The organism is Hoylesella loescheii DSM 19665 = JCM 12249 = ATCC 15930, assembly GCF_000378085.1.
Lineage (GTDB): Bacteria > Bacteroidota > Bacteroidia > Bacteroidales > Bacteroidaceae > Prevotella > Prevotella loescheii.
The window spans coordinates 1-115,343 of the sequence record NZ_KB899213.1 but is presented as its reverse complement, the minus strand read 5'-3'; the positions used below and the strand labels follow the sequence as shown (position 1 = coordinate 115,343).

Genomic DNA, 115,343 nt, shown 5'->3' with positions numbered 1-115,343 from the left:
CAATAAAAGAAACACAATACATCATCAAGAAAGCGTCACGCTCCATAAAGGGCAAGTAAATAGGTATTAACTACATCTTTTTTGTATGCAGTAAAGGGTAAGCTTGGCTTATACGGTTGAAGATATGGTATGTATTCGTACCATCTATATCCCATCGTGCTCCCTCAGCATAGCTTCTGAAAACCATCCAGTTGGCTCTTGTTAAGCGTCTTTTAGTAAACGGGCGTGTTACAGATTAGATGTACTTCGATTCCAAGTTATCTGGAATCGGGTTCCAGTTAAGATGGAACAATGTTCCAGATAACATGGAACAGCCTTCCAAAATAGCTGTAACATGGCGGGAATTGTATTCGTTGGGTGGAAGAGCTATTTTATTGGGAAATGTGCGCATGTTTTTAAGGATGCCCAAGTAGGTTCACCGCTTGGTGTTTTGATACTTAGGCAAGATACAAGGCTTTTCCCTCGTGCGCGTATATATAATAAGGTGTGTGGTTGTTTGGAACGAAATGGTATTTATTGATTGGACATCAAACACCCAAGTTTACAAACCTACGCTAGGCTAGGATAACATACAGCTCATGTTTGCCCTTGTATTTATGGTTTGTTTTGCACTAACTACCGCGTTGTGATTGCTGGAGTAGTAGCCACCTTTACCCATCTAACTTTGTTCAAGGTCAATTGTAGGCATCGCTTCAACAATCTATACTATAGGCGTTGGGGGAATAAGAAACTCTCATTACGCCAACTACCGCGTAGCGGTAGTTGGAGAAACGAGGGACTAAAAACCATGCCACACGTCAGTATCATTTGCTTCCATATAGGCCACCAAACAAACAACAAACACAGTAAATACAAAGCTGCCACCTGTTACAAATAAGGCAGGGTAGGTTGTTTGCGCTCCCTACCCTGCCCTATAGCAAGCCCACCGCTACGCGGTAGTTGAATAATACCTACTCTTTATTCTCTTCTTTCAGCCTTTTGGGTGGTTCAGGCATCTCCTTGGCCTTAACCTTAATGGTGTCGAAGCCCTCGCCATAAACACCGATAACGGCACTCTGACTAACGAAGGCATTAGGGTCTATCAGCTTGATAAGGCGGAAAATCATTTGACTTTCGTTCTTCTTAGCCAGCACGCAGAGCACTTTCATCTCCTTACCCGTGTACCATCCGTGCCCGTCAAGTATGGTAACGCCATGGTCGGTATGCAAGGCGATGGCGTTGGCAATCTCTTGATACTTGCGCGAGAAGATAAGGAACTGCACCGATTCTCGTCGAGCGTTCATCACATAGTCGAGCATAAAGTTCTCTACAATCATCGTACATAGTCCGAAGACTGTCATCCGCGCCCGTTCGTAATACGTTCCGAACTGCGGAAAAAAGAAACAGCTGCCAATGATAAAGATGTCTACAAGGAACAACACCTGACCCAACGACAGGTTGAAAAACTTGTTTACTACGGCGGCAATGATGTCGGTTCCACCCGTACTACCATTATTAAGAAACACGATGGCCAACGACGAACCCGTTAACGTACAGCCGATGAGCAACGACATGAAGTTGTTTCCAGGGCCAAGTATCTGCACAAAGTCGTTAGTTCCCTCAATCTTTGGCATCAGCTCTTGCGCATATTCCAGCAAGAAATACAAGGCAGCCGTGGCATAGATGGTCTTTAACAGGAAGCGCCAGCCCAGTACCTTCAGTGCCAAAACCAAGAGCGAGATGTTGATGATGGCGTAAGTGTACTCTATATTAAAGCCCGTGGCGTAGTTAACAACGAGCGACGCGCCCATAACACCGCCCGTTACAATCTTGTAGGGTATGATAAACACCACCAAGCCAAAAGTGTATAGGCAGAGGCCAAGGGTGATAAACACATAATCTTTAATCTCGCTAAGGAGCATTTTATGGTCGATTGTCATATCGTATTTAAGTTTATGAGGGTTTTAGTTTATGAGTTTTTGAGCTGGGGAGTCTTTGAGTTGGGGAGTTTTTGAGTTTATAAGTTGGGGAGTTAGGGAGTTTTTGAGGGTTTGAGTTTATGAGTTTATAGTCTCAAAAACTAATTAACTCAAAAACTAATCAACTCATTAACTCAAAAACTCACCAACTTAAACATCATCCTTTCACCACGATGTTAACGATTTTCTTCGGTACAACGATCACTTTCACCACCTGTTTGCCTTCAAGGAACTTAACCGAGCGTTCGTCGGCCATGGCTGCCTGTTCTATTTCGGCATTGGTGGCGTTGGCTGCGAAAGCCTTTTGGAAACGTGCTTTGCCGTTAAAGGCGATGGCCAATTGCACTTCGCTCTCTTCGAGATACTTCTCTTCGTAGGCTGGCCACTGCGCATCGCACACCGTTTGCTCGTTACCCAGAGCCGCCCACAGCTCTTCGGCGATGTGCGGAGCGAAAGGTGCGAGGGCAACCACCAACTTCGAGAGCAGCTCTTTATTGGTGCAATGGGCTTGCGACAGTTCGTTTACGCATATCATAAAGGCTGCCACGGCCGTGTTATACGAGAAAGCGGGGATGTCGGCCGATACTTTCTTCAGCAATTTATGAACCGACTTAAGCTGTTCGGGCGTTGCCTCGGCCTCGTTTGGCATAAATTCATCCGTGCGTAGGTTGTAGAACAGGCCCCAGAACTTCTTCAAAAAGCGGTGACAACCATCAATTCCGTTGGTGTCCCACGGTTTACTTTGCTCCACAGGACCAAGGAACATCTCGTAAAGACGCAGGGTATCGGCCCCGTAGTTCTCAACGATGAGGTCGGGATTTACCACATTGTACATACTCTTCGACATCTTTTCGACGGCCCAACCGCACACATACTTGTCGTTTTCGAGCACAAATTCGGCATCCTTATATTCGGGTCGCCATGCGCGGAAGGCATCAATGTCCAGCACGTCGCCATGTACGATGTTCACATCCACGTGTATGGGCGTAACCTCGTATTGGTCTTTCAGCCCCAACGACACAAAGAGCGGAGCCTTATCACCCTCTCCTTCGGTTCTCTGCACACGATAAACGAAGTTGCTTCGGCCTTGAATCATACCTTGGTTAACCAACTTTTGGAACGGCTCATCATTTACGGCCACGCCCAAATCGAAGAGGAACTTGTTCCAGAAGCGACTATATATAAGGTGTCCTGTGGCGTGTTCCGTTCCGCCCACGTATAGGTCAACGTTCTGCCAATAGCTAACGGCCTCGTTGCTCACCAACGCCTCGTTGTTGTGAGGGTCCATATAGCGCAAGAAATAGGCTGAAGAACCAGCGAAACCAGGCATTGTATTCAGCTCTAAGGGGAACACTTGCACCCCGTCTACTAGGCTCTTGTCTACCACTTGGCGAGCTTTCTCGTCCCACGCCCATGCTTTGGCGTTGCCCAATGGCGGTTCGCCCGTTGCCGTAGGTTGGTAATTGTCCACCTCGGGCAATTCAAGCGGCAAGCATTCTTGTGGAATCATGTAGGGCATATCACCCTTATAATATACGGGGAACGGTTCTCCCCAATAGCGTTGACGCGAGAACGTGGCATCGCGAAGGCGATAATTCACCTTGATACGACCCAAGTTGTGGCGCGAAACATATTCTTTGGTCTTGGCGATAGCCTCCGTTACGGTCAGTCCGTTTAGCACCAGGCCATGCGTTTGGCCATCCTTGGCGGCGTTGTTTGCGGCGGGCGAGTTGATCACGATACCCTCTTTGGCATCGAAACTCTGCTCCGAAATGTCGGCACCTTCGATAAGTGGCACGATGGGTAGCGAGAAATGGCGAGCGAAGGCATAGTCGCGGCTGTCGTGTGCAGGCACCGCCATGATGGCTCCCGTGCCGTAACCAGCCAGCACATAGTCGCTAACCCAAATGGGAAGTGCCTCACCTGTGAGTGGGTTAATAGCGTAAGCGCCAGTGGGAACGCCACTAACCTTGCGGTCGGCAATACGTTCGCGTTCGGTTCTTTTCTTGGTTGCGTCTACGTAGGCCTGCACTTCTGCACGACGTTCGGGCGTAGTAAGGCGGTCTACCAATTCGCTTTCGGGAGCCAGCACCATGAAAGTAACGCCGAAGATGGTGTCGGCGCGAGTGGTAAAGATGGTGAAACGCTCGTTGCTGTCTTTCACGGCAAACTCCACTTCGGCTCCTTCCGAGCGACCAATCCAGTTGCGTTGGGTCTCTTTCAGCGAGTCGGTCCAGTCTACTTTATCCAATCCTTCGAGCAAACGCTGTGCATAAGCACTAACGCGAAGGCACCATTGGCGCATCTTCTTTTGCACAACGGGGTAGCCACCACGCACACTAACGCCGTCTACCACTTCGTCGTTGGCCAGCACCGTGCCCAGTTCGGCACACCAGTTCACCATCGTTTCGCCCAGATAAGCAATGCGATAGTTCATCAACGTGGCCTGTCGGGCATGCTCGTCCATAGCTTTCCACTCCTCGGCAGTGATATTTAGTTCTTCGCTACAAGCAACGTTAAGTCCTTCCGTGCCTTGCTTGGCCAATCGTTCTTCAAGCTGGGCGATGGGTAAGGCACGTTGTTGGTCGTTGTCGTAATACGAATCGAACATCTTTTGAAAAGCCCACTGCGTCCATTTATAATATGTTGGGTCGCAGGTACGCACCTCGCGACTCCAATCGAACGAGAAACCGATGCGGTCTAGCTGCTCGCGATAGCGCGCGATGTTTGTTTCGGTGGTTACGGCAGGGTGTTGTCCCGTCTGTATGGCATACTGTTCGGCCGGCAAACCATAGGCATCATAGCCCATGGGGTTAAGCACATTGTAGCCTTCCAGTCGCTTATGGCGGGCGTATATGTCAGAGGCGATATAACCCAAGGGGTGTCCTACGTGCAACCCAGCCCCCGATGGGTAGGGGAACATATTGAGTACATAGAACTTCTTCTTGCTTTTGTCTTCTTCAACGCGATAGGTTTGCTGTTCCTCCCATCGCTTTTGCCACTTCTTTTCTATTTCCCTAAAGTTATATTCCATCTTGTTTTATTTAATGTTTCTTATTATGAAGTTGCTAAGTTTATGAGCTTGTAAGTTTATGAGTTTAGGCTCTAAGGCTGTGGGTGATGAGTTTGTGAATGGTCAAGAACGCTCTTTTGCAGCTCGCAAACAATGCATCACGAACTTAAAAACTCCTTTGTTTCAGAAACTCAAGGCCTCATGGGTGAAGCGTCCGAAGACATTTCGGCTTGAAGGCGTTAGCCATTTGTTCGCCCTTTCACCCTTTCGCCTTTATTGGGCGTTAGCTATTTTTTCACCCTTTCACCTTTTCGCCTTTACTGGGCGTTAGCCATTTTTTCACTCTTTCACCTTTTCACCTTTTCACTCTTCCACCTACGGCCTCCTCATACGCTTATCATCCGCAAAGTTACTAAAAAGTTTTTTCCCCGAAATGCAAAGCGGCTGCTAATATGATTGTTTTGCATTTTGGGGAGAAAAATATACATAACAACTTGTCGTTTTTCATCACATCCACTAGCCCTTACGCGAGTTCGGGATAAGAGACGATACTTTTTGAGCAAGATTAGATAAAAAACGAATGGCTATATCACCAGCTACCGCGTAGCGGTTGGTCTGTTGGTATGGCAGGGTTGCGAATGAAGTGAGCTACCCTGTCTTGCAGATGGAATAACAAAGCTAGGCCGAAGGTCTTGGTCTTTTTACGTTTAGCGCATCTGTCATCAAGTCAATAGACGGATATGCGGGTAAATGCTATTAACGAAGAACATCGTTTTTATCCATTGGTTTCCAAAAAACAGATTGTTCAACTGTAAAAAGACCAAGACCTTCGGCCTTGCTTTGCTCACGCACAACTTAGGCAGGGTAGGTCGCCGTTGCTCTCCAACCCTGCCCTATCAACGGACCAACCGCTACGCGGTAGTTGGCATAACGAGTTTCTCTTACCCCAAACTTGCGTAAGCCCTGATCACTAGCGAATATCCCCTTATTAAGGTGGCGAGAGGCAAGTTCCTAACACAACAACATGATTTTCTTTTTGAAGATGTTCTCTTTTTTCGTATATTTGCGCTATGGCTTCGGCTAAATCACTTCATTTCATAAAGAAACCGCAGACAAAAGGATGACGATGAGAAGAAGAAACGTAATGATTATGGTGGCAGTGGTGTGCCTTCTGCTGGTGGTAACGATAATTTTCCACTGTTGCTGCAACAACAAAATAGACATAGAACGTGCGGTGGCAAGTGCCATTCACGGCGATAAGCTCTGCCTGGAACACGTGTACGAAGACGAGGAATGGGACAGCGTGCACATTCTTCGTCCTTATCAAGACCCACGCCAACTAGGTTTGCAGGTTAGCCATTCCGACCTCAAGGGCCTAAAAAACTTGTCACTTACCGACCAATATTGCACTTTAATCTTTGCCTACAAAGGTAGGCTGGTGGCCTATTCGCCTATTCGTAGGGCGGTTGTAGACCTCTCCGACATGAAAGGAACAAAGTTTCCACGAAGTCATGTGTTCCAAATGAAGAACAAAGGACCTCACTCCACCCTCTTCTTCAAAAGTAAATGGGCGCGATTAGCCCTACTACCACATCGCAAAAACACTGGCTTGAACGCCTAATCTCTCTTGAAGAAGGAACTTGGATTAAGGCCTTCTCACGGCGTTTAAGTGTTGACAATGCAGCGATTCAGATTTGGAGAACAAACCGGAACATTTTTTTTATTAAACACATCAATATGAAACCAGTCATCACACACATCACACGACACGCTATAACAAGTGGTATGTGCTACGCTGTGCTTTGCGCCTGCATCATGCTTATCGCCTTTTCGGCTTGTGCCTTTGTACCCACAGCCTCAAATTTTCCACGCGACAAGGTTAGACTTGGTATGAACACCAAAGAAGTAAAGGGCATAATGGGTAAACCATTCAGTGAAGATACGTTTGTTGAAGACAGAAAACATGTTGACGTTCTTCATTATAAGGAGGCGGTAAGAGTGAAAACACAGGGCTTTATACTTACCACTTCACTGCGGTTTGAGAACGATTCGCTGACTGCAATCACTCAAAACGAGAAGATGGTGGAAGAAGTAACGATAGAAAAATAAGCTCTAAGCATACACCTTACCAAGGTAAACCACCGCATTTTTCCCTTTCTCGTTTCCCCTAAACATACCTATTGTAACGCAGTTAGTTATCAATGGGCTTGTTACCAACGAGTGGTACTGCTGTTCCATGTCAACTGGAACAGGGTTACATATCAACAGGAACATTGTTCCATCTAACAAGGAATCGCGTTCCATCTAACATGTAACACGTCGAAAGACGAAAAAACTATGTTTTAACGCTCTGTAAACGGCATTTAAAAACATATTGGTTGCTGAACGTTTTGCATAAACTTACGATGCAAAACGTAAATTCTCAATAAAATGCCAAGTATATTTCACGCGATATTCTGCACCATTTCGCACGTTATGGCGAGCGCTAAAAGTCATCTCGCACCCTCCGTTTAACCCCCTTTGACAAAAGTATATTCCTTTTTTGACAGAAGAACATAAGGAATATAAAGTGCATATTACGCTTTGAGTTTATAAGTTTGTGAGTTAACAAATAAGTTTATAAGGTTGTGAATTTATAAGTTTGTGAGTTGACAAGTTGGTAGGCGAAGCATCTTTTCACCTTTTCACCCCTTCACTCTTTCACCTTTAAACGTCATCTTTTCACCTTTTCAACCCTTCACTCTTTCACCTTTCCACCCTCCCACCTTTATTTATATTCCACAATTATGCAAAACAAAGCACCTTACATTTTGCTTACCAAACTTTATCATAAAGGGCTTGTAAGGGGCAAAAGACTTACCTTCTGTAACGCATTGCATCGCATAGCTTAACCCATGACCATACAACGCGTTTCAAAACTTACTTTCTAACACCCCCGAAATGAAGCCGAGCGAAAGGTTATAATAAAATTCCTGCCCAAAAATTTGTAACTATCTTTTATTTGTTTTACTTTTGCCATCGTTCTAACTATAAACAATCTAAGTGCTAACATTATGTCCGAAGAATTGGAAGTGAAAGAATTGGACCAAGTTGTGGTTCGTTTCTCAGGGGACTCGGGTGATGGAATGCAGTTGGCCGGAAACATCTTCTCGACCATTTCCGCAACTGTTGGTAATGACATATCAACCTTTCCGGATTTCCCGGCAGACATCCGCGCACCGCAAGGCTCGCTAAACGGCGTGTCGGGATATCAAGTACACATCGGAGAAGACAAGGTACTTACACCTGGTGACTTCTGCGACGTGCTCGTGGCTATGAACGCTGCTGCGCTGAAAACGCAGTACAAGTACGCTCGCCCACAAGCAACCATCATCATCGACACCGACAGCTTTGGCCCGAAGGACCTTAAAAAGGCCGAGTTTACAACCGAAGACTACCTCGCCGAACTAGGTATCGACCCCGATTGCGTGGTGGCATGTCCCATCACTACCATGGTGAAGGAGTGCCTTAAAGACACGGGCATGGACAATAAGTCGATGCTGAAGTGCCGAAACATGTTCGCACTGGGTATCGTTTGCTGGCTTTTCAACCGAGATATGGAGTTGGCCTTCGATTTCTTACGCAAGAAATTCGGTAAGAAACCGCAGATAGCTGAAAGCAATATCAAGGTGGTGATGGCCGGATACGACTACGGACACAATACGCACGCATCGGTTCCGGCCACCTATCGCATCGAGTCGAAGGTGAAAACAAAGGGCCGTTATATGGATATCACAGGCAACAAGGCCACAGCTTACGGACTTATCGCCGCAGCCGAAAAGGCTGGGTTGCAACTGTTCTTAGGTTCGTATCCCATCACTCCCGCAACTGACATCCTCCACGAACTGGCCAAACACAAGAGCTTGGGCGTGAAAACGGTGCAATGCGAAGACGAAATTTCGGGCTGCGCAAGTGCCATCGGCGCTTCGTTCGCTGGTGCGTTGGCCGCCACTTCTACCTCGGGGCCTGGCATTTGCCTTAAAAGCGAAGCCATGAACTTGGCTGTTATCGACGAAATTCCACTTGTAATTATCGACGTTCAACGAGGTGGCCCATCCACAGGATTGCCCACCAAGAGCGAACAAACCGACCTTTTGCAGGCCTTGTACGGCCGAAATGGCGAATCGCCCATGCCCGTTATCGCTGCAACAAGCCCCACCGACTGCTTCTATGCTGCTTACGATGCATCCAAAATAGCACTAGAATACCTCACACCTGTGATCCTTCTCACCGACGGATTTCTTGGTAACGGGTCGGCTGCATGGCAATTGCCCGACATCAACAAGCTGCCCGACATCCATCCGCACTTCGCCACCGAAGAAATGCGTGGTAACTACACGCCCTATCGACGTGACGAAGCTACACAAGCGCGCTATTGGGCCATCCCTGGAACACCTGGTTACGAACATATTTTAGGCGGTTTGGAGAAAGACGGAAAGACAGGAAACATCTCTACCGAACCCGAAAACCACAACCTGATGGTGCACCTGCGTGCGCAAAAGGTGGCTGGCATCAAGGTGCCCGATGTGCAAGTGCAAGGCGATGAGGATGCCGACCTGCTTATTGTAGGCTTCGGTAGCACCTACGGACACCTCTTCTCGGCAATGAAAGCTTTGCGCAAGCAGGGTAACAAGGTGGCTTTGGCACAATTTAAGTACATCAATCCCCTACCCGCAAATACCGAAGAGGTGCTGCGGAAGTATAAAAAGGTGGTTGTGGCCGAACAAAACATGGGCCAATTTGCCATGTATCTGCGTGGAAAGATTGACGGTTTCGTGCCTTATCAATATAATGAGGTGAAGGGACAGCCGCTTGTTGTCACCGAATTGGTTGAAGCATTTAAGAAGATAATAAAGGAATAAAATGGCGACAAGAGGTTAAGGAGTTAAGAAGGAGAGAAGTTAAGCCATTATGTATTGTCGCGAATGGCAGTCGCTTTATAATAAAAGCCGATAACATGGGCAAGTCAAACAAGACTGAGAGAAGCCACAAAACCGACAAAACCAACCAACTTACTCTTTCATCTTAGCAACCAAACAACAAAGCATATCACTCCCCACTCCCCTTGGAGAGGGGTTGGGGATGAGGCTTTTACTTGTCAACTAACAAAACAACTGTTATGACTTATACAGCACAAGATTATAAACAAGGCACCCCAAGATGGTGTCCTGGTTGCGGCGACCATTTCTTTTTGGCATCGTTGCAAAAGGCGATGGCCGACTTAGGCATCCCTCCACACGAAACGGCAGTGATTTCTGGCATCGGCTGCTCTAGTCGTTTGCCTTATTATATGAAGACCTACGCCATGCAAACCATTCATGGACGCGCGGCTGCAATCGCCACCGGCGCAAAGGTTGCTAACCCTTACCTCACCATTTGGCAGGTTAGCGGCGACGGCGACGGACTGGCCATCGGCGGAAACCATTTTATTCACTGCCTGCGCAGAAACGTAGACATTAACATTATCTTACTAAATAACCGCATCTACGGACTAACTAAGGGGCAATATTCACCCACTTCGCCACGCGGATTTGTGTCGAAGTCGTCGCCTTACGGAACGGTTGAAGACCCATTCCGCCCCGCTGAGTTGGCGTTTGGTGCACGCGGCAACTTCTTCGGACGTGCCGTGGCCACCGACAACCAAGGCGTAATGGAACTGATGAAGGCCGGACAACAGCACAAAGGCACGTCGGTTTGCGAGATTTTGCAACACTGCGTCATCTTCAACGACGGCATCTACGACCCCGTTTACTCGTCGCCTGGTCGCAAGAGCAACGCCATCTACCTGAAACATGGCGAGAAAATGCTCTTCGGAGAAAACAACGAGTATGGCTTGGCACAAGAAGGCTTCGGGCTGAAAGTGGTGAAAATTGGTGAAAACGGCGCAACATTAGACGATGTTTTGGTGCACGACGCACACGCCGAAGACCACACGCTGCAAATGAAATTGGCGCTAATGAACAACGAACAGGGCTTCCCCGTGGCGCTAGGTATCATTCGCGACGTTGAATCGCCTACCTACGAAACTTGTGTGGAACAGCAAATTGAAGATGTGAAGGCAAAAGCCAGATACCACAACTTCACCGAATTGCTCGAAACGAACGACATCTGGGAGGTGAAGTAATAGGGCATAACGTCCTGGCATACTGCCAACACACTCCCAAAAACAGCCTCACCCCCTGCCCCTCTCTAAGGAAAGAGGGGAGTAAAATGCTCTGTTTATGCATGGCATGCTTGCTCCCCGCTCTTCTTAAAGATAGGGTTGGGGGTGAGTTCTTTATTTAATAGAGGTGCTACAAAAGTTCGGTAGTGACACTACCAACAAATTGTAGCATAGCTACCATTAAATTGTAGTGCCACTACTAAAGGCTTGTACTGGCCGTACAAAAGCGTTTGTAGCATGCCGCTAGCTAGATTTCAACATTCAAAAGCCATGTTATGGCATAGAATGCAGTGAGAATAAGGCGTGTATTAGGCATCTTCATTGGGTTCGAACATATACATCTAACGCAACCTTTTGCACCCCACAACAAGCTACACTGCGCTTTATCGCAGAGAAATACATGAGAAATTCGGAATTTGGTAGTACCTTTGTCGAAGCTTTTCAGTGAGTTTCCTACAAAACGATACATCATTTTTGCACAGCGTGAAACAAACTCGTGCAGCGGCAATGCTGTCATAACGCGGAGCTTGCGAAATGTGCATCAAATGCATCGCCATATCGAAAAGCCCTGTAATAAAATAAAAATATTGAGCTTTGCGTAAATTAAAAACCATAGAAATGCACCGTTTATCGGTGGATGAATTTAAGGCAGCCAGCAAGCTACCACTTATTGTGGTGCTAGATAACGTGCGTTCGTTGCACAATGTGGGGTCGGTTCTTCGGTCGTGCGATGCCTTTCGTGTTGAGGCCGTTTATCTCTGCGGCATCACGGCTACGCCTCCCAGCGCCGAAATTCATAAAACTGCGTTAGGTGCAGAAGACAGCGTGGCTTGGAAATACTTTGCCCAAACAACCGACGCCATCAACGAGTTACATGCCAAAGGCACCAAGGTGTTTGCCGTTGAACAAGTGGCGGGCTCTACCATGTTGCAAGATCTCGACACCGAAGTGGGTACACGATACGCCGTCGTTTTGGGAAACGAGGTGAAAGGCGTACAACAAACGGTGGTAGACCTTTGCGATAGCTGCTTGGAAATTCCACAATTCGGCACCAAACACTCGCTCAACGTATCGGTTGCAGCAGGTATCGTGGTGTGGGAGTTCGCAAAAAAGATAGGAAAAGGGGAAGAAGTGGAAAAGCGTTAGCCATCTTTTCACCCTTTCACCTGTTCACTCTTAAACGGCATTAGCCATTTTTTCACCCTTTCACCTTTTCACCTTTTCCCCCTTTAAACGCCTTTTTTCATAAATCGAACACTAATTACTACAATAAGATTAATATACTAAATGATTGATACACAAAGTGATTATTTAACATAATCAGTATGATAAAAACACCTTGCTTTTCTTTTTAGGCTACATATTTTGTCGTAACTTTGCAACGTCTAAATATATAATTTCAAATATATCAATCATGAAAAAAGCAACAATGAACAAGGCCCTATTTGGCCTAGTAGCCTTCGTGGCAATCCTTTTTATGGGCGTAACCGTAACGTCATGTTCAAATGGCGACGAAGTTCAGGAAGAAAAGAAAGAAGAAAAGATTAACAGTCCCATCGTTGGTACTTGGAAGATGGACGAAAAAACGAATGAAGGCGGCGAAGAAATCCCTGCAGTGACACCCGCACCTACACAGGTTTACGAAGTGTATAGCGCAGACGGCAAGTACTATAAAGCAGATGCACCCGACAGCAACGGAAAGAAGATGGAAGAAGGAACCTTCACCGTTAAAGACAATGAACTTGTAGTTGAAATTGCAAATGCTGATCAAGCCAAGACGAAACAAACCTTTACGTTCGAGGTGAAGGATGAGAAACTCACCAAGACGAACAAGGAAACAAATGAGATTGCAAATTACACTAAGGTTAAGTAAAAACCCCTAACCAGGGCATATACAAGAAAAGCATGATACGCCGACTGATGCCGGCGGACATTTACAGGTAGACACCGTGAGGCGTCTACCTGTTTAAATATGTATATATGCCCATCTCAGGGGTGGCTTCACCACTCTCATCCCCATACAAGTAAACACATTGCCAAGGGCCATCAACGGCATCTAGACGAGCCTTATCAGCCTAAGCCAATCTTCGTTTACGCCAAACCATACCACTTTTATTCGTGTTTCTCGAATTTCTGCACTAACTTTGCACATTATATATATAATTGTAAACAACAAGACATGTCATTAAAATGTGGTATAGTAGGGCTTCCCAACGTGGGCAAGTCCACCCTCTTCAACTGCCTATCAAGTGCTAAGGCACAGGCTGCAAACTTCCCTTTCTGCACCATCGAACCCAATGTGGGCGTCATTACCGTACCCGACGAACGCCTAACGCGACTCGCCGAGATTGTACACCCAGGCCGAATTGTGCCCGCTACATGCGAAATCGTAGACATTGCAGGCCTTGTTAAGGGCGCATCCAAAGGCGAAGGATTGGGCAATAAGTTTCTTGGTAACATCCGCGAGACAGATGCCGTGATACATGTACTGCGTTGTTTCGACGACGAAAACATCACACACGTAGACGGAAGCATAGATCCCATACGCGATAAGGAAATTATCGACACCGAATTGCAGCTTAAAGACCTTGAAACCATCGAGGCCCGACTATCCAAAGACCAAAAGGCGGCCGCCGCAGGAAACAAGGATGCCAAGGTGAACGTTGCCGTACTCACGGCCTACAAGGAAGTGTTGGAAAAGGGTATGAACGCCCGCAGCGTGACATTCGAGAGCAAAGAAGAGCAGCAAGCCGCACACGATCTGTTCCTTCTTACCGCAAAACCCGTGCTATACGTTTGTAACGTAGACGAGGCTGCAGCCAAAACAGGCAACGATTATAGCCGAAGGGTGGAAGAAGTGGCTAAGGCCGAGGGCGCAGAAGTGCTGGTTATAGCCGGCAAAACCGAAGAAGACATCGCCTCACTAGAAAGCTACGAGGACAAGCAAATGTTCCTCGACGAGCTGGGTTTGGAAGAAAGTGGCGTTAATCGACTTATCAAAAAGGCCTACGCTTTGCTCAATCTGCAAACCTTTATCACGGCTGGCGAGATGGAAGTAAAGGCTTGGACCTACCACCGTGGTTGGAAAGCGCCCCAATGTGCAGGCGTTATACACACCGATTTCGAAAAAGGCTTCATCCGCGCAGAGGTTATCAAGTACGCCGATTACATCGAATATGGGTCGGAAGCAGCTGTGCGCGAAGCTGGAAAACTAGGCATCGAGGGCAAAGATTATGTGGTGCAAGATGGCGACATCATGCACTTCAGGTTCAACGTATAGAGCCTTCGCCTGTCGATATAGGGGTACAAACGGGCTCAATGCTAGCCTGTATCGCCCCATGCCATCGTTAAACAAACCATCAAAGCCCGTTTCGCCATAGGTCAAACGATGGCTTTTGGTGGGTGGCTTAACTGTGCACAGTTTGTACGAACACGAAAGTTTACGGCTAAACATCCAACTGGCAATAGCAAAAAGCCATTGAACGCGTTGCGCAAGCCCCATTTGCGCGCGCCTAAATCTAAATAAAGACAAATGTTATCACAGCTTAACTACATCCTTTGGAACCCCGATGTCGAGGCTTTTCACCTCTTTGGGTTCTCCGTTCGCTGGTACTCCTTGTGCTGGCTCATAGGTCTTGTGCTGGCCTATTTCATCGTACAGCGCCTTTATAAGCAGCAAAAGATTAAGGACGAATACTTCGACCCGCTCTTCCTGTACTGCTTTTTCGGCATACTTTTGGGTGCCCGACTAGGCCATTGCCTGTTCTACCAACCCGAATACTATCTCACTAGCTTTAAACACTTCGTAGAGATGATTGTGCCCATCCATTTCTTACCTGGTGGCGGATGGAAATTCGTGGGCTACGAAGGGCTGGCATCGCACGGCGGAACCATCGGACTCATCGTGGCCCTTTACCTTTATTACCGTCGCACGCGACTAAACCTCTGGCAAGTGCTCGACAATATCGCCATTGCCACCCCCATAACGGCCTGCTTTATCCGCCTAGGCAATCTCATGAACTCTGAAATTATCGGCAAAGTAACCGATGTGCCTTGGGCATTTATTTTCGAAAGGGTAGACAAGATGCCACGCCATCCGGGTCAGTTATACGAGGCCATCGCCTATTTCCTATTCTTCTTCGTGGGCCTTTGGTTCTACCGCAAGCGCCCGCAACGTGTAGGTACGGGCTTTTTCTTCGGACTTTGCCTCACGCTTATCTTCACATTCCGCTTCTTTATCGAATATACCAAAGACATACAGGTAGACTTCGAAAGCGGTATGCTCCTCAATATGGGTCAAATTCTCTCAATTCCCTTCATCGCCATCGGCATATATTGCATGTGCCGTAAGGGTAAGAATCAAGAGAAACAGGGCTAAAAAAGCCTACATCCCAAGCTCTCGTACGAACCTAAAAGTACAAAAAGGCAACCCAAATCACCCCTTCTTTAAACAACCAAACAACAATGAGACAAACGCTTATCTTAACTTTTCTTGCCCTCGCAGCGGTTGCACAGGCGCAAATCAGGCAGGAACGAAACCTCGACAAGTGGCAATTCTCGCGCGACGGGAAGGATTGGCAGCAGGTAGACGTTCCGCACGACTGGGCCATAACCGGACCTTTCGACCGAAAATGGGACATTCAACACCTGGCCATCGAGCAAGACGGACAAACCGAAGCCGTAGACCATACGGGGCGTTCGGGTGCTCTGCCGTGGATTGGAAAGGGCGAATATCGCACCACTTTCAATCTTCCCGCAGGCACAAAGCACACCATGCTTTATTTCGATGGTGCCATGAGCGAACCCGTTGTTTATGTTAACGGGCGCGAAGCAGGTCGCTGGATGTATGGCTACAACGCCTTCCGCCTAGACATTACGCCCTACGTAAAGGCTGGCGAGAACGAAGTTCGTGTGCTGCTTAACAACCAAGAGGAGAGTAGCCGTTGGTATCCTGGCGCAGGCCTTTATCGTCCTGTAACGCTCATAACGGCTGGCGAGGCCCGCATAGACCCATGGGCCACCGTATTTAAAACGCTAAGTCTTGCAGGAAACAAGGCCCAACTATATGTAGAAACGCAGGCCACAACGGCCAAAGGCAAGGGTGCAACGCGCCTGGCAGTGAGATTGCTCGACGCCAACGGTCGTCTCGTGGCCCAGAAAAACCTTGCAGCCAACGCCCAAGGCACGGCCAACGCGCAGCTAAACATAGCCAACGCCAAGGCCTGGAGCCCCGAACAGCCCTACCTCTACACGCTCGAAATAAACCTATATCAAGGCAACAAGCTGGCCGACCGCCTGCGCCAACGTGTGGGAATACGCACTGTGGCCGTTAGCAAGGAACATGGTTTCCAACTCAACGGTCAGTCGCGCAAGTTCAAGGGCGTATGTTTGCACCACGATTTAGGTCCCTTGGGCGCAGCCGTTAACAAGGCTGCCATCATCCGCCAAATACGTTTGATGAAGGATATGGGCGTTGATGCCATCCGCACATCCCACAATATGCCGTCGCAAATGCAAATGCAGGTGTGCGACTCGATGGGTATGATGGTGATGGCCGAAAGTTTCGACGCATGGAAAGAACCCAAGGTGAAAAACGGCTACAACCTGTTTTACGACCAATGGTGGCGTAAAGACCTCGAAAACCTGATACGCGGACACCGCAACCACCCTTCTATTGTGATGTGGAGCATCGGTAACGAAATTCCCGAACAATGGAACAAGGAGGGCGCCCAAAGGGCAAAAGACATGACCAACTACTGTCATCAGCTCGACAATACACGCCCCGTGACCTGCGGTGGCGATAATCCCAAGGCCAATACCGAGTGTGGATTTTACGCTGCACTTGATGTTCCGGGCTTCAACTACCGCGTACATCTCTACGACGAACTTATCTCCAAGCAGCCTCAAGGCTTCATTCTCGGGTCTGAAACCACCTCCACGGTGAGCAGTCGCGGGGTGTATAAGTTCCCAATTAAGGAAAAGAAAATGGCCACCTACGATGATGGGCAATGCTCTTCGTACGATGTGGAATGCTGCGGATGGAGCAACCTACCCGACGACGACATGATTGCACAAGACGACCATTCGTTTACCATCGGCCAGTTTATATGGACGGGCATCGACTACCTAGGCGAACCCACTCCCTATTACTCGTATTGGCCATCGCGAAGCAGCTATTTTGGCGCGCTAGACTTGGCTGGATTGCCCAAGGATAGATTCTATCTGTACCGCTCGGTGTGGAACGAAAAACAACCCACCTTGCATCTCCTACCTCATTGGACATGGCCCGGCCGTGAAGGACAAGTAACACCTGTGTACTGCTACACCAGCTATCCCGAGGCCGAACTGTTTGTTAACGGCCAGAGCCAAGGTCGTATTAAGAAAGACAAAGCATCGCGACTAGACCGCTATCGCTTGCGTTGGAACGACGTGGTGTATCAACCGGGCGAACTAAAAGTGGTTGCCTACGATGCCAACGGCAAGCCCGCAGCCCAACAAGTGGTGCGCACGGCTGGCGAGCCTCATCATCTGGTGGTGCAGGCAGACAAGTCGTCACTTGCAGCCGATGGTCAAGACCTGCTTTATCTCACAGTGTCGATGGTTGATAAGGATGGTAACCTGTGTCCCGATGCCAACGACGAGCTCACGTTCGACGTTAGTGGCGCAGCCAAATTCAAGGCCGTTTGTAACGGCGATGCCACTTCGCTCGAGATGTTCCACCTTCCCCACATGCGCCTTTTCCATGGTCAGCTGGTGGTTACGGTGCAAAGCAACAAAACCAAAGGTAAGGTAAAGATGACGGTTAAGGCACCAAGCCGCAACATTTCTACCGTGTGGGGAAATTAAAACACTAGGCCTCAGCGCCTCGGTTTATCTTTTTCAGTGGGGCTGGTCAGAATTATCTGGCCAGCCCCACTTGTATATACGCGTTTAGTTTTTTAGTTTTAGCATGCAAGTTCAAGATTAAGCGCCATATATTGCTTGTTATCCCAAAGCCATATATTGCAAGCGAGATCGGGCTGAAACACCTACTATATGTGGGTTTGGGATAGCGGCCGGCTTATAACGGTTTGTGTATGTGCTAGTGGCGTTTCGCCAACTACCGCGTAGCGGTTGGCCTTTTGGTAGGGCAGGGTTGGGAGCGAGAGCGACCAACCCTGTCTAAGTGGTGCATTTAACTCCACAAGGCCGTAGGTCTTGGTCTGTTTCCCATTGATTAGTTTGTATGGTTTTGTTTGGATTATACGATGCCTTATCCCAACTCGCACATTTTCACTACGCGGTGGCTGGCACAACAACGCCTACATATACATAACCAATTACGGGTTTATTATCATCTCGAACAGGACTACTTTATAACTTCCATTTTCCCCATTAACAAGAAAACGCAATGCCATCGCTAAACTCTAAAACACGACTTTCACAACACCCGTCGGGTTAAAGCTATGTTGTAATCGTATTCCAGCTAAGTTGGAACCCTCTTCCATCTTAGCTGGAACACCATTCCAAGTGACATGGAACAGCCTTCCAACTTAGCTGGAACTCACCAAGATTTGTATTAATTGAGTGGAAGAATTGATCTATGGAAAAAGCGAAACGTATTTATGAGAAGACGAACAGAGAACTTTAAGGATTCCCAAGTTGATTGACGAACCTTCAATTCAGCATTTGGAGCGAGACAAAAGCGTGCAACGCGCGCGTAAACACATCATTATTAGGTACGGAATATGATTGATACAGACCGAGATAGTCGTGTAAAAACCACCTATTTTTCAAACAACGGGTTTGAAAACAATCAAAAAATAAAAGGCATTGCACCAACAACCGCGCAGGTTTGTTGATGCAATGCCGTCTTTTTATCGGTCAACCGCAAGGCTGATTGTCGATGCAACAGACTTATTATGCCTTTATGCCGCCTCTTCTTTCACGCCATCTTTCTTGCGGTTAAGCTTATCTACCACCAGCGCGATGGCGCCGTCGCCCGTTACGTTACATGCCGTGCCAAAGCTATCCATAGCTATGTAGAGGGCAATCATCAGTGCCTGTTCGTTCTCACCAAAGCCTAGAATGCTGCCCAAGGGAGCTAATGCGGCCATAACAGCACCACCAGGCACGCCAGGAGCAGCCACCATGAAGATGGCTAGCACCATAATGAAGTGCAGGAAGAGTGGAAAGTCGGTGGGCATACCCTCTAATAGGGCGATGGTAAAGGCGCAAGCGGTTATCTTCATGGCTGAACCCGAGAGGTGAACGGTGGCACAAAGCGGGATGACAAACCCCGCAACGCCCTCGGATACGCCGTTTTTGCGAGTTTGTTTCAATGCCACGGGGATGGTGGCAGCCGACGAAGAGGTGCCAAGGGCCGTGAGATAGGCGGGAAACATGTTAGCCAAGAGACGGAAGGGATTCCTTCGCACAATGGCGCCAGCAATGAGATATTGATAGATAAGCACAAAAATGTGAAGCGCGAAGATAACTACAATAATCTTTGCAAACACCGTCATCATGCGCATTACATCGCCACTGAAGGTCATATTGAGGAAGATGCCGAAGATATAAACGGGCAGCAGGGGGATGATAACGCGCTCGATAACCCCCACGATAATGGCCTTCATCTCGTTGGTCGCATCGCGGAGCACCTTATGATCTCCGTAGGCAATGCCCAAACCCATGATAAACGACAGCACAAGGGCGCTCATCACGTCTAACGCGGCAGGGATATTGACGGTGAAATAAGGTAATATCTCGGCCGATTTTTCCACAGGGTCGAGTGTCTGCGCACCATTTCCGATAAGCGAGGGGAAAAAGGTTGTACCCGTGGTATAGCTCAATATGGCCGCGATAACGGTGTCGGCATAGGCGATACCCACGGTGATCAGCAACAATTTGCCCGCTCCCTTGCCAATGTCGGCAATGGCTGGCGTAACCAATCCCAAAATGATGAGGGGGATGATGAAGCCCAGAAACTGTCCGAAAATGCTGTTGAAGGTAACGAAAATGCGTACCCATGGCAGCGTAAAGACATGGCCTAATGCAACGCCGAGGGCAATGGCGATGAGAATGCGCCCAAGTAATCCAATCTTCATAGGTAAATGTTGTTTTTAAGATAAGCAGTCGTATAGGCCAGACTGCGTATGTAACAAATGTCAAAAGGGGGTCTACGCGTATGGAAAGTAAAAACAGGGGGGAAGCGTTTTCAACCACAAATAAAGCCTCGCGCCTCATCTCATGTAGCTCGCTCGACTGCCGCTTAAAGGCTCACGCCTCTTTTTATGTGCGGCATATATCAGCTACGTTGAAAACATCTTCCCCCCTGCATTGATCTTTCTGCACCACTTTGGCCTGCCATCGATTAGTGATGGCGATTTTTTAGTTTAGTGCAGGGTGCATACTTATCTTGTCTTAACCTTGTGCAAGACGTTCGGCCATGGCCCTGCCAAGTGCGCGACACTGCTCAGCCACTTCGGGCGAGAGCGCCTGTTTCATCTCAACGGGTGTGCCAACAGGTTCGAAATGCAAACCGTTTTCGTTCCATTCGCCAATCTTTTGCACGGCTTTGCTGGCCCATCCGTAGCTTCCGAACCAACCGATAAGGTGGTTCTTGATGTCGCGGTTAGAAAGTTCGCTCAGCAATACGTCCATCTCGTGGTACAAGCCTGTGTTGTAAGTGGGTGCTCCCACAATGAGTCCGCGATAGCGGAACACGTCGCGAATGATGTACGAGTGGTGTGTTTTCGACACGTTATACACCACGATGTTCTTCACACCAGCCTGACTGGCGGCCCTGGCGATAACTTCGGCCATGCGTTCGGTATTTCCATACATCGTTCCGTAGCAGATAACAAGTCCGTCTTCGGCTTCGTATTTGCTCATGCGGTCGTACATTTCCACCACCTTTTGCAGCTGTTCGTGCCACACGGGGCCGTGTGTAGAGCAGATATAGTCTATCTTTTCGTCAACCAACTTTTTGAGAGCGTTCTGCACGGGCGTGCCATACTTGCCCACGATGTTAGAATAATAGCGCACCATTTCGAGCCAGAAGGGTTCGCAATTTATCTCATTGTCGAGCAATCCACCGTTAAGCGCACCGAAACATCCGAATGCGTCGCCCGAAAACAGCATGTTATTGGATGTGTCGAGCGTCATCATCGTCTCTGGCCAGTGAACCATGGGCGTCAGGAAGAACTTCAACGTGCGCTTACCTAACGATAACTCGTCGCCATGTTTTACCTCGTGCTCGCAGCCCGACATGCCATAGAACCCCTTAAGCAGGTCAAACGACTTCTTATTGCCTACCACTTGCACATTGGGATAATACTGGCGCATCAGCGCGAACGAACCGCTATGGTCGGGTTCCATGTGATTTGTTACGATATAGTCGATGGGCCGGTCGCCAATCACTTCGCGAATATTCTCGATAAACTGCGTAAAGAAGTCGGCCTCAACAGTGTCGATGAGGCATACTTTTTCGTCAACAATGAGGTACGAGTTGTACGAAACGCCGTTGGGAAGCGGCCACAGGCCTTCGAATTTTTCTTTCTTTCGGTCGTTAACACCTACGTAATAGGTGCCTTTTACTATTTCAATCATATTGTGAGTTTGTAAGTTTGTGAGTTCTTATTTGTGAATTTAGTTGGCGAGTGGACCAGTTAACGAGTGGACGAGAGGAGACAAGCGAACAAATTAACAGCCTGACGAGTGGACAAGCTTTCTTGTTTTTAACTTATCGTGCTGCCTATACATTTGTCTTACTAACAGGTTTAGGAGACAAAGTAGCAACACTTATCACTCCTTTCTCCCTTTGGAGAGCGGTTGTGGGTGAAGCCTCTCTATTCCGGTTTCCAACCCTTCGGCACGTAGTTATCCGTTCCCTTGCAACTCTCGGCCGAGAAAGCGAGGGCATAGCTCATTATCTTGTCCCATTGCTCTTTGCTCAATCCGTCGATAAGACGTTGTCTCGTGATGCCCAATTGCAGCATGCCGAAGATAAATCCAGCGTTGAAATTGTCGCCCGCACCAATGGTGCTAACGGGCTGCGCAGGGCTTATGGCATAGCTCTCGCAGAACCCACCATCGGCACGAAGCTGAACGGGATTGTCTCCATCGGTGTAAACAAACCGCTTGCAATAGAACGACACCTCGGCGGTGTACACCTTGGCGGGGTCGGATAGTTTGTAAAGCACCTCGAAATCTTCCCTACTTCCGCGCACCACATCGGCGTATTCGTAGTTCTCAAGCAGGTTGGGCGTTATGCGCATCACGTCGTTGCGATGCCCCGAACGAAAGTTCACATCGTAGTAGATGATGGCTCCGCGGTTGTGCGCATACTCTAAGAACGACACCACTTGTGGGCGCGTTGCTGGACTAACGGCGTAATACGAACCGAAAACGACGATGTCGTCGGCCTGCACATCAGGGTAAGCAAATTCGGGATTATGTTGTTTGTTATCGCGATAGAACAAGTATTCGGCATCGTTTTGCTCGTTCAGGAACGCCAACGATATGGGCGTTTGTCCCTCAACATACTTCGTTACGTAATCGGCATGCACTCCACTGTCTTCAAGAAAGCTGATAACGTTGGCTCCTACGCGGTCGTTTCCAACAGCCGAGATAAATGTGGCGTCGGCTCCCACGCGTCCCAGCGATACGATAGTGTTAAAAACCGACCCTCCGGGCAAAGCTCCGATGGGTTGTTCGTGTTTGAAAACGATGTCTAACACCGTTTCGCCTACTCCGATTACTTTACGCATATGTGCTCGATGAATGTTCTTTGTCGGGTTGATATTTAAACAATATGCAAATATCCGAAATTTTAATCAGATGGCAAAACAAATGTATGAGTTTTTGTTACAAGGCAAAGTATAGTGCGCGAAATGGGCAATTGAAAGGTGAGTGGTGGGCGTAGAGGCTGTAAGAGTTGCTTGGATTGGCTGGTCTTGCCACCCTAATCACATGGTTAATTTAATCTTACAAATCTGTTTTGATATGCTTGCGCCGTCAATTCTCCCTGCCTAATCCGACCTGTTTACCCTTTATCTCCATATATTTTTCGTATCTTTGCATCAGCAACAGGTACGCCCCGCATGGCGTTTAAAAGGGAAACGGGTGAAAAACCCGTACAGTCCGGCTGCTGTGAGTTGCCCTTGGCGGCGTAAACACTTGTCACTGAACCTGCGTTTGGGAAGACGTTTACTGCCTGGCAACAAGTCAGAATACCTGCCGTTGTTTGCGTTTCCGCGGCCTCTTGGGTTAGGTCTAACGCGCTCGGCACGCTTATCGCAGCGTGTGTTACCCAATGTCCGTTTCGCTAAGCCATGCGTTTTCGCCCTAAAAGAAGCCAAAGCGCGCCGTGCTTTTCTGATGCGTGCACCGTAACCAAAAGGATAATGAAAATCAATACCCCAATAAATATGAAGCAATATCGACTTTTCGTGCTTCTGTGCGCTCTGTTCGTCTGTGCGCTGTCGCCCTTGTTGGCAACGGCACAAAATAAGGAAGTGCGCATGGAACTTATGCCCAAAACCATTAATGTGGATGAAACGCCCATCGACTTTTACGACGATGGCGGACCCGATGGTAAGACTTCGTCCGAGTTTAAGGATGGAAAGACAAGCAGTGTGACCTTTATTCCCCAAGTGGCGGGCAAGAAGGTGCAGGTAGATTTCAAGCTGGTAGACATCTTCGAAGGCACTCTTTACAGGCAGTTTATCCATGTTTACGATGGCACGGAGGCAAAGGCCGACCGCCTTTTGGCCACCTTACACAAGGGTTCTACCCGCATCGTGAAGGCCACTAACCCACAAGGCGCACTCACCGTGGTGTTTGGTAGCACCGCGAGTTTTACCTCCAATGGATTTAAAGCTGTGGTGAGCCTCTTCACTCCACAACCTATGCGTTTCCGCGATGTAACCATTTCGCACATGCAAGATGCCCCGCTGGTTGCTGGCGACAAGGCACAACCGCTCTTGGCATTTAACGTTCGCACGCAAGAAACCGAGCCTGCGCTCACCCTTAACAGCCTAACGGTTAAGGCAAGCGGACCAATCACTGGCATTCAGCTATACCAAAGCACGTCGGGCACCGACCTATCTACCGCTCATCGCATAGCCGAGGCCAAGCTAGTGAATGGCGAAGCCGTGCTTGATGTAGCCTCAACGCCTGCGCTTCGTTCAGACGACAACTTCTTTTGGCTGGGTTGCGACGTGGCCGACGATGCCCAAAACGGCAACACGATTTCTGTTTCGCTCGCTCGTCTAGTACTTTCTGATGGCGAGCACACGCTCTCTACGTCTCAGCTAACAGGCGAACGAATGGTCGAAAACACAATTTTCGCCCTCGAAGGAACAAGACAAAAGCGCGTGAACGGCGAACTCACGTTCATGTCGAAAAAGAATACATATAACGATAACTACGAAGGCGGAGACAAAAACCGTATCACCACCTTCACGCCTGCTCACGAGGGGCACGTCATCCAGATAGATTTTACCAAGTTCGACATCATGTATTCGTCCCGAACAGACATAGGCGTGCGTGCAAAATTCATTGTATATGAAGGCATAGGCACCAAGGGGCGCATACTATGGGAACTAACTTCGCCTGCCGATAAACAACGCGGACCTGGCCAAACGCTACGTTCGCAATCGGCCGACGGTGCACTAACCATCATGTTCAACCCAAATGATAGCCATCATACAGCCAAAGGCTTCTCCGCCCGAGTGAGCGAATATCGCCCCAAAGCTATGTCGTTGGCAGGCGTAGATGTGCGTCAAGCCTCCACAGAAGGTGTTGCGCCAGGTGCTAAACGTCAGTCGCTGCTGCTGGTTAACCTGCGTACCGAGGGCAATTTGCAGCCCATCACGTTGCAAAACCTGCAACTAGACCTCAAAAACTCGCTGCCCGCAATAACTGCCTTGCAGCTATTTAAGCAACCCAATGCCACGCCCGAGGCCGCTCCTAGCGGTAATCCGCTGGCAGCCATTGATCAGGCAGCCCTTAGTCAACAACAAGCCATCGCCCTTTCGCAACCCCTCAGTCTGGCCGAAGGCGATAACTGGCTGCTGCTTTGCGCCGATGTGGCCAACAATGCACAGGCAGGAAAGACACTCGATGCAGCCCTCATCCATGTTAAAACATCGCTGGGCGAAACCGCCGTGCAGCAAGGCGACCCCGCAGGAGAACGTCGCGTGGAATACGAACGCTCACTGACCAAGGGCGATAACGGACGTATTGAGCTGGACGAGAATACCACGTTCACCCTCTACGACGATGGCGGAAAAGACAAGAACGAAAGTAAGGGCTTCGACGGACAGATTACTTTCGTGCCCAAAACTCCAGGAACGGTCATCGCCATCAAACCCACCGTATGGGGGTTAGCCGCTACCGACAAGCTGGAAGTGTATTTCGGAACGGAGAAGAAGACCAAGCCCGACTTGTCTTTTAGCCGTAACGACAGGTTCGACAAACTGCTTTCCACCTCTCCCGACGGAGCCATCACCCTGCGTTACACCACGGGTAAGTACGTAGGCTCCGAAGGTTTCGCCCTCGAGATGTCGGCCATCAAGCCCCAACCTCTCGCCATTAGCGCGGTGAAAGTCATGTCGGTTGCCCCCAAGAACGTGTTCAAGGGACAAACCCACATACCCCTGCTGCACGTAGTGGTAAGCGTTTCGGGCGAAAAAGGCGAACTGGAGCTCACACAGATTCGTGCTCCATGGCAAGGAACGGCAGCCGTCGACCGTGCTGAAATATACGCCACAGACCTCAATACCACATTTGCCACCAACTCTCGTGTAGGTAGCAGCAACTCAAACGAAGGACTATTCCCAATCGGTTACACCATTAACAAGGCGGGCGAATACCATTTCTGGCTGACAACGGACGTGCCTACCACGGCCAAAGTGGGCGAAACGGTGAGCGTTTCGCTTGTCGACATAACCGCCGATAATACCACCGTGCTGCCCCAAACCACCGAAACGGCCAGCACAAGCGTTGCTCAAGGCATTAGCGGAACGATTAACGTGGGTGCAAATGCCACCTACACCACCATACAAGGGGCAGTAGATGCCTTGAAAGCAGGTATGGATGGCCCCGTTACGATAAGCATCGAAAGTGGGAAATACAACGAAAGGGTGAACATCCCACAAGTTCCCGGCATGTCTCACACCAACACGCTAACCCTACGAGCTGCATCGGGAAAGCGTGGCGACGTGCATATCTATCACGACCATTTCAGCAAAGGCGGCTACGACCCCGACCAAATGTCCAACGATTACGGCGTTGTAACCATCGACGGAGCCGACTATACCACGCTCGAAGCGCTGGAAATAAGTACCGAAGACCCCACTTATCCGGGCGTGGTACACCTGCGTAACCAAAGCCGAAACGTAACCGTAGACAACTGTTACATACATGCGCCCCAATCAACGAACATTCAACAGAAGGTTACATTGGTGAACATGTACTCCAAAAACGTAGCCAACGCCAACAACGACTACTTTACGCTTAAGCGTTCGCTGCTCGAAGGCGGTTATACGGGCGTGCGTTTAGGCGGCACGGGCTTTGTGTCGCTTCTCGCAGAGATGGGCGGACAAGTCGTAGGTAACGTGCTACGCAACCAAGGTGCGAAAGCTATTTACGTGGCTCGAGAGATTGGTGCGCAGGTGGAAGACAACATTATAGAGAACGAAACATCAACTCACAACGACTTTAACGGCATCGACATCGACGCATCTGGTAGTGTTCAGGTTATGCGTAACCGCATACGACTGGCCACGAAAGAGTATTGCACGGCCATTTATGTGCGCAACATGTCGGGTACGCTTGCTTCATTGGCAACCATCGCCAATAACGCGGTATGGGTTAAGCATGCCGACAACGCCAAAAGGAAATTTGCTTCGAAGCTGCTAACCCTCAAAGGTGGCTCGTCGGCCTTGCTTATCGCCCACAACACCCTGTGTATGGAGGGTAACGAGAAAGACGTTACGGTGTCTATCCTTGGTGCAATGGGCGAGGGCGTGCAACTTACCAACAACGTGTTGCAGAACAATGGTAAGGGCCCCGTTTACCAATGCCTACGCAAAGAAAACCTTGCCACCCTGCAACTAGACCACAACAACCTTTACACCAATGGCAACGCGCTGGCCGATGTAAAAACACCCGTTACCACATTGGCGGCATGGATGGCCTTGTCGGGCGAACAATATGCCTATAATAATAAGGTGGAGTTTGCCTCAGACGTGTTGTTGCAACCTATGTCTGAAAAAGGATTGCGCCACGGTAAACGAGCCGGGATGGTGTCAACGGATATTCTTGGTAAGGCCCGAAACATCTCTACGCCGCTCATTGGCGCTTACGAACACGCTTGGCAGTCGCCTCCTACGGGCATAACCACGCCTTCTGCTTCGGCCGATGATATTAAGTTGAGTGTAGAAAACGGTGTGCTGAAACTCGCAGACGTGCCCCAAGGCGCTGTGGTAGAGGTGTTCTCGACGAGTGGCATATTGCTGTCGCGCCACGCCCTACCCGCAAATGCCGATAGTTTGCAAGTGGCAAACTTGCCCCAAGGTGTGCTGGTGGTGCGCGTAACGTGGACCAACGGACGATGGAGCAAGGCAATTAGAAGCGCGTTCTAAAAATTCCCCGCTAAGGTTCAATCGTTGTTCCTTGTATCGTCCTTCACTGCCTTTTGGCTTTTATCTGCTCAGTTAGAAGCTAAAAATACAGTAAAGGCAATTTTTAGAACCTGCTTAGAAAGCAGAAACATAAAAGTGGGATGCTTTATCGCACAAGTTAGAACAATCTGACGGATAAAGCCCATCCAACAAATTACAACAAATCGGAACAAACGGAGCTTCTTTTAACGGCTCCGATTGTTCCGATTTCTTTTATCACTAGCTTACCTGTCCGTGCTTGTTTTAATATCGCTATAAGCACTCGCGTTGTGCCCAGAGCGCAATGGTTTTAAGTCGGAAATAATCGAACGACATGAACATAAATCCCTTAAAGGCGTTATCCGTGCCCCACGAGTTCTTCATGATGAAGTAGCGGTTGCCTTGCGCATCGTGTGCTAGACCAACAATGGCCATGCAATGGTCGTCGGTTGTGCGGAAGGTTTCAAACGCACGCTGCCGCATTTCTTGTGTTGGCGCGGTGCTATGATGCGACAAGCGGGCGAACCCCTCGGTGAAATTGAAGCCCTCTTCAGAAATGTCGCCCTCCCAACAAAGCGGATGTCCCGCACGTAACGAGCGTTCGGCGAGAGCCACTAACGTGTCGATGGGCAAGTTAAGCAGGCGATCGCAGTTAACGTTATCTGGCACTTCGAGGGCGAACGTCGTGTTAAAGGGATGGTGGGTGAAGCTGGTTAGCCCCACATATTCGTCGCGTCGGCATACACTTCGCCCAAATTCGCCGAACGTATATTCGGCTCCCAGCATGAATTGCGCCTTTGGCAACGCGCCAAGCGATTGGTCGGCCAAACGCTCAAAATGTTCGTTCAGTCGGTCTAAGCCCTCGTGTTGGGCGATGGCCAGCTTGCATGCGTTCTGAACTTTTTTAGTCAGCACGCCAAAAATGCTACTGTTCTCCACTTGATAAGTATCGTGGGCCAACACGCCATAGTCGGCAATGGCTGTCAGGGCATTAGAAGCCATACCGCGTAAGTGCAGCGGGTGCCTGCCACGTTCAAGATACGTGGCCTGCATACGTTGGCGTAAGGCCATGCGCGACACGTATGCCGTAGAGAGATTTACCGAGTCGCCACGCATCAAGTGTTCGGTTTCGATGGTGGCCAGCATGGCAAACACCCAGCAAAGGGAGCTTTTGCCCTGGTCTTTTACAGGCGTGGTTTTCAGCAATAAGTCTATCGTGGGCGACTTCGCACGCGTCTTTCGCTCGCCTTTCGAAGTGCACGAGCCCAACATGGCCAATGCCACGAGCATGAGAATAATTCTGTTCATGATAGGCAAAGATACCATTTTTTCGTAACTTTGCAAAAGCAACGAATAATAAATGGATAATAACAAGATAAGAGAATTTGAAATCATGGCGCCGGTAGGCTCGCGAGAGAGCCTTGTTGCAGCGATACAAGCCGGTGCCGACTCAGTATATTTCGGTATCGGACAGTTAAACATGCGGTCGCATTCGGCCAACCAATTCACCATCGACGACCTGCGCGACATCGCCGCCACTTGTCGTGAGCATGGCATGAAAAGCTATCTCACGGTGAACACGGTTATCTATGGCGAAGACCTCGACACGATGCACACCATCGTAGACGCAGCAAAAGAAGCGCAAGTGTCGGCCGTTATCGCCAGCGATGTTGCCGTGATGCTGTATTGCAGACAAGTGGGCGTGGAGGTGCATCTCTCTACCCAGCTGAACATATCGAATATCGACGCGCTGAAATTTTACGCCCAATTTGCCGATGTGGCAGTTCTGGCACGCGAGTTGAACATGACGCAGGTGGCCGACATTTATCGGCAAATTGACGAACAACACATTCTCGGACCTAACGGACAGCCTGTTCGCATCGAGATGTTTTGCCATGGCGCATTGTGTATGGCCGTAAGTGGCAAGTGTTACCTAAGCTTACACGACGCAAATAGGTCGGCTAACCGCGGTCAATGCGTGCAACTCTGTCGCCGTTCGTACACCGTTACCGACAACGAGACGGGTACACAGCTGGAAATTGATAACGAATACATCATGAGTCCCAAAGACCTGAAAACGGTTCGCTTCATCGACCAGATGGTGAATGCAGGCGTGCGGGTGTTCAAGATAGAAGGAAGGGCACGCGGACCAGAATATGTTTATACCGTGGTTCGATGTTACAAGGAGGCCATTGCCAGCGTTCTCGACGGGTCGTTTACCGAAGAGAAGAAAGACGAATGGGACGAAAGGCTCGCCACCGTCTTTAATCGCGGCTTCTGGGATGGCTATTATCAGGGACAAACCATGGGCGAATGGACCAAGCACTACGGCAATAAGGCCACCGAAAAGAAGGTGCTTGTGGGTAAGGTTATCAAGCATTTCTCTAAGTTGGGCGTAGCCGAAATAGCCGTTGAGGCAAGCGAATTGCAACTTGGCGACCATCTCTTGATAACTGGGACCACAACGGGCGTGATGTATTTCGATGCAAAAGAGATACGGTATGAACTGAACCCCGTTGAGAAAGCTGACAAAGGCACCCGTGTTTCGATACCTGTGCCCGACAAGGTGCGACCAAATGACAAGGTGTTTAAGTTAGTAAAAGCTTAACGTTTTTGGGGTTCATAAACTTATACGTTCGTTAGTGACTGCGTTGACGAGGGCTTTGTGAAGATAAATTGGTTGTCTTTCCACCCCAAAAACTCAAGCCCTAACCCACCGCCTCATCAACTTATAAACTCATCAACTTATCAACCCACCAACTCACCTCCTAACTTATCAACTCAAAAACTCAAACCATTCATGGCAACATTAAATATAGACGCACTTCAAGAAGAAGTGATTGAAGAGTTTTCGGCATTCGACGATTGGATGGATAAATACCAAATGCTCATCGATTTGGGCAACGAACTACCTCCACTCGACGCCAAGTATAAAGTAGAAAGCAACCTTATCGAAGGCTGCCAAAGTCGCGTTTGGCTGCAATGCGACCTCGTAGACGGTCGTCTTGTGTTCTCTGCCGACAGCGACGCGCTCATCACCAAAGGCATCATTGCCCTGCTTATCAGGGTGATAAGCAACCACACGCCTGCCGAAATCGTACAGGCCGACCTGCATTTCATTGATGCCATCGGCCTTAAAGACCACCTCTCGCCCACCCGTTCCAACGGTTTGCTCTCCATGGTGAAGCAAATCAAGGCCTATGCCCTGGGTTATGCAGCGAAGGAGTAAGGTAAAAAACTCCTTGAAAAAAGGTTGAATGGTTTCCATATAGGTGTGGGTTTTTGTCCTATATGGAAACCATTACCTATTATTTACACCCCAAGCGGTTTTTCATCAATAAATTGATCGATTGAACGAACATCGCTTTCAATCGACAAGATCCCGTAGTTTGTGGTACAGTTGTTAAGTGCCTGCCCTCCTTTAAAACAGCCCTTACAACATGCTTTTTCATGAACAGATATGTTATCGCTATTTTGTACTCCGATTCCATGTTATCTGGAATCGGGTTCCAGTTCATCTGGAACAATGTTCCAGCTAACATGGAACAGCATTCCAAAATAGCTGTAACATGGCGGGAATTGTATTAGTTGGGTGGAAGAGCTATTTTATTGGGGAATGTATGCGTATCTTTCAGGATGCCCAAGCAGGTTTACCGCTTGGGGCTTCAATATTTAGGGAAGACACAACGGTGCTCCCGCGCACGCGTGTATATAATAAGGTGTGTAGCTGTTTGGAAGGAAATGGTATTTATTGGTAAGATACACCAACCATCCAAACTTACAAACTCACAACGCATATCACTCCCCTCTCCCCTTGGAGAGGGGCTGGGGGTGAGGCTTTTTTTTCCTTTATTCCGGCATCATCACCACTTCAACCCTATTCCCTTGCGACATTAATTGGTGTGCAACGAACTGTTGTAGACGCTGGGGAGTGATGTTTTGCAGCTCGGCAAGATAGTTGGTGTGGATGTCAATGCCCTGTTGCGCCCACGTTTGCACAGCTCGTAGCCACGTGCTATTTTGCTTTGCGCGTTCTTCAAAGCGTTTGGCGAGATGGCGTTTCACGTTTTCGAGCAACGTGGGGTCAATGTTATGGGCCATATTTTCGGCCTCGGCGCGCATCGCGTTAAGTGTGCTGTCAACCAATTCGGGTTTCATTGGGCAGATGCCATATAGCTTCAGATAGGCATTGTTCACATCGGCGGCGAGGGTGCAAGAGGCATCTGTGGAGTAGGCGGCACCCATTTCTTCGCGTATTCGCTGCGTGTAGCGCATGCCAAGCAGCTGACCTACTGCCTCGGCCATCACGATATTAGCCAACGTATAGGGCGTACCCTTGGCCCACCATACGATGTAGGCGTTGGCTTTGGGCGTGGTCATGGCATGACGGAAGTGGTTGCGCGTGATGCCACGAGCATAGGTTTGCACGCTGCGCATAGGACCAACGAGGGTGGCCTCATCGTTGGATGCAGCGGAAGTGACGGACGCAGGGCCCTGTGGTGCTTCCTGATGGTGAAGCGGGCGTTCGTTGATGGGTGCAGGTTGAGATGGAACGAGCAAGGGTTTGCTAGCAGGCAACGAGGCGATGTAACGGCAAACGAGAGCGAGAAGGCTGTCGCGTTGAAAGTCGCCAACGAAAACGAAGGTGAAGTTTGCTGCGTTAGCCGTGCCTTGACGCGCCAAGGTGAGAATGCGATTGAGGTCTACACGGTCGAGATCGGCCAACGTATTATTGGCGAAACGCGGGTTGTGGGCGTGCAGGGTGGCCGTTAACGAATCGCTAAGGGCCATTTCGGGCAAACCTGCCACTTGGTTAAGGCGTGCCCTGCTGTTGGCCATGATGTTATCAAAAGCCTGTTGGTCGGCACGCAAGGCTGTGAAATAGAGGTAGGTTTGCTGAAAAAGGCACTCGGCATCGCGTGGTGCAGCACTACCGTTGAGGCTTAGCCAATAGGTATCGAGCGAGAGATTGGCGTTGGCTGTTTGTCCTGTGAGCAACTTGGTGAGTTGTTGCGATGAGAAATCACCTAGTCCGCTACTACCCACAATGCGATTGAAGAAACGTACATTGGCGAAGTCGGCCTGTCCCAAACGCGACGATCCACCAGGCGCAAAGGCTGTCATCAGCAACTCGCCCTTACGCAAGGCGGTGGGTTTGAGCAGCACCGTTACCCCATTAGACAAGCCAATACGCTCGATGCCCAATGTAGGTTCGGTGCTTTGGCTAACAACGGTTCCTGCCTTAGGCAAGGTTTTGAGCAAGGGTTGGTTGGGCGTATTGTCTTCGTAAGGCGTGATGTTGGCCGTGGCGGGCTGCAAAACGGCTTGCAAAAGACCCTCTTCGGTGGGCGTGTTTGCACCCTCGCGCAGGGGGTTAAGACTAAGAACAACGAGGTTTCGGCCGCTAGTGGGGAGCATCTTGCGCAGCCATTGTTGCACGTCGGCAGGCGTAATGGCATCGACGATACTTGTTCGCAACTGACGAAGAACATCGGGCGAGGGCATCGGTTCACCGCTTAGGGCGTGTTCCACCAGTTGGTTGCCCAAGTAATTATTGCCCACTTCGTTGCGCGCAGCATACTGCCGTTCGATGATATTGCGTTCTTCGGCCTTGGCACGAGCCAGTTCGGCAGGCGTAAACCCATGCTTGGCAGCGCGCCATAGCTCGGTCATCACAGTTTGTGTGGCAGCCTGCGCCTGTCCGTCTTTGGCCATAATGGTTACTTGGAAGGCGTATTTTGAGGAGGCATAGAGATATACGCCATAGCCCACCACTGCTTGTGTGAAGGGGCATTGGGGTTTAACCACCTGCTCGGCAAGGCGCATGCGCAGCATCGACATCATCAAGCTGCGGCGCGCCAACAGGGCGTAGTAACTGCGTGTAGGTTTCTCGGCGGGCGTTATGGGTGGCGTTTTGCAAAACACCTGCACAAGCGTGGTGCGCTGTTCGGCATCGCTATCTACCACGACAATGGGCTTGGCGTTGTCGGCAACAGGCACAATGGCGGGTCGGCGCGCAGCTTTGGTGGGACGTATGGGGGCGAAAAGCGCCTCGATACGTTTGGCCGTGCGCGCCACATCCACATCGCCCACCACGATAACGGCCTGGTTTTTGGGGTGATACCATCGGTGATAATATTGCCGAAGCGTGGATGAGCCAACGGTGTCGATTATCTCCATCAGGCCTATTGGCGTGCGACGAGCGTACAAACTGTTGGGGTAAAGGCGTTCAAGATTGCGTTGTATCATGCGTGCCGTGGCCGAATTGCGTTGTCGCCACTCTTCGCGTATCACGCCACGTTCCTTGTTTATCTCTTCGGGAGCAAACGAAATGTCGCACGCCCAGTCGCGAAGTGCAAGCAGACAGCTGTCTAAGGCCGAGGCGCGCGCTGTGGGAACGTTGTTGAGATGATAGACGGTGCGCTCCATTCCAGTATAGGCATTGATGTTCTGACCAAATTTGAGGCCAAGCGATTCGAGGTAAGCCACGAGCGTATTGGATGGGAAATGGCGCGTGCCGTTAAAGCAAAGGTGCTCTAAGAAGTGGGCCAAGCCGCGTTGGTTTTCGGTTTCTTGCAGCGAGCCAACGCATTGGGCGAGGTAGAAATTGGCGCGATTGGGGGGTGTGTTGTTGCGAAGTATATAATAGGTAAGGCCATTTGGCAACTTGCCCACATGCAGGTTGGGGTCGGTAGACAGTGTTGCCTGTGTGCGTTTGGCGTTTGCCGAAAGGGCAAACAGGGCGAGAGCAAGGATAAAGAGGTATTTTTTCATTTCCGCAAAGGGGTGTTATCGCTGTTTGATATAGGACTGTGCCCCGCTAGAAAGCCAAGCCTAGGGCGGCCTCGAAGTTGTGGCGCGTGCCGTGAATAGTGGGTTGGGCTTTAAGCACATAGCCCAATTGATAGGCTAAGGAGAGCGTTAGCTGATAGTGGGCGAAACGCTTTGCCGTACCCATCTCTATGCGTGTGCAGGCCGTAGACGTGGCGTAGAAATGTTGCAAGGGAAGTGCCAGTTGGGTGGAGAACACCGTTTCTTGCGTAGAGGGATAGTTTAGCGAGGCCTTGGGCAGGGCGAATGCTTGACTTGCGCCATAGAAAAAGGCGAAGTTTCGGGGCAAGGGGAGTTGCGAACGATAGGCTGCGGCGAGGTGGAAGGCATCGCGAACGAGGGTGTGTTGCGTGGATCCGTCTTGTCGTTTCTCGTGTTCGGCGGTGGCTTCGAGCGCAAACAGGTCGAGCCGTTGCGAGGTAAAACGATGGTAGAGCAAGGCGTGCAGACCGATGTCGCGATGGTTATAGACGTAGTTTTTTTGTCCGCCGAGGATGTTATCCAGCCTATCCCACCCCTTGGTAAAGTGTGCGTGGGCCGTGGCTTGCAGGCGAAGGGCGGGCGAAAGGGGATGAACTAGCCCTGCGAGAATGCTCGTTTGGCGAACGTTATAGGTGGAAAGGAGGTTGGCCGACACGTTTTTTGTTCGGCTTCGGCGTATGCTGTCGCGTTGCGCAAGATAGCTGGCGCGCGCCCAAAGCATTGTTTCGTTCCGGGTGAAGCTTGCTTGCAGCGACAGCTCGTGCCCGTAGGTGTTGGCTTGCATCTCGCGGTTTTGCAGCTTACCTGTCTTTCGGTGCATGCCAAATCCCATCAGTTCGTAGGCCATAAAGTCCAATCGGTCGATGCGATCGTTATTCTCGTTCACGTAGATTAGGTTGTTATCGCTTGTTCCGTAGACCATTCCTGCCGCCATAGAGATATGTACGGGGGCGAGGTTTAGGCCCACATTGAGGTGATAACGCGAGTAAAAGCTCTCGGTAGAAGGGCGTGGGTCGTTGCTGCGAGCGCCCTTATGATACCTTATTTGCAGTGCTGCACCGAGGTCGAGCAGGTTCGAAAGGCGATAATTGGCTGCGCCTTTAAGTTGGTAGGTTTCGTTTAGCCAGTTGCCTTTGCGTGGCGAAGCGAAGTAGTAAGGCATGCCCAGGCGTGGCGTTTCGCTAAGTAGCCAACCCACACTATCGGCAAATTGTCGGTTGTAGGCAAATTCCCCATATAGTCGCCAACGGTTAGACGTGTACACACCCATTGACGAGAGTCGCAGATTCGTATCTTTTTCGGGTGTCTGCAAACGCATTAAAGGGCCTCGTTCGTGCGTAAAAGTCGCCGAAGTATAGCCATAGCTCTGTGCCGGTAGCAAGTAAATGCCTAGGGGCGAAGCCATGGTTTGGTGGTGCTGTTGCCACTCTTGGGGAGTTGGAACGGCAAAGCGTGCGATCGAATCTTGAGCGGATGCAGGCGTAGAGAACAACGCAAGCAGAACGAGTAGAAGCATGGGGAGGAGTTTTTTTTAGGAGTTAAGGAGTTATTTTTAGGAGTTAAGGACTTTTTTTGAGGAGTTAAGGAGTTATTTTTTGAGGAGTTAAGGAGTTATGGAGTTAAGGAGTTAAGCCAAATGCCTTGTTGTTACAAACCAATTGAAAGGCTAGTGGGCTGGTTAGCAAACATGTTTGTTGCCATTGATTACATAAGCTATTAGCTTAACTCCTTAACTCCCTTACTACTTTACTACTTTTAGAGTTGGTTAGCAAACAAGTTAGTTGCCATTGATTACATAAGCTATTGGCTTAACTCCTTAACTCCCTTACTACTTTACTACTTTTAGAGTTGGTTAGCAAACAAGTTAGTTGCCATTGATTACATAAGCTATTGGCTTAACTCCTTAACTCCATAACTCCTTAACTCCTAAAAAGAACTCCTTAACTCCTTTATTTTGCAAACGCCTTAGGGTTTGGAATCATCTGAACAAAGTCGAGTGCAGAGTTGTTGAGGTCTTGTAATATACGGCGACCATCATTCACTCGGCTCACCTTACGTGTGATACAGCGGAAGCTGTAATCGGGTTTGGAGAAGGCATAGCTAGCATCGAGCGACTTTTGGAAAGCCTTTGGCGACACATAACCATCGGCATTGGGGTTGATAACCTCAACGGCATCGATGATAGAAGCATTTGGAATTTGCATGTAAGTGAAGTGATTACCCTTCTTCGCGTCGATATATGGACGGCGATATTCGGGTAACTTGCTGGGAGAAGGATGGCGGAAGATGACGTATCCCTCTTTACCGTTGCGCGAAGGACGCATGTATTTGTTGCTACCTTTCTTTATAATCACCATGTTTGCGGCGCTCTTGTTATCCAATACCTCGTAGCCGGGGTACACAACATCAAACTCTGCCTTGCTTAGGTCGAGTGTTGAGTCGGGCCATTCGGGTGTAACTTGCTTGCCCGATGATGTAGTAAAGGGCTCTTTATAATTCTGGGCGAAGGGTGCGATGATGAAACTTTCACCCGGTTTAACCGGATAATCCTTGCCCGAACCAGGCACCATGATAACTACATCGCCGTAAACGTACTTGCTGTTAGCGCCTTCGGTGTCGGCCATACCTTCTGATTTGCTCCAATCGAACGTGCCATTAGAGGTTATATATATATTCTTATCCTTCCAAGGATGCGGCTTTCCATCTGCCAAAAAGCCGTAACGGTTCATCGTTGTGAGTGCAAGACAGAGGCTATCTGCGTAAAGTGTGCGCGAAGAGTTGTTGTAAATCTCGATAAAACGATCGTCTTCGCCTGCTGCTTTCTTGCTATCCGACCCCGCATAATAGATGGTTTTGAGAACGAAATTATCGGTTGTGGATGTGGTTAGCTCCAAATCGATGGTCGTTTCCTTGTTGGGTTGCAGTTGTACACCCGTTGCAGCGGCCGAGAAAAGCACATCTTCGGTGCTCTTTTCGCCTGTTATTTCGCTGTACTCACTGGCAGGCAGGGTGTAGCTAGCCGTTATGTCGTACATGTCTACAGGCAGATTGGGCAACTGCACCGTACCATTGATGGTGGTTTCGTAAGCAGTTTCTTTGCCTGTGTTAGTGTTGCGCAAGGTAATTGCAACCTTCTGGGCTTTGGCTTTTTCAAAAGCCTTGTCGATTTTCACGTTCACCTTCACCGAAGCGCTTGACACCTCGGGTGTCTCGTCTTCGCTACAAGCTGTGAAGAAAACGGCCATGGCCATTGTCAGTAATAGGGCGATGCGGTTGCCCCAACGTCTTGTCTGTTTCATTTTGTTGTGTATTTGTTGTGGTTTATGTCGCTTATGGAGAGCCGAATGCAAGGCCACTTAGAACTTGTAGCTAACATCCATGCTCACCGTTGGCGGCTGATTAAAGTATATTCGTTCGCCTTGGCGTTCTACCCAAGGGCGATAATTAAACACATTATTTATATAGCACGACAGGCGTAGCTGCTTGCCAATCTCCTTAGACACGCGAAGATGACAGTTGGGAACGATGATTGGCTGCGAAATATTTACGGGTTCGTTGTCTTTTAGTCGCAGATACGTCCAGCGAATGTCCTTTCGTTGCTGCTCATCTAGGTACACACGACGGAAGTTTTGGTCGATATAGCCGATGGGATAAATGTCGAACCCATGACGATTGAAGTGCCTGAACCAGAAGTTTTGCAAGCGCAGGTTGAATATCAAGCCAAGGGTGGGTATCTGTTTGGTGAGGCTTAGGGTGGAGATAAGTTCGTGCGAACTGTTCTTCGTAGGAGCGTAGATGCCCGAAACGGCCTCTTTGTCGAGGTCGATAGACGTGCCCACGCGTTCACCCTGCTGATGGTAAAGGCTGTAATTGTAAACCACCGAGAAGTTAACGCCTAAGCCCAAGGGCTTGATATCGCGTATGTTACCAATCCATTCTACACCCGCATTGCGACTATAAAGCAGGTTGCGGGGCGTAAAATAATAGTCGATGATGAGTTGGGGGTCGCCCTTTGGCGCATAAATGGGCCGTTGATTGGGCGGCTGCGATACCGTTTCGTAATGCTGAACCCACATCGTATCGAGCACAGCTTCTGAACTAATGCCGCGCAAGTCTATCTTGAGATAGCCCGTTAGCGAAGTGTTGAAGTTGGCATTGGCGTATGATGTGCCTACCTCGAAGTTGTGGGTGTAGGGCGAAAGCAGGTTGGGGTTGGTGGGATTAACCACTTTGGTTTTGTACATAAAGAGCCGCTCGTTGGCGTTGTTGCTGTAATTGCTGTACACAAGACGATCGAAGTACACGTTTTCGGGATATAAAAAGGCCGTGGCAGGTATTTTATAGCTGATGCCGTAGGCTGCGTTGAAGCTCAAACCATTGTCTAACGCCCACATCATATTAATGCGTGGAGAGGCTGCGAAACGTTGGTTTTGGTATTCAAGACGTAGGCCTGCCGTTGTGCTTAACGTTCCGTGAGCCGTGGGCAACACCAACTTGTCTTGCAGATACATGCCGTATTGGTTCAATTTGATGCGGTTTCGGTATTGATAAGAGCGGTCGCCGCGTCCGCCTTGTCCGCCATCGTAGAACGGAGTCTCTGCGTTGAAAATCTTTCCGCGCCCATGATTGGCCTCGTGTCGTGCAAAAACGCCCAGACTAAGCGTGTGTGTTGCGCTACTCCATTTTAGTGTCCGTCGTGCTTCCACGTTGGCTGAGAGGGCCAAGGGCTTGCCGTCTATCTCCAAAAGGGCCGTGTAATAAGGTGGCGCAACATCGGTTTCGTGCAGTCCGTTGGTGTAAGCGTCGGTGATAAGGTTCAGTCTGTTGTTGGCGATAAACTCTTCATGCATGTCGTATTGGTGCGACAGGGAGAGCGAAAAGTTATAGTCGATGCCGTCGATAAGTGCGTTATGCTGGGGCGAAAGCGCACCACGCAGGGCCAAACGCAGGTTTTGCTGGTCGGTTCGGGTGCGATTAAGCGTTGCGTCGGGGTCGCTTTTCAGTCCGTCAACGTTTTTAGAGAAGTCGGCCGAGAGGGTGTTTTCCCATGCCAATGCCCTACTAATGGTGTGTGTCCACGTGGCGTTGAGGGCGATGTTGGCGTTTGTCTTCAGCTTGTCGCGCCTGTCGCGGGTGCTGTGCAGATAGTCTACGTTGAGGTTGAGCATGCCCCAACGCTCGCCAAGGGCGAAACCTTTGCCCAGCGAAGCATTGAAAATGTCGTATTGCACCTTAACGCTACCGTAGAAAGGCGTAAGTCCCGCGCGGCGATTGATGATTACGGCACCGTTACTTAGGTCGCCATACTTGGCAGGAGCAACGCCCGATATAACCTCAACGCTCTCTATCGACGAGGCGGGAATAAGGCGCAAGTCGTTTCCGCTGCCCACATTCTCGTTGTTATCGGTATTAAAACGGCGATCGAACATTTTGATGCCGCCCCACTTTCCGTAGCTGTCGAGCTGCATATTGGTGTTGTTCGAGAGGGGCGTACCGTCTACCACGTAGGCAATACCAAAGGCGGCATTGCGCACATAGTCGTTAAGTTTGTTGCGCGAATAGGCATCAAGTGGGTTTTGCAGGTCGCCTTGCAGAGCCGAACGCAGGGTTAGGAAGCTGGCGTTGTGCATGTCGGTGTTGAGGATTGCTTTGCCTGGCAGGGCCTGAACAATATCGGCCAGACTGTAAGCTTGTATGTTGTCGATGGTGTTTCGTTGTATCAGCATCGACGAATTGCTATGTCGTGGTGCGCGTGTGGCGTTCACCTGCACGTCTTTCAGGTAAAGGTTGTTGTCGTCTAGTGCGATATTTATCTTCTTGTCTTTCGCCACGGCATCGTGCGTAATGGTTAACTGGCGTGTGGCTTTTCCCAGATACGACACCGTTAGCCGCGTTCCCTTGCCCGAAAACAGTGCTGCTTTGAGGCGAAGTCGGCCTTGCGCGTCGGCAGTATATGTCAGCGCGGCACTCTCTACGATAACTGTAGCATAGGGCAAGGCGTGTCCGTCGCGGTCGGTAATGGTCAATGAGATGTTCTCGTCGGTGGTTTCGGCGTACACGAACAGGCCACAAGGGCCCGCCAAAGCCATGAACAAGACCAGAACACGTATTCCTCCCCATAGAATTCGTGTGGGAAACTTCATATCTTTTTGTCCTTTTTCTAAATGCTGTTAAGTGCAAAACGCATAATATGCAGTGCAAAATTAGGGTTTTATAACGATTTGGCCAATACCTACTTGTAGGTATTTTAGACGATAAAAAGGCTTTTCTTGCAGTTAACAGGTTGATAAGTTGACGAGTTAACAAGGAGCATAGAAGGAAAATATGGCTTACGGATGAGCGTGCGCAAGTTCCATTTTGATAGCGATTACGACGGTTTTTAGTGGCGATGAACTGGCGATTGGCAGGCGTGTTCGTTGGTGGGCGTGATGTCCTTTTGTCCCTTTCGCTGAACGCTTAGACAACGCCCACCCACCCTTTTCCCGTTAATTGTGCCGTACTAGTGATATGGCATTACGTAAATTCGGGATAAGATACGATGCTTTTGGGGTAAGAATAGATAAAAACGGATGGCTATCTCACCAACCGCCACTATGTGGCAGTTGGCATAACGAGTTTCTATCACCCCAAATTCCCATAACGTTTGATACGAGCCTAGCACCCTCTAGGCGGTTCGTTCCACAGCCTATCACCACTACCCACTCACCCTTCCTACCCTCAATTGCCATCTTTCGTTCCCCACCCGATAAGCCTTTGTAGTGAGCTTTTTAAGCTCCCGCCTTGTTACAGCTAAGTTGGACTCCTGTTCCAGATTAGTTGGAAGAGGGTTCCAGCTTAACTGGAACTGCATTCCAATTCAACTGGAACAGCCGTCCAAAACATCTCTAACACGGCGGTTAATCTAATAATGCGCTTTAAGGACTTAGCAGGCGCATGTCCGAAACTATGAAAATGCGAACGACGAAAGGGTTAATTGGTGCGTTCAGGATAAGCAACCATGCCCCCCTGAACAAGATAAGACAGTTAAAGAAATGGCTATCTCGCCAATTAGCGCTAGGTGGCAGCTGGCATAACAATTGTGTTTTATCCCTAACTCGCGAATTGTATTGTGACCAACAGCCTTTTGTTGTCGCCCCACCAAAGGCAGGTAAGTTATTCGGCATCAAACGTCTTGATTCTCAAATACCATTTCCACCATCTCCGCCTGTTTCCTTTTACATAACATATTGCTTGTTCTTCACCCTTATTTCTATCCCGAAAGGCATCGTTTTCGTGTCGTTTTATCATAGCAAACGTTAAAAAACGACCCATTTCACCCCCTCTTTTGCATTTACATAAAAAAAATATGCACTTGCTTGATTGTTTTACGTAAATTCTACTAACTTTGCATCCGTTAGTGTCTCTTTGTGCAAGGCCTATGTTTCTACATAGATTTTGCTTACAAAAATGAAGGGCATGGCACAACAAATCACGGGTCGCGGCACTGTTGCCTACGACCTAACGCAAGCAACTAATAATTCTACAACAACGTAATAGAAACAACCGACAACTTACCATGCTATCAAATAACGACAGAAAAGCCATTCTTGAGCTTATGCATCGACAGGTGGTGCCTGCCATTGGATGCACCGAACCCATCGCTGTTGCATTGTGTGCGGCGAAGGCCAAAGAGCTATTGGGGCAGAAACCCGAACGAATTGACGTGCGGTTGAGTGCTAACGTGCTTAAAAACGCTATGGGCGTGGGCATCCCTGGCACAGGAATGATTGGCTTACCTATTGCCATTGCCTTGGGCGTACTTATTGGCGACAGCGAAAAACAGCTGGAAGTGCTCAAAGGTTGCACGCCCCAGAGTGTGCAGCAAGGTAAAGAAATGATTGCCAAAAACTGCATCGACATCAAGCTGGAAGAAGAAGACGAAGACAAGCTCTTCATCAACATCACCTGCACCAGCGGCAACGAGGTGGCCGAAGCACGTATTAAGGGCTCGCATACCAACTTTGTTTATCTGCGCAAGAACGACAAAGTGATGCTCGACAAGGCTGCGTGCAGTGCTGAAACAATAGCTAAGACCGACGTGGAACTGTCTATGCGCAAGGTATATGAATTCGCAACGGAGTCGCCCCTCGAAGAATTGCAATTCATTCTCGAAGCGAAGAAGCTCAACGAGAATGCCTCGCGCTGCGGATTGGAAGACAACTACGGACACCAATTGGGCAAAACCATGTGCAGTCCGTTGGGTCGTGGCGTGCTAGGCGACAGCATGTTTGCCCACATTCTCTCTGCAACGGGTAGCGCTTGCGATGCTCGTATGGCCGGCGCAATGGTTCCTGTGATGAGCAATAGCGGTAGTGGCAACCAAGGTATTTGTACAACGGTGCCCGTTACCACGTTCGCCCGCGAGAATCATAATACTGAAGAGGAGCTCATTCGTGCGCTCATCATCAGCAATCTCACAGCCATCTACATCAAACAGCATCTTGGCACGCTCTCGGCGCTATGTGGCTGCGTGGTGGCTAGCACTGGAAGCAGCTGCGGAATAACCTACCTGATGGGCGGAACCTTTGAGCAGATATGCTATTCGGTAAAGAACATGATTGCCAACCTCACGGGAATGATATGCGATGGAGCAAAACCTTCGTGCGCATTGAAGCTCTCATCGGGTGTAAGCACGGCCGTTTTAAGCGCCATGTTGGCCATTCAGCACAAGTACGTAACCTCGGTAGAGGGCATCATCGACGATGATGTGGATCGCTCCATACGAAACCTTGCGGCCATAGGAAGCCGAGGAATGGACGAAACCGACCGCTATGTGCTCGACATCATGACGCATAAGTCGTGTTAGCCAGCAACCATTACGCCAAGCATTTGTAGTAAGCCAACAAACCATAGCATACTTAACGGACATAGGATACCCAAAAAAAGCTAGTCCCGTTAACTTGTCAACTTACAATAACAAACACAAAACCTCACCAAATATGAAGAAAGTAAGATTTGCCTTACTGACGGCCTTACTCGCCGTCTTTGCGCTGGGGGCATCGGCACAGATGCAAAACCCCGTACATGTAAGCGTTCAGCAGAAACAGGTTTCACCCTCTGAGGTGGACGTTATCTTCTCGGCTAAGATAGACAATGGGTGGCATGTCTATTCAACTGGTCTGCCCAGCGGCGGTCCTATCTCGGCTACTGTCACCACCGAAAAGACCGAAGGTGCACAAGCCGCTGGTAAACTGCAAGCCAAGGGCAAAGAAATTAGCAACTACGACAAGCTGTTTGAGATGAAGTTGCGCTATTTCGAAAGTGCCGTTACCTTTGTTCAGCGGTATAAGATAACGGGTAAGACCTACCATATAAAGGGTTATCTGGAATACGGCGCATGCAACGACCAGAACTGCTTGCCACCTACGCAGGTGGAGTTTGACTTTAAAGGCAACGGCCCAGCTAACGCTCCCGATGCGAAAGAGACCAAAACGCCTGCACAACTGGCAAAGGAGAAGGCCGATTCGCTAGCTGCCCTCGCTGCCGCTAACACGCCCGCTACGAGCGATACGGCAAAAGCCGCTGCCGTGGCAGCTGTTGCCGATGGGGGAAACGACGTGGGTCAAGGTGGCCTTTGGACACCCGTTGTGGCCGAATTGCAAGCCTATAACGGCGACCAAGGTAAGCCCGACAACTCCATGCTCTATATCTTTGCCATGGGTTTCATTGGCGGTCTGCTCGCACTTTTCACTCCCTGTGTATGGCCCATTATCCCCATGACAGTGAGTTTTTTTCTCAAACGCTCACAAAATAAGACTAAGGGCATTCGCGATGCCCTCACTTATGGCGTGAGCATCATCGTTATCTATGTGGCTTTGGGGCTAGCTGTCACCGCAGCCTTTGGTGCATCGGCCCTCAACTCGTTGTCAACGAATGCCGTTTTCAACATTCTCTTCTGCTTACTGCTTATTATCTTCGCCTTTTCGTTCTTTGGATGGTTCGAAATACGTCTGCCCGACAAGTGGGGAAACGCAGTAGATAGCAAGGCATCGTCAACAAGTGGCGTACTCAGCATATTCCTAATGGCCTTCACCCTTGCGTTGGTGTCGTTCTCGTGTACAGGTCCCATCATCGGTTTCTTGCTTGTTCAGGTATCCACCTCAGGCAGTATCATGGGTCCGGGCATAGGTATGTTGGGCTTTGCAGTGGCCTTGGCCCTGCCGTTTACGCTGTTCGCCCTGTTCCCAACGTGGCTTAACAAGGCCCCGAAGTCGGGTAGCTGGATGAACATTATTAAGGTGGTGCTGGGCTTTATCGAACTGGCCTTCGCCCTGAAGTTCTTCTCTGTGGCCGACTTGGCTTACGGATGGCACCTGCTCGACCGCGAAGTGTTCCTCTCGATATGGATTGCGCTCTTCTTCTTGCTTGGCCTTTACCTCATCGGTCGTTTGAAATTTGCCAGCGACCAAGGAAGTTCCGAGGCCATGCCAGTACCCTGCGTGATGCTCGGTTTGGTGTCGTTCGCCTTCGCCATCTATATGGTTCCAGGTCTTTGGGGTGCTCCTTGCAAGGCCGTTAGCGCCTTTGCGCCACCCATGAGCACGCAAGACTTTAACCTATATCATAACGAGGTGCGTGCACAATACGACAATTACGAAGAAGGAATGGCTGCTGCTGCCGCCCAAGGCAAACCGGTGCTCATCGACTTTACGGGCTTTGGTTGCGTAAACTGCCGTAAGATGGAGGCTGCCGTGTGGACCGATCCACAGGTTGCAGATAAGCTTACGAAGGAATATGTGCTTATTTCGCTCTACGTAGACGACAAAAAGCCGTTGCCCGAGCCCATCGAAATAACCGAGAATGGTCAGAAACGCACGCTTCGTACCATAGGCGACAAGTGGAGTTATCTGCAACGTAGCAAGTTCGGTGCTAACGCCCAGCCTTTCTATGTGGCTATCGATAACGAGGGAAAACCACTTGGCAAGTCGTATAGCTACGATGAAGACATCGCCCATTACATGGACTTCCTGAACCAAGGACTCGAAAATTACAAGAAATAAAACTACTGCCGAGGGCACAAGGCTTGCCCCATAGCAGTCTTAAAACAGATAGGGAGAACGGCCAACACACCGTTCTCCCTATCGCGTTTATGGTTACGAGCTTTATCTTATCCCCATTCTGGCCTACTTCCAACCCCATTCTGGCCTCACCCCAACCCAATTCTGGCCTCACCCCCAGCCCCTCTCCAAGGGGAGAGGGGAGTGATATGCGTTGTGATTTTATGGGCTTATAAGAACGTGGGGGTATAAGTTTAGGACATACCCCATTACAACAAGACGTTCAACACCTACACAACGGCATAGCTGTTGGTATGTTTTCGTTGTTTAACTTGTATGGGGATATTGGTTGTTTGCGGGCAAAATGTGTCACGCATGAAAAGGATATGACATCATGTTTTTCATAATACGTTTCGCTACAAGCCTTTTGTAGTGTGGCTACAAACAAGCGGTAGTGCGACTACAAACAAGTTGTAGCGCCACTACAACTTAACGGTAGTGCCACTACAAAAGGCTTGTAGTGACACTACAAACGCATTTGTAGGGCATCATAGGCCATTAATTGCTCCCTATAACTGTCCTGCCTCCACCTGCAACACTACCCTTTCGGTTAGTCTATCCACACCGTTGGGCTGATATTCCTTTTTAAGGCTGGCACCAAAAAACCAAGCGAAGGCCTGATAGAAACCAGCACGGATGGGCCCGAGGAAAGCTTGGATGAGCTGATAAGATGATGAACTGGTTTCGCGATATATCAATTTGATGAGCAATTTGCCCTGCGCGTAGGTCAGTTTCTTCATTCTTGGCGTGTATTCTCGCTTTATATCGGCCTCAACACGTTTCATGTGCTCGTCGCGCGACTTCTTATCGGGCAGCGTTTGCAGATATTCGTAGGTCTCGATGATAATCTTATTCACTTCCTTGGCTATGGGCAACACCTTCTTTACGTTGTACACCAAGCGGTTGTACTCAGCCTGCTGGCGTTCGTTCTTAAACGTCAGTTGCGGATAAACATATATCTTGTTCAGCTCCACATATTGTATGCTATCGCCCTTATCCAACACCCGCCCTATCTTTACCATGGGCACGAAGGTTGGATTATCCATGTCTACCTCCTTTTCTTCGGGGTTTACACGGATAAGATCACCCTTTTGCGACCATGCGGACACAGTGCAGAGCGACAAAAGCAACATTGCGATGCAGATGCGTTTCATTGTTTTTGCGTATTTGTGCAAGTACAAAAATAAGTATTTTCTGCTTAAATATATGCTACTTACGCACCTTATTTTCAGTTTTTGCCCTGATTTACACTTTTTTTGTGTAAGTTTGTAGGTTATGAACGAAGACAAGAACATCATTGTAGGCTTTGATGCCAAGCGCGTGGTGCGTAATGGAACGGGACTGGGAGCATACGGACGCAACCTTGTGAACGATCTCGCGGCCCTCTATCCGCACATGCAACTGCTGCTTTATGCACCCGATGAGGGCCGAGAAGATTTGGCCAGACAGGTGAAAAGTGCGCAAAACCTGTGCATGGTGTATCCCAAGGGCGCGAAAAACGCACTGCAAAAGGCTGCGTGGAGAAGCCGAGGCGTGGTGAAAGACTTGCTGCGCGACGGCGTAAACGTGTTCCATGGGCTGTCGGGCGAACTGCCAAAGGGCGTAAAAGCCGCAGGTATCGACACCGTCGTCACCATTCACGACCTCATCTTTATGCGTCATCCCGAGTTCTACCACTGGTGGGACGCGCTAATTTACAGGTGGAAGTTCCGCCAAACGCTTAAAGAAGCCCATCGCATTATCGCCATCAGCGAGTGCACGAAGCGAGATATCGTTAAGTTTGGGCATTATCCCGAAGATCGCATCAGCGTGATATACCAAAGCTGCGACACGCGTTTTCGCGAGCTTGCAACGCCCGAGAAGCTACGCGAAGTGAGCGAACGCTACGCCCTTCCATCGCGATTTGTGCTGAATGTGGGCACTATCGAGGTGCGAAAGAATGTGCTGCTGGCTGCCAAAGCGTTGAAAGACGTGCCCAAGGAGGTGCATCTGGTGGTGTTGGGTCGACCCACTCCTTATATTAATAAGGTGAAATCGTGGGTGGCACACAACGGTCTTTCGGCGCGCGTGCATTTCCTGCACAACGTGCCCAACGAAGACCTGCCCGCCATTTATCAGCAAGCCGAGGTGTTTGCCTATCCCTCGCGCTACGAAGGTTTTGGTATTCCCATCATCGAGGCCATACAAAGCGGATTGCCCGTGGTGGCTTGCACGGGGTCGTGCCTTGAAGAGGCGGGTGGCCCGCACAACCTATACGTTGCGCCAAACGACCACAAGGGTATGGCAAAAGCCATCAACGCCAGACTGAAAGGACAAGCGGGGCGCGACGAAGCCATTAGCCAAAGCATGGCATACGTGCAGCGTTTCGAAAACAAGAACGTGGCCGAGCAGGTGGCGCATTGTCTCTTTGGTCGTGAAAAGATGGAATAAGAAAATCGCACGAAGCATGTTTTGCGCAATTGGCAGATAGCATTAAATGGCTGGTTTTATAAACTACCGCTGAACGAATAGCCCCAAGTAAAGGGACAGAAGCACGTGGCGAGGATGTTTTAGAACAAGCCTGATGGACTTATGTGTGTTACACCAACCCCCGATTAATAAAAAAATAAGGCGTCTAAAGAATAAGAACAGGAAGAAGTTAGCATTCTACAAAAGACTGTCAACAGTTTGATTGCAAAGAAACAAATGAAAAAATGTATCATCATCGGTAGCGGACTAGGCGGCCTTTCGTGCGGAGTTATCCTTGCACGAAATGGCTACGAGGTTACCGTACTTGAACAAGAAACACAGCCGGGAGGGTGTTTGCAGAGCTTCGTGCGTAAAGGTGCCAAGTTCGAAACAGGCATGCACTTCATCGGGAGCGCAGAAGAAGGGCAGACGCTACACCCCCTTCTGCGATACTTAGGACTGGAAGACCTACCTCTTAGCAGACTCGACACTCAGGGTTACGATATCGTATCGATGCCCCAAGGGCGTTTCGCCTTCGCCAATGGACACGAAGCCTTCGTGGAAACGCTGGCCGAACGCTTCCCAAAAGAAAAAGACGGACTGAACCGTTACTTGTCGTTGGTGGAGCAATTAACGCTGGCCTCGCCCATCAACGGGCATCATCCCACGGCGAAACAAATGCACCTTAAAACCGAATACCAAATGCGCACCGTAGACGAGGTTATCAACAGCTTCGTGAGCGATCCGCTTTTGCGCCACGTGTTGGTAGGTAACCTACCCCTCTATGCAGGCGAACGCGGACGCACACCCTTCTCTACCCATGCGCTCATCACCAATTTCTACAACCAAAGTGCGTTTCGCGTGGCTGGCGGAAGCGACATCATCGCACAAAAGCTTATCGACGGCATCACGCAAAGGGGCGGAAGGGTGCTCACACGCAAACGTGTTGAGCGCATTATCTGTAACGAGCACAAGGTAACGGGCGTGACAACGGCCGACGGCGAACACTTCGAGGCCGACCTCTTGATAGCTGCCATTCACCCAACACTGGTGATGCAGATGCTAGACGACACCAACCTGATTCGCCCCGCTTTTCGTCAGCGCATGCTTAACTTACCCAACACCACGGGCGTATTTACCATTTACATCAAATTTAAGCCCCAATCCATGCCCTATCGCAACCATAACCTCTACGGTTATGCCACCGACACGCCATGGGATTGCGAACGATATACTCTTGAAGACTGGCCTCGCGGTTTCCTTTATGTGCACCTTTGCGATAAGCCAGCAGCCAATGCCTCGCCCAACAGCCTGCAACAATGGGCCACTTGCGGCGAGATTATGAGCTATATGCGCTACGAAGAGGTGGCCAAATGGGCCGACACGCGCATCATGCACCGAGGTGAAGCATACGAAGCATTTAAGCACGACAGGGCCGAAAGACTTATCAACGCGGTGGAACAGCATGCTCCTGGACTGCGACAGGCCATCGACTGCTACTTCACTTCCACCCCCTTAACTTACCAACAATACACCTCCACCCTGCACGGCAGCATGTATGGCGTGGCCAAAGACGTTAAGCTGGGCTCGGCCTGTCATGTGCCGAGTCGCACGCGCATACCAAACCTGCTCTTTGCAGGGCAAAACGTCAATTCGCACGGCATGCTTGGCACGCTCGTTGGCACGCTCGTAACCTGCGGCGAAGTGCTGGGAGAGAAACTAAAATTATGAACAACAACGACATGATCATCATAGGCGGCGGGCTAGGTGGGCTTACCACGGGCGCGCTTTTGGCCAAAGAAGGCTGGCAAGTAACCGTTTTGGAGAAGAACCACATCGTGGGTGGAGGTCTGCAAAACTTCTCCCGACACGGCATACACTTCGATACGGGCATGCATATCTTGGGCGGATTTCGCCCCGGAAAAACGCTCCACCGCATCTGCCAGCACCTAGGCATCGAGCAAAAGCTTCGTTTGCAGCCCGTAGACAGCCAGTGCATGGACGAGATATACTATGCCTCCGACCGTACCACTTATCGTGTGGCCGAAGGAAAGGAGGGTTTCGTGGAGAGCTTTGCCAAGCATTTCCCACATCAGCGCACACAGCTGCAACGCTATGTAACGGCACTTTACGAGCTGGCCAGCGAGATAGACCTCTTTAACCTGCGACCCACGGGCGACGGAATACCGCAGCATAGCGACCGTTTCCTATGGTCGGCCGACCAGTTTATTGCGCATTACATCGACGATGAACGACTGCGCGACGTGCTGGCCTATATGAATCCCATGTATGGAGGCGTTGCTGGTCATACGCCAGCTTATGTACACGCCCTCATCAGCGTGCTTTATATCGATGGAACCGACCGCTTTGCGGGTGGTTCGCAGCAATTGGCCACCGCCTTGGCAGAGGTTATCGAGAACGCGGGCGGAAAGGTTGTGCCCAATGCAGAGGTGGTTCGCATCGCCGTAGACAACCGAACGGTAACCGCCGTGCAAACCAAAGACGGCCGAACGTTTAGCGCTCCTTATTATATAGCGGCCACACACATGGGCGAAACCCTGCGCATCATCGACAAGGGAGCGTTTACCCCAGCCTATACCAAGCGTTTGAAGGCCGTCGACAACACCTATTCGATATTCAGTATCTTTGTGGAACTGAAGCCGCAAACCTTCCCCTACATCAACCACACTTGCTATTATCAGCACGATTACCACCATGTGTGGCACTTGGCGAACTACGACCGCGAGCAATGGCCATACGGAATGATGTACATGACACCACCTTCGGTACAACAAAACGAATGGGCAACGCATCTCATCGTTAACTGCGTGATGCCCTTTTCGGCTGCGGCGCAATGGGAAGACACCCTTACGGGCAGGCGCGGAAAGGAATATGAGGCGTGGAAAGCATGGCACGAGCAGCGCATCCTTGCCCGAATGGAGGAGGTTAGGCCGGGCTTTGGCCAATGCGTAAAAAGTCTTTGGAGCGCCTCGCCACTAACCGTGCGCGACTATTACAACGCTCCAGCAGGGGCCATATACGGCTTTGCCAAAGACTGCCACAACCCTTTGGCGGCACAGGTGCCCGTGGTAACGAAGGTAACCAACCTTTTGCTTACTGGCCAATGTGTGGGATTGCACGGCATTTGCGGCGTTCCGCTATCGGCCATCACCACTGCCGAGGCACTGGTAGGAAAGAACAGGATAATAGAAAAGTTACAGGCCATTGGCCAATAATACAATACAGCCAACAAAGAAGATTAGAGATGAACATCAGAAAATACATCGTTATGCTGCTGGCCCTTATGGCGTACGTTTGCCATGCCCAGCAACTGAAACCCTTAAAGATATGGAAGGGTACGCCCGAACGTGCCGCCAGCGTAACCCTTACGCCATATATTCCGCAAGGCGCAAGGCCCGATTGCCCAGCCGTCATTGTGTGTCCGGGCGGCAGTTACCATTGGTTGGACACCCGAACCGAAGGCGACGGCGTGGCGCAATGGCTCAACAGCAAGGGCATTGCAGCCTTCGTGCTTCGCTATCGCGTAGCAGGCGTATGGGCATTTGTCACCCATTACCGCCTGTTGGTTCGCGGACGCCGTCAGCCCGACATGCTTCGCGATGTGCAACGCAGTGTGCAACTGGTGCGCGAAGGGGCATCTACGTGGGGCATCAACCCCAACGAAGTGGGCGTTATGGGCTTTTCGGCAGGCGGACATCTTGCCGTGGCCTCGGCTGCCTTTGCCTCTACCAACTACCTGGCACCGCTAGGCATCGAACCCAAGGTAAGCGTTAAGCCCGATTTCGTTGCAGCCCTCTATCCCGTTGTTACGCTTGCCGACGAGCGTTATGTGCATCGCCGTTCGCGAAAAGGCATCTTGGGCGAATGGAAAAAGACCAACAGCAAGCTGAAAGACTCGCTGTCGGTAGAGCGGAAGATACCCTCCGACTGTCCGCCCGTTTTCCTCGTGCACTGCGACGACGACCCCATTGTACACCCAGGCAATAGTGTTTTGCTCGATTCGGCCCTCACTTCAAAAGGTGTTCCACACGAATACATCCGCTATGCAACAGGTGGACACGGATTCGGAGCAAGCGACGTGAAGGGTACGGAACAAAGCAGGCAATGGCGCGATGCCTTTATTAAGTGGCTCAACGGCATCGCCCTACCCTTGGCTAGGCATAACGCGAAAGGCAAGGGGAAGGCCGACGAGAAGTTATAGCATGAGGGGAAGAATGGCGTTTGGCCACCGTGTGCGCCACGTGTAGCAAGAAAACAAGTGCCGAACATCAAGCTATCGAAACCTGCGAAATGTGCTTTCGTAGCCATCTTTACATTGGGCGACATGGGTTTCACTAAGTTGGACTCCTGTTCCATGTAACATGGACTCCTGTTCCAGTTGATATGGAACGCTGTTCCAGACGACATGGAACAGGAGTACATCTTAGCGATAACACCACGAGAGATAAGAAAGTTGAATACAAAACCTAACCTACTGATTTCTTGTTTACTTATTATAAGTGGCTCGTATTTGGTTATGGGCAGCTGAGAGGCATGTTAGATGCGGCGTAATAACGAAAAACTATATCGGTTAGAGTTTGGCCTATTAGGCTGGTAGCTTACGTCAAGCCAACGTTTTGCATCTTTCCCTTACTTTCTTTTCCTTTCTTACGTGTGCCATGAGGTCTATTTTCTCTTTTCTTTTACATACGTTATTCGCTTTTTCCTTTTCTCTTTTCTTTAAGGTTTATTTAACGCTGCAATACTGAAAAACATCATATTTTTGCCTATCTTTGGGGTGTTGGAAAGTGAATAGGTTAGACAAGCGTAGCAAATTTAGCGCATTCTTACGTGCGTTTTATGTTACTTATGTGCCCTAAGACTATGCTTTACAAGCAAGATGTGCCTCACAAATACCGCAAGAGAGTTAGAAATAGATGCCCAACCAAAGGCGAAAGACCATCCAGAAATAGGTCGTGAAACATTAACAACACAAGATAGAGAGAGATGATGGGAGTAAAAAGCCACCCGTTCGTTTAGCTTAGGCATCGCACCTTCTGGTGTTACAAGTTGCAAAAGAATGGTCCACGCCAGGGCAACAGGTACGGATAGGTACACACCTACGGATAAAATACAGACCCGGGAGCTGATCTCCCCAACGCGCTTGGCGTACGACCCGTAGCCGAATAGTGCATTTTCCCTTATTACTTCATGAAGTCCCGCCCGCGAGCCAAGCGCTACACGGGCGGGATTCTTTTATGAAATAGCAAGCGGCGAGGGTCTTCATTAAGGGTGTTTCGCCCATTGTGGCATCCACTTCGAGCAGTGCACGCGGGCATGTTGTTGTGCCCATCACTACGCCTCAATGGCACAGCGCAGTTCCATCACGTGTAAAATAATCGCTCATTTTTTATCCTTTTACCCACCATCATATCAATATTTTATATACCTTTGCTAGGTAGTAAACCTTATTATATAACTAAACCCACCACTTATAATTATGGATGAAGGATTAGGAATTTTCTTTTTCTTGCTCATTGGGGGCATTGTCGTAGCGATAATCGCCTTACGATCTGGCTCAAGCGGTAAGCTTAACGAGCTGATCTTTCAGTTGAGAGTGATGCAAAAGCAGCTTGAAGGTATCGCCGAAACACTTAAAGGTATTCGGGAAGAAAATGCGCTAAGGCAGCAACAAGGTGTTGCTACCGAGGTGGAAGATACCACCGAGGCGAAAAAGAAAGGCTTGGAAACACAACCCGAAGCAGACGAAAACATACCGATTGTAGAGCAAACGACTCAGTCAACAGGCAAAAACGAGTTGACAGAAGACGTGCCAGGCACAGCCGAAGAAGTTGTGGCACTGGGCGAACAGCAACGTGTTGGTAGCGCAGTTACCACCATCGAGGTGCCAGTTCAGCCCATCGACACGCCAACAAGCACAGTAGAAGCCGACGTACAGCATGAGGCGGTTGAGCCACAGCATGTAGAAAACGGCGTGGCTGACGCTGAAACGCCTGCAGAAAACAATGCCAACGCGGTGCAAGACGATGCCGAAAAGCAAGATGACAACACCGAACCGCAAGGTTGCGACGTGGAAGAAGCGCTCGAAAACGAGCCCCAAATGGCTCCACAAGAGCATGAACCCGTTGCCGCGTTTGTACAAGACGAAACGGCGGAAGAGCATGGCGAGGCCGAACAAGAGCAAATTGTGGCTGGCAAAGATTACCTGGAAGCCAAGCACGAGCAGGCCGATGCCAAGCACAACAACACCTCTCCATACGGCGGAAACGCATACGGAATGAACCAAACGGCAGACGATGACAATGAGTCAGGCTTTAACTACGAGAAGTTTATTGGCGAAAACCTCTTCGGTAAGATAGGTATTCTCGTCTTTGTGTTGGGTATTGGCTTCTTCGTTAAATACGCCATCGACCAAAATTGGATAAGTCATATCATGCGAACCGTTCTCAGTTACGCCGTGGGAACAGTCCTTTTGGGCATCGGTTGGAAGCTAAGCAAGCGCTATCGCACATTTAGCTCGCTGTTGGCAGGTGGCGGATGCGCCGTGTATTACGTCACAACAGCCATCGCCTACCACTATTATCAGCTGTTTTCGCAGCCCCTTGGCTTCGGCGTCATGGTGTTTGTAACGCTCTTTATGGCATGGATATCCCATCATTACGACCGTCGCGAGCTGGCCGTAACGGCCCTCGTGGGTGGTTTCCTCGCACCTTTCCTAGTGGGGACAGAGACCCCCAACTTCCTATTCCTATATGTATATATGGCCATTCTCAACCTGGGCAGCCTCTATCTTTCATGGAGCAACCGCTGGAACGAACTGCCCTTGATTAGCACTGGGGCAACATTCCTCGTGCTGTTGATAGCCATGTACGGCGATTTTGTAGATCCTTACGCCCTGCATGTCACATTCTACGGCCTGTTCTGGCTTATCGCCACGATGAGTTTCTTCGCGTTCTTGCGGCGCGGAATGACCGATATATTTACGGGCTTACACATTGGCGCAATGATATTGAGCAGCGTATTTACCATTATTCTTGTTTCATCCCTGGGAGAATATGGCAACTACGATAGTGCCGTCACGGCTCTGGTGATGGGTCTTGTTTATATTGCCCTGCACCTATGGTTACGCCAATCCGAACAACGTAACGGTGTAACGCAAAGCGTTTTGTTGGCTTTGGGCTTGGCTTACCTTTCCATATCGTTGCCATTGTTCTTCTCTGGCGCAGTGCTCACCATCTGTTTTGCTGCCGAAATGGTGCTTCTGCTTTGGCTCTACTGCCGACTCGAGATGCGTATTTACGGCATTGCGGCTATCCTTGCACTGATAATTAACACGCTTAGCTTAATTGCGACATTGTATGGAAGGCTCGATTTCATGTACGACGTTGATGTTCAGAACTTCAATTTCATAGCAGAAATCTTCCGCGGCCTTTGTTTCTTGGCCTTCGCCCGCATCATGGACCGCAACCAAGAACGTGTTAGGGACCTGTATGTTCCATGGAATCTCGTTATCTATATTATAGGTATTGCAGCCCTTTACTGCGCCATCGACATGGAAATGGATCTATCCCTCGACTCGTCCCTTTACAATGCGGGCATCACCTTGTTGCGTACCACCGCGCTGCTAGCCATTGCCTTGGGCTTCGGTCGTCGTTTCCCGGCTGGCAAATTCATCCCGCTTTACATGGCATACATGGCTCTGGGCCTATTCTTCATTGTTTCCGATGTCTTCATTTATGGCGACTTCGTCAGTCCCACGTGGGCAATCATCCTGCAATGGTTGGGCATCGGCTGTACCATAGCCATCTACGCCTACTCGGGTAAGTGCTATTACAAGCAGACCAAACAAGCTGCGGTCTACTTCACGGTATTCCTTAACCTCGCCTCTACCGTGCTTTGGGTATGCATGGTGCGTGCACTGCTCATCCAAATAGGTATCGAACAGTTCAGTGCAGCCTTCTCGCTGGCCTTAGCAGCTGTGGGAACGGTGCAGATGACCTTAGGAATGCGCTTGCCAAACAAGACCATGCGCCTGCTTAGCATTGGCACCTTCATCTTTATTATCGCTAAGTTGGCCCTCTACGATGTATGGCGCATGCCAGCCATTGGTCGTATCGTGGTGTTCATTATCCTTGGCGCACTGCTCCTAACGCTATCTTTCTTGTACCAAAAACTGAAAGATACGCTCAACCTTGGCGCAGAAGACGAGGACCCGAAACCCCTTGATAGCGAGCCAACGCAGAGCAATGACGAGGCACAAGACCTCTCCGAATAGAGTAAACCTATTGCATGATAGATATTATCTGTTTGAAGCTGTCGATAATGTTCATAACTTTGCAATCGTAAATAAATAAACAACAAATGTTTTTAACCAACTTATTATTAACGATTATGAGTATAACAATGCCGACACTTCCATACGCAAATAACGCATTGGAACCTGTTATCAGCGAGCAAACGATAGATTTCCACTACGGAAAGCATCTTCAAAACTACGTAAACACCCTGAACACGCTTATCCAAGGCACTGAATTCGAGGGCAAGAGCGTAGAAGACATCGTGAAGGCAGCACCCGACGGTCCTATCTTCAATAATGCCGGACAGACGCTTAACCACATTTTCTACTTCTTGCAGTTTAAGTCGCCCGTTAAGGGTAACGAGCCTACGGGCAAGATTGCAGAAGCTTTGGTACGCGATTTCGGTAGCGTTGAGAACTTCAAGAAAGAGTTCGCACAAGCTGGTGCAACGCTTTTCGGCTCGGGTTGGGCATGGCTCTCACAAGACAAGAACGGCAAATTGGTTATCACCAAGGAACCTAACGCAGGCAATCCACTACGTCATGGCAACAACCCCATTTTGGGAATAGACGTTTGGGAACACGCTTACTATCTGGATTACCAGAACCGTCGCGTTGACCACTTGGCCGCTTTGTGGGACATTATCGACTGGAACGTGGTTGAAAGTCGCCTTAAATAAGCTGCGACAACTACGCATCCGCACTTCAAATAGATTTCCAAAACAACATTAAAACAAAATCAAATCACACTTGTCGGCCGTCGTTGGGGCGCGCTCATGCAACGTTTTCGTTACGCCAAATCAGTGATGCCAAGCTTGCTTGTGCATAACCAAGGCGAGAAATGCAAATGGCCCGCACGGAGCTTTTAGCGAAGTGGAAAGACCAAACGTACTTTTCGAAGAACGAAAAAAGAACAAGAACGCGCACCAACGTCACCGACGACAAAACAACTTATATTTATTATGCAATCAATTATCAATTCTATGCTGCCCGAATTTAAGGTGCAGGCTTTTCAAAATGGCGAGTTCAGAACCGTATCTAGCGAAGATGTAAAAGGCAAATGGGCCGTTTTCTTCTTCTATCCAGCAGACTTCACCTTCGTTTGTCCTACCGAATTGGTTGACTTGGCAGAGAAATACGAAGAGCTGAAGAAAATGGGTGTTGAGGTTTATTCGGTTAGCTGCGACACGCATTTTGTACACAAGGCATGGCACGACGCATCAGACAGCATCAAGAAGATCAACTATACCATGCTGGCCGACCCTCTCGGCGTGCTGGCTAAAGGCTTCGGCGTGTTCATCGAAGAAGAAGGCATGTCTTATCGTGGTACCTTTGTGGTTAACCCCGAAGGCAAAATCAAGATCGCTGAGATACAAGACAACAGCGTAGGCCGTAACGCCGAAGAGCTGGTTCGCAAGGTTGCAGCCGCTCAATTCGTAGCTTCTCACCCCGGTGAGGTTTGTCCCGCCAAGTGGAAGCAAGGCGCCGAGACGCTGAAACCCAGCATCGACCTCGTTGGTAAGCTGTAATCCGAACCACATTTAGGTATTTGACGATAGTAAACAAATCCCTATATATTTTCCCGTTGTCCCCATATCTCCTCGCTTGTAGGGGATGGGGGCAACTCATCTAAGTGCTTTTCTAAAAGGCATACCTATCATTTTTTAGAATATTAGTAGAGTTATAAAAGGCAGCAATGCCACCTAAAAGCGGAAATGCACTAGGATATCAGGATGCATGAAAGCCCTAAAAAGCCTAGAAAAACAAGCGTTTCCCATCACACAGACTCCTTAAAGAAAGCCCAAGACAATGCTCGACACCTCGATACTCAAACAAGTTAGCGACGTATTCGCTGGCTTAGAAAACGACTATACCCTTGATGTTCGCACCGACGCATCACGCGCCGAAGCAGCAGAACTTAAAGCGTTTGTCAACGATTTTGTGTCTACCTCGACACATCTGTCGGCCAATTTCACCGACACCAACGACGCCCAGCTGTCGTTCTCGCTACTTAAAGGCGGACAACCAGTAGGCATCACCTTCCGCGGAATTCCCAACGGACACGAGTTCACCTCACTTCTCTTGGCCATTCTTAATGCCGACGGGAAAGGAAAAAACCTACCCGACGAGGCCATTAGCAGGCGAATTGCAAACCTCAAGGGCGACATAAAGCTACAAACATACGTGTCGTTGACGTGCACTAACTGCCCCGACGTGGTGCAGGCACTCAACATCATGGCATTGACAAACAGCAGGGTGAGCAGCGAAATGATTGACGGAGCCCTCTTCCAAGATGAAGTGGCGCGATTAAACATACAGGCTGTGCCCGCTGTTTATGCCAATGGAGAATTGCTGCACATAGGTCGTGGCGACCTTGGAGAACTTCTTGGCAAACTCGAAGACATGTTCGGAAGCGAAGACGACAACAATGCCGAACCCGTTGAAAGACAATTCGACCTCGTTGTTATCGGCGGAGGACCTGCTGGAGCTGCTGCCGCTATCTACTCGGCACGAAAAGGCTTGAAGGTAGCAGTGGTTGCCGGTCGCATCGGAGGTCAGGTTAAAGACACCGTTGGCATTGAAAACCTGGTGTCGGTACCCCAAACCACGGGTGCGCAACTGGCCGACGACCTGCGCTCACATATCGGTCACTACCCCGTTGAGATATTCGAGAACCGCAAGTTGGATAGCGTCGACTTCTCGCAATCACCCAAACGCGTGTACGCCAAGGGTGGAGAAGTGTTCGTTGCGCCTGCAGTTGTGGTGGCCACAGGTGCCAGCTGGCGACGTCTGAATGTAGACGATGAAGCCAAATACATGGGTAAGGGCGTGCATTTCTGCCCCCATTGCGATGGTCCTTTCTATAAAGGTAAGAACGTGGCCGTGGTTGGCGGTGGCAATTCGGGTATCGAAGCGGCCATCGACCTTGCAGGAATTTGCAAACACGTTACGGTACTTGAATTTGCCGACACCCTGCGTGCCGACACCGTTTTGCAAGAAAAGGCGGCATCGATGCCCAACATCGAGATATTCAAGTCGTCGCAAACGACCCGCGTTTTGGGTGATGGCAACCACGTAACGGCCATCCGCGTGAAAGATCGTACCAACGAAGAGGAGCGCGAAATAGCCCTCGATGGTGTCTTCGTGCAGATTGGTTTAGCAGCCAACACCGAGCATTTCCGCGACGCGCTGCCACTGAACGAAAGGCGCGAGATAGAAGTTGACGCCACTTGTCGCACCAGCATACCAGGCGTTTACGCTGCTGGCGACTGCACCAACGTGCCTTACAAGCAGATTGTTATCGCTATGGGCGAGGGCGCAAAGGCTGCTCTCTCGGCATTCGACGATAGAATTAGAGGCCTTATCTAAAAAAGAAGAAAGGCTGAAAAGGTAAAAAATAAAGTGTTGAAAAGGTGAAAAAGTAAAATGATGCTTTGCCAACTACAACGCTTCTTTCAAGAAGCGAGGCAACATCTCTCTACTTTTTCACCTTTTCACTTTCTCCCCTTTCCCATCTTTTCACCCTTCCATCTTTCCCATTTTTTCACTTTTTCACCTTTTCACTTTTTCCTTTTTCCCATCTTTTCACCTTTTTACCCTTTCACTTTTTCACCCTTTCCCCCTTTCACTCTTTCCCCTTTCCCTTTAAAACCATTACCTTTGTATGTGAATTAATCCCTCAAGAAACGAACAATGCCACAAAAAGTTAAGCATATCCTAAGTTTTCTCACTTGTCTAATTGTGCTTGCCGTAGCCGCCCTAACTAAGGAAGGCAAGGTGTTTGGCCACGATTTCAAGGCGCATAAAACCGATTCTACCACCACACAAAGCATCGATACGTTGCAAACTTTGTCTGATGGAACCATCGTGATAAACTCCGCCCTGCTTTGCAAAGACGTGCAAGGATATGCCGGTCCCGTGCCTTTAAAGGTGTATATGAAGGATGGCAAGGTGCAGAAAGTTGAGGTATTGCAGAACTCGGAAACGCCCGACTTCTTCGACGAAGCCAAACAATTGCTCACCGCATGGGACGGAAAAACCACCGATGAGGCACTAGCTGCCAAGGTAGATGCGGTAAGTGGAGCCACATACACTTCGCGCGCCATTATCACGGGCGTGCAACGGTCGTTGCATTACGCTAAGGCCGATGCCGAAAAGCCACGCCTTTGGCAGCAGATAGACCACTCGTTGCCTGCCCTGGCTGCATTGTTGGTGGTGCTGTTGGGTGCCATCGTGCCGCTGTTTACCAAAAACAAGTGGTGGCGAATGGTACAAATGGCGCTTAATGTAGCCGTGTTAGGCTTCTGGACAGGCATGTTCATCGATTATTCCTTATTGATTAACTACGTGGCCAATGGCCTTAATCCCTGGACAAGCATTGTTCCGCTGGTGATGCTCATCACGGCTTTCGTCTATCCTTTCTTTGGAAAGAAAACGCATTATTGCACACATATCTGTCCGTGTGGTTCGTTACAAGACCTCGCGGGAAAGCTCAACACGCGCCATAAATGGAAAATGAGCAAACGCCTTACCGCTCAGCTCGACCTCTTTCGCCGCATCTTGTGGGCCGTTTTGATGGTGTTGCTCGTAACGGGCGTATGGGCTTCGTGGATGAACTACGAGATATTCGTGGCCTTCATCATCCAATCGGCCTCGTGGGTAGTGCTTGCTTTGGCCACCCTATTTATGGTGCTGGCCATCTGGGTGCCGCGTCCCTACTGCCGTTTTGTATGCCCAACGGGTACGCTCTTTAAGCAAGCGCAGCACTTGGGCAAGTAACGGGCGTGGGCAAATCATTAAAGCAGCACTTGATAAAGTGCATAATGAATACTGCAATTTATCCCTAGGATGTACTTCTAATGAAAAAACGCCCAACAAGAACTACCCTTTCAAAACGCATGAGATAAGCCCTAAAACAGAGCTTTCACAGCTCTTGTCGAGTTACATACATCTTGGACCCGTGTTACAGCTAAGTTGGAATCCAGTTCCAGCTAAGTTGGAACAGGGTTCCAGTTGATATGGAACTGGATTCCAACTTAGCTGTAACAACACGATAAAAGCTAAAACGCATAAAAGGAGCTAACATATAGCGGGATAAACGCTTATTGACGATTTGGCGTTATGCGGTTGAACGAAGTGCAAGGTGCATTAAAGTGACATACCCCCAAAATGCCTACACCATATTATGTGTACGCACACGCGAAGCAAGCTTAAATATTCTGATAGTTTATACCTATGTACCAACAGAAAATATTCATGGCTTTTTCGTTGTGGAATTAAAATAAAACACATATCTTTGCATAAAATAGGCTGCATTCGGCAATATGCAAGCAAGCTTGCATTGCGCTCATTTGCACTATCTTTGCATAAAATAGGCTGCGGCTAACTTCAGCTTAGGAAATATGCGAAGGCAGCAGTACAGTAACATTAAAACAGCAAAAACTATGTCTTTTACTAAAATTTGCAACGAGATTTTCAATCAGGCGATACGTGACTACCATGTCACCGACAACATCGACACGCCTATCAACAACCCTTACAAAAGGGAAACGATAGAAAATCGCTTGTATCTAAAATGCTGGATTGACACCGTGCAATGGCATTTTGAAGACATTATACGCGACCCACACATCGATCCCGTGGAGGCTTTGAACCTCAAACGGCGCATCGACCGCTCTAACCAAGACCGCACCGACTTGGTGGAACAGATTGACAGTTACTTCCGCCAGAAGTACGCCAATGTGAAACCGCAGCCCGAAGCACGACTAAATACAGAGAGTCCGGCATGGGCTGTAGACCGCCTTTCGATTCTCGCGCTGAAGATTTATCACATGCGCGAACAGGTGGAACGTAACGACGTTGATGCCGAACACCGCGAACGCTGCGAAGGTAAGCTAAATATCCTGTTGGAACAGCAGGTAGACCTTTCGGCCGCTATCGACCAATTGCTGGCCGACATTGAGGAGGGGCGCATCTACATGAAGGTGTACCGACAGATGAAGATGTACAACGACCCGGCTACAAACCCCGTATTGTACAAGAAGTAAAGGCCTTCGAGTGCGCATCTGCGCAATGGGCATTTCGCTACCAAGCCAAAAACTAATACCCGCAACAGTGTGAAGACCGAACATATTCTTATCATCCGCTTCTCGGCCATGGGCGATATAGCCATGACCGTGCCTGTGGTACAAGCCTTGGCAAGGCAATATCCACATCTGCGGATAACGTTTCTAAGCCGTCCCTTTGCACGCCCGTTCTTCGAAGGGCTTGCTCCTAACGTGGGATTTATGGCGGCCGACATCAAAAACGAGTATCGCGGAATTGGCGGACTCAATGCGCTATACAAGCGCATCGTGGCTAAGAATATCACGGCAGTGGCCGACTTGCACGACGTGTTGCGGTCTAGCTACCTGCGATTGCGGTTTAATTTGGCTCGCTATCGGGTGGAACATATCGACAAACATCGTTCTGAACGCCAACGGCTAGTGGCTACCACCAACAAGGTGATGAAGCCCTTGCCCACAGCTTTCCAAAACTATGCCGACGTTTTTGCCAAGCTGGGCTATCCCGTGAAGCTGGATTTCACTTCCATCTTCCCACCCCAAGGGGGCAATCTACGGTTTCTTCCGCCCGAGATAGGTACGAAAAAGGCTTTTCAAGAGTGGATTGGCATTGCGCCTTTTGCTGCTCACAAACAGAAGGTTTATCCGCCCGAGATGCTCGAAAAAGTGATAACGATGATTACGAAGGAACATCCTTCGTGTCGTGTGTTCCTCTTTGGCAAAGGGCCCAACGAAGATCCCGTCATCAACGGCATGGTTTCGCGCAACGCGCAGTGTGTTAACGCCTCGGCGGTGCTTAGTGGCATAGCGCAAGAACTGGTGTTGATGAGCCACCTCGACGTGATGGTGAGCATGGATAGTGCCAATATGCACTTTGCCTCGCTGGTTAATACGCCCGTGGTTAGCATTTGGGGGGCAACCCATCCTTATGCAGGCTTTATGGGTTGGGGGCAAAAACCGCTCAACGCCATTCAGATAGAGTTAGGTTGTAGACCATGTAGCATCTTCGGAAACAAGCCTTGCTTGCGTGGCGACCTTGCCTGTTTGCGAAACATTTCGCCAGAAATGGTTTACGAAAAGGTAAAGCGAGTGCTGAACAAACAATAGGGAAAGAACTTGGATAACAAAGTATACCGCGGTATAGAGCCCGATGGGCACGCGCCGTTGGTTGATTTTATAATTTCACAAATACAATTATCATTATAAACAATTAAAGCGAAAAGATTATGAAGAAGTACATTTGCGAGACCTGTGGATGGATTTACGACCCCGCAGTGGGTGATCCCGATGGTGGCATTGAGCCCGGAACGGCTTTCGAAGATATTCCTGAAGATTGGGTTTGCCCCATCTGCGGAGTAGGAAAAGACGATTTCTCGGTTGTAGAAGAATAAAAGGTCTTAATATATTATCGCTGTCCGATAAAGGTTATTCTCAAAACAATGGGAGGCTTTTATCGGACAGTTTATTTTAATCGTCAGGTGTTTTATAGGGCTACTTGCGAAAGGGCATGAGCCAATTTCTATGCGCAAAACAACCCATGGGTTAAGAATGGGACGTTTGGCATTTAAAGAAGGAGGGCTCAATCACATCAATTCGGCGATTGATAACCACCCTCTTCAGCTTTTTTGGGGACTTATCGTAGAGCAACGAAAATAATAAATCACTTTTACTTCAATAGCCAAAACAATGGGAACCAATTACAGTATTACCGAACAGTTTGGAGCAAATCTCGCCGAATTGTTAGCCGAGAAAATCTGCAAGGTATATCCTGAGTTTGACGCAGACCACTTTATACAAGACACAGACAGCAAAACGGTGGGCCAAAGCTATACGCAGCGTGTGGCTACGCTTGCCGAACTGCTAAGAAAATACCTGCCAACAGATTACAAGAAGGCCCTACCCGTTCTCGTGGAGATTCTGGGCGAGGAGAATCCACATGAAACTGGGATGTTCACTCACTACTATTGGATTCTGCCCATTGGTAAATTTGTGCAGGAATACGGTATCGAGCATTTCGAACTATCGATGAATGCCATCGCAGAGATAACCAAAAGAAATACGGGAGAGTATGCCGTGCGACCCTATATCAGGGAATACCCCGAGGCATCGCTCAAAATCATCGAGCAATGGGCTAAATCGCCCAACTTCCATTTACGCCGATTGGCCAGCGAAGGACTTCGTCCGAAATTGCCTTGGGCTAGCAAACTAGATACGTTTATAGAAAATCCCGCACCTGTTTTCCGTATCTTGGAATTGCTAAAAGAAGACGAGGTGCTGTTCGTGAAGAAATCGGTTGCCAACCATCTTACCGATTGGCTCAAAGTAAATAGAGAAGCGGTTGTGCCTTTAATTGAGCGTTGGAAAGCTTCAGAGAACCTGCATACCCAATGGATTATAAAAAGAGCCACTCGCAAAATTCAATAAGCGTATTTCGCTTCTTTATGCCTCTCTGGGCGTAAGTGCTTCGTTCCAACCTCACTTGTCAGAAGTGATAGCGACAAATAACAAAGATGGGATAAGTGCTTCAAAACGACTTATCCCATCTTTATTTATCCATTTGTTTTGCTTTTCTTATCAGTCTTGCTCCAATTCTTCAACATACATCCGCCTAAAATGTTTTGCCAGTTCTCGCGGAGTTATACCTTCATCAAACTGCGACAAAGGTATTCGGCGAAGCGTAGTTACCACAATGTCGCCAGGCGATAGGGTTCGGGCACGCTTATTAAGCACATGCCCCGTGCCATAGAGCAACACGGGCACAATGTCTAGCTGAAAACGCTGTGCCAAATAAAATGCGCCTTGATGGAAACGTTGAACTTTGAGCGAGGCCGAACGTGTGCCTTCGGGGAACAACATCACGCTATAACCGCGCTTAACAAGGCTAGCTATGCGCTTCTCGTTGTCTTCTATATTGCGCGTAACAGGTAAATACTCGGCGAAACGTATGGCCACGGCATACAGCGGATTGTACCACACCCACCGCTTAGTAAGTATCACCATACGGGGAGTTAGCGCAAGGATGCAAAGCAAGTCGAGATGGCTTTGGTGGTTACTAACAATGATGGCTGGCCGCATAAAATCTTCGCCCGTAGGATTGTCGAAACGCGTCTTTATACCAGGCAAAAGGCGCAGCAGTGTGCGGGCAATGCGCTGTATAAGGGCATGAAAGCCCATGCGTTCTGCTTCGCTTACGCGATGCGATAGGAAATAAACCAACATGCCTATCTGCAAAAAGAACATCAGCACAAAGAGCAACAGCAGTACGCCTGCCGTGCAAACCACACGCAAAATCTTACGCGGAATGGCGTAGACGAAGGTGAAGAAGGTGAGAAAGGTGTTGAGAACGCTGATGCGGGCAAAGTCAACTGCAGGTCGGAAGTGGCTAACGCGCTCTTCGCGGGGCGGATAATGCACGTTGATGGGTATCGAAATGGTGCGCACATTGTGCCAAGCGGCAAACACCAGCAAAGCTAATTCGCTCTCGTAACGGCTTGTCACCAAGGGCAACCATCGCAGTAAGCGCAACGGATAGGCACGAAAGCCAGTCTGGGTATCGGGTAAACGCCGACCCGTTTGTAACGCAAACCAGAAGTTACTGAACCTATTGGCAAACTTACTTTGCCCATTCATATTGCGATTGTTGGTTTCCGAGAACTTGCCAGCATCAAAACGGTTGCCCACCACTATGGCATTGGGCGCTTGGCGTATAGCTTTGAAGAACAAAGGCAGGTCGGTTGGCGTGTGCTGACCATCTGCATCGATGGTAATGGCATGCGTATAGCCCATGTCTTGCGCCTTTTTGAATGCGCTAAGCAGAGCTGCACCCTTGCCGCGGTTGCGTGGGTGAGTAACAACGCATAGTTCAGAGAAATGCGTTGCTAGTAGTTGGGCGGTGTCGTCGGTGCTTCCGTCGTTCACCACGATGATGTTTGGCGTGTATTCGGCCACCCCTTGCACCACGCCAGACAGCGTGGCAGCATTGTTGTAGGTGGGTATCACCACGCACACACGGCTGTTATTCATATACCAAAGATAGTTTGGCAAACACCTGTTCGCCGTTTTTCACTTCGGCCTTCACCAGCCAAGAGTTGGTTTCTTGGCGTATATTGAGGGCGAAAGTGGGGCAAGGCGTAGCCATTGGGGTAAGTGGCGCAAGGTATTTCACGTTCTTGGCACAGGCCAGTTGCAAGGGCTTGGCCGCCACTTCTTCAGTCAATTCGCCCACCATTTGCAGCGTACATGCGCCCGGCGTTATGGGATTGTCGGGGAAATGCGCAGCGTAGATGGCATGACTGGGGTTGAGTCGCACATCGAAAACATGGTTATCGGCATCGTGCGTAGCGTTTTCGATGGTGTAAAAATTATCTTTCAGTTTCATCTTCTGTCGGTTTAAGGGGTTTAAATCGGTAGGTGATGTGGCGTTTAGGGTTTTCGTATGTCAACGAATCACGCGTAACCAGTTGCGGAACGATTTGTTGCAGGTCGTGGCGCAGCACGCGACGGATATACCATTTGTTGAGCATGGGCACCAGATTATATAGCTTCACCTTGCCGTTGGGCATGCACGCGAAGTCTACCATCTTTAATCCAAACTCGTTAAAGATGGTTCCGCGTGGCTGTTGCTCTACGGTATCAATGATGCAAAGGCCTGTTATGCCCGCCTTTTTGAAGCTTAACTCTACGTTCCAACGTCGGCCTTGGGCCGAAAGCGAAGCGATAGAAAGCCATATAAGAACTATGGAAAGGGTGAGCGTGCGCATGGGTTGATGAATTAGAGGGATGAGATAAATGGGACGAATGGGAACAAAGCCAGGATGCCTAAAACACATAGAATGTCTACAAAGGCTAGGCTACCAAAAGCCCTGGAAAGCATAACATTGCCTTAGATTTTAAATTCCTCGTCGCTCACGGCAACGTTTTTCTTCACCTGATGCAGTTCGATGCGGGTGTTGTCGCCACCCTTTTCGCGCATCTCTACGGTGGTAGCGATGAGCTGTTTGCTGTCGAAGGTGATGACAAGCAGGCTAAACATCTGCTTCATTTCCTTTTTAAGGGGCGTTAGTTGGGCAATCCACTTGTCGCCATCAACAAACATCTGCGTCTTAAACCTCTGCTTATCATTGAGGCATTCGCCCGTAAGACTGCTGAGCATGATAGCCGTTATCTCGCGAAACACCTTATTTTTGGCAGCGTCGATCACGTCTTTGCGTTGCGCGCTCTTCATCAACACCTTCGTTCCGTTAAGAATAAAGGTGTATTGGTAGGGTGAAATATACTGCCATCGTAACTTGGATGGCTGACTGTAACACATCCTTCCCTTCACAATCATTTTCTGATTCAACATCTTGAGCGTCTTCGTTTGGGTAAACGAACACTGCAAACTCTTCGTTTTCTGCGCTACTTCGCCCACCTTCTGCATCATCTGCTCGGCCTTTTCACCGTTTACCGCGGTTTGTGCATGACCTATTAGTGGCACGAAAAGTAATATTATGGATAATATATGGTTCATATCAATTGAATAAATGGCCTCATTTACAACCTCTGCCAGCCTCATCCCAGCCTCCTCTTCAAGGTAAAATGGCTGTGAATTGCCTTGTGATTATATTATTTGACGAGTATTGGCAGCAATAAGTTACATATCGTGGCAAGCATCTGGCTTTACTCCTTAAAGGTGAAAGGGTGAAAAGGTGAAAGGGTGAAAAAATGGCTAACGCCACCTAGACATTTGGCTTAACTCCTTAACTCCTTAACTACTTACTCCTTACTATTTACTCCCTTTACTCCTTATTAGAAGCATTCGGCTTAACTCCTTTACTCCAATAACTCCTTAACTACTTACTCCCTCATCCCTGATAACTCACCATCACCACACCTGCCATGATAAATGCCACACCCAACCAACGAACCATCGGCACGGTTTCGTGGAAGATAAACACGGCAGCAAGCATACCCATCACGTAGCTAAGGCTTATCAAGGGATAGGCCTGACTAAGCGGATAGTGCTTCAAAATGTAGAGCCACAGCACCGTTGAAAGGGCATAACAGATCCCGCAAACAGCAAACCAAACGCAGGTGAATGCGCGAGCGAAGAACGCCCACGACCATGAGAAAGCGCCAATTTGCTGCAAAGAGAGCTTTAATGTTACCTGTATGGAAGCCAACAGGGCCGACTGCACAAGGGCTAATGCGAGTAATTTGAACATAGTTGCCTAACGTCTTCAAGCGAATTGAGCGTGTATTCCGCCCCATCCGCTTCGTTTGTAAGTACCATCGAGATGGCTATTTGTCCCTCTTCATCGTGCCATCCCACCAAAGCCGTTTCCAAATCGCCCAAGGCTATCTGCAACCAAGCGTCGGTTAACGCGCTTTCCAGCGAACGTTGACCATGCGCATAGGTGCTGTTATAGCTGTGGCAATGGGTGTGAATGGCAATAAGGCTACTGATGGTGTTGTGCGTAGAGTGGATGAAATTGGTGGGCTTCAAACTCCCCTCACCATCGTTCGCCAGTTCGCGGAGAAACTTCTCGGTCTCATCAACACAGCCCATGGCCGTACCTGTGATGATGGCTTGCGGCTGTTCGATGCCTGCACGTTTCAAAGTAACAAGCGAAGTGAGCAGCGCACGCCTTAAAACACCGCTCAATCGGCGGGATACTAACGGCGGGATACGTGGCAGTTCAGCCTCGGGAATATCGGCAAACTGCACCGCGGTTTTCACATAAACGGGGCGTAACGTTGGCCTTTGAGATGACTGTTTGCTTGTTGGCAGTGCCGAAAACACCAGTGAAGTGTCGTTACCACCAAAGCCAAATGAATTGCAAAGCACATGGCGTAGCTGCTGTTCGCGCAGCGTTTGCGCCACGGGAACGATGCCATCGGCCATAGCCTTTTGCCAATTGAGGTTGCTCGGGATAAATCCTTGGCGCATGGCCAACAAACAAATAACGGATTCGATACTACCCGATGCGCTCGTGGTGTGGCCTGTTCGCGATTTGGTAGACGACACAGGGGGCACCTTCTCACCGAAAACGCTGCGCAAAGCCACGCTTTCGCTAGCATCGTTGTTGGGTGTTCCCGTGCCGTGAGCATTCACGTAGTCGATGTCGGCAGGCTTTAAGCCCGCCCTTTGCAAGGCTTGCCGCATGGAAAGTACGGCCCCTATCCCATCGTCCGACGAAGCCGTCTGATGGAAAGCGTCGCAAGCGTTGCCCCATCCACTAAGTTCGGCCAAGGCCTCAGCACCGCGTTGGGCGGCATTTTCGGCTGTTTCGAGCACCACGAATGCGGCTCCCTCACCCAGATTTAGTCCTGCGCGAGTGTCGTCGAAGGGGCGACATGGCTCGCCATCGAGTATCATCAGCGATCGGAACCCATTGAAATGGAAGCGCGAAAGACATTCCGTTCCGCCTACAACCACTTGTTTGAAGCGCCCCGAACGCAGTAAGTTTGCCCCCAGGATGAAGGCATTGGCAGCCGACGAACAGGCCGTGCTGCATGTTGTTACGAAACCGAACGGGCCTATATGCTGAACCATCTCCTCGGTAGAACGACCGCAATCGCCCAGCGAATTACAGCTCTGGGCTGCGTCGAAACGGTGTTCGGCACAGTCCATATCGGCCACTGTGGTACCCGAAACCAACGCCACATCCGCCAAGTGCTCGCTGCTTATGCCCGCCATGGCCAACGCCTCACGCAAAGCCAGCGTGCCGAGAAGCATCGTTCGCGAAGTTTGCGCAGTGCAGGGCACACCCAACCGTTGGGCCAAGTCTTCGTTAGAGAGCTTCACTTCGCCCACGGGCATCTGCCTGTGTTGGGTTTCCAAGAAACGAACAGGGGCAATGCCGTTAGTGTCGGCTAACAAAGCGCGCGCCACTTCGGGCGTGTTTGTGCCGATGGCAGATACTATTCCCGTTCCGGTAACAACAATCATTTTGTGCGATTTTTCTCTATATACTCGGCCATGGTGTTTACCGAAGCCAAGATGGCTTTGCCATCAGAGGGGTTGTTCAGGCGAATGCCATATTGTTTTTCCATCAACACGATGAGTTCCAGCGCGTCAATAGAGTCTAATCCCAGTCCGTCGCCGAACAAGGGAGCGGCATCGTCGATGTCTTCGGGCCTCATATCTTCTAGCGACAAGGCCTCGATGATTTGCTTCTTCAAGGTTTCTTTTAGTTCTTCCATTTTATGTTGTCGTTATGTTTTTGGCGCAAGGGCTGTGCAATGCGCCATTAGGTTTATGCTTGCTTGTTTGCCTTTGCAGGCTATTGGGTGAGGGGTTATTCTCCTTGTTACAAGGATTTAAACGCCCTGCATTCAGTTCTTACTCTTCGCGACCCACTACATATAATGCTATTTGGGCTTCGAAGTGGTCGTCGGCTTCGTATTCCAGCCATCCGCCTAGCACGTGCGTTGCCTCTCCATCCATTGCTACCGTCTGCAACAGCGTTTGTATTTGCGCCTCATCGGGTTGCGATGCGATGAAGAAAGCCGTTTCGCCGTACACGTTATGACGTATGGCCAGTTCGCCAGTGGCGATGTTTGGCAGGGTGTAGACAAAGTGGGCAGGCGAGGGAAAGAAGTTGTCGGCCTGCCGAATGGTGTCTTGATACTTGATGTCGCTTGCCAACGAGCCGCTATTGCCTACGAAAACGATGGCCGTATTATCGGCTAACGCCATGCTCGGTTGCCCCGCTGTTGCCTTGGTAAGCAATTCGCCTGCCACGAAAGCCAGCCGACTAAGGCCATCCATCTTGTAGAACTTGGGGTAATCGTTGGCCCATTGCTTGTAGAGGGCTGTGAGCAGCGCACTGTTAGTGCCATCAACGGGCAGCACATGGCCATCTATCCACACCCCTTGGGGCGTTATCCGCACGTGGCGGAGTGCTGTAAGCATGGGCTGCGCATAACTTTCGCCCTGCATTTCGTTATTATCAGGTTCGCTTTCAGCCCATTGCCACCTCATGGCAACATTACATCCACCGAAGCCCGACAGCATTTTAACGAACGAACGCTTGCTGGTGGGTTGCTGTTGCGCACTGATATGCAAGGGCTTACTTACCCCTAACTCGCCGAAACCCATGGTAGGCGGCACTATTCCGTCTTCGATTGCCATCATCGAAAGGATAGTTTCAAGAACGCCAGCTGCGCCCATGGTATGTCCGTAAATGCCTTTGAAGGCGTTAACCGGTACATCCGAGAGACCTGCACGATGCAAAGCCTTGGCTTCCATCTCGTCGTTGTAGGGCGTGGCAGTGCCGTGCGCACTGACGAAAGCGAGGTTCTCGGCATCGTCTACACCCATCGACATCAACGCCCGATAACATCCCTCACCCTTTTTCGATGGACTTGAGATGTGGTAGGCATCGTTTCTAACGGCTCCGCCTTCAATGCGCCATGCGCGTTGGGTTGTTGGTTCAGTGGTCGACAATATCATCGTTGCCGCCGCTTCGCCAAGGTTCAGTCCGTCGCGATAGAGGTCGAAGGGCTTGCAAGGTGCTTGCGAGAAAGCCTTGAACGACTGAAAACCCGACACGATGAAGGCCGATTGCACATCACAACCACAAACAACGACCTGCCGATAGCGACCTAATTCCAGCAAGTGGTGGGCAAAGAGCAGGGCATGAGCCCCCGAAATGCAGGCGTTGCACACAACATGGGGCGTGTTGGGATTGCCCAAAGCGCGGGCAATGGCCTCTGCCGAAGGTGCAATAAGCATGCGTTGGCGCGGTATATGGGGCTGATTAGTGGGCGAAAGCAACTCTACATTGCCTTTTGTTGTGGCGATAACGATGCCCACATCACGGCTGCCAAGGTCTATCTTAACCTGTTCGGCTGCCTGTTTTACGGACAAGACGACGAGCATCTCAAAGCGCGAGAGGGGCAAACCCACATCGCCCACGTGGCTTTTGAAGCGTTCCTCCACGGCGTTATCGTCGAAGAGAGACGCCACAAAGCTTTGCGGAAGTCCCCATTTACCCTCGTGGGTAGTCAGTTGGGTGGGTCCTTGTAGCACGGCTGCGAAGTTTTTCTCGCTCGTCCAGCCTAAGGGCGACGATATGTTGTGTGCAATGCAATGCGTCATCTTTTGTTTATTAAATAGGTGTGCGGTGCTTTTTCCGCGGCGTTTGGGCGTCTTCGTCGGCATAAAAACCTACTAAACCACTACTCACCACTTCACTACTTCCCCCTACTACCTATTCCTTTTACTACTTACTCCTTACTACTTTCCCCTTACTACCTATTCCTTTTACTACTTACTCCTTTACTACTTCCCCTTACTACCTATTTCCTTTTACTACTTACTCCTTACTACTTACCTCCCTACTACCTATTCCTTTTACTACTTACTCCTTACCACTTACCTCCTTACTACTCACCTTCCACCGCTCTTGCCACTCTTGATAGAAGGGCGGACGATACCATTCCAGTTGGTATTGCTTATTCATGAAGGCCTGCACGCTATGTCCTGTAGCCATCAGCGCGTTGTCTTCGGTGCGTCTTATCTCGTAGTCGAACACGATTTTGGCGGCTTCGGTAGGCACGTAGAAGATGTCGATGCGACATTTCATGCCGTAAACGATGGGCTGCCGATACTTAAACGTCAGCTCGACAAGTGGTGCATAGTAGCCATTATCGGCGATGGTGAGGTATTCCAGACCATATTTGGCCCCGAAAGCCTCGCGTGCATCCTCGAAGTAAAGGGCGTACGAGCCATGCCACACCACGTTCATCGAGTCTACTTCGCTAAACCTTACCTCTATTTCTTTGGATGCTTGAAGGGACATTTTTTCTTTTTTTAGGAGTAAGTAATAGAGTCGTAGGTAGTGAGCAGCTAAGCCAATAGCGGTGCAGATTTGGAAGTTCTGAGCAGTAGCTTTCGTGAATGATTGGGCTTGTGGGTTGACGAAGTGACACATGTCAACATAACTGCCGACTAATCTCGTTACTACTCACTACTTATTACTTTCTTCCTTACTACTCCACTACTTACTTCTTACTACTCTACTCCTTTACTTCTGTTTCTATCAACGCAATCTTTATCTCCGTTGTGGCCACCGTTTCGCCTTCGCATTCCACCTTTGCCGAAGCCAAGGTCATGCCCATCACGTTTTCTTCTACGTGTATGGTGGTTACGAGTTGTTGGCCAACGCGGGGCAGACGGGCAACGCAGAAGTTGCGAATGGCACCGATAAAGCCCAGCTGAACGGGACGATTGAGCACGTATTTATTGTAAAAGCCCAGTCGTGCGGCACAAGTTTGGGCGACGTTCTCTACCAACCCTGCGGCACAAAGACGCCCGTTGTCGCTGAACACGCCATCTTCCGGCACGCGATAGCCACAAACGGTGGTGTCGTTGTCGAAGCTTAGCAAACAGTCTACCATTACAAATGGCGGCTGTTGGGGCAAAAGCTCCCTCACGTTCACGCTTTGTGGGTCGGGCATGTGGTTGTTGTCCATATACTAAAGAAGTTAAACCATTGTTCGGGATGTTGCCTCACCACGCGTTCCAGTTCGTCGGCGTAGGCCTGTGCCAATTGCCTTATACGTTCTTTGCGTGGCAAATGCGAATCGGGTATGGGCAAACGCTTCAACACTGCGTGATAACGCTTGATGCCGGTTTTTACCACCAGCACCACCAGCGTAGGCACATCGCGCTGCGCAATGGTGGCAAACGGACCAAGGGGGAAGAGCGCATCGGCCCCAAAGAAACGACAAACAACAGCCTTTTCCGAGCCAAACCGCCTGTCGGCAGTCATGCTGAGTATCTGGCCAGTGGTAAGCACCTCGTTAATGGCAAAGAGATGGTTCATCCCATTGCCAACGGGTATCATGCGGATGTTGGTTCGCCCGAACTGTTCTTGTCGGTTTTCCATCACCGTTTCCGTTTCTTGGGCAAACACCAGCATGTGTATGCATTTGCGCTTGGCCACCAACGTGTAGCCGCCCATTTCGTAGTTGCCCACATGGGCGCTAAGCATCACGAAGGCATCGTCGCCTTGTTCCAGTTCGTTATACAGTTCGAGGTTCTCGGTGGTAAGGGTAAACGTCTTGCCTGCATAGCGTGCAAAGCGGTCGATCATCACCTGCCCGAAGCGATAGTGGTTTTTATAACTCCACCAAAAAGACTTCAGGGCACTCCATCCAAACCTTTTGCGATAGAACCCATAGCTAGCCTTGAACCCCTTGCCAAAAAGCATATAGAACGGCACCACTACCGCCACGCCCATATAATAGATGTGGAGGGAGAGGAAGCGAAAGCAATTTATAAGTTGCTGTTGCATCCATCGGTTACCGTCGGTTCTGCCTTGCCATTCCATATAAGCCCTATGCGAATCGCGTTTAGGCGTTGTTCACCTTACTTTCGATATAGTCGCAGAATTGTCCTAGGGTGGTTATGCCAGCCATTTCTTCGGGTTTAATCTTAAATCCGAATTTCTTTTCCACGATAACCACGATGTCAACGAAGTCTAGGCTGTCGATGCCCAGGTCGTCTTTGAGCTTTCCTTCGGGAACAATCTTATCTTCATCAATCTCCAAATCCTCAATGAGGAATTCTCTTACTTTTTCTTCAATTTCTTGTCTAGACATATTTATAGTGTATAATTAATGTTCTTTGTCACCTTGTTTTCAAAACGAATGGCCTCTGAAATGTCGTCTGTCAATAACGCTTTTTTCGTCGACGTATCAGTACAAGCCCTTTTGTACTGTGGCTACAAGCCTTTTGTAGTCAGGCTACAAGTGGTTTGTAGTCACCCTACAAGGCACTTGTACTGAATTTTGCACTTGGGTATGGATCATCGCTTAATGGCCATTCATTCTCCAAGCCTGCGTTTTTTACTGTATGTTGTGCCGACTTAATGACCGCGTTAGCGCATGCATTAGGGAAGCGAAACTTCCAAAATGCTGTGCCCGCGACCTATTCCGTCGTGCGTGGTCACCACTTTCAGACCCGCTTCCGCTATCAACCGAGCCATGTCTTCGCTGTGATACATCTTCGAATTGCCGTTGGCCAAGGCCGTGAAGTAAACACTGGTCATGGTTAGGCATAGGGCTGTGGTTTCATACTGCTGTCTGTCCCAGAACGTTTCCATAATGAATAGGCGCGTTTGAGGGGTCATCACGGCGGCCGCCTTTTGCAAGATGGCCACTATTTGAGCCTCCGAGAAGCAGTCGAGAAACTGACTCATCCATATCGCATCCCATTCTCCCTTGGGCAGTTCGCTAGCGTTGTCGAGCATGTTAGCGGCATAATCGGCAATGCGTTCTGCCCCCGTCTTACCGGATATGTTCTTTCGCATCATGCCTATTTGACCTGGGAGGTCTACGATGGTTACGTTAACATCGGCCGAATGGGCCACGCAGCGCAGCGCAAAGCGACCCGTATTGCCGCCAACGTCCATCAAATGGCGCGGGTTATTGGCGAAAACGATGTTCAAAGCCTCGTCGAACGAGTTGTCGCTATAAAAGTGGTCGAACCCGAACCAGCTTTTTTGCACCTCTTCGGGCAGTTTCGAAAGCCCCTCGTAGATGGTGGGCCAATCGCCAAGAGTTTTCAATCCTTCGGGCTTTTCGTTCTTCAAAGCCTCTTCTAAGAAGAACATCCCGCGATAGTTAACATCGTGGTTGAAGTCCATGTTCACGCGCGTAGAGTCGTCGGTGAGCAAGAACCAGCCCGTTTTCGACAGCGAGAAGCGGCCCGTTTCTTCTTCAACTAGTACGATACCAGCCGAGAGCGACGCCTCGGTGAGTATCTTGATGGCATAGGGTGATAGCTTGGTGCGCTGTACAAGTTCGTCTTGCGTAAGTCCGTCTTGGTTGTCGCGCAGCATGTCGAGTATGCCGAACTTCACCATTAGGCGTGAAACCTGAAACACCATTGGTGCCCAAGCAATGAATTGGGCCATGCGTTGGGCTTCGCCAGCCGACATGCGCTCGTGGCTATACCTCTTAGATAATGCGGGAAAGAGATGCATATAATGTACTAAGTATATGAGTTTACTAGTTTATGAGTTTCTGAGTTGAGGCGTAAGTTGATGAGTAAGCCAATGACTTTGTAAGTTCATGGCGCCATGGGTTTGTAAAGAAGCCTGTGGGGTGTTAGGCTCAAGACAGACAACCTTCAAACCTACGTGCGGTAAAACCGAAAGACTCACCCAGCCAGAAGCTTACGAACCTACTTCTGTTTCTTACAAGCCTTCTTGAGACATTTCACCGAACGCGAGGCCAGTTTCTTGAAGATGTCGCGCAAGCGTTTGCTCTCGGAGTATTGGCTACCACTGGAAAGATCGTCAATGCGAAGTTTGGTAATCTCCTTGTTGCCGTCGTATATCTCCACGTCGCATGCCAAATGGGCATCCCCAGAACCGAAGCCAATTAACACGGCTAGCGCGGCGATGCCCAGATGCAGGCGTTTCATCTTCACAACGAGGCGTAGGGGCGTGCCCTCATCTTTTTCGGCAATGGCTTTAAGACCATCTTTGTTGTCGTTATTCCATTTCTCCACAAACTGGCTCACGCACAATTCCATGTCGCTTGACCAGTCGCGTACGTTCTCTTCACCTCGCTCTTGCAGGTATTGCATGTAGGGTTTACCCTCGATATTCAGGTCCGAGTAGTCTACTTCAACCACACATTTGCGGTTATCGTTTACGATACAGGCATTCCCCCTGATAAAGTTCATGTCGCTGTCGGCCATCGCCTTGGATGCAAAGACCAGCATAGCAAGTGCCAAAAAAAGATGTTTCATAACGGTAAGTTTAAGTTTGGTGTGTTGCCTATACGCCTTGCGTGTTCGCTGCAGCACTGTTTTACCGAGCGAAAACGAGGCGCGTGGCAGGTTATTTCTTAATGATAAGTGCGCTGTTAGTTCCGCCAAAACCAAACGAATTGCTCAATACGGTGTTTACCTGCGTGTCTATACGATGGGTTGCCAACCGTAGTTTGGCCGAGTGTTCGTCGGGGTTTTCGAAGTTGATGTTGGGTGCAACAAATCCGCCTTGCATCATCAAGATGGAGTAAACCACCTCGCTTGCACCCGCCATCCAACATTCGTGCCCTGTCATTCCTTTGGTAGAGCTAATCCAAGGCATGTGTTCGCCAAACAGTCGGTCAAGTGCAATGGCCTCGAACATATCTCCCTGAGGCGTGGATGTGGCGTGAGCATTAACGTAATCGATGTCGGCAGGCGACAGGTTGGCATCGTTCAAGGCTCGCGTCATGGCCGTAACCGAGCCCTCGTCGCTAGGTTGCGATATGCCGCCACCATTGCTCGAGAAGCCGTAACCCACCACTTCGCACAATATCGTAGCACCTCGTGCCACGGCATGGTCGTAATCTTCAAGCACCAATGCTGCCGCACCACCACTCGGAATCAGTCCGTCGCGGTCGCGATCGAAAGGTCGCGAGGCGCTTTGTGGGTCGTCCATGCGCTTCGAAAAAGCGCCAAGAGCATCGAAGGTGGCCATCGAATAGACATTCACCTCTTGTGCGCCACCGCATAGCACCATGCTTTGCAGACCCTGCTTGATCATCATATAGCCCAGTCCGATAGAGTGGCTGCCACTGGCACATGCCGCACTAACGGTGAAATTGATGCCTCGCAAGTGGAAGATGGTGCTTAGGTTCATGGTCACCGTTGAGTTCATGGCCTGGAAAATGTAGCCCGAGCCCAGCAATTGCGAGTCGTGTTTCTCGCTCATGATGGCTGCCGCCTCGATAACAGGTGTTGAAGAAGAGTCGTTTCCGAAGATGCAGCCCACCTCGTTGGCCAGCAGATAGTCGTCGTTGATACCCGCCATGGCGAATGCTTCACGACTAGCCATGAAGGCATATTCGCCTTCTTCGGCCATTCCGGTGCGCATACGACGGTCTAGCAAGCCCTTCAATACGGGGCGTTCTACGATACCCGTCAGCGCACTTTGATAGCCGTAGGTAAGTCGGTTTTCATCTATTCCGATGCCCGATTGCCCCGCCCGTAGCGCAGCCATTGTCTCTTCGGTATTCTTTCCCAAGCATCCCCAAACGCCGATGCCCGTTATTGCTACTCTTTTTTGCATGTTGTCTTTTTTTTAGGAGTTAAGAAGTAAGGAGTTAAGGAGTTAAGCCAAATGTTTTGGGATTTTCTCGCAGCTCCTATCTTAGGGGGTTAAGTCAAACATGTTGTGACTTTCTTGTAGTTCTTATCTAGGAGTTAAACCAAATGCATTGCTGGCTTTAAGATAGGAGTTTAATGTTTGGAATGAATGCCATTACTTGTTGTCGTCGATGCGCCAACAAAGCATTTGGCTTAACTCCTTAACTCCTTACTTCTTAACTCCTTGATAAATTACAACCCTCCCGTAATGGCGATGGTTTCGCCCGTTATATATGCGGCCTCGTCTGATGCGAGGAAAGCCACCAATGCGGCAACCTCTTCGGCCTTTCCGAAACGTTTCATGGGAACCAATTTCTTCAGTTCGCCTTGGTCTAGGTCGCCTGTCATGTCGCTTTCGATAAATCCAGGCGCCACGGCATTTACCGTAACCTTGCGTGCGGCCACCTCTTGTGCCAGAGCTTTTGTGGCTCCGATGAGTGCCGCCTTTGCTGCCGAGTAGTTCACTTGGCCAGCCATTCCTTTAAGTCCCGACACCGATGAGATGTTCACGATGCGACCATGGCGATGCGTGAGCATGTCTTTCAGCAGGCGACGCGTTAGATGAAAGAAGGCGTTGAGCGATGTTTGCAACACGCTGTTCCACTCTTCGTTCTGCATAAACACCATGAGGTTGTCGCGACGAATACCTGCATTGTTCACCAATACGTCAATATACTCGTCGGGGTGTCGTTGTTGCCATTCCTCCACAGCTTGTTCTATGGCTTCGGGTTGGCCCACATCAAATCGCAACAGCTCTGCTTGGCCACCCTCGGCAACGATTTGTTCGAGCGTATGTTTTGCTGCTTCGTCGTTGTTGAGGTAGTTAATTACCACCGCATAACCTTGTTTCGCCAACTTGATAGCTATGGCTCGCCCGATTCCGCGCGACCCTCCTGTTATCAATGCATATTTCATCTAATGTTCCTTTTCAGTTTGTTTGTTGGACCAATAAGTCCCTTTTTAACATGCAAAGTTACGTATATTTTCGCTAAACGTTCCACTATTTGCGTTTATTATTAGATTTTAGGGATGTAAGTTGGGTGTATTAGCCACGGGAAATAAGTGGTTGAACAAGAAATGGTAGCGAAGAAATGGCAAGGGTTTATGGGCTAGTAAACGAGGCATACACCTCTTTTATATATGGGGTATGCTATAACTCGCTTGCTCAAGAATAAACTCCTTTTCTCGGTCAGCCTGTCAAGGGGTTCTTGATAACGGTGTCTTTCTAATTCATTTTTAACGCCAGTTTGAGATAACAAACTGCTCATAATAAGCCATGTACATGCTGGTGACCTTGCGCTATCTACCGCGTAGCGGTTGGTCTGTTGGAAGGGCAGGGTTGGAAGCCAAAGCGACCTACCCTGTCTAGACGGTGTTTATTATCCTTCAAGACCGTAGGTCTTGGTCTTTTTTGTTGGTTGGGTTACGTAAAGAAAATAGGTTATTCGTGAACTGAACTTACCAGATTAGAGGTTAATGCCATCAAATGGTAGACATATATAATAAGGTGACAAAGAGGCTATCGTGCCCATTCTTCACCGAGAAGCGTGTTCAATGGAAACAGACCAATACCTACGGCATTGTTTTCTCTCTGTGCCGCCTAGGCAGGGTAGATCGCTTGGGCTCCCAACCCTGCCCTTCCAAAGGCCCAACCGCTACGCGGTAGATAGCGCAAGGGCACTTATATGTACATGAGATACTATAAGTTTGCTGTAATCTCGACACTCAAATATAATACACAAGTTTGGGATGAGACGCCATACGTTTTACGCAAGAGTAAGATGCAACAAGATATGATTATGCCAACTATCGATACGCGATAGTTGGCATAATAGATGTATGTTGCATCTAGGCTAGTTCAAAGCATATCGTTCTATATCCCCAACTAGCACATTTTTAGCAACTCCTCGATATTCTTACGGCTATTACTCAGTCGCGGAACCTTATGTTGTCCGCCCAACTTACCTTTGCTTTTCAGCCAATCGTTAAACAATCCCTGGCGCGCCTCAACCACTTCCAACTGTTGCAGCGTAATATCCTTGTGGCGTTTGGCCTCGTAGTCGCTGTTAAGTTGTTGCAGACGAAGGTCTAATGCCTTAGCAAACGCGTTCAGATCGGCAGGTTTATGGGCGAATTCTATCAGCCATTGGTGTCGGCATTTGGCCTCGGCGTCCATAAAAACAGGTGCCGCCGTGTACTCTAACACCTCTGCGCCAGTCTCTTTACAGGCGTATGCCAACCCCTGCTCTGCGTTATCCATAATCAGTTCTTCGCCAAAGGCATTGATAAAATACTTCGTTCGCCCCGTAATCTTAAACTTATAAGGTTGCGTGGAGGTGAAGGTTACGGTGTCGCCGATAACATAACGCCAAAGGCCACAGGTGGTACTGATCACCATGGCATAGTTCTTACCCGGCTGTACGTCCCAAAGCGGAACCACCGAGGCGTTATCCGTTCCAAATTCGTCCATCGGAATGAACTCGTAAAACACGCCATAGTCTATCATCAGCAGCATGGCCTCGTCGCTGGGATCATCTTGCAGACCGAAGAAACCTTCGCTGGCGTTGTAGGTTTCCATGTATCGCATCTGCGGCGAACCCACCAACTTGCGGTATTGCTCACGATAAGGACCGAACGCTATGCCACCATGGAAAAACACTTCGAGCCCTGGCCACACCTCGGCCAGCGTGCTCTTGCCCGACAATTCCAATACGCGCACCAGCACAGAGAGCATCCACGAGGGTACACCCGATATGTTCGTAACATTGACGTGCAACGTCTGACGGGCTATGGCCTCACGTTTCGCCTCGAAATCAGCCATTAGCGCAACGCGTTTCTTGGGTACGCGCACTAGATTGGCCAAGGGATTGATGTTCTCGATGAGAATGGCGCTGAGGTCGCCCACAAGACTATGGGCCACGTTATAGTTGGATGCGTGGCTTCCACCCAATATAAGGCTACGCCCATCGAATAGCTTACTCTTCGGGTTGTTGCGCAGATAAAGGGCCACGGCGTCTTTTCCGCCTTTATAATGGATGTTTTTCAAGCCCTCGGCCGACACGGGGATGAACTTGCTTTTGTCGTTGGTGGTGCCCGACGACTTGGCGTACCACTTCACCACACCTGGCCAAAGCACATCGGCTTCACCGTGGCGCATGCGGTCGATGGGTTCTTTCAGCTCTTCGTAGGTGGTTACGGGCAAGCCGTTGGCAAAGTGTTCGTAGGTTTGCATGCCGTTCATGCCCCACGTTTTGCCATATTGCGTGCGTTGCCCTTGCTTTACAAGGTGCGCCAACACACGGCGTTGTATCTCTTCGCTGTTGTGCGCGTATACCTCAATGTCGGCCTGCCGACCCTTGAAAGCTCCGCTCACTAAGGATGTAATGCTCATTGTAGGTTTGTTTGAAAAGGCAAAATTACGCCAAAAACATGAAAAAACGCCATATTTGGGACAGAAATGGTGCGCGCAGAAGACAACCGATGGCGAAATGGCAGGAAAGAAAGCGGTATTCGTACAACGAAACTTACCACCTTAGCGGAGGTAAGGTTATCAGATGGTAGACATAATAAAAGGGCAACGAGGATAATATTCCGCCTAACCTGCTGCTAGAAACGCATTCAACAGAAACAGACCAAGAGCTACGTGGATTCGAGATAAGATACGGTGATTTGAAGCTAGATTACGTGAATTCGGGATAAAAGGCGATGCTTTTTAAACAAGACTTAGATAAAAATGAATAGCTATATCGCCAACTACCGCATAGCAGTTGGCGCAACATCCCTCACAGGCATATAGGCAACGATGTGTTGTTTGTTATCTCGAATTGGCATAGATTAGATAAAAACGGATGGCTATCTCACCAACCACCGCTACGTGGCAGTTGGCATAACGAGTTTCTCTCAACCCAAATTCTCGTAACGTTTGATACGAGCTTAGCACCATCTGGGCGGTTCGTTCCACAGCCTATCACCACTACCCACTCACCCTTCCTACTTCCAAACGCCATCTTTCGTTCCCCACCCGATAAGCTCTTGTAGTGAGCTTTTTAAACTCCCGCGGTGTTAAAGCTAAGCTGGACCCCTGTTCCAGATTAGTTGGAAGAGGGTTCCAGCTTAGTTGGAACAGCATTCCAGATAACATGGAACAGCCGTCCAAAACATCTCTAACACGGCGGTTAATCTAATAATGCGTTATAAGGACTTAGCAGGCACATTTCCGAAACAATGAAAATACGAACGACGGAATGGTTAATTGGCGCGTTGGGGATAAGAAACCATGTCTTTTGAACAATACTGGGCAGTTAAAGAAATGGCTATCTCGCCAACTAGCGCTAAGCGGCAGCTGGCATAACAATTGCGTTTTATCCCAAACTCGTGTAGACTTACGTCTTCGTTTTCTCTCTACGCGGTATAGGCAGGGTAGGTGGTGTTTACCATTTTTCATGGCCATAGGTATTGGTATTTATCTGTTGGCAACCCTCTTCGTGCGAATACAATTTGCCCCCAACCACTTTAAAAGGAGGTTGGGGGCAAAGGATGTTAGTACGAAATCTTCACTCCAAGGAAAAGGCTACGTGGCTGTGTGGGGCCGTAAACGTAGTCGGAGGCTCGCGAAGGGCCTTTGTCTAGATCTTTCTGATAGGCATCCAGCAGGTTCTGAACACCTGCGCTAGCCTGCAACTTCACTTGATTGTGAATGTAGAAGTCGTATGCCAACTTGAGGTTCAACGTGAGGAAGGCAGGCGTATGCTCGATGATGGAGAAATCTTTGGTGCGCTCGCTGCCGCCCTTGGGATGACCTACGAACATGCGACCTGTGTAAACGCCCGAGAGCGACACGTTGAAATCTATCGTGGGGCGCACGTTCAGCGTGAAATAACCATAGGTGTCGGGCGTGCGCAGCAGGCGTTTGGTGGTCTTAAACTCGTCTGCGGCATCGTCGTCCCATTCTTCCGCGGTGCGATAACGACTGTTTTGCCACGTAAATCCAGCCTGCAATTGCGCCCAAGAAGATAGCGAAGCCTTGCCTTCGAGGTTTAGTCCGAACACCGTTGCACCATTAGAGTTGTAGCGTTCTTCCACGCGCGCGCCATCAATAACGATGTCGTCGGCCAGCTTGCGCGTGGCAAACATGTTGTTCAGACGGGTGTAGAAGCCCTCGATAAGCAGGTTGGTTTGTACCTTTCCGAAGCTTTTATAGAGGTCGGCCGATGCGCTAAAGCTGTGCGAACGCTCTTCTTTCAAGTCCTTGGCAAGAGCAATCTTCACGCGATCTCCATCCGAAATCTTGGTGTGAAGGTCTTCATCGAAGGCCTGCGGAGCCCTAAACCCGCCTGCGTATGTAAGACGGAAGTTGGCGTTGGGCGTGGGATTGTAGCGCAGATTTACGCGCGGACTGAATATCAAGTGAGAAATAAGGTTGTGTTTGTCTAGTCGTCCGCCCAACAACAATCCCCAATGGGCGTTCTTCCATTCGTTTTGCACGAAGGCACTACTGATGCGCACGCGCTGCTCTAGCAGGCTGTTGTAGCCCAGCGAGCGGTCTTTGATGCGGTCGAAGCTGTATTCTGCGCCCACGGTAAGGTCGGCTGGCATGAACAACAGACGGTCGAAGTTGTGCACATACTGTGCTCCTGCAATGTAGTTGATGTTGTGTGTAACGTTGTATGCTCGTTGCGCCTTGTCGTAAGCTTGCGCGTTGGCTAGGATTTGCTGTTGGTCGCTGGGCAATTTAGTCGCATCGTCTTCGCTCATATCTAGGCTAAGACCCAGCTTATAGGCTTCGTTCAGGGCCTTTTGACCCTCGGCAGCACTGGCCAGTTCGCCTAAACCGCCATAGTAACTCTTACGGTCGACGTTCTGAAACGAGACGTATGCGCTGAAATGACCTTTGCCGTTGGGGTTGAAAAGGTCGTAAGACAGGCCACCACCGTTGATGGTATGCTCTATCTGTTCGGCTATATTGGCCTCGTGGGGTGGAAGAAACAGGTTGTTTCCACCACGACGGAACTCTTTCAGACCATGAAACTTGAGGGTGAGTTTTGAGTAATCGGTGAGGCGGAGGAAGCTGCTAAGCCCCAGAGTTTTATTGTCTAGCGTGGGCAGGTCGGTGTAACCGTCGCCATCGCGGTCGTAAGCCGAGCGGTGTCGGCTTTGTCCGTAGAGGTAAAAACCAGCCCTACCGTTGGTGGTTACAACCGAAACGTTGCCCGTTGTGTTGTTGTCGAACGACGTAGAGCCGTTTGTTGCGCCCGTGATGGTGTGCGCCAGCTCGGCCGAATTTTCGCTTGGCTCCTTGGTGATGATGTTAATCGTACCGCCAATGGCCGATGCACCGAAGAGGGCAGAGCCGCCACCGCGAACGATTTCCACACGTTCTACCATGTTGGCGGGTATCTGTTCGAGGCCGTAAACGCCTTGCAGGGCGGTAAACACTGGTCGCGAGTCTACCAATATCTGTGAGTAGTGCCCGTCAAGTCCGTTGATACGCACCTGCGAAAAGCCGCAATTGGTGCAATTGTCTTCGGTTCGTACGCCCGGTTGGAAGTTAAGTCCTTGTGCCAATGTCGTTGAATGGGTAGACTCGAACAACTTCGTGTCCAGAACATTCACGATAACAGGCGATTCGCGCCTAAGCGTTAGGCTGCGGTTGGCCGAAACAACCACCTCGTCGAGCGCTATTTCGTCTGGCTCCAGTTCGAAATTCATCTCGTGGGTGTAGTTCTTTTCGGTGGGCACTTCTTTTCTTAGGGCACGATATCCCGCAGAGCGCACCTCGATTTTCACCTTTCCCAGGGGCAGGTTTCTTAGCGAATAATGGCCTTCGGCATCGGTTGTGGTGGTTATAACCGTACCTATAACCAGCACGCTAGCGTGCGAAAGGGGGCGTTGCGTTTTGCTGTCTATCACGCTTCCCTTGATGTTTGCCTCCGTGTTCTCTTTCACTTCGTTTTCTGCCCGCACGTCAATGGGTACGCTTAGGACGAATGTCGCGCAGATGGCGAACATCATTTTAAAGAATTGTTTTTTTACTGTTCTTTTCTTTTTCATTTTAAATTGATTTTAATGCAGGCATGTTCTGTAAACCATCCGCTTAGGCGCAATTCACACTATCAGGACTTTTGTCGCCTTCTCGAAAAGTTCTAGAGCTCGCCTTTGATTTGTTGGTGCAAAGTTAGTAGTTTGTAATGAAACAGGCAATACCTAGAAGTTGGGAAACGAAGCCTCACCCCCAACCCCTCTCCAAGGGGATAGGGGAGTGGTATGCTTGGTGTATTTCAGTGGTAATGTGAAAAAATGGCTGTGTCTACCAACTTCTTAACTCATCTACTTGTTAACTCGTTAACTTGTCAACTCATCTATTCGCTAACTCGTCTACATATTAACTTGTCAACTCATCAACTTATCCACTAAGGTGGAAAGGATAAAAAAGACCGCTTCCCTCTTGTTGGAAGCGGTCTGTTAGTTTCATGAGCGGCTATGGTGCCATTGTCATCAGCGTTTCAAATTCTTGTTCAACTGGGCATCTAATGCAGGATAAGGCAGATAGATGCTCTTCTCTCCCTGCCAAACAACATTGTCGGGAACGAGCACACTCTCTTTCAACGTCACATTCGTTGCCACGGTGATCGGAGTGTTTTCCTTGCGACTGTTGAAGAGTTGCTCAAGGCGGTTGAGTCGCATCAAATCGTCTCGGCGTGTCACTAGTGCGGGCCAGTAACCTGCCACCTCCCATCCGTGCTCCTGAACGCAGGCCTCAGCAAAGTCGGCCGCACTAAGTCCAGCAGAGAGATTGGTCAGTCCCGCTCGGTTTCTCACCTTATTTATGCAATCGTAAGCCATCAGGTTGGGTGCTCCCTCAGCACGTGCCTGCGCCTCGGCATACCATAACAGAACCTCGGAATATCGGATAAGACGATGTCGATGGCTGTTAGACGAGATGTAACCAGCGGGTTTGGTGTAGTCGTAGTCACCCCCATCGGGTCCAACCGTAAAAATAGAGAACATGGGGTGTGCCTCTTCCACCTCCCACCAGTCTAGCAATTCCGTCTCATTATTGCGGCCGTTGTTCTTCAATATTTTGGGGTTGTAGGTGGCTGCTTTACGCGGTCCGTCGGGGAATTCTTTCCAAAACTTGATTTCTCCCCATCCATCTCCCCATCCACCGAGCGACTCGAAGAGGTTACTCTTAGTCATTTCAGAATCTTCGTCCCAAGCAAAAGAACCAGAGAAGTTGATACCCACAACGGTCTCGTTGGTGTAGTTGTGGCTTATGGCATACACATTTTTATAATCGCTTTCCAGTATATACTCGTATGTACCAGCCTGCACACCATCGATAACAGCTTTAGCCTGTTCGGCTGCATCGGCATAACGCTCGGTCTGTTGCAGGGGCCATCCTGCCATTGCCATATATACGGCAGTCAAAGTGGCTTGTGCCGCCTGCTTGGTAATGTAGATATTGGCCTCGTTAATGAGGCGTGGAGCCTCTGTGTACTTCGTAGGAAGCGTGGCAACACAGTCTTTTAAATCGGCCACAATCTGCTTATACACCTCTTCTACCGAGGTTAAGGGGCGGTTGTAGTCGATGTCTCCCTTGAGGTTCATTGGAATTGGGCCAAAGCGTCTCACAAGATAGAAGTAGTTCACTGCCCGCCAAAACTTAGCCTGCCCAATAGCGATGTCCTTCTCGGCATCCGTCGTAGGGGTCTTACCGGCATTGTTCACGATGTCGTTAGCAGCCTTGATGGCAACAAACGAGGTTCTCCATGCCCAGGCAGCACCATTGTTTCCGTCGTTAGGATGAAAAGCATCCACCTCGGCCAAGTGTTGTTTGTTGCTACCAGGATTAGTAGTGATGTCGTCTCCCTGCCACGCCATCATCATCGGGTTGGTATTGGTTTGTATGTCACACACTTTGCTATACAAAGCATACACACCCATGTTCAGTTCGTCTTGTGAAGAGAAATAATTATCGGGCGTTAGCTTCCCTTTTGGCTTTTCGGTAAGGAAGTCGCTACAAGATGTTGCCACCAGCGTTAGGCCAAGTGCACAACCAAAAATGTATCTGAGTTTCATTGTCGTTTAAGGATTGATTAGAAGTTGATTTTTACACCAAACGTGAAAGTGCGTGTCAGCGGATAGGCACCCATATCAATGCCATCATTGATGTCTACACTTCCGAGCGTCGTATCCATGAAAGAAGTGCCGGCAGGGTCTAATCCCTTATACCCAGTGATGGTAAAGACGTTCTGGCAGCTAAGCGACAGCCTCACATCGGCAAAACGCGTTTGCTTTTTCGAGAAGTTATAGGCCAGTGTGATGTTATCGCATCTGAAGTAATCGGCCTTTTCCAGCCACTTGGTAGACGCTGCCTGATAGTTGTTGTTGGTAACATTCACGGCAGGGTATATGGGATTATCCGACTTACCAAACGAGCGATAATAAGCTTCTCTCGACGTAATGAACTTCGATGCACCATTCATCGATGCTGCCCCATAGCGCATCAGATTAAGGCGTTTGGCACCAAAGGCTCCTGTAAAGAAGAGATTCAGTTCCCAGCCACGCCATTCTACGCGGTTGTTCCATCCCAAGGTAACGTCGGGCGTTGCTTTCCCAACATAGGTTCTGTCGCCTTCCGACACGGTTCCGCTACCATCTAGGTCGGCATAGGTGTCTCGACCATTGCTGTCGAGGCCTGTCCACTGGTACAGATAGAACGAACCGATGGGTTGCCCAACAGCAATCCTAGTAACGTCTCCCACTAAACCAAATGCAGGCGTGTAGCCTTTCACGAAGGGAATGTTGTCTAACGAAGTAACTTTGTTCTTCAGATAGGTGCCTGTGAGGGTGCTATTCCAAGTCAGGTCTTTGAGATTTAGCATCGTTGCATCTATCGACACGTCCAGTCCATGGTTATCCACTTCGCAAGCGTTCACCCAATAGTTACCGCCACCATCATACTCGGGCAGTGTTTTGCGAAGCAAGCCATCCTTGGTGAGTTTCTTGAAGTAGTCGATCGAGAACCGTACCCTACGATCGAGGATAGCGAAGTCTGCTCCAAAGTTGAACTGATGGGTTTTTTCCCAAGTGAGATCGGGTGTCTGACGATTAGTCCCAGCCCAGAAGCCCGTGTATTTCGACGACCCACCGAAGGCGTAGCCCACCTGTTTCATCAGTCCGAGCGTCTCATAAGGTTCGATAGCCTGACTGCCAACCAAGCCGTAGCTCCATCTAATTTTGGCATCTTGGATGATATTTTGCCTTTGCATAAACTTCTCGTTGCCCAGCGACCATGCCAGAGCCAACGAGGGGAAGAAGCCCCACTTGTTCTTAAAGAACTTGGAAGAACCGTCTGCACGGAAGGTACCGGTTACAAGATAACGATTGTCGTAGTTGTACATCAAACGTCCAACGCCCGATAACAAGGCCCACGACTCGTAACCATTCTCTTCGGTTTTGCTGTTGGCAAGACCGATATTCCACCACCTCACACTCTCGGTGAGCAGGTCGTCTCCAGCGATACGGATAAAACGATACTTCGATTGTGTGGATTCGAATACGCCAGTTGCCGTCAATGCATGTGCACCCCAGCTGCCAACATAGGTCAGGTTGTTGGTAGACTGAATCGTCATGCGTTGTGCATCATGGTTAGACATGCCGCTTTTATCGGCAACGAGCTTAGAGCCGAACCAATAGTATTTGGCATCGTTGTAGTCGATTCCGTTAGTGGTGGTGAACGTCAATCCAGGAAGGATATTGAATTTCAAGTCAATTCGCCCGTTAAAGATGTCTTGGCGGCTTTGTCCTCCGTTAAGTTCCATTGTTCCAACAGGGTTGTCTGAGGTGATGGCGTTATAGAAGTCGCGGTTGTATTTACCGTTTTCTCCCATCACGTCGGTAACGGGCGAGTAGTTAACCATCGTCCACATTACATTGCTTTTCGAAGCTCCGAAGTTGTAAGTGTTCCTTACATTGTGCGACGCGTTAAGGTCTGCCGTTAGGCTCAGCCAGCGAGTGATGTCCGAAGTGAGATTCATGCGCACCAGGTAACGTTCGTTCTTGGTCTTGATAACTGCTCCAGTTTGTCCCAGATAGTTGCCCGAGAGGTAATATTGTGTATTCTTATAGCCGTTGGTCAGCGTCACCTTGTAGTTTTGTGTTACCCCCGTTTGGAACATTTCATCCTGCCAATCGGTGCCCTTCGTTCCGTTTTGAAAGGCCGATAGGTCGTTGGCATTGAACGTATTGGGGTGTGCTTCGTTGTAGGCGGTAGCAAACTCATAGGCATTGAGCAAGTCGTAGCGCTTGGCAACATTGCTAAAGCCAATTTGCGCGTCGAACGAAACCTGCTTTACGTCTACCTTACCGGTTTTCGTTGTCACCAACACCACGCCGTTAGAACCACGAGAACCATAGATGGCCGTCGATGAAGCATCTTTCAACACTTGAATAGACTGCACGTCTTCGGGATCTAATCCCGTAAGACCACTTTCGCGAACGATGCCGTCGACAACGTAAAGCGGGTCGTTACTGCGGTTTATCGAGCCTGCACCACGCACCCTAATCTTCATGTCACCACCAGGAATGCCACTGCTAACGACATGAACACCCGAGATGCGACCTTGTAAAGCGTCGGATATTACCGTGATAGGTTGGTCTTTAAAAGCTTTGTTATCGAGTACCGATACCGAGCCTGCCAGGTCGGCTTTCTTCACCGTTCCGTAGCCCACTACCACTACTTCGTCCAACGCTTTCACATCGTCGGTCAGGGTAACATCCATGTTTCGGGCAGCACGCACTTCTTTGTCTTGCATGCCGATATACGAAATCACGAGCATTGAACCCACGGGAGCGTTGAGAGAGAAACGGCCGTTTGCATCGGTAACGGTTTTGTTCGGTGTGTCTTTTTGTTGTACCGTCACGCCCACAAGCGGGTCTCCCTTGCTGTCGGAGATCGTTCCCGACACGCTCGAATGTGTTGCCTGCATGTCGGTTTGCTTTGAAAAAACGATATATTTACCAGGTGTCACCTCGTATTTGATACCCCTACCCTGCACAAATTGGCTGATAAAATAAGATACAGAACCTGCATCCTTCGAGAAATTCACCAAAGATTGGGTATCTAGATCGATGTTGCTGTAAACGAAGAGATAGCCCGTTTGCTTCTCTATTTCGGAAAACAACTGTGCAATGGGCAGTGTTTTAGCCGAAAGTTTCACCGTCTGCCCTTGCGCTGAGGCGTTCTGCACACTCAGAAAGCAGCAAATGAGCCAGGCAAGCAGCCGAGATTTGGATACGAAAAGCCCTTTCATGGCCGTCGCTGCCTGATGTAGAGTTGATAAGTTGTTCATGTGTAAAAAGTTAACTGAATGAAATTTGATTTTGTTATTTATCGAGGTACCCTGCAAAGAGGCAGAGCACCAGTTGGATCTAGGTTTTTTTAGAGTTAAAAAAACTCGCTATTCTCGGTTTCTAGAGGTATGTCATAGGCAGTTGTTGTTGAGGGGTTAATATTGCAATGGCTTCATTTATCACTTCAATCTATATTGGGATGTAGTTCTATCTCGTTGCTTTCACGTTTCTGCACCACCTTGAAATACTGCACCCTACTGATAACATCGAGAATGTTTACCACCCCATCGCTCTTTCTGAACTTACCCGAATAGCGGGTTTTGAGAAGGGATGGATCTTTCACCATGATTTTAACGTTGAAGCAGGTTTGCAGATTAGCAATGATGTCGGCCATAGTTGCCGACTTGAACACCAATAGTCCATCTTTCCAAGCTGCCACATCGGCATCCATTCTACTCTTGGTCATTTGGTCGCCCCTCACCGTAAGCTGTTCGTTGGGGTACAGAATAATGCCCCGTTGTTCGTCGTTTTCTCGATAAACGCTGACCATTCCATGCAACAAAGACACAGTGAGTGGTTCGGCGGCATAACCCCTGACATTAAAACGCGTGCCAATAACCTTTACACATACGCCTTTTGCCGACACCACAAAGGGTAGATTGCCATCCTTAGTCACATCAAACAGAGCCTCGCCTGTAAGCTCTATTCGCCGTTCTCCCTCAAAATACGAGGGATAACGCAAGGTTGAACCTCCATTTACCCATACTTTGCTACCATCTGAAAGGGTGATTTGGCAGTGCTGCCCATGGGGTACGGTGAGCGACTGCATGGCTATCGCTCCTGGACCCTTGGTTTGATAGTACCCAATAGCTAATGTCACGGCGATGATCAGCACGCCCATAGCGGCATATTTCAGCAGGGGTCTTCCCAATCGGTAAAGCATTCTGCGTCGCAGCTGCACCTTCAAACTGGGCAACTGGGCCTCTCCCTCCTCACGATCGGTAAAAGAAGAGTGCAGCGTAGCTAAGGCCGAGACATTTAAGAGGCCTGTTAGGGCGGTTTTCAGTTCGGCATCCTGCTCGGCATCACTCAGCAGTTGGCCCACCTCTTCCGTATTAAGCTCGCCTTGTTGATATTTCACAATGCGTTCGTCTATCATTGTTCAGGTTTTATATGTGATACACACAAAAAACCGTTTCCGCTAAAACAAAACGAAAACGGCAATGGTTTTTTATCTTCTTTAACTTTTTCATCTAGTCTCCACGCATGAGAAAGAGAAAAGAAAAACTAATAATGGCAGATATTGCTTCAGCTCTTGTCGCAGCTTTCGATAGGCAATGCCCATTTGAGTCTCGATGGTATTCACAGATATGCCCAACTGCTGGGCGATGTCGGCATGCCGCATGCCTTGCAATTTGCTCATTACGAAAATCTCTCGGCACTTTTCGGGCAGACGAGAGATGGCTTCTTCGAGAGCACGATCAATGTCTTCTTCGTTGTGAAAGTTGGTTTCGGTTTGCAACAAGGCATCAAATCCCAACTGCATCTCTTGTCTATAAACATCTTGAAGCAAGGTTGTGGCAGCGGTTTGCACCAACTTGTCGCGCAGATAGTTGAGACAAGCGTTCCTAATGCACGTAAACAAGTAGCCAACGACATGAAAATCAGCATCAATTGCCCTAGGATGCTCGTACAACTTGATGAAGACATCTTGCACAATGTCTTCGGCGTCGTTTTCAGACTTGACGTAAGTTGCGGCAAATCTTTTCGCACGGGAATACCATCTAATATATAACTCGTCGAAGTTGGGCATCAGGAAGTGGAGATTTCAGAAGGATGAGCCACTTGGAAGCAGAGCTTATATAATCCGCAAAACGAAATGTTGGGAGGGAATAAAGCAATGCATACTATTGCATAAAACAAAATCAGTCTTTGAAGTCATCTTGACTTTTAAAGTTCTTATGGGCTGGTAGAAGTCTTTATTTTTGTAATTGAATATCAAGATCAACATTCCTCTTATATATAAGGTACTTGACAAAGGTACGATAAAAGTCAAGACCACCTAATAATGTGAAGAGGGTATTGTATTGGCTTGGGTTCATTACGGGATGTTTTCGGTTTTAATGTATAGGCGCTTGTGGGTGTTTGCACAACCGCTAATAAGCCTTTGCATGGCGCCTATTGACTGCTTGGGGAGTACAAGACGTCTTGTAGTGGGTGTACAAGACGCTTGTAGCATGACTACAAAAGGCTTGTAGCGCCACTACAACTCACTTGTAGTGGGGCTACAGCTCGTTTGTAGTGGGGCTACAGCTTAATCGGTAGCGCAGCGTTTACGGTTTCTACTTGTTCAGTTTCCATGTTGCGCCGTCCTTGGTATCCTTCACTTCGAAGCCGGCGGCGGCCAGTTCGTCGCGTATGCGGTCGCTGGTGGCCCAGTCTTTGTCGGCCTTTGCCTTGGCGCGCAGGTCGAGAACCATATCTACAACTTGGCCAAAGGCTTCTTCGCGAGCATCGTTGTTGTTGCCGTTTTCGGCGTTCAGACCCAACAGTTGGAAAGCAAAGAGGCGCATGGTGGCGGCCAATTGCTCTAAGTGTTCGGCCGAAATCTGCGCCTTGTGGTCGATAAGCGTGTTGATAAGTCGGCATGCTTCGAAGAGATGACTTAACACCATGGGCGTTTGGAAGTCGTCGTTCATGGCCTCGTAACACTTGCGTGGCAGTTCGTTCACGATGGTTGCGGTGGCCTCATCGCTAGCTTTGGCGGGCTGAATGCGCTGTAAGTCGGCGATGCCGTTGAGCAATCTTTCGAGCCCTTTCTCGCTGGCTTGCAGGGCTTCGTTGGAGAAATCCACCGTTCCGCGATAGTGGGCAGAGAGGATGAAGAAACGAATGGTCATGGGCGAATAGGCCTTTTCGAGCGCCGAATGCGAGCCGTTGAAGAACTGTTCGAGCGTGATGAAGTTGCCTAGGCTCTTTCCCATCTTCTGTCCATTGATGGTTATCATGTTGTTGTGCATCCAATAACGTACCATCTGTTCGCCTTCGGAGGCCACGGCTTGGGCTATCTCGCACTCGTGGTGCGGGAAAACGAGGTCCATTCCGCCACCATGTATGTCGAATTGGTTGCCCAAATACTTGCGACCCATTGCCGTACATTCGCAGTGCCAACCAGGGAAGCCCTCGCCCCAAGGACTTGGCCAGCGCATGATGTGTTCGGGTTGGGCGTGCTTCCACAGGGCGAAGTCGGCCTGATTACGCTTTTCGCCCACGCCGTCGAGTTGTCGCGAGGCGTCTAAAACGTCTTCGAGGTTGCGGCCAGAGAGGATGCCGTAGCGATGAGTTTGGTTGTATTTGGCGATGTCGAAGTAGATGGAGCCGTTGCTTTCGTAGGCAAAACCATTGGCGAGGATTTTCTTCACCAACTCTTCTTGTTCGATGATGTGCCCCGACGCTTGTGGCTCGATACTGGGCGGAAGCACGTTGAGCAGTTGCATGGCAGCATGATAGGTGTTGGTATAATGCTGTGCAATCTCCATGGGCTCAAGTTGTTCGAGTCGCGCTTTCTTAGCAATCTTGTCGTCGCCATCGTCTGCATCGTGTTCAAGATGCCCCACATCGGTGATGTTTCGCACGTAGCGCACCTTGTAACCCAGGTGTTGCAGGTAGCGAAACACGACGTCGAAGGTGATGGCAGGTCGTGCATGACCCAAATGCGGGTCGCCATATACGGTGGGTCCGCATACATACATGCCCACGTTGGGGGCGTGTAGGGGTTCGAAACGCTCTTTTTGGCGAGTGAGGGTGTTGTAGATTAACAAGGGAGAAGCGGCCTCACCCCCGTCCCCTCTCCAAGGGGAGAGGGGCGTAGTATGCTGTGCTGCTTCGGTGGAAGGCATGGATTTGTTTTGATTTTGCGCTGTGTTATCAGCGGGTTTATTTTGTTCGTTCATATTCTTATTTGTTTTCTGCCTTACCCTTAACCCACAACCGGCCTCACCCCTAACCTCTCTCCGAGTGGAGAGGGGAGTGGTATGCAGTGTTGTTTTGGTGAGTGAAGGTAAGTGATTACTCGTTATTAACTATGATTTTATTAGGCCATTACCTCACAAGGTTTATCGTATAGATACTACTACCGTGTGCCATCAAATGCCACAATCATTAGAACTACCACAACGTTGCAAGGCTAATCACGCCCCTCTCCCTTTGGAGAGAGGTTGGGGGTGAGGCTGTTTTCAATCAGCCTTAGCAGGTGTTCCACCGCGTCTTTCTCGTCGATATTCTTTTCAACGCATTCTTTTTTGCGATAGAGCGACACCTTACCCGGGCCTGCGCCAACATATCCGAAATCGGCATCGGCCATTTCGCCCGGTCCGTTTACGATGCAACCCATGATGCCAATCTTTAATCCCTTCATGTGTTTGGTGGCTTCGCGAATGCGGGCGATGGTTGTTCGCAGGTCGTAAAGCGTGCGACCGCAACCCGGACAGCTAATGTATTCGGTCTTGGTGGTGCGCAAACGGGCGGCTTGCAGTATGCCGAAGGCTGTGGCATCTACTTCTTCGTCGGGCAAGTCGCCATCGTTCATCAGCCAAATGCCATCCGTTAGTCCGTCAATCATCAACGGACCCATGTCGGCAGCAGCCTTCAGCTGGAAGGTTTCTTTCTCTTCGGCCGAATGGCGATACATCTGCGCGAACACCACGGGGTTGTTGATGCCAGCCGACCACAGTTCGTGAACCAACGCGCGTTGGTCTCCCACCTTGTTCTTATGCGTACTCATGCACACCACCACTACCTCGGGGTGATGTTTAAGGCAAGCTAAATATTCGTCGCTATTGGCTCCATATTGCAGCACAAGGAACTTTACGTCGGCCTCAACAAGGGAGATGAAGGGTACGGCGTTATGTGGGAAGATGGGATAAACCTGCTCGTCGGCCTGCGGATGGGTGCTAGCCAGCTGCATGTAGGCATCGTAGTCCATGATGTAGCGACGCTTTGCCGAGAGGTTAGCGGGCAGATGCCTACCGATATATATGTAATCGGGCGTTTGGTCGGCGTTGGCCACCACGTGTACCTTATCCTTATCCGTGCGGTTGCTTATCACTACGGGTGGGTTTTCGCCTCCGATGTTGGCCACGGCCTTAGTGGGACGACGTTCGGGAGCGGTATAGTTGAAGTCGTTTGCCATCGCTGCGGGTATGGGCAGATGGGGTGTGCGTGCCCCAATATAGTCTACCAACGCGCGTGCCACGGGTATCTCGGCCTCGGGATCTTCGCTAAGCGACACGCGGATGGTGTCGCCGATGCCGTCGGCCAATAGCGCTCCGATGCCCACCGCACTCTTAATGCGGCCGTCTTCGCCCTCGCCTGCCTCGGTAACGCCAAGGTGTAGGGGATAATTCATATCTTCGAGGCGCATCTGTTGCACCAAGAGGCGCACCGATTGCACCATCACCACGGTGTTGGATGCCTTGATGGAGATAACCACATTGTTGAAATGTTCGCGCTTGCAGATGCGTAAGAACTCCATGCAGCTCTCTACGATGCCCGCAGGCGTATCGCCATAGCGGCTCATGATGCGGTCGGACAGCGAACCATGGTTCACGCCAATGCGTACGGCCGTGTTGTTTTCGCGACAGATATTGAGGAAAGGCACGAAACGTGCATCTATCTTCTTAATCTCTTCGGCATATTCTTCATCGGTATATTCCAACTGTTTGAAGGTGCGTCCGGGGTCTACATAGTTGCCTGGATTTATGCGTACCTTCTCGGCATACAATGCAGCCACGTCGGCCACGTTAGCGTTGAAATGCACGTCGGCCACAAGTGGCGTGGCGTAACCTTTCTGCCTGAGTACCGCATTGATGTTGCGCAGGTTCTCTGCTTCACGTTTTCCTTGCGTGGTGAGACGAACCAGCTCGCCGCCAGCTTGTATAATACGCTCGGCTTGGGCAGCACTAGCCTCGGTGTCGTTGGTATCGGTGGTGGTCATCGACTGCACGCGCACGGGGTTGTTGCCACCCATCGTCACGCTTCCAACGGTTGTTACCGATGCGTTTCGGCGTTGCATGTTAAAGAGGTCGATGCCGATGTCCCTCAATTCGCCGTCTCCGTGTGGGGTGAGAGGGCGTGAAGTGTTGCTGTTATCTTGTTCGTTCATCATTCATTTAAAGGTGAAAGGCGTTTAAAAGTGAAAGAGTGAAAAGGTGAGAAGGTGAAAAGATGCTTCGCCTAACAACTCGTTCACTCGTTAGTTTGTAAACTAGTCTACCCGTTAACCTGTCCACTCGTCAACTAATCTACTCATCCACTCGCTATCATTCGCCTTAGTTTGTCTTAAACTCGTATTTCACTTCGGCCAGTTCTTCATTGGCCTTGGTAATCTTTTGTCCCAATGTTGCCTTGTATTCGGCTAGTCGCTGTGCCACGTTATCGTCTGTCAGGGCCAGCATTTGCACAGCAAGTATGGCCGCATTCATAGCCGCATTAACGCCCACGGTGGCAACAGGTATGCCAGGAGGCATCTGCACGATAGACAGTAGCGCGTCAAGTCCGTCGAGCATGCCCTTGATAGGTACGCCGATAACTGGCAACGTGGTGGATGCGGCCACAACACCAGGCAGGGCGGCAGCCATACCAGCGGCCGCAATAATAACCTTTACGCCACGCGCTTTAGCGCCTTTGGCGAAGGCCTCTACGGCGTCGGGCGTGCGATGAGCACTGAGAGCGTTCACTTCGAAAGGTACTTTTAAGTCGTTAAGCAACTTACATGCCTTCTCCATAACGGGCAGATCGCTCGTGCTGCCCATGATAATGCTTACTGATGGGGTCATAATATATACTGTATAAACCTTATTCTAATCTAGTTTACATCAACAACCAAACACGCCCAGCTCACAACCGGCCTCACCCCTAACCCTTCTCCAAGGGGAGAGGGGCGTGGTATGCCTTGCTGCATCCTTACGGTGGCATGCGCGCTTGTTTGTTAATCGTTTACTATTTACTTGTTAATCATTAACTATTTACTTATTCGTATTTTACCATTTATTTGGAATACGTCATCATTTGATGGAACAATGCGCCATTGTTTAATGGTTATGCTCCAGCGTTTAACTTTAACGCTTTAGAGTAACGGGGCTAATCACGCCCCTCTCCCCTTGGAGAGGGGTTGGGGGTGAGGCCAGTTGTGGGTAGGTTCGCGCTGGTCTTAAGATGTGCTCGCGCTGGTCTTAGGGGACTCGTTATATCACCACAAACGCGCATACCAAGCCTACGAGGAACCCCGCCACTACCTGCCAGAGCGAGTGTTGACGAAGTATCATACGACTGGTGCCAACCAATCCGCCCACGATAAACACCAGGCAGAGCCACCACACGGGGTTGAACATGAAGAGAAAGGCGAAAGCCATTAGTCCGCCCGCTACACCACCGATGGCCGCCGTGTGGGTGGAGATTTTCCACCAAACGTTTATCAGTGCGCAAACCACTTGCACCACAAGGGCTGCAACCAAAATGCGCGCCATGAAACGGGGTATTTGCAACACCGCCATGAGATAGTAACAGCCAAAGTAACACAATATGGAGATGACGTAAGGCACCATGCGCCGCTCTTTATGTCCTAACTCGATGAGGGTCCATCCCTGATAACGGCGATACAGATGTATCAGTATCGTGGGGATGAATATGGTGGCGATATACACCAAGAGTAACACCTCTAGCTTATAGTCCCATGGCAACTGCGACATGTAACTAAAGGTGAACAACGCTATCAGCCCAACAATGGGCAGATAAAACGGGGTGAAGAGCATGCTCATCATCCGCGCGCCGAATATGATATTTTTCTCTTTCATAACTTCTTAGGAGTTAAAGGAGTTAGGGAGTTAAGGAGTTAAGCCAATAGTATTGTGGCTTTCTCGCTCCAGCGATGGCGTCTTAAGCAAATTCGCGAATGGAGTTAAGCCAATAGCACTACGGCTTTCTCGCTCCAGCGATGGCGTCTTAAGCAAATTCGCGAATGGAGTTAAGCCAATAGCATTACGGCTTTCTCGCTCCAGCGATGGTGTCTTAAGCAAATTCGCTAATGGAGTTAAACCAATGCCATTACGGCTTTCTCGCTCCAACGATGGTGTCTTAAGCAAATTCGCTAATGGAGTTAAACCAATGCCATTACGGCTTTCTCGCTCCAACGATGGTGTCTTAAGCAAATTCGCGAATCGAGTTAAGCCAATAGCATTACGGCTTTCTCGCTCCAGCGATGGTGTCTTAAGCAAATTCGCGAATCGAGTTAAGCCAATGCCATTGCGGCTTTCTCGCTCCAGCGATGGTCTCTTAAGCAAATTCGCGAATCGAGTTAAGCCAATGCCATTGCGGCTTTCTCGCAGCTCGCTTGTTCTCTCTCGGGCTCACCACAGTCTCTATCCAAGGGGGAAAGAGGGGCTAAATGCTTTGCTATCATCAGACTTTTAACTTCTCAATTCTTTGCCTTTAACTTGTTACTAGCGACTTAACGCTTTGCTCTTTTTAGCTCGTAAATCTCATGCGACTGATGGGACAAATAGAACCAATAGGTGAAACGTACAGCTTAAATTAAGCGAACACGCTACTTTAATGAGTGAAATACACCACTATTAAATGTACCATCATTTGCGCCACTCTACAAAATAACGAGGCTAATTACTCCCCTCTCCCCTTGGAGAGGGGTTGGGGGTGAGGCTTTTTTCTCATCTCACCCCTTCCTCAACCTTGCTACAGGCAGGCCCAGTTGTTCCCTATACTTCGCCACAGTACGGCGAGCGATGGGCAGACCCTTCTTTGCCAGCTCCTCTTTCAGCAAGTCGTCGCTCAGCGGCTTCTTCTTGTCTTCGTTGTCGATAAGCTCTTTAAGGGCGATCTTTATCTTGCGGGTAGACAGCTCTTCGCCATCGCCCGTGGTGTAAGCATCCGTAAAGAAGAAGCGCAGGGGGAACGTGCCCCACTTGGTTTGCGCATACTTGATGTTGCTAACGCGTGAGATGGTAGAGATATCAAGCCCCGTTCGGTCGGCGATGTCTTTTAAAATCATCGGTCGGAGGTCGGCCTCGTCACCCTCAACGAAGAACTTTCGCTGTATGTCGATTATGGCCTGCATGGTTACGCTTAGCGTGTGACGGCGCTGCTTGATAGCTTCGATGTAGCCCTGAGCCTTTTCCACCTTCTCCTTCGCATAGAGTAAGGCCTCCTTTTCGCCTTTCGTCATGTTCGCCTTGTTGTTTCGGTAGTGGTCAACCATATCTGCGAACGATGGCGACACCATCAGTTGGGGTATGTTTCCACGACTAAGGTAGAACGAAACCTTGCCGTCGTCGTCGGTGTCTACGATAAAATCGGGCGTTATCTGTTGCAAGTTACGGCCCTGCGTTTCGCCCATCGATGCCCCAGGCTTAGGGTTTAGCTTCCTTATTTCGGCCTGCACGTCCTGCACCTGCTCGTCGGTAAGTTGCAGTTGCGTTTGTATCGTGTCCCAATGTTTCTTCGTAAAAGCGTCGAAACATTCGTCTATCACGCGTCGCATCATCTCCTTTACCCAGCTTTCGGGCTTTCTTGCAATCTGTATCAGCAAGCATTCTTTAAGCGAACGAGCGCCAATGCCAGCGGGGTCGAACGTTTGCAGCACGCCGAGCATCCGCTCAATTTCGGGCGTTTCCACATCCAAGTTTTGGTAGATGGCCAACTCGTCGGCAATGGTGTCAAGATCTTTACGCAACAGACCATCACTGTCTAGCGACCCGATGAGGTAAAGCAGCACCTGTTCTTCTTCGTCGTTGAGGTCTATTTCGCCCACTTGCTCTTTCAGCTTGTCGTAAAACGAAGTGGTATCGCCATACACAATTTCCTCATACTCGGCATTATGATGGTTCTCTCGACTGAACGTTTCGGGCATCTCATCATCGCGTCCAATGTTCTCCAACGCAGCATCCAGCGCCTGTTCGCGTTCTTCGCGCTCCGTCTGCTGGTCGAAATCCTCGTCCCCTTGATCGTCGTTTGCGCCCGTCGAGTCGTAGTTTTCCACCTCGTTTGCTTCGTGCGTATCCGTTTCTAGTGCTGGGTTGTCGTCCAATTCGGCAACTACGCTCTGTTCCAGTTCGGTAAGGGGCATCTCCAAGAGCCTCACCTGCAACATCTGTTGTTGTGAGAGTCGTTGTACCTGCACCTGCTTTTGCGTCTGTGTCTGTATGAGCTTCTGTGCCATAATGCTTGTCGGTTCAATGGGTTTTCGCCTTTCCCACCACGTATATTGCGCCTGCGCGTAGACTGTATGGATAGGTTATGTTCCCCGTTACCTATATGCAAAGGTAGGAAATATGCTGCTAACGTACAAAGGGCGCGCCCTTTTTGTTTGCGAGTTTGTGAGTATTTTATTTTGTAAGTTTATGAGTTAGTGAGTTTTTTAGTCTGAAAGTACACGAATTTATGCGGGTTTTGGCTTGTGCGTTTGTGAGATTTTTAGTTGGTAAGTTTACGCGAGTTCGGGATAAAACACAATCGTTATGTCTTCTGTCGCGTAGCACGAGTTGGCAAGATAGCCATTTCTTTACCTCTCCAATCTTATTCCGGGGTCATGGCTTCTTATCCCCAACTCGCCAATTAGCCATTCCGTCGTTCGCATTTTCATCGTTTCGGAAATACGCTTACTAAGCCCAGATGACGCATTATTACATTAACCGTCGTGTTATATCTGTTTTGGACGCCTGTTCCATCTCATCTGGAATACTGTTCCAGTTGAATTGGAACACTGTTCCAACTTATCTGGAACAGGAGTCCATCTTAGCTATAACAAGGCAGGAGCTTAAAAAGCTCATTACAAGGGCTTATTTGGTGAGGAGTGAAAGATGGGGCTTGGAGGTAGGAAGGATGAGTTGGTAGCAGTGATTGGTTGTGGAACGAATCGCCTAGATAGTGCCAACATGTCTTGATTGCTATTCGATTATGGGAATAAGTGTTGCGGATGTGCCGCAGCGCGGTAGTGACAACCCAGGTTAGGGGGAGTTGTCGGCAGTAAAGTTCATATTTAATTCTTCCTATATCCATGTTACTACCAATCTTCTTAGTTTCCTTTTGTATTCTTCAATTACAACATATATAACGTTTTAACCTGTTACTTAGTATTTCTCCAGCCCTAGGAGATTATAATAAACCTGCCTTGCTCACCGATATGGTAGGTACATCTTCCCTGAAACGTAGTTTCCAACTCATCCGTATAAAAATTAACCAATGTGATATTTTTGTTGTTATCTATATAAAAATAACGCTCTGCCGATTCATAAAGTCGGTATACATAATAGTAACATACTAAATAATCTATAATTCTTTGTTTCGCATTCCGTGTAACAAGGACGAGATAGTCAACAGGGGCAAACATTTCATCCCCTTTCTTACTTTGGTATTTAGAACCACTCTTGTATATGCTGAGCGTGTATTGCTTTGTAGAATACAAGGTCTTGCAATAGTAGGCAGAATCCAAAAGACAGTCACTGGCCATTGAATCTTTCTGTGGTAATACGTCTAACTTTTGTTGAGGCATACTTGAAAGAGATTCAAAATACCGGTCATTTGAAATAGATGTAAGCCAATAATTGGAATCATTCGCATCATGCTCCCACTTTTGGGGAAGGTATGTTTGGTGAAATCGACAAGGTAAGCATCTGTTGAACTTGTTTTATAGGCGACTTTACCGTTTGACTACATGTGGACATACAGATAAATGCGCTTACAATAAAAGACGATAAATGTTTCATAGTTTCTTAATTCCATATTTTGTTCCTTTCACATATATATTCTTCTTTGACATAGAAGTCGCATTGACTTCTCTTTGTCTTTATATATTTCTTTTCACTAATGTATACGCCACTTGACTATTAATCACCTGCTCTGATTCCTCGCAGAAATAGTCCAGACTTATTAAGATGGTATCTTACTGTGTTTTCTTTAACTTTGGGATTAACGGTTTTGCCTATAATATCTCCATTTTCATTAATCTCAAATAGCGGCTTACTATATTTATGCAGTGTTATCACAAAGTCTTTTGTTATGGTGAAATCGTTATAATACATGATTTCAGAAGTAAATCGGCTGTCTAATAAGAGCTTGTCGACCAGCTTATTGTCCTTGTATGAGTTTATCAGTATATTGAGAAAGTCTATATCGCCTTCTCCTGTATAGCTGTAAACAATGACTTTGCATACGATACCCCCACCATACACAAGCGTTGTTATCGTATAATATGGAATTATCTCTTCTGACTTTATGTCAAATCTGTTTTCCTTAATGCCAGAACAAAGTTGGTCGTCAAGTATAAAGGTGGCCATTGGCAATGAAACCGTATTGCAACATACATATCTTACGGAGTCGGCAGTCATTCGGTAATACTTTTCAGCATCCTTAGAGCTGAAAAGATATTCCTCGTGGTGAGTTCTGCCACCTTCCACCTTTTCTTTGGCCGCGCAGCTGCAGTATAAAGAAAAGAGGAATATCAAAACAAGGTATATATTACTTCTCATTTATTTATAACTTTTAAATTTGGCAAGTATCCTTGTAAATGCAAATGGTGATGATGATTTGGCCATTTACCTTACCACTTGAATCAACAGTGAGGCAGGATATAGAGCTCGACCCATCCATGTCATAATGGCATCGAACTCTCGTGGCATGGCATGGTTTACCTTTTCTTCTGTTATTTCCCCAAAGACGATTTCCATACCTTTCTTCCCTTTCCTACGAACCCCTACGTCCCCCCTTCTGCTGTAACAGATTCTCTTGCCATTTGGCAACCTTATCTCCGAATAGAACAGATATGCCATGCCTTAGCTACTCCTTATCCTCCTTTTGTTCCCTTCATTTGCGCCATGTGCCCCAAACGATCCCCTATGGGCAGAGAGGTGCATGAACGTGAAGCGCACATCCTTAATGAGGTTGCCTTCTTGTTTGTTACCACAAAACACTACTTCACTGTTGCTTAAAACATAAGGTCCCCTTTTGTTACTAGTTACATTTGCCATAATGCAGCCCCTTACCTCTATCAGCTGTTTATGCCTTACGTTAATTTTACATCTTCGATGCAGGTTCTCTAAGTCTACAGGTATACTCTCCTTCTCCATAAAATGATGCATAACATGTAAAGGTATCCTATCATAATAATTTAGAACATATCTACTATCGTCCCAAGAGGAACAAATATAGTCAAAGAAACCATGATTCTTGCTTGACGGCATCCAACTCTCCGTGATCCAACCCTGTTGAATAAGTTGCTCTGGATTTTTAAATCCCCTGTATAATCCATACTTATTCCACCTGGAACATCCATCACGCATTTTTTCTACAACAATCTCGGCGTAGCCCCCTCCAATGTCGCTATGCGCCCCAGGAAGGACAATCCCTATGCCACGGCCTTGCTTAATGGCCGAATCGATTGTGGTCAGGCTAAAATACTTACGATACTCGTCAGCAGCCACAAGGTGTATCGCCTTTTTAACCTTGTCCCCAATCTGCAAATCATATCTGCTTTCGTATTTGTCAAAGCTGGGAATAATCCATGATTCGTTATCGTATGAGAGCACCGTATCAAACAAGCCCATAAATCGCACTTCTATATTTACACGCATTCCCATAGACCGAAAGAGAGCATCGTCTAAATCTGCATCCCTATTTTCTGTATATGCACTTGGAGACTTGCCAATCATGTTGACAAAGAGCCTTGCCTCAGCAGCCCCACGGCTGAATCCGAACAAGTCGAGACGCAACACGACACCTTGTCTCGCATCAAGCCCCTTGGTTAACATTGCTGCTTTTGCGGTAACCAGCTTGCACGCCCTTTCCAATTTTGCAAATATACCAGTGTCCTTAATTCCATAGGCAAAACCCGCTGTAACGTCATCTTGGTTAGAAGACACCCACCCCTCAGCATCGCGATAAGGGCTTTTCATGTCCTTTACAGGCGCTTCTGTTCCAGGTCCTTCAATGTAAACTCTATCTATACGCTTCTCCTTGCTAGACGTGTATGTCTCCCATAGTTTGGCAATGTTGGTCAGGTCGCCCTCGTAGCTGCCGTCACAATCGTCTCCGATGCGTACCTTCCGTTTTCCTGCTTTGGCAAAGCCATTAGTACTACTTCTATTATGGGGTGTGTACATTGAATTATATTTGTTGTTGCAAGTTCCATCAAAGAAGACACCGATGGTAGCTTCAACTTTATTATCTTCTTTCTGCATTTTCTTATCTGTAACAGAGTTACAGGTGCACTTCCTATTGCTATATTCTCCCATCTGTCATTGACCTATAAAGAAAATTTTTGTTGAGTGTACTTCTTCATGATTGTTATAATAGGGATACCTCTCTTCAGGTTTTTTCTGAGGGGTGCTTTTAAACACATGTATCTTCGTTTTCTCCAAAGGAAACTCATCCTCACCAACACGCAGTGATATGTCGAACCAATTGTTATACTTGCTTATCTTCACCAACAGTTTTCCGTTCTTCTTTCCATCCGTTCCAAACGCCTTTGGGTACACACTCATCACCTCGTCCTCGTCGAAGAAGAAATGTCCTGTGTACATCGTGTCTGCAACAAACCACGCGCATTCCAACTTTTGCAGCCTCGATGCAGGATAGATGGGGACACTGTCGTTAGAGTACTGCGTTTCTCCGTTCACATAGTAGTAGATGGCTTCGGGGTCTACTTTCGCATCCTTATCCTCTGGAACAACATCTATCTTGTAGTTAAAGCGTTCACCATATCGTTGCCATAAGCCGTCGGGTATGCCATTCTTCTTCAATAGCGTAGCCGCGTCTTCATGATACTTCAATGCTTCTTCGCACAACTTATCCGTTGTGTGGTAGGCTTCGTAGGCGTCTGCTTCGAATTCTTCCAGCGACATCTGAATCTCGTTGGCTTGTAAGTTGTCACAAACAAGTACCGTCCTGTCTATGCTGGCCAAGAAAAGCCATATCCTTCCCTTGGGCAGTAGTGACACCACAAAGTAGCCGTAGGTGGTCCACTTTTGGGGCCAATGCCCACGAAACCCTCCCCTAAATAGTTCAAGTATCCGCGCCTGAACCTCCTCAGAGAGTTTTATCTCAGCCTTGTAGTACTTCTTTTCCGCATACGATAACCACACTGCATTAATACTGTTTGGCATGTCGTAGCCTTCTTGGTCGAAATCCGTCAGCCCAACCTCACTACCTGGCGTAGCAATACCGTTGCCCACCTTCTTGTCTATAATGGGATACTTCCCTTTCTCTCCAAAGCCAACAAAGGCGTATTTCATCTCAATGGGGTAGTTCCTCGGTGCGGCAACGGTTGGCTCCCAAGCGAATTTTGTCCTCACACTTCTGTCCATATTGTTTTGACTATTGCACGACAACGTTAAGAAGATAGCCATCATGCAGATTATCAGATAAAGAGGGACTTTTCTTTTCCCGTACCCGCCATTCTTTTGCAACATCAACGTTCACTTTACTCTTTATATACATATTGTCTTTCGCAGAAATTTTCGTCTGCCCATCAGACTCCATCTTCATCTCCGATAATGAATGAAAATCTATGCCTTGCTTAGATTACAAATTAAACTTTACTTCCACTTCATGTTTTTCGTCATTAAACACTATCGTGGACATGTTCTGATTCAATGAGGCCGCAGCGTCTCCACGGACAGAGTATGTGCGGTTTGGTCGAAAGTTATCGTCGAACTACTTCGGGTTGTAAGTTCCTTCATTAAGCTGCTTTCTCCGCTCTTACGAGTCCATTGAAGAGACTACCCCATTATGTATGGCCCGTTGGGGCTCCTTACCAGAAGCCAACCATCACGTGGTCACTCGCCACCAGCCGTCATGCACAGCCTTTTTCCATGGTAGAATGTAAATAAGGTGGCGATACGTGATTGATGTTGCAAATCTAGCCATTTAATACAAAATACTCAAGAAAAAGGAATTAGAATACCCAAGAATTAACCCTATTTAAGCCTAGAAACCATGTACTTAATTTTACACAACAATCCTTAATGCAAGATGTGTAAATGGCCCGAAAAGATACAAGGGCGATGAAACGACGAATGACCCATACGGCTTGGTGTGTCCTTTCAAACCCTTCAGGTATCGTTGTACGTACAAGCAGCCTTATGTCCTAAGGTATTTAACGTGAGTACGATGAATTCACGTTATATTATGTTTAGGTGTTAGAACAAACTATTAGCCGTCTTATCTTTATCTCTCTAAGCGAAAGATGTTCCTATTGGTCACACTGCTGTCCTTTACTTTATATGCATTCTGTATGTGTTGATGAATTAGACTTTTCATTTCCTTTGTATTCTTACGAACTTATGTGATATTGGCAAGCCGCGTTCTACAGTAGGGTCATCATAATAATGTCCATTGACGTATAGTGATGATACAATGCTCCATTCCGTAGGACCACCCATAACCCAGGGCCCCTCAACACAAGACAGTTTCGGTTGTGACATATCATAATATAGCGTATCATCCAAGACCAAACGAACATCATGGAGATAATTCAAATCATCTATCATGTCAACACTGCACACAAGGCTGGAATAATTGGTTGTGTCTTTGTAAAACATAAATGGATGTGTAGATATCTCAAAATGATAGACGTTTGTGGAATCTATGGGCTGAGTAAACCCTTCACCTTTTTTATATACATATATTTTACCTTTGTGTGGACAATATGCATTGCGCCATTCTCTCACAGAAATAAATTCAATTTTTCTATTATAGTTGCATTTCTTCTTAGTGCAACTGACCAGGAGAGTAACAACAAATGACACAAATAATAATTTCTTCATAACGATAACATTTAAGTGCAAGAATTAATAGTCATCTTATCCTTTTGCTCCTAAGCGAAAGAAGACCTATTGGTTATGCAATTATCCTTTACTTTGTTTACATTCCGTATGTGTTGATGAATTAGACTTTTCATTTCCTTTGTATTCTTACGAACTTATTAGATATGCTCAAAGAGCCCTCAGGTGTAGGATTGTCATCATCATGGCTATTAACGGATAGTGATGACACAACACTCCATTCCATCGGACCACCCATAGTCCAATACGAGAGTTTTATCCTAGATAGCTTCTGCTTTGAAATATCATAAAACAAAGTATCATCCACAACTATGCGGAGATCATGGTTGTGGTCGATTTTTTCCGTTTCGATTAGGCTGCACACCAAACAAGAAAAGCCGGCAGTGTCTTTATCGAAGATTGATGGTCGGGTTGATTTCTCAAACGAAGTGATGGAAATGGAATCAACGGGATTGACAAATCCAGAGCCTTTCTCATACGAGTAGACAATCCCGTGATGTGGAACTTGTGGCGCGTACCATCCATTGATGAAAATAAAGCTAATCTCTCTGTCATAGTTACACTTATCTTTCGAGCATCCTAATATCAACACTAGGATTAAGAGACACCATAATATATTTCTCATAAGCTTCTATTTTATTATGAGCTAAAAACAACGACATAGCCGTAAAATGTACTTTTAAAGCAATCTATGGAATTCTTAGGGTGATGGAGTGTTACCATAATAGCATTTGGTTCCATTCCCCAGGTAAAGAAATCAAATGAAAGACTGGCTGCATCCTTAATACTAGCGATATCTCTGCCTTGTTTATCATAAAATCTCAGGTTTCCTTCGCAGACAATCCAATGCGATTTAGGAGACAGATCCATATGGATAAGAAACCTCGTTTGCAAACATTACCCTATGTCTATTTTAAATTCTTTCTCGGCTATCCCTTCCTTTATCACCTTTTAAGTACGCGTGCATATTCACGTGGAAAAGCCAATTCACCAACTCTCAATGTGTCATAAACATTTCCCCCGTTAACCCTCAATGAAACGACACTGCAATGCTCTGTTGGGGCACCCAGTGTCCAATGCTTATAATCTACAACCCAAGATAGCGTTATATTAGAGATATCATAGATCAGCGTATCGTCGAGTATCAAGCGGATATCTACTTGATGATTTACTTGCTTACTTTGAAAAAGACAGGCTAGTATCGATGAATCTGGATAGCATCTTGTTATCGTAAATAATCTAGTAGAGTCTATAAGCACAGAAAAATGTGTATCTTTTTTGAACATATAAACGATTCCTTTGTTCGGCTTCGGATGAGAAAACCAACCTAAAACACATATGCCCTTTACAGGAGCATTATACCTGCATTTCTTGCAAGTACATGTTGAAAATAATAACAATCCAACAACGACAAAGATAATATTTTTCATTTATATTTTGTAATATGAATCCTTATAAGTTATTATTTTTCAAAGTGTTTCGACAGATAATGAAACTATAGAATGTACTTTTAAAGCAACGAACAGATATGTTGTCATATTTTGATAACATTTGGCAGTTTGAGTCAGGACTACATCCCCATGTCGCAAATAAAAAAAATTCTGTTTCATTTCCAACGTTTCTTATAGATTCGTTGTTATCATTCAAAAACGTCAAACCTCCTTCATATACTATTCAATGTGATTGAGTAAACAAACCCGAATAGGACACAATATTGTCAAACATCTGCGAGTCTATCATCAGCCCCGTTGCGCCCTCCTTGCCGGCTTGATCCATACGCATCAGGCTGTACAATGGTTTCATAAGGCACCCCACTCTTACTTTTCATTGCTTTTTAACGATTCGCACATATCTTTGTGGGAATGCTAAGCTGCCAGAATAAACTGTGTCATGAGCTAGATGTCCATTGGCTGTTAGCGACGACACAATACAATACTCCCATGGGCCTCCCATCGTCCAGTGCTCATTATCTACAAACATAGACAATTTTATATTGGAAATGTCATATTCCAAAGTATCATCCAACACAACGCGGATGTCGTTCAAATAGTTTAGTCGCTTTGAGTTTAATATACAGGTCAAAATTGTTGAGTCTGTAATCCCTCTTACTAGCGCATAGAATCTAATGGTATCAATAGGCTCTGCAAAATGCGTACCTTTTTTTTATATATGTAAGCAACACCTTTGTTGGGTATCGGTCGAGGACTCCAATTCTATACGTATATTTCGGCAATCGGGTTCTCATATTTGCATCTTTTTTTTGTACATGCAAAAAGCGCCAACGAGAAAATTAAGAAAAAGAGACTTCCTTTCATACGAATTATATTTTAATTATGCTTATTTATTTTACTTTGTTTAGAATGTTGTGGCACACAATATATCCATAGAATGTGCTTTTAAAGCGCTCAGGGGTAATAATCCCTTGTTTTAAATTGACTGTACCGCTTTCGTATATAGTTGGAGAAGTAGAGATCTCAAATTCAAAGACGCCTGTAGAATCTACAGGATGAGTAAACCCTTCGCCTTTCTTATATACATAGATTTTACCTTTGTGTGGACAATATGTATTGCGCCATTCTCTCAAAGAAATAAATTCAATTTTTCAATTATAGTTGCATTTCTTCTTAGTCCAACTTGCTAGAAAGACAACAACAAAAGCCCCAAAAAATACTTTGCCATTTATCTTTTCCTATTTCTTTTGTATTCGTACATATTCGTGTGGGACAAACAATTCGTCTTCTATTGCTTCACCATCCGTATGATGTCCATTTACAACTTGTGAAGACACAACACTATGTTGTATTGGTCCTCCCATAGTCCAATGTCTTCCATCCTTTACCCATGATAATTTTACTCCTGAAATATCATAATATAACGTATCATCTAGAAGCAATCGGACATCATGACGATGGTTTAAGTCGTCTATCATATCAGCCCAGCATACAAAGTTAGAATAATTTTGATTGTATCATTTCCGTATATAGTTGGGCAAGTTGAGCTCTCAAAAGTAAAGACATCAACAAAATACTATTTCTCTTCATTGTTTTCTTTTTCCTTTACTATGATCTTACATGTTTATAACTGTTTTTAATTGTATCTAGACCTCTTTCATCTATATATCCATTGATCATATGTCCTCAGAAAGATATAGCCAACTTCTATAAAAAGTGACTTGTTTTTATTCTTAGTCAATTTAAAAGAGGAACTTAATATATTATGCTTTTTATGCCAGCTTTTACAAATTGATACTTTTTTCCGCAAATAACGTATTCTTGTTTTTTTCCGATATCCAACGTGTCTTTGGATTCAGAAGGGAAACTGTCTATGCTTCTTAGTACTACACATCTGTGTTCAAAGTCCAAGGAAGTATATTCAGGACGACAATCTGAAAAATAAGCATAAGTGATATAGGCTTTTCTGTCCAAGTAGTCAAAAAACAAAAACTTGCTCCCATCTACTGCTGCATTGTAGATAGCATATATTCCTATTCTTTCTTGCCTGTCTTCCCCTTTGAAATTTCCTAAAAAATCAATGGAACTACCATCCATGCAATACACTTTTGTGAGAGTTTTCTTTGCCCCCCCTTGTCTTAATGCCAAATAACTTATGCAGAAACTATCATTACTCTGCGTTGTGACAAAGAGAGTATCTTGATTTTTCGACTTAAGGGCTATCTGTTGAGAATTAGAAATTCCACAAGATAAAGACAATAAGATCCCTATGAAAAAGATTGTTATCGTTCTTACCATATAATATCCATTTTTGTTTCTGTCTTATTTTTATCAACCTTAAGAACTCCACACGTGCCTTGTGATTTTGCATTAGGGTTTTGGGAGTAAAATTTTGTTTCAACAATGTTGTTTGGAGAAAAACGGCCGGAAAGTCCACGCCCCAATAGTGCAGATGTCCTGCATTCAAAGTGCAAATGCTGGCCTTGCCCTGTGAAAGACTTTGCATTCCCAGAAATGCCCGTCTGTCCTATAGTATCTCCCTTTTTAACTTGGGCATTTAATCCAACACTTATCTTAGATAAATGTGCATAGAATGCGAAGTATTTGCTGTCATTAATTTTCAGAACAGCTTGTCTGCCATAAGCACTAGATTCTGTATCTACAATATATACGATTTCACCATCGGCCACAGCAAACATATTAGTACCTACTGATGCATAATAATCGAAACCTTGATGATTTTTAGTGTTGTTATTTCTCACTTTACCAAATAAGTTACTTGCTCGATTGTGACGTATTTGCATATTCTTAAGTGGATCACCAAAGGTAACCTCTTGTTGGTGAACCTCAATTTCAGGGCTTCCCGCAAACCCTTCAGCTGTTATTCCAATTGTTCCCATCTGTCTTGATTTAGAAAATTTTACATCCCATGTATGTAAAGAAGAAGTAGCAAATATATACTCTAAAATTAGACTTCCTTACTTCTTTCTTGCAAATCGCTTATATAATCCCTCACTCTGAGGAGATAATTTGAAAGAAAGTAGCGTGTCTGCTGTAACTTTACCAAATCTTAACCCTTTCTTTATTATGTATAGGATATCAACCGAAGAGCTGCTATCATCATTTCCACCAGTAGTCAATGTTTTTCTATAATCTGACAACACATAACTCTTTAATTGATAATTATAGCGAAAGGTAACATAAGAATAAATATGTAGCCCATCCCCACAGATATCATCTTCTATGGTAAAGGCATTTCCCTTAACACGCACTTCTCTAAAACCTTCATTACCACAAGGAGCAAGATTTGATGTTACATACTGACCTTTATTGATGACAAATCCAGCGCTATCTTTAATTAAGATAATGGGAATCTGAAAATGAAAGTAATCTTTTACCTTTTGTTGTTGTTCCGTAATTAGTAAATAATGATTTTGAGTCAACACTTTTACCGCTGTAACAACATATCCCTTAGGAACTATCCCTTTCATATTTTTACCCTTTAATTGCCGCCCTACAGCATTAGTGATTATCAAAAATAGAAAGGGTATCAATATACCGTATTTCAAATTATTTATTTGTCGTTGCTTTTTTGTCATAACTACATTCTTTTGTCTTAAAGCAGGATGTTGCATTCAGAAAATATTGAAAACGTTCTGAGTACGAATTAGTATGATAATTAATCACCCGCGTAATACTATTCACAACATTCCTTCCATATCCCTTGTCAGCTTTTACATTCAAATTATTACATTTCCAATAAGCTAATGCAGAAATCATTGATTCCTTGATGTTGTTAATGTTTTCAAAAGTAATAGTTCCTGTAAAATCAGGACAACACTTTTTAATTGTTTGGTTTATAGTATCATATTGAGCTCGCCCTGTAACTTGTATAAATCCACCACCTCTGAGAGACGCCAACTATCCTTCAGAAGCAGCATTACCATTTTAAGGATTTTCATAAACAAGAACTCATTCATTTTTTTTGTTAACGCGATTTTCTTTTAACTCCCCATTATAATTCTTACAATCTAGAATAAGTTTATTTTGGGGAGATTTTATACGTTTGAGTTTTAATGAAATTGGTTTTGAAAAACCATTGTTATATGTTATTATAGCGTATTGAGAATTTACATCTTTAATATATACACTATGCCAAAAATATGTATCTTGTATATTATTTACCAATTGATGGATGTTTATCTTGTGTATATGAGAATTCTTTAAATCTATTAATAAAATTGTCCCATCATCTTGATTGTTATTAATTTGAAGACATAATAATAGCTCTTCTTTTATACGGTAAGCAATTCTGTTTTGCATATTTTCTCCACATAAGATAAGGCATTTCCCATGAAAGAAATCTGTGCCTGTTTTTTTTTCGTACAACTCTATCCCCTGCATACTATTTGCTATGAAATAGGTTATGCAGAAATAATTTGTAAAATCTATCCCCTCATAGCGGGAGTTATATTTCTTCCACAAAACAGTGTCATTCATGTATATCTGATTCTCGGTGATGATATTCTTCATAGAATTACCATTCTTTAAAAAGAAATACAATAAAGAATCACCTCTTTGGTTTGTAACGCTCAATTCATAGCCTGATTTCAGCGTATAATTCTCTTCTATTTTATTTTGTGCATATATATATATTGACCTAAAAAATAAAAAGAAGAGAGAATATAGTATGTATATTTTTTTTCTTTTCATATAAATGATTTTCCAAAATACCATTTCCAATTATATTTCAAAGTTTTATTATTTTGATAATCTTCATATGGCGCCCAATAAATTTGTTTGCCTACAACAGCTACAGCCTTATTAAGTATAATATAGCCTGCAATTATATCTTTTCCAGTTTTTTTATCTTTCTTCTTTAGAGGATTCCCTATCTCAATTAAATCTCTCGTAACCATCTGTGTGTTAGGTATTTTCTTTTTTACTTCTCCTAAGTTTTTCCCAAATGGAAATTTTGCTAAGATAACCTCTTTAGTCTCCTTTTTACCATACTTTAGTTGCCCTTTGGTAGAAAAATCACAGCAATCAACAAATTGTCTCCATAATTGTTTTGTTAAACTGATTCCGCCTTCTCTTTTTACTTTTATATGTTCTGGACCTTTATCTGCGAAATCAATCCCGTCCCAACGTACAGCACCATTGGAGTAGTCTCTGTTCCCTAATAAAACGTGAATAAGAGCTTTCCTCGCATTTTTTGCTTCATTCGTAATAGATTTGTCATCTAAAGATTTCTTAGGGAAAACTGACGAAAATGATGTTTTTAATATTGCTGAAGCATATTTCGCTTGTTGTTTTACTGTGAGATTGGCTTGTTTATCATTTATTTTCTTCAAAAAAGCAACTGCGTTAAATGTAGTTTGCGTAACAGCTGCTGCTGCTTCAAAGGAGGAGGAATCTTCATGTGAAAGCACTCCTGAAATATAAGTAAAATCAGAATGTGAAATTTGTAAATATCTAGGAGTTTCAGAATATAAATATTTAGTTGTTTTCTTTTGATTCAAAGTATATGTGTTAGGTTTTGCGAGATAGACATCTTCTGAACCTGGAATATGTTCAAGAAACATACCATCATTATTATATATATATCCACATAGAGGATTAACCTTTAGTTTAGGCTCCCCTATCAAGTCTTTAGAGCAAACAATTATTGTACTCATATGTATCCTCCTTACTTCGCTTTTAGAATAAAATTATTTATGGTAATAAGACTATCCTCACCTACAATTCCGATATAGGTCACCATCTCATACTTTCCATTATCTTTGTCGGTGAAAGTAAGAGGTATTCTTTCGCCAATTTCCATATTTGTAATCTGCACATATAATGTTATAGGTGTATTAACATATAAGTCTCTGCGTTCTTCCTCTCCATCCAACCAATAAGCATCAATAAGAACTTTTCTTCTGTCTAAGGGGTTTATTTGTTCTAATGTGGCGGTTTGCCCACTATGGACGATTTTCAGGTCTTCACCACT

Annotated in this window: 81 protein-coding genes and 1 riboswitch (1 of these 82 running past the window's edge); of the genes, 29 read left to right on the top strand and 52 right to left on the bottom strand. The window is 48.1% G+C overall.

Annotated elements, in window-relative coordinates:
- Positions 1 to 59 carry the final stretch of a DNA alkylation repair protein gene (locus F453_RS0105505; RefSeq protein WP_018967121.1) on the top strand. 763 nt of this gene lie to the left of the window's left edge, so 59 of the gene's 822 nt are visible here — the last part of the coding sequence; its start codon lies beyond the left edge, outside the window; it ends in the stop codon at positions 57 to 59.
- A gap of 891 nt (positions 60 to 950) precedes the next feature.
- Here the strand turns inward: F453_RS0105505 and F453_RS0105500 are convergent.
- Positions 951 to 1,919 carry a YitT family protein gene (locus F453_RS0105500; protein ID WP_018967120.1) on the bottom strand — a complete coding sequence of 323 codons (969 nt, stop codon included), beginning with the start codon at positions 1,917 to 1,919 and terminating at the stop codon, positions 951 to 953.
- A 196-nt stretch (positions 1,920 to 2,115) separates the two neighbouring features.
- The gene (gene leuS, locus F453_RS0105495; RefSeq protein ID WP_018967119.1) at positions 2,116 to 4,992 is read right to left on the bottom strand and encodes a leucine--tRNA ligase; all 2,877 of its coding nucleotides are present in this window, start codon (positions 4,990 to 4,992) and stop codon (positions 2,116 to 2,118) included.
- 1,105 nt (positions 4,993 to 6,097) lie between these two features.
- Here leuS and F453_RS0105485 point away from each other — a divergent pair.
- From F453_RS0105485 to F453_RS0105445, 9 genes are all read left to right on the top strand, one after another.
- Entirely contained in the window at positions 6,098 to 6,592 is a 495-nt protein-coding gene (locus F453_RS0105485) for a hypothetical protein (protein WP_018967117.1), read from the top strand.
- A 116-nt stretch (positions 6,593 to 6,708) separates the two neighbouring features.
- Complete coding sequence (locus F453_RS14680; protein WP_018967116.1) at positions 6,709 to 7,080, top strand: hypothetical protein; 372 nt, start codon at positions 6,709 to 6,711, stop codon at positions 7,078 to 7,080.
- A 944-nt stretch (positions 7,081 to 8,024) separates the two neighbouring features.
- A complete protein-coding gene (locus tag F453_RS0105475) occupies positions 8,025 to 9,872 on the top strand; it encodes a 2-oxoacid:acceptor oxidoreductase subunit alpha (protein ID WP_018967114.1) in 1,848 nt (615 codons plus the stop codon).
- 257 nt (positions 9,873 to 10,129) lie between these two features.
- Positions 10,130 to 11,134 carry a 2-oxoacid:ferredoxin oxidoreductase subunit beta gene (locus F453_RS0105470; protein WP_018967113.1) on the top strand — a complete coding sequence of 335 codons (1,005 nt, stop codon included), beginning with the start codon at positions 10,130 to 10,132 and terminating at the stop codon, positions 11,132 to 11,134.
- A gap of 633 nt (positions 11,135 to 11,767) precedes the next feature.
- Positions 11,768 to 12,319, top strand: a complete 552-nt coding sequence (locus F453_RS0105465) for an RNA methyltransferase (protein ID WP_026292471.1) — start codon at positions 11,768 to 11,770, stop codon at positions 12,317 to 12,319.
- Positions 12,320 to 12,587: 268 nt separating this feature from the next.
- Positions 12,588 to 13,046 (top strand): lipocalin-like domain-containing protein, encoded by a 459-nt coding sequence (locus F453_RS0105460; protein WP_018967111.1) that lies wholly within the window; start codon positions 12,588 to 12,590, stop codon positions 13,044 to 13,046.
- Between the two features lie 306 nt (positions 13,047 to 13,352).
- Positions 13,353 to 14,453: a redox-regulated ATPase YchF gene (gene ychF / locus F453_RS0105455; RefSeq protein WP_018967110.1), complete on the top strand. Its 1,101-nt coding sequence runs from the start codon at positions 13,353 to 13,355 to the stop codon at positions 14,451 to 14,453.
- A 252-nt stretch (positions 14,454 to 14,705) separates the two neighbouring features.
- The gene (gene lgt / locus F453_RS0105450; RefSeq protein WP_009236858.1) at positions 14,706 to 15,551 is read left to right on the top strand and encodes a prolipoprotein diacylglyceryl transferase; all 846 of its coding nucleotides are present in this window, start codon (positions 14,706 to 14,708) and stop codon (positions 15,549 to 15,551) included.
- An 86-nt stretch (positions 15,552 to 15,637) separates the two neighbouring features.
- A complete protein-coding gene (locus F453_RS0105445; RefSeq protein WP_018967109.1) occupies positions 15,638 to 18,019 on the top strand; it encodes a glycoside hydrolase family 2 TIM barrel-domain containing protein in 2,382 nt (793 codons plus the stop codon).
- Positions 18,020 to 19,080: 1,061 nt separating this feature from the next.
- Here F453_RS0105445 and F453_RS0105440 read toward each other — a convergent pair.
- From F453_RS0105440 to F453_RS0105430, 3 genes are all read right to left on the bottom strand, one after another.
- Positions 19,081 to 20,259, bottom strand: a complete 1,179-nt coding sequence (locus tag F453_RS0105440) for a dicarboxylate/amino acid:cation symporter (RefSeq protein ID WP_018967107.1) — start codon at positions 20,257 to 20,259, stop codon at positions 19,081 to 19,083.
- Positions 20,260 to 20,575: 316 nt separating this feature from the next.
- The gene (locus F453_RS0105435; RefSeq protein WP_009236861.1) at positions 20,576 to 21,763 is read right to left on the bottom strand and encodes an FprA family A-type flavoprotein; all 1,188 of its coding nucleotides are present in this window, start codon (positions 21,761 to 21,763) and stop codon (positions 20,576 to 20,578) included.
- Between the two features lie 239 nt (positions 21,764 to 22,002).
- Positions 22,003 to 22,923, bottom strand: a complete 921-nt coding sequence (locus F453_RS0105430) for a carbohydrate kinase family protein (RefSeq protein ID WP_018967106.1) — start codon at positions 22,921 to 22,923, stop codon at positions 22,003 to 22,005.
- Positions 22,924 to 23,225: 302 nt separating this feature from the next.
- A riboswitch (cobalamin riboswitch) is annotated at positions 23,226 to 23,411 on the top strand.
- A 148-nt stretch (positions 23,412 to 23,559) separates the two neighbouring features.
- Between F453_RS0105430 and F453_RS0105420 the strand changes: the two genes are divergently transcribed.
- Positions 23,560 to 27,804, top strand: a complete 4,245-nt coding sequence (locus F453_RS0105420) for a hypothetical protein (protein ID WP_018967105.1) — start codon at positions 23,560 to 23,562, stop codon at positions 27,802 to 27,804.
- 291 nt (positions 27,805 to 28,095) lie between these two features.
- Here the strand turns inward: F453_RS0105420 and F453_RS0105415 are convergent, their stop codons facing one another.
- Complete coding sequence (locus F453_RS0105415) at positions 28,096 to 29,130, bottom strand: C1 family peptidase (protein ID WP_025789863.1); 1,035 nt, start codon at positions 29,128 to 29,130, stop codon at positions 28,096 to 28,098.
- 52 nt (positions 29,131 to 29,182) lie between these two features.
- Here F453_RS0105415 and F453_RS0105410 point away from each other — a divergent pair, with 52 nt between their 5' ends.
- Together F453_RS0105410 and F453_RS0105405 are read left to right on the top strand one after the other, a co-directional pair.
- Positions 29,183 to 30,430 (top strand): peptidase U32 family protein, encoded by a 1,248-nt coding sequence (locus tag F453_RS0105410; RefSeq protein ID WP_009236867.1) that lies wholly within the window; start codon positions 29,183 to 29,185, stop codon positions 30,428 to 30,430.
- 192 nt (positions 30,431 to 30,622) lie between these two features.
- A complete protein-coding gene (locus tag F453_RS0105405; protein ID WP_009236868.1) occupies positions 30,623 to 31,051 on the top strand; it encodes a SufE family protein in 429 nt (142 codons plus the stop codon).
- Between the two features lie 620 nt (positions 31,052 to 31,671).
- On the opposite strand, the gene F453_RS0105395 is transcribed toward F453_RS0105405, so the two are convergent.
- The 4 genes from F453_RS0105395 to F453_RS0105380 all read right to left on the bottom strand — a co-directional run bounded on the left by F453_RS0105395 (position 31,672) and on the right by F453_RS0105380 (position 40,778).
- Positions 31,672 to 34,596: a M16 family metallopeptidase gene (locus F453_RS0105395; RefSeq protein ID WP_018967102.1), complete on the bottom strand. Its 2,925-nt coding sequence runs from the start codon at positions 34,594 to 34,596 to the stop codon at positions 31,672 to 31,674.
- A 46-nt stretch (positions 34,597 to 34,642) separates the two neighbouring features.
- Positions 34,643 to 36,151, bottom strand: a complete 1,509-nt coding sequence (locus F453_RS0105390) for a DUF6850 family outer membrane beta-barrel protein (RefSeq protein ID WP_018967101.1) — start codon at positions 36,149 to 36,151, stop codon at positions 34,643 to 34,645.
- A gap of 433 nt (positions 36,152 to 36,584) precedes the next feature.
- A complete protein-coding gene (locus tag F453_RS0105385) occupies positions 36,585 to 37,934 on the bottom strand; it encodes a DUF4876 domain-containing protein (protein WP_026292468.1) in 1,350 nt (449 codons plus the stop codon).
- Between the two features lie 57 nt (positions 37,935 to 37,991).
- Complete coding sequence (locus F453_RS0105380) at positions 37,992 to 40,778, bottom strand: TonB-dependent receptor (RefSeq protein WP_018967099.1); 2,787 nt, start codon at positions 40,776 to 40,778, stop codon at positions 37,992 to 37,994.
- Positions 40,779 to 42,190: 1,412 nt separating this feature from the next.
- Here F453_RS0105380 and F453_RS0105365 point away from each other — a divergent pair.
- A complete protein-coding gene (locus F453_RS0105365; protein ID WP_018967097.1) occupies positions 42,191 to 43,480 on the top strand; it encodes an L-cysteine desulfidase family protein in 1,290 nt (429 codons plus the stop codon).
- Between the two features lie 133 nt (positions 43,481 to 43,613).
- Complete coding sequence (locus F453_RS0105360) at positions 43,614 to 45,674, top strand: protein-disulfide reductase DsbD family protein (RefSeq protein WP_018967096.1); 2,061 nt, start codon at positions 43,614 to 43,616, stop codon at positions 45,672 to 45,674.
- A 566-nt stretch (positions 45,675 to 46,240) separates the two neighbouring features.
- Here F453_RS0105360 and F453_RS0105355 read toward each other — a convergent pair.
- Positions 46,241 to 46,885 (bottom strand): DUF4294 domain-containing protein, encoded by a 645-nt coding sequence (locus F453_RS0105355; protein WP_009236878.1) that lies wholly within the window; start codon positions 46,883 to 46,885, stop codon positions 46,241 to 46,243.
- Positions 46,886 to 47,006: 121 nt separating this feature from the next.
- Between F453_RS0105355 and F453_RS0105350 the strand changes: the two genes are divergently transcribed.
- From F453_RS0105350 to F453_RS0105285, 13 genes are all read left to right on the top strand, one after another.
- The gene (locus F453_RS0105350; protein WP_018967095.1) at positions 47,007 to 48,161 is read left to right on the top strand and encodes a glycosyltransferase family 4 protein; all 1,155 of its coding nucleotides are present in this window, start codon (positions 47,007 to 47,009) and stop codon (positions 48,159 to 48,161) included.
- Positions 48,162 to 48,416: 255 nt separating this feature from the next.
- The gene (locus tag F453_RS0105345) at positions 48,417 to 49,910 is read left to right on the top strand and encodes a phytoene desaturase family protein (RefSeq protein WP_018967094.1); all 1,494 of its coding nucleotides are present in this window, start codon (positions 48,417 to 48,419) and stop codon (positions 49,908 to 49,910) included.
- On the top strand, positions 49,907 to 51,415 hold the full coding sequence (locus F453_RS0105340) for a phytoene desaturase family protein (RefSeq protein WP_018967093.1): 1,509 nt from the start codon (positions 49,907 to 49,909) through the stop codon (positions 51,413 to 51,415). The genes F453_RS0105345 and F453_RS0105340 overlap by 4 nt, the downstream gene beginning before the upstream one ends.
- A gap of 29 nt (positions 51,416 to 51,444) precedes the next feature.
- Positions 51,445 to 52,401, top strand: a complete 957-nt coding sequence (locus F453_RS0105335) for an alpha/beta hydrolase (RefSeq protein WP_018967092.1) — start codon at positions 51,445 to 51,447, stop codon at positions 52,399 to 52,401.
- A gap of 1,278 nt (positions 52,402 to 53,679) precedes the next feature.
- A complete protein-coding gene (locus F453_RS0105330) occupies positions 53,680 to 56,475 on the top strand; it encodes a DUF2339 domain-containing protein (protein WP_018967091.1) in 2,796 nt (931 codons plus the stop codon).
- A gap of 86 nt (positions 56,476 to 56,561) precedes the next feature.
- Positions 56,562 to 57,176 carry a superoxide dismutase gene (locus F453_RS0105325; RefSeq protein WP_009236885.1) on the top strand — a complete coding sequence of 205 codons (615 nt, stop codon included), beginning with the start codon at positions 56,562 to 56,564 and terminating at the stop codon, positions 57,174 to 57,176.
- A gap of 282 nt (positions 57,177 to 57,458) precedes the next feature.
- Positions 57,459 to 58,025, top strand: a complete 567-nt coding sequence (ahpC, locus tag F453_RS0105315; protein ID WP_009236887.1) for an alkyl hydroperoxide reductase subunit C — start codon at positions 57,459 to 57,461, stop codon at positions 58,023 to 58,025.
- 280 nt (positions 58,026 to 58,305) lie between these two features.
- Positions 58,306 to 59,865 carry an alkyl hydroperoxide reductase subunit F gene (ahpF, locus tag F453_RS0105310; protein ID WP_018967087.1) on the top strand — a complete coding sequence of 520 codons (1,560 nt, stop codon included), beginning with the start codon at positions 58,306 to 58,308 and terminating at the stop codon, positions 59,863 to 59,865.
- A 324-nt stretch (positions 59,866 to 60,189) separates the two neighbouring features.
- The gene (locus F453_RS0105305; protein WP_018967086.1) at positions 60,190 to 61,275 is read left to right on the top strand and encodes an FMN-binding protein; all 1,086 of its coding nucleotides are present in this window, start codon (positions 60,190 to 60,192) and stop codon (positions 61,273 to 61,275) included.
- A gap of 665 nt (positions 61,276 to 61,940) precedes the next feature.
- Positions 61,941 to 62,543: a DUF4254 domain-containing protein gene (locus F453_RS0105300; protein WP_018967085.1), complete on the top strand. Its 603-nt coding sequence runs from the start codon at positions 61,941 to 61,943 to the stop codon at positions 62,541 to 62,543.
- Positions 62,544 to 62,612: 69 nt separating this feature from the next.
- The gene (locus F453_RS0105295) at positions 62,613 to 63,665 is read left to right on the top strand and encodes a glycosyltransferase family 9 protein (protein ID WP_018967084.1); all 1,053 of its coding nucleotides are present in this window, start codon (positions 62,613 to 62,615) and stop codon (positions 63,663 to 63,665) included.
- A 119-nt stretch (positions 63,666 to 63,784) separates the two neighbouring features.
- On the top strand, positions 63,785 to 63,949 hold the full coding sequence (gene rd, locus F453_RS15050; RefSeq protein WP_009230608.1) for a rubredoxin: 165 nt from the start codon (positions 63,785 to 63,787) through the stop codon (positions 63,947 to 63,949).
- Between the two features lie 295 nt (positions 63,950 to 64,244).
- On the top strand, positions 64,245 to 64,982 hold the full coding sequence (locus tag F453_RS0105285; protein WP_018967083.1) for a DNA alkylation repair protein: 738 nt from the start codon (positions 64,245 to 64,247) through the stop codon (positions 64,980 to 64,982).
- 150 nt (positions 64,983 to 65,132) lie between these two features.
- Here the strand turns inward: F453_RS0105285 and F453_RS0105280 are convergent, their stop codons facing one another.
- From F453_RS0105280 to F453_RS0105200, 17 genes are all read right to left on the bottom strand, one after another.
- Complete coding sequence (locus F453_RS0105280; protein WP_018967082.1) at positions 65,133 to 66,581, bottom strand: glycosyltransferase; 1,449 nt, start codon at positions 66,579 to 66,581, stop codon at positions 65,133 to 65,135.
- Positions 66,574 to 66,936: an ApeI family dehydratase gene (locus tag F453_RS0105275; RefSeq protein WP_018967081.1), complete on the bottom strand. Its 363-nt coding sequence runs from the start codon at positions 66,934 to 66,936 to the stop codon at positions 66,574 to 66,576. The genes F453_RS0105280 and F453_RS0105275 overlap by 8 nt, the downstream gene beginning before the upstream one ends.
- On the bottom strand, positions 66,920 to 67,387 hold the full coding sequence (locus F453_RS0105270) for a hypothetical protein (RefSeq protein WP_018967080.1): 468 nt from the start codon (positions 67,385 to 67,387) through the stop codon (positions 66,920 to 66,922). The genes F453_RS0105275 and F453_RS0105270 overlap by 17 nt, the downstream gene beginning before the upstream one ends.
- A gap of 53 nt (positions 67,388 to 67,440) precedes the next feature.
- A complete protein-coding gene (gene lolA2 / locus F453_RS0105265) occupies positions 67,441 to 68,067 on the bottom strand; it encodes a flexirubin biosynthesis/transport protein LolA2 (RefSeq protein ID WP_026292467.1) in 627 nt (208 codons plus the stop codon).
- Positions 68,068 to 68,401: 334 nt separating this feature from the next.
- Positions 68,402 to 68,761, bottom strand: coding sequence for an EamA family transporter (locus tag F453_RS0105260; RefSeq protein WP_018967078.1), 360 nt, complete (start codon positions 68,759 to 68,761; stop codon positions 68,402 to 68,404).
- Complete coding sequence (locus F453_RS0105255; protein ID WP_018967077.1) at positions 68,740 to 70,488, bottom strand: beta-ketoacyl synthase N-terminal-like domain-containing protein; 1,749 nt, start codon at positions 70,486 to 70,488, stop codon at positions 68,740 to 68,742. The genes F453_RS0105260 and F453_RS0105255 overlap by 22 nt, the downstream gene beginning before the upstream one ends.
- Positions 70,485 to 70,742, bottom strand: coding sequence for a phosphopantetheine-binding protein (locus F453_RS0105250; protein ID WP_018967076.1), 258 nt, complete (start codon positions 70,740 to 70,742; stop codon positions 70,485 to 70,487). The genes F453_RS0105255 and F453_RS0105250 overlap by 4 nt, the downstream gene beginning before the upstream one ends.
- A 139-nt stretch (positions 70,743 to 70,881) precedes the next feature.
- Positions 70,882 to 72,642, bottom strand: a complete 1,761-nt coding sequence (locus tag F453_RS0105245; RefSeq protein ID WP_026292466.1) for a beta-ketoacyl synthase N-terminal-like domain-containing protein — start codon at positions 72,640 to 72,642, stop codon at positions 70,882 to 70,884.
- Positions 72,643 to 72,904: 262 nt separating this feature from the next.
- Entirely contained in the window at positions 72,905 to 73,345 is a 441-nt protein-coding gene (locus tag F453_RS0105240) for an acyl-CoA thioesterase (RefSeq protein WP_018967074.1), read from the bottom strand.
- 217 nt (positions 73,346 to 73,562) lie between these two features.
- Complete coding sequence (locus F453_RS0105235; protein WP_018967073.1) at positions 73,563 to 74,018, bottom strand: hotdog family protein; 456 nt, start codon at positions 74,016 to 74,018, stop codon at positions 73,563 to 73,565.
- Entirely contained in the window at positions 73,982 to 74,878 is an 897-nt protein-coding gene (locus F453_RS0105230; RefSeq protein ID WP_018967072.1) for a lysophospholipid acyltransferase family protein, read from the bottom strand. Before F453_RS0105230 ends, F453_RS0105235 begins: the two co-directional genes overlap by 37 nt.
- A 22-nt stretch (positions 74,879 to 74,900) precedes the next feature.
- Entirely contained in the window at positions 74,901 to 75,149 is a 249-nt protein-coding gene (locus F453_RS0105225; protein ID WP_009236905.1) for an acyl carrier protein, read from the bottom strand.
- Positions 75,150 to 75,439: 290 nt separating this feature from the next.
- On the bottom strand, positions 75,440 to 76,534 hold the full coding sequence (locus F453_RS0105220) for a FlxJ family methyltransferase (protein WP_026292465.1): 1,095 nt from the start codon (positions 76,532 to 76,534) through the stop codon (positions 75,440 to 75,442).
- Between the two features lie 200 nt (positions 76,535 to 76,734).
- Complete coding sequence (locus tag F453_RS0105215) at positions 76,735 to 77,307, bottom strand: hypothetical protein (RefSeq protein ID WP_033404181.1); 573 nt, start codon at positions 77,305 to 77,307, stop codon at positions 76,735 to 76,737.
- Between the two features lie 91 nt (positions 77,308 to 77,398).
- The gene (locus tag F453_RS0105210) at positions 77,399 to 78,616 is read right to left on the bottom strand and encodes a beta-ketoacyl-[acyl-carrier-protein] synthase family protein (protein ID WP_018967069.1); all 1,218 of its coding nucleotides are present in this window, start codon (positions 78,614 to 78,616) and stop codon (positions 77,399 to 77,401) included.
- 269 nt (positions 78,617 to 78,885) lie between these two features.
- Positions 78,886 to 79,608 carry a flexirubin biosynthesis SDR family reductase FlxB gene (gene flxB / locus F453_RS0105205; RefSeq protein WP_018967068.1) on the bottom strand — a complete coding sequence of 241 codons (723 nt, stop codon included), beginning with the start codon at positions 79,606 to 79,608 and terminating at the stop codon, positions 78,886 to 78,888.
- A 970-nt stretch (positions 79,609 to 80,578) separates the two neighbouring features.
- Positions 80,579 to 82,084, bottom strand: coding sequence for a GH3 auxin-responsive promoter family protein (locus F453_RS0105200; RefSeq protein WP_018967067.1), 1,506 nt, complete (start codon positions 82,082 to 82,084; stop codon positions 80,579 to 80,581).
- A 38-nt stretch (positions 82,085 to 82,122) separates the two neighbouring features.
- On the opposite strand from F453_RS0105200, the gene F453_RS16440 reads away from it, so the two are divergent.
- Positions 82,123 to 82,254, top strand: a complete 132-nt coding sequence (locus tag F453_RS16440) for a hypothetical protein (protein WP_262502541.1) — start codon at positions 82,123 to 82,125, stop codon at positions 82,252 to 82,254.
- Between the two features lie 412 nt (positions 82,255 to 82,666).
- Here the strand turns inward: F453_RS16440 and F453_RS16115 are convergent, their stop codons facing one another.
- The 24 genes from F453_RS16115 to F453_RS15825 all read right to left on the bottom strand — a co-directional run.
- Positions 82,667 to 82,834 carry a thioesterase gene (locus F453_RS16115; RefSeq protein WP_081619118.1) on the bottom strand — a complete coding sequence of 56 codons (168 nt, stop codon included), beginning with the start codon at positions 82,832 to 82,834 and terminating at the stop codon, positions 82,667 to 82,669.
- 398 nt (positions 82,835 to 83,232) lie between these two features.
- Positions 83,233 to 85,743, bottom strand: a complete 2,511-nt coding sequence (locus F453_RS0105190) for a TonB-dependent receptor (protein WP_018967065.1) — start codon at positions 85,741 to 85,743, stop codon at positions 83,233 to 83,235.
- Between the two features lie 444 nt (positions 85,744 to 86,187).
- Positions 86,188 to 87,771, bottom strand: coding sequence for a RagB/SusD family nutrient uptake outer membrane protein (locus F453_RS0105185; protein WP_018967064.1), 1,584 nt, complete (start codon positions 87,769 to 87,771; stop codon positions 86,188 to 86,190).
- Positions 87,772 to 87,788: 17 nt separating this feature from the next.
- The gene (locus F453_RS0105180) at positions 87,789 to 91,046 is read right to left on the bottom strand and encodes a SusC/RagA family TonB-linked outer membrane protein (protein ID WP_026292464.1); all 3,258 of its coding nucleotides are present in this window, start codon (positions 91,044 to 91,046) and stop codon (positions 87,789 to 87,791) included.
- Positions 91,047 to 91,231: 185 nt separating this feature from the next.
- Positions 91,232 to 92,206: a FecR family protein gene (locus F453_RS0105175; protein ID WP_018967062.1), complete on the bottom strand. Its 975-nt coding sequence runs from the start codon at positions 92,204 to 92,206 to the stop codon at positions 91,232 to 91,234.
- 90 nt (positions 92,207 to 92,296) lie between these two features.
- On the bottom strand, positions 92,297 to 92,860 hold the full coding sequence (locus tag F453_RS0105170; RefSeq protein ID WP_018967061.1) for an RNA polymerase sigma-70 factor: 564 nt from the start codon (positions 92,858 to 92,860) through the stop codon (positions 92,297 to 92,299).
- A gap of 529 nt (positions 92,861 to 93,389) precedes the next feature.
- Positions 93,390 to 95,000, bottom strand: coding sequence for a cysteine--tRNA ligase (gene cysS / locus F453_RS0105165; protein ID WP_018967060.1), 1,611 nt, complete (start codon positions 94,998 to 95,000; stop codon positions 93,390 to 93,392).
- Positions 95,001 to 95,233: 233 nt separating this feature from the next.
- The gene (locus F453_RS0105160) at positions 95,234 to 97,213 is read right to left on the bottom strand and encodes a 4-hydroxy-3-methylbut-2-en-1-yl diphosphate synthase (RefSeq protein ID WP_018967059.1); all 1,980 of its coding nucleotides are present in this window, start codon (positions 97,211 to 97,213) and stop codon (positions 95,234 to 95,236) included.
- Positions 97,214 to 97,376: 163 nt separating this feature from the next.
- A complete protein-coding gene (purE, locus tag F453_RS0105155) occupies positions 97,377 to 97,883 on the bottom strand; it encodes a 5-(carboxyamino)imidazole ribonucleotide mutase (RefSeq protein WP_018967058.1) in 507 nt (168 codons plus the stop codon).
- Between the two features lie 408 nt (positions 97,884 to 98,291).
- Positions 98,292 to 98,900: a phosphatase PAP2 family protein gene (locus F453_RS0105150; protein WP_018967057.1), complete on the bottom strand. Its 609-nt coding sequence runs from the start codon at positions 98,898 to 98,900 to the stop codon at positions 98,292 to 98,294.
- A 30-nt stretch (positions 98,901 to 98,930) separates the two neighbouring features.
- Positions 98,931 to 99,320 carry a hypothetical protein gene (locus F453_RS15660; protein WP_154650689.1) on the bottom strand — a complete coding sequence of 130 codons (390 nt, stop codon included), beginning with the start codon at positions 99,318 to 99,320 and terminating at the stop codon, positions 98,931 to 98,933.
- Positions 99,321 to 99,775: 455 nt separating this feature from the next.
- Positions 99,776 to 101,278, bottom strand: a complete 1,503-nt coding sequence (gene rpoN / locus F453_RS0105145) for an RNA polymerase factor sigma-54 (RefSeq protein WP_018967056.1) — start codon at positions 101,276 to 101,278, stop codon at positions 99,776 to 99,778.
- 1,666 nt (positions 101,279 to 102,944) lie between these two features.
- A complete protein-coding gene (locus tag F453_RS0105135; RefSeq protein WP_018967054.1) occupies positions 102,945 to 103,586 on the bottom strand; it encodes a hypothetical protein in 642 nt (213 codons plus the stop codon).
- Between the two features lie 303 nt (positions 103,587 to 103,889).
- The gene (locus F453_RS0105130) at positions 103,890 to 105,293 is read right to left on the bottom strand and encodes a phospholipase effector Tle1 domain-containing protein (protein ID WP_169333980.1); all 1,404 of its coding nucleotides are present in this window, start codon (positions 105,291 to 105,293) and stop codon (positions 103,890 to 103,892) included.
- A gap of 57 nt (positions 105,294 to 105,350) precedes the next feature.
- Positions 105,351 to 106,418, bottom strand: coding sequence for a DUF2931 family protein (locus F453_RS0105125; RefSeq protein ID WP_025790191.1), 1,068 nt, complete (start codon positions 106,416 to 106,418; stop codon positions 105,351 to 105,353).
- A gap of 951 nt (positions 106,419 to 107,369) precedes the next feature.
- Positions 107,370 to 107,879 (bottom strand): hypothetical protein, encoded by a 510-nt coding sequence (locus F453_RS0105120; RefSeq protein ID WP_018967049.1) that lies wholly within the window; start codon positions 107,877 to 107,879, stop codon positions 107,370 to 107,372.
- 962 nt (positions 107,880 to 108,841) lie between these two features.
- Complete coding sequence (locus tag F453_RS15035) at positions 108,842 to 109,327, bottom strand: hypothetical protein (RefSeq protein ID WP_081619116.1); 486 nt, start codon at positions 109,325 to 109,327, stop codon at positions 108,842 to 108,844.
- A gap of 244 nt (positions 109,328 to 109,571) precedes the next feature.
- Entirely contained in the window at positions 109,572 to 109,700 is a 129-nt protein-coding gene (locus F453_RS16435; protein ID WP_262502540.1) for a hypothetical protein, read from the bottom strand.
- Between the two features lie 1,403 nt (positions 109,701 to 111,103).
- Complete coding sequence (locus F453_RS0105090) at positions 111,104 to 111,646, bottom strand: hypothetical protein (protein ID WP_018967045.1); 543 nt, start codon at positions 111,644 to 111,646, stop codon at positions 111,104 to 111,106.
- On the bottom strand, positions 111,640 to 112,248 hold the full coding sequence (locus F453_RS0105085) for a M23 family metallopeptidase (protein WP_018967044.1): 609 nt from the start codon (positions 112,246 to 112,248) through the stop codon (positions 111,640 to 111,642). The genes F453_RS0105090 and F453_RS0105085 overlap by 7 nt, the downstream gene beginning before the upstream one ends.
- A gap of 78 nt (positions 112,249 to 112,326) precedes the next feature.
- Positions 112,327 to 112,947: a hypothetical protein gene (locus F453_RS0105080; RefSeq protein ID WP_148295859.1), complete on the bottom strand. Its 621-nt coding sequence runs from the start codon at positions 112,945 to 112,947 to the stop codon at positions 112,327 to 112,329.
- 373 nt (positions 112,948 to 113,320) lie between these two features.
- The gene (locus F453_RS0105070) at positions 113,321 to 114,061 is read right to left on the bottom strand and encodes a hypothetical protein (protein WP_234398598.1); all 741 of its coding nucleotides are present in this window, start codon (positions 114,059 to 114,061) and stop codon (positions 113,321 to 113,323) included.
- On the bottom strand, positions 114,058 to 115,026 hold the full coding sequence (locus F453_RS0105065; RefSeq protein WP_018967040.1) for a hypothetical protein: 969 nt from the start codon (positions 115,024 to 115,026) through the stop codon (positions 114,058 to 114,060). Before F453_RS0105065 ends, F453_RS0105070 begins: the two co-directional genes overlap by 4 nt.
- A gap of 11 nt (positions 115,027 to 115,037) precedes the next feature.
- The coding region (locus F453_RS15825; RefSeq protein ID WP_033404169.1) for a hypothetical protein at positions 115,038 to 115,343 on the bottom strand (306 nt) is incomplete at its 5' end.

Bases quoted from the DNA above. Each gene is read 5' to 3' on its own strand.
- F453_RS0105440 (WP_018967107.1), bottom strand. From the start codon at position 20,259: ATGAAGATTGGATTACTTGGGCGCATTCTCATCGCCATTGCCCTCGGC.
- F453_RS0105355 (WP_009236878.1), bottom strand. From the start codon at position 46,885: ATGAAACGCATCTGCATCGCAATGTTGCTTTTGTCGCTCTGCACTGTG.
- F453_RS0105340 (WP_018967093.1), top strand. From the start codon at position 49,907: ATGAACAACAACGACATGATCATCATAGGCGGCGGGCTAGGTGGGCTT.
- F453_RS0105250 (WP_018967076.1), bottom strand. From the start codon at position 70,742: ATGGAAGAACTAAAAGAAACCTTGAAGAAGCAAATCATCGAGGCCTTG.
- F453_RS0105220 (WP_026292465.1), bottom strand. From the start codon at position 76,534: ATGCATCTCTTTCCCGCATTATCTAAGAGGTATAGCCACGAGCGCATG.
- F453_RS0105160 (WP_018967059.1), bottom strand. From the start codon at position 97,213: ATGATGAACGAACAAGATAACAGCAACACTTCACGCCCTCTCACCCCA.
- lolA2 (WP_026292467.1), bottom strand. From the start codon at position 68,067: ATGAACCATATATTATCCATAATATTACTTTTCGTGCCACTAATAGGT.
- rd (WP_009230608.1), top strand. From the start codon at position 63,785: ATGAAGAAGTACATTTGCGAGACCTGTGGATGGATTTACGACCCCGCA.
- F453_RS0105285 (WP_018967083.1), top strand. From the start codon at position 64,245: ATGGGAACCAATTACAGTATTACCGAACAGTTTGGAGCAAATCTCGCC.
- F453_RS0105180 (WP_026292464.1), bottom strand. From the start codon at position 91,046: ATGAACAACTTATCAACTCTACATCAGGCAGCGACGGCCATGAAAGGG.
- F453_RS15035 (WP_081619116.1), bottom strand. From the start codon at position 109,327: ATGAAAAATATTATCTTTGTCGTTGTTGGATTGTTATTATTTTCAACA.
- F453_RS0105080 (WP_148295859.1), bottom strand. From the start codon at position 112,947: ATGACAAAAAAGCAACGACAAATAAATAATTTGAAATACGGTATATTG.
- F453_RS0105380 (WP_018967099.1), bottom strand. From the start codon at position 40,778: ATGAAGTTTCCCACACGAATTCTATGGGGAGGAATACGTGTTCTGGTC.
- F453_RS0105185 (WP_018967064.1), bottom strand. From the start codon at position 87,771: ATGAAACTCAGATACATTTTTGGTTGTGCACTTGGCCTAACGCTGGTG.
- F453_RS14680 (WP_018967116.1), top strand. From the start codon at position 6,709: ATGAAACCAGTCATCACACACATCACACGACACGCTATAACAAGTGGT.
- F453_RS0105275 (WP_018967081.1), bottom strand. From the start codon at position 66,936: ATGAAACTGAAAGATAATTTTTACACCATCGAAAACGCTACGCACGAT.
- F453_RS0105325 (WP_009236885.1), top strand. From the start codon at position 56,562: ATGTTTTTAACCAACTTATTATTAACGATTATGAGTATAACAATGCCG.
- F453_RS0105420 (WP_018967105.1), top strand. From the start codon at position 23,560: ATGAAAATCAATACCCCAATAAATATGAAGCAATATCGACTTTTCGTG.
- F453_RS0105470 (WP_018967113.1), top strand. From the start codon at position 10,130: ATGACTTATACAGCACAAGATTATAAACAAGGCACCCCAAGATGGTGT.
- F453_RS0105430 (WP_018967106.1), bottom strand. From the start codon at position 22,923: ATGCGTAAAGTAATCGGAGTAGGCGAAACGGTGTTAGACATCGTTTTC.
- F453_RS0105345 (WP_018967094.1), top strand. From the start codon at position 48,417: ATGAAAAAATGTATCATCATCGGTAGCGGACTAGGCGGCCTTTCGTGC.
- F453_RS0105085 (WP_018967044.1), bottom strand. From the start codon at position 112,248: ATGGGAACAATTGGAATAACAGCTGAAGGGTTTGCGGGAAGCCCTGAA.
- rpoN (WP_018967056.1), bottom strand. From the start codon at position 101,278: ATGGCACAGAAGCTCATACAGACACAGACGCAAAAGCAGGTGCAGGTA.
- F453_RS0105445 (WP_018967109.1), top strand. From the start codon at position 15,638: ATGAGACAAACGCTTATCTTAACTTTTCTTGCCCTCGCAGCGGTTGCA.
- F453_RS0105260 (WP_018967078.1), bottom strand. From the start codon at position 68,761: ATGTTCAAATTACTCGCATTAGCCCTTGTGCAGTCGGCCCTGTTGGCT.
- F453_RS0105335 (WP_018967092.1), top strand. From the start codon at position 51,445: ATGAACATCAGAAAATACATCGTTATGCTGCTGGCCCTTATGGCGTAC.
- leuS (WP_018967119.1), bottom strand. From the start codon at position 4,992: ATGGAATATAACTTTAGGGAAATAGAAAAGAAGTGGCAAAAGCGATGG.
- F453_RS0105175 (WP_018967062.1), bottom strand. From the start codon at position 92,206: ATGATAGACGAACGCATTGTGAAATATCAACAAGGCGAGCTTAATACG.
- F453_RS0105190 (WP_018967065.1), bottom strand. From the start codon at position 85,743: ATGAAAAAGAAAAGAACAGTAAAAAAACAATTCTTTAAAATGATGTTC.
- F453_RS0105390 (WP_018967101.1), bottom strand. From the start codon at position 36,151: ATGCTTCTACTCGTTCTGCTTGCGTTGTTCTCTACGCCTGCATCCGCT.
- F453_RS0105385 (WP_026292468.1), bottom strand. From the start codon at position 37,934: ATGAAACAGACAAGACGTTGGGGCAACCGCATCGCCCTATTACTGACA.
- F453_RS16440 (WP_262502541.1), top strand. From the start codon at position 82,123: ATGAAAAAACGCCATATTTGGGACAGAAATGGTGCGCGCAGAAGACAA.
- F453_RS0105350 (WP_018967095.1), top strand. From the start codon at position 47,007: ATGAACGAAGACAAGAACATCATTGTAGGCTTTGATGCCAAGCGCGTG.
- F453_RS0105475 (WP_018967114.1), top strand. From the start codon at position 8,025: ATGTCCGAAGAATTGGAAGTGAAAGAATTGGACCAAGTTGTGGTTCGT.
- F453_RS0105065 (WP_018967040.1), bottom strand. From the start codon at position 115,026: ATGAGTACAATAATTGTTTGCTCTAAAGACTTGATAGGGGAGCCTAAA.
- ychF (WP_018967110.1), top strand. From the start codon at position 13,353: ATGTCATTAAAATGTGGTATAGTAGGGCTTCCCAACGTGGGCAAGTCC.
- F453_RS0105170 (WP_018967061.1), bottom strand. From the start codon at position 92,860: ATGCCCAACTTCGACGAGTTATATATTAGATGGTATTCCCGTGCGAAA.
- F453_RS0105070 (WP_234398598.1), bottom strand. From the start codon at position 114,061: ATGAAAAGAAAAAAAATATACATACTATATTCTCTCTTCTTTTTATTT.
- F453_RS0105405 (WP_009236868.1), top strand. From the start codon at position 30,623: ATGGCAACATTAAATATAGACGCACTTCAAGAAGAAGTGATTGAAGAG.
- F453_RS0105200 (WP_018967067.1), bottom strand. From the start codon at position 82,084: ATGAGCATTACATCCTTAGTGAGCGGAGCTTTCAAGGGTCGGCAGGCC.
- F453_RS0105360 (WP_018967096.1), top strand. From the start codon at position 43,614: ATGAAGAAAGTAAGATTTGCCTTACTGACGGCCTTACTCGCCGTCTTT.
- ahpF (WP_018967087.1), top strand. From the start codon at position 58,306: ATGCTCGACACCTCGATACTCAAACAAGTTAGCGACGTATTCGCTGGC.
- F453_RS0105230 (WP_018967072.1), bottom strand. From the start codon at position 74,878: ATGGAATGGCAAGGCAGAACCGACGGTAACCGATGGATGCAACAGCAA.
- F453_RS0105210 (WP_018967069.1), bottom strand. From the start codon at position 78,616: ATGCAAAAAAGAGTAGCAATAACGGGCATCGGCGTTTGGGGATGCTTG.
- F453_RS0105460 (WP_018967111.1), top strand. From the start codon at position 12,588: ATGAAAAAAGCAACAATGAACAAGGCCCTATTTGGCCTAGTAGCCTTC.
- F453_RS0105130 (WP_169333980.1), bottom strand. From the start codon at position 105,293: ATGCAGAAAGAAGATAATAAAGTTGAAGCTACCATCGGTGTCTTCTTT.
- cysS (WP_018967060.1), bottom strand. From the start codon at position 95,000: ATGAACGAACAAAATAAACCCGCTGATAACACAGCGCAAAATCAAAAC.
- F453_RS0105135 (WP_018967054.1), bottom strand. From the start codon at position 103,586: ATGAGAAGTAATATATACCTTGTTTTGATATTCCTCTTTTCTTTATAC.
- F453_RS0105270 (WP_018967080.1), bottom strand. From the start codon at position 67,387: ATGTGTTTTAGGCATCCTGGCTTTGTTCCCATTCGTCCCATTTATCTC.
- F453_RS0105300 (WP_018967085.1), top strand. From the start codon at position 61,941: ATGTCTTTTACTAAAATTTGCAACGAGATTTTCAATCAGGCGATACGT.
- F453_RS0105090 (WP_018967045.1), bottom strand. From the start codon at position 111,646: ATGGTAAGAACGATAACAATCTTTTTCATAGGGATCTTATTGTCTTTA.
- F453_RS0105365 (WP_018967097.1), top strand. From the start codon at position 42,191: ATGCTATCAAATAACGACAGAAAAGCCATTCTTGAGCTTATGCATCGA.
- F453_RS0105500 (WP_018967120.1), bottom strand. From the start codon at position 1,919: ATGACAATCGACCATAAAATGCTCCTTAGCGAGATTAAAGATTATGTG.
- F453_RS0105150 (WP_018967057.1), bottom strand. From the start codon at position 98,900: ATGAAAGAGAAAAATATCATATTCGGCGCGCGGATGATGAGCATGCTC.
- F453_RS0105395 (WP_018967102.1), bottom strand. From the start codon at position 34,596: ATGAAAAAATACCTCTTTATCCTTGCTCTCGCCCTGTTTGCCCTTTCG.
- F453_RS0105280 (WP_018967082.1), bottom strand. From the start codon at position 66,581: ATGAATAACAGCCGTGTGTGCGTGGTGATACCCACCTACAACAATGCT.
- ahpC (WP_009236887.1), top strand. From the start codon at position 57,459: ATGCAATCAATTATCAATTCTATGCTGCCCGAATTTAAGGTGCAGGCT.
- F453_RS0105215 (WP_033404181.1), bottom strand. From the start codon at position 77,307: ATGAAACATCTTTTTTTGGCACTTGCTATGCTGGTCTTTGCATCCAAG.
- F453_RS0105235 (WP_018967073.1), bottom strand. From the start codon at position 74,018: ATGGACAACAACCACATGCCCGACCCACAAAGCGTGAACGTGAGGGAG.
- flxB (WP_018967068.1), bottom strand. From the start codon at position 79,608: ATGAAATATGCATTGATAACAGGAGGGTCGCGCGGAATCGGGCGAGCC.
- F453_RS0105435 (WP_009236861.1), bottom strand. From the start codon at position 21,763: ATGATTGAAATAGTAAAAGGCACCTATTACGTAGGTGTTAACGACCGA.
- F453_RS0105240 (WP_018967074.1), bottom strand. From the start codon at position 73,345: ATGTCCCTTCAAGCATCCAAAGAAATAGAGGTAAGGTTTAGCGAAGTA.
- F453_RS0105120 (WP_018967049.1), bottom strand. From the start codon at position 107,879: ATGAAGAAATTATTATTTGTGTCATTTGTTGTTACTCTCCTGGTCAGT.
- F453_RS0105415 (WP_025789863.1), bottom strand. From the start codon at position 29,130: ATGAACAGAATTATTCTCATGCTCGTGGCATTGGCCATGTTGGGCTCG.
- F453_RS0105255 (WP_018967077.1), bottom strand. From the start codon at position 70,488: ATGATTGTTGTTACCGGAACGGGAATAGTATCTGCCATCGGCACAAAC.
- F453_RS0105330 (WP_018967091.1), top strand. From the start codon at position 53,680: ATGGATGAAGGATTAGGAATTTTCTTTTTCTTGCTCATTGGGGGCATT.
- F453_RS0105245 (WP_026292466.1), bottom strand. From the start codon at position 72,642: ATGACGCATTGCATTGCACACAACATATCGTCGCCCTTAGGCTGGACG.
- F453_RS0105410 (WP_009236867.1), top strand. From the start codon at position 29,183: ATGGATAATAACAAGATAAGAGAATTTGAAATCATGGCGCCGGTAGGC.
- F453_RS0105125 (WP_025790191.1), bottom strand. From the start codon at position 106,418: ATGGACAGAAGTGTGAGGACAAAATTCGCTTGGGAGCCAACCGTTGCC.
- F453_RS0105305 (WP_018967086.1), top strand. From the start codon at position 60,190: ATGCCACAAAAAGTTAAGCATATCCTAAGTTTTCTCACTTGTCTAATT.
- F453_RS16435 (WP_262502540.1), bottom strand. From the start codon at position 109,700: ATGAAACCATTGTACAGCCTGATGCGTATGGATCAAGCCGGCAAGGAG.
- purE (WP_018967058.1), bottom strand. From the start codon at position 97,883: ATGACCCCATCAGTAAGCATTATCATGGGCAGCACGAGCGATCTGCCC.
- lgt (WP_009236858.1), top strand. From the start codon at position 14,706: ATGTTATCACAGCTTAACTACATCCTTTGGAACCCCGATGTCGAGGCT.
- F453_RS0105485 (WP_018967117.1), top strand. From the start codon at position 6,098: ATGAGAAGAAGAAACGTAATGATTATGGTGGCAGTGGTGTGCCTTCTG.
- F453_RS0105225 (WP_009236905.1), bottom strand. From the start codon at position 75,149: ATGTCTAGACAAGAAATTGAAGAAAAAGTAAGAGAATTCCTCATTGAG.
- F453_RS16115 (WP_081619118.1), bottom strand. From the start codon at position 82,834: ATGTTATCTGGAATGCTGTTCCAACTAAGCTGGAACCCTCTTCCAACT.